The organism is Sulfuracidifex metallicus DSM 6482 = JCM 9184 (genome assembly GCA_032834875.1).
GTDB lineage: Archaea > Thermoproteota > Thermoprotei_A > Sulfolobales > Sulfolobaceae > Sulfuracidifex > Sulfuracidifex metallicus.
Genome location: CP135238.1, coordinates 1,938,012 through 2,053,354, shown reverse-complemented (window position 1 = coordinate 2,053,354; position 115,343 = coordinate 1,938,012). Strand labels below are relative to the sequence as shown.

General features: G+C 38.2%; 112 protein-coding genes and 4 pseudogenes (1 of these 116 only partly in view). 45 read left to right on the top strand and 71 right to left on the bottom strand.

Features of this window, described 5'->3' with window-relative positions; translation table 11 throughout:
• The 3 genes in view from sdx to RQ359_RS11065 are tightly spaced (at most 34 nt apart) and all read right to left on the bottom strand, a layout consistent with a single transcriptional unit that may run on beyond the window.
• On the bottom strand, nt 1-25 hold the beginning of the coding sequence (sdx, locus tag RQ359_RS11075; protein WP_054837639.1) for a sulredoxin. Its footprint begins 308 nt before the window's first position; only the first 25 of its 333 coding nucleotides appear in the window; the start codon lies at nt 23-25; its stop codon lies beyond the left edge, outside the window.
• Nucleotides 26-59: 34 nt separating this feature from the next.
• On the bottom strand, nt 60-776 hold the full coding sequence (locus RQ359_RS11070; RefSeq protein ID WP_054837638.1) for a carbon-nitrogen hydrolase family protein: 717 nt from the start codon (nt 774-776) through the stop codon (nt 60-62).
• Complete coding sequence (locus tag RQ359_RS11065) at nt 773-1,915, bottom strand: CBS domain-containing protein (RefSeq protein ID WP_156016456.1); 1,143 nt, start codon at nt 1,913-1,915, stop codon at nt 773-775. Before RQ359_RS11065 ends, RQ359_RS11070 begins: the two co-directional genes overlap by 4 nt.
• A 43-nt stretch (nt 1,916-1,958) precedes the next feature.
• On the opposite strand from RQ359_RS11065, the gene RQ359_RS11060 reads away from it, so the two are divergent.
• Nucleotides 1,959-3,029, top strand: coding sequence for an acetoin utilization protein AcuC (locus RQ359_RS11060; RefSeq protein WP_054837637.1), 1,071 nt, complete (start codon nt 1,959-1,961; stop codon nt 3,027-3,029).
• On the opposite strand, the pseudogene purT reads toward RQ359_RS11060, so the two are convergent.
• Together purT and RQ359_RS11050 are read right to left on the bottom strand one after the other, a co-directional pair.
• A pseudogene (gene purT, locus RQ359_RS11055) lies at nt 3,022-4,214 on the bottom strand (formate-dependent phosphoribosylglycinamide formyltransferase). The gene RQ359_RS11060 and the pseudogene purT overlap by 8 nt on opposite strands.
• 13 nt (nt 4,215-4,227) lie before the next feature.
• On the bottom strand, nt 4,228-4,824 hold the full coding sequence (locus tag RQ359_RS11050) for a hypothetical protein (protein WP_156016457.1): 597 nt from the start codon (nt 4,822-4,824) through the stop codon (nt 4,228-4,230).
• A gap of 55 nt (nt 4,825-4,879) precedes the next feature.
• On the opposite strand from RQ359_RS11050, the gene RQ359_RS11045 reads away from it, so the two are divergent.
• Complete coding sequence (locus RQ359_RS11045; RefSeq protein ID WP_156016458.1) at nt 4,880-5,533, top strand: phosphatidate cytidylyltransferase; 654 nt, start codon at nt 4,880-4,882, stop codon at nt 5,531-5,533.
• An 88-nt stretch (nt 5,534-5,621) separates the two neighbouring features.
• Nucleotides 5,622-6,053 carry a hypothetical protein gene (locus RQ359_RS11040; protein ID WP_054837635.1) on the top strand — a complete coding sequence of 144 codons (432 nt, stop codon included), beginning with the start codon at nt 5,622-5,624 and terminating at the stop codon, nt 6,051-6,053.
• Here the strand turns inward: RQ359_RS11040 and RQ359_RS11035 are convergent, their stop codons facing one another.
• Nucleotides 6,054-7,061 (bottom strand): FAD-dependent oxidoreductase, encoded by a 1,008-nt coding sequence (locus RQ359_RS11035; RefSeq protein WP_457921214.1) that lies wholly within the window; start codon nt 7,059-7,061, stop codon nt 6,054-6,056. It lies immediately after the preceding gene.
• A gap of 47 nt (nt 7,062-7,108) precedes the next feature.
• On the opposite strand from RQ359_RS11035, the gene RQ359_RS11030 reads away from it, so the two are divergent.
• Nucleotides 7,109-7,927 (top strand): hypothetical protein, encoded by an 819-nt coding sequence (locus RQ359_RS11030; RefSeq protein ID WP_054837633.1) that lies wholly within the window; start codon nt 7,109-7,111, stop codon nt 7,925-7,927.
• Here RQ359_RS11030 and RQ359_RS11025 read toward each other — a convergent pair.
• A complete protein-coding gene (locus RQ359_RS11025) occupies nt 7,863-8,384 on the bottom strand; it encodes a hypothetical protein (protein WP_054837632.1) in 522 nt (173 codons plus the stop codon). The genes RQ359_RS11030 and RQ359_RS11025 overlap by 65 nt on opposite strands.
• 17 nt (nt 8,385-8,401) lie before the next feature.
• Here RQ359_RS11025 and RQ359_RS11020 point away from each other — a divergent pair, with 17 nt between their 5' ends.
• Nucleotides 8,402-8,968, top strand: coding sequence for a MogA/MoaB family molybdenum cofactor biosynthesis protein (locus RQ359_RS11020; protein WP_156016459.1), 567 nt, complete (start codon nt 8,402-8,404; stop codon nt 8,966-8,968).
• Here RQ359_RS11020 and RQ359_RS11015 read toward each other — a convergent pair.
• Both RQ359_RS11015 and RQ359_RS11010 read right to left on the bottom strand, forming a co-directional pair.
• Complete coding sequence (locus RQ359_RS11015; RefSeq protein ID WP_457921213.1) at nt 8,961-10,829, bottom strand: 4Fe-4S dicluster domain-containing protein; 1,869 nt, start codon at nt 10,827-10,829, stop codon at nt 8,961-8,963. The genes RQ359_RS11020 and RQ359_RS11015 overlap by 8 nt on opposite strands.
• A gap of 1 nt (nt 10,830) precedes the next feature.
• Nucleotides 10,831-13,068 carry a DEAD/DEAH box helicase gene (locus RQ359_RS11010; protein WP_054837629.1) on the bottom strand — a complete coding sequence of 746 codons (2,238 nt, stop codon included), beginning with the start codon at nt 13,066-13,068 and terminating at the stop codon, nt 10,831-10,833.
• 33 nt (nt 13,069-13,101) lie between these two features.
• Between RQ359_RS11010 and RQ359_RS11005 the strand changes: the two genes are divergently transcribed.
• The 4 genes from RQ359_RS11005 to RQ359_RS10990 are packed head-to-tail and all read left to right on the top strand — an operon-like array spanning nt 13,102 to nt 16,021.
• Nucleotides 13,102-13,320 carry a hypothetical protein gene (locus tag RQ359_RS11005; RefSeq protein WP_054837628.1) on the top strand — a complete coding sequence of 73 codons (219 nt, stop codon included), beginning with the start codon at nt 13,102-13,104 and terminating at the stop codon, nt 13,318-13,320.
• A gap of 8 nt (nt 13,321-13,328) precedes the next feature.
• Entirely contained in the window at nt 13,329-14,720 is a 1,392-nt protein-coding gene (locus tag RQ359_RS11000) for a 7-cyano-7-deazaguanine synthase (protein ID WP_054837739.1), read from the top strand.
• Between the two features lie 55 nt (nt 14,721-14,775).
• Nucleotides 14,776-15,630, top strand: a complete 855-nt coding sequence (locus RQ359_RS10995; RefSeq protein WP_054837627.1) for a sulfite exporter TauE/SafE family protein — start codon at nt 14,776-14,778, stop codon at nt 15,628-15,630.
• A 10-nt stretch (nt 15,631-15,640) separates the two neighbouring features.
• Nucleotides 15,641-16,021: a DUF1634 domain-containing protein gene (locus tag RQ359_RS10990; RefSeq protein WP_054837626.1), complete on the top strand. Its 381-nt coding sequence runs from the start codon at nt 15,641-15,643 to the stop codon at nt 16,019-16,021.
• Between the two features lie 187 nt (nt 16,022-16,208).
• Here the strand turns inward: RQ359_RS10990 and acs are convergent, their stop codons facing one another.
• The gene (gene acs, locus RQ359_RS10985; RefSeq protein ID WP_156016462.1) at nt 16,209-18,152 is read right to left on the bottom strand and encodes an acetate--CoA ligase; all 1,944 of its coding nucleotides are present in this window, start codon (nt 18,150-18,152) and stop codon (nt 16,209-16,211) included.
• Nucleotides 18,153-18,295: 143 nt separating this feature from the next.
• A complete protein-coding gene (locus RQ359_RS10980) occupies nt 18,296-18,904 on the bottom strand; it encodes a hypothetical protein (RefSeq protein WP_157042892.1) in 609 nt (202 codons plus the stop codon).
• 252 nt (nt 18,905-19,156) lie between these two features.
• Between RQ359_RS10980 and sul7s the strand changes: the two genes are divergently transcribed.
• The 4 genes from sul7s to RQ359_RS10960 all read left to right on the top strand — a co-directional run bounded on the left by sul7s (nt 19,157) and on the right by RQ359_RS10960 (nt 21,859).
• Complete coding sequence (gene sul7s, locus RQ359_RS10975) at nt 19,157-19,330, top strand: winged-helix single-stranded DNA-binding protein Sul7s (protein ID WP_170267524.1); 174 nt, start codon at nt 19,157-19,159, stop codon at nt 19,328-19,330.
• A gap of 30 nt (nt 19,331-19,360) precedes the next feature.
• A complete protein-coding gene (locus RQ359_RS10970) occupies nt 19,361-20,236 on the top strand; it encodes a mechanosensitive ion channel family protein (protein WP_173571494.1) in 876 nt (291 codons plus the stop codon).
• A 260-nt stretch (nt 20,237-20,496) separates the two neighbouring features.
• Nucleotides 20,497-21,120 carry a hypothetical protein gene (locus tag RQ359_RS10965; RefSeq protein WP_156016465.1) on the top strand — a complete coding sequence of 208 codons (624 nt, stop codon included), beginning with the start codon at nt 20,497-20,499 and terminating at the stop codon, nt 21,118-21,120.
• A 124-nt stretch (nt 21,121-21,244) separates the two neighbouring features.
• Nucleotides 21,245-21,859, top strand: coding sequence for a trimeric intracellular cation channel family protein (locus RQ359_RS10960; RefSeq protein WP_457921212.1), 615 nt, complete (start codon nt 21,245-21,247; stop codon nt 21,857-21,859).
• A 62-nt stretch (nt 21,860-21,921) separates the two neighbouring features.
• Here RQ359_RS10960 and RQ359_RS10955 read toward each other — a convergent pair whose 3' ends face one another.
• The 7 genes from RQ359_RS10955 to thiD all read right to left on the bottom strand — a co-directional run bounded on the left by RQ359_RS10955 (nt 21,922) and on the right by thiD (nt 28,311).
• Complete coding sequence (locus RQ359_RS10955; protein WP_156016467.1) at nt 21,922-22,089, bottom strand: hypothetical protein; 168 nt, start codon at nt 22,087-22,089, stop codon at nt 21,922-21,924.
• A gap of 38 nt (nt 22,090-22,127) precedes the next feature.
• Nucleotides 22,128-24,038, bottom strand: coding sequence for a hypothetical protein (locus tag RQ359_RS10950; RefSeq protein ID WP_457921211.1), 1,911 nt, complete (start codon nt 24,036-24,038; stop codon nt 22,128-22,130).
• 191 nt (nt 24,039-24,229) lie between these two features.
• Entirely contained in the window at nt 24,230-25,072 is an 843-nt protein-coding gene (locus RQ359_RS10945) for a zinc ribbon domain-containing protein (RefSeq protein ID WP_156016469.1), read from the bottom strand.
• A gap of 19 nt (nt 25,073-25,091) precedes the next feature.
• Nucleotides 25,092-25,355, bottom strand: coding sequence for a hypothetical protein (locus RQ359_RS10940; protein ID WP_054837621.1), 264 nt, complete (start codon nt 25,353-25,355; stop codon nt 25,092-25,094).
• A gap of 56 nt (nt 25,356-25,411) precedes the next feature.
• Entirely contained in the window at nt 25,412-26,122 is a 711-nt protein-coding gene (locus tag RQ359_RS10935) for a class II glutamine amidotransferase (RefSeq protein ID WP_457921210.1), read from the bottom strand.
• 102 nt (nt 26,123-26,224) lie between these two features.
• Nucleotides 26,225-27,112: a ribokinase gene (locus tag RQ359_RS10930; protein ID WP_156017909.1), complete on the bottom strand. Its 888-nt coding sequence runs from the start codon at nt 27,110-27,112 to the stop codon at nt 26,225-26,227.
• Entirely contained in the window at nt 27,109-28,311 is a 1,203-nt protein-coding gene (thiD, locus tag RQ359_RS10925; protein WP_457921209.1) for a bifunctional hydroxymethylpyrimidine kinase/phosphomethylpyrimidine kinase, read from the bottom strand. The genes RQ359_RS10930 and thiD overlap by 4 nt, the downstream gene beginning before the upstream one ends.
• Nucleotides 28,312-28,541: 230 nt before the next feature.
• Here thiD and sepP point away from each other — a divergent pair, with 230 nt between their 5' ends.
• The gene (gene sepP / locus RQ359_RS10920) at nt 28,542-29,204 is read left to right on the top strand and encodes an undecaprenyl-diphosphatase SepP (protein WP_338116970.1); all 663 of its coding nucleotides are present in this window, start codon (nt 28,542-28,544) and stop codon (nt 29,202-29,204) included.
• A gap of 58 nt (nt 29,205-29,262) precedes the next feature.
• Here sepP and RQ359_RS10915 read toward each other — a convergent pair whose 3' ends face one another.
• Entirely contained in the window at nt 29,263-30,435 is a 1,173-nt protein-coding gene (locus RQ359_RS10915) for a glycosyltransferase family 2 protein (protein WP_054837618.1), read from the bottom strand.
• A gap of 297 nt (nt 30,436-30,732) precedes the next feature.
• Here RQ359_RS10915 and RQ359_RS10910 point away from each other — a divergent pair, with 297 nt between their 5' ends.
• Together RQ359_RS10910 and RQ359_RS10905 are read left to right on the top strand one after the other, a co-directional pair.
• Entirely contained in the window at nt 30,733-30,987 is a 255-nt protein-coding gene (locus RQ359_RS10910) for a hypothetical protein (protein ID WP_054837617.1), read from the top strand.
• A gap of 28 nt (nt 30,988-31,015) precedes the next feature.
• Nucleotides 31,016-31,939, top strand: coding sequence for an MBL fold metallo-hydrolase (locus RQ359_RS10905; RefSeq protein WP_338117028.1), 924 nt, complete (start codon nt 31,016-31,018; stop codon nt 31,937-31,939).
• Here the strand turns inward: RQ359_RS10905 and RQ359_RS10900 are convergent.
• The 4 genes from RQ359_RS10900 to RQ359_RS10885 form a co-directional block, all read right to left on the bottom strand.
• On the bottom strand, nt 31,923-32,669 hold the full coding sequence (locus RQ359_RS10900; RefSeq protein ID WP_156016473.1) for a VIT1/CCC1 transporter family protein: 747 nt from the start codon (nt 32,667-32,669) through the stop codon (nt 31,923-31,925). The two genes, RQ359_RS10905 and RQ359_RS10900, sit on opposite strands and share 17 nt — an antisense overlap.
• A 112-nt stretch (nt 32,670-32,781) precedes the next feature.
• Complete coding sequence (locus RQ359_RS10895) at nt 32,782-33,450, bottom strand: CRISPR-associated protein Cas4 (protein WP_156016474.1); 669 nt, start codon at nt 33,448-33,450, stop codon at nt 32,782-32,784.
• 264 nt (nt 33,451-33,714) lie between these two features.
• Nucleotides 33,715-34,185: an AAA-associated domain-containing protein gene (locus RQ359_RS10890; RefSeq protein ID WP_054837615.1), complete on the bottom strand. Its 471-nt coding sequence runs from the start codon at nt 34,183-34,185 to the stop codon at nt 33,715-33,717.
• A gap of 44 nt (nt 34,186-34,229) precedes the next feature.
• Nucleotides 34,230-34,586: a hypothetical protein gene (locus RQ359_RS10885; protein WP_054837614.1), complete on the bottom strand. Its 357-nt coding sequence runs from the start codon at nt 34,584-34,586 to the stop codon at nt 34,230-34,232.
• A 54-nt stretch (nt 34,587-34,640) separates the two neighbouring features.
• On the opposite strand from RQ359_RS10885, the gene RQ359_RS10880 reads away from it, so the two are divergent.
• Complete coding sequence (locus RQ359_RS10880) at nt 34,641-35,003, top strand: hypothetical protein (protein ID WP_054837613.1); 363 nt, start codon at nt 34,641-34,643, stop codon at nt 35,001-35,003.
• Here RQ359_RS10880 and RQ359_RS10875 read toward each other — a convergent pair.
• Both RQ359_RS10875 and RQ359_RS10870 read right to left on the bottom strand, forming a co-directional pair.
• Nucleotides 34,996-36,147, bottom strand: coding sequence for an aminotransferase-like domain-containing protein (locus tag RQ359_RS10875; protein ID WP_156016476.1), 1,152 nt, complete (start codon nt 36,145-36,147; stop codon nt 34,996-34,998). The genes RQ359_RS10880 and RQ359_RS10875 overlap by 8 nt on opposite strands.
• Nucleotides 36,132-37,076, bottom strand: coding sequence for an ornithine cyclodeaminase family protein (locus tag RQ359_RS10870; protein ID WP_156016477.1), 945 nt, complete (start codon nt 37,074-37,076; stop codon nt 36,132-36,134). The genes RQ359_RS10875 and RQ359_RS10870 overlap by 16 nt, the downstream gene beginning before the upstream one ends.
• A 61-nt stretch (nt 37,077-37,137) precedes the next feature.
• Here RQ359_RS10870 and RQ359_RS10865 point away from each other — a divergent pair, with 61 nt between their 5' ends.
• Nucleotides 37,138-37,467 (top strand): winged helix-turn-helix transcriptional regulator, encoded by a 330-nt coding sequence (locus tag RQ359_RS10865; RefSeq protein WP_156016478.1) that lies wholly within the window; start codon nt 37,138-37,140, stop codon nt 37,465-37,467.
• Here the strand turns inward: RQ359_RS10865 and RQ359_RS10860 are convergent.
• From RQ359_RS10860 to RQ359_RS10850, 3 genes are read right to left on the bottom strand one after another with little or no spacing between them, the layout of a single operon-like run.
• The gene (locus RQ359_RS10860) at nt 37,433-38,128 is read right to left on the bottom strand and encodes a polyprenol monophosphomannose synthase (protein WP_054837612.1); all 696 of its coding nucleotides are present in this window, start codon (nt 38,126-38,128) and stop codon (nt 37,433-37,435) included. The genes RQ359_RS10865 and RQ359_RS10860 overlap by 35 nt on opposite strands.
• Nucleotides 38,115-38,585 (bottom strand): DUF1947 domain-containing protein, encoded by a 471-nt coding sequence (locus tag RQ359_RS10855; RefSeq protein WP_054837611.1) that lies wholly within the window; start codon nt 38,583-38,585, stop codon nt 38,115-38,117. The genes RQ359_RS10860 and RQ359_RS10855 overlap by 14 nt, the downstream gene beginning before the upstream one ends.
• A 10-nt stretch (nt 38,586-38,595) precedes the next feature.
• Nucleotides 38,596-39,150, bottom strand: a complete 555-nt coding sequence (locus tag RQ359_RS10850) for a M48 family metalloprotease (RefSeq protein ID WP_156016479.1) — start codon at nt 39,148-39,150, stop codon at nt 38,596-38,598.
• 656 nt (nt 39,151-39,806) lie between these two features.
• On the opposite strand from RQ359_RS10850, the gene RQ359_RS10845 reads away from it, so the two are divergent.
• On the top strand, nt 39,807-40,547 hold the full coding sequence (locus RQ359_RS10845; RefSeq protein ID WP_457921208.1) for a hypothetical protein: 741 nt from the start codon (nt 39,807-39,809) through the stop codon (nt 40,545-40,547).
• Nucleotides 40,548-40,716: 169 nt separating this feature from the next.
• Entirely contained in the window at nt 40,717-41,685 is a 969-nt protein-coding gene (locus RQ359_RS10840) for a zinc-dependent dehydrogenase (RefSeq protein WP_156017911.1), read from the top strand.
• On the opposite strand, the gene RQ359_RS10835 is transcribed toward RQ359_RS10840, so the two are convergent.
• Together RQ359_RS10835 and cobS are read right to left on the bottom strand one after the other, a co-directional pair.
• The gene (locus tag RQ359_RS10835; RefSeq protein ID WP_054837608.1) at nt 41,614-42,522 is read right to left on the bottom strand and encodes a cobalamin biosynthesis protein; all 909 of its coding nucleotides are present in this window, start codon (nt 42,520-42,522) and stop codon (nt 41,614-41,616) included. The genes RQ359_RS10840 and RQ359_RS10835 overlap by 72 nt on opposite strands.
• Nucleotides 42,480-43,223, bottom strand: coding sequence for an adenosylcobinamide-GDP ribazoletransferase (gene cobS / locus RQ359_RS10830; protein WP_054837607.1), 744 nt, complete (start codon nt 43,221-43,223; stop codon nt 42,480-42,482). Before cobS ends, RQ359_RS10835 begins: the two co-directional genes overlap by 43 nt.
• 14 nt (nt 43,224-43,237) lie before the next feature.
• On the opposite strand from cobS, the gene RQ359_RS10825 reads away from it, so the two are divergent.
• The gene (locus tag RQ359_RS10825; protein WP_457921207.1) at nt 43,238-44,620 is read left to right on the top strand and encodes a cobyric acid synthase; all 1,383 of its coding nucleotides are present in this window, start codon (nt 43,238-43,240) and stop codon (nt 44,618-44,620) included.
• Nucleotides 44,621-44,636: 16 nt separating this feature from the next.
• Nucleotides 44,637-45,746: a GMP synthase (glutamine-hydrolyzing) gene (locus tag RQ359_RS10820; RefSeq protein ID WP_054837606.1), complete on the top strand. Its 1,110-nt coding sequence runs from the start codon at nt 44,637-44,639 to the stop codon at nt 45,744-45,746.
• A gap of 99 nt (nt 45,747-45,845) precedes the next feature.
• Here RQ359_RS10820 and RQ359_RS10815 read toward each other — a convergent pair whose 3' ends face one another.
• A complete protein-coding gene (locus tag RQ359_RS10815; protein WP_054837605.1) occupies nt 45,846-46,238 on the bottom strand; it encodes a CBS domain-containing protein in 393 nt (130 codons plus the stop codon).
• A gap of 102 nt (nt 46,239-46,340) precedes the next feature.
• Here RQ359_RS10815 and htpX point away from each other — a divergent pair, with 102 nt between their 5' ends.
• From htpX to RQ359_RS10765, 10 genes are all read left to right on the top strand, one after another.
• Complete coding sequence (gene htpX, locus RQ359_RS10810; protein ID WP_156016482.1) at nt 46,341-47,324, top strand: zinc metalloprotease HtpX; 984 nt, start codon at nt 46,341-46,343, stop codon at nt 47,322-47,324.
• Between the two features lie 247 nt (nt 47,325-47,571).
• Nucleotides 47,572-48,612, top strand: a complete 1,041-nt coding sequence (locus RQ359_RS10805; RefSeq protein WP_457921206.1) for a phospholipase D-like domain-containing protein — start codon at nt 47,572-47,574, stop codon at nt 48,610-48,612.
• A 129-nt stretch (nt 48,613-48,741) separates the two neighbouring features.
• The gene (locus RQ359_RS10800; protein WP_156016484.1) at nt 48,742-48,966 is read left to right on the top strand and encodes a hypothetical protein; all 225 of its coding nucleotides are present in this window, start codon (nt 48,742-48,744) and stop codon (nt 48,964-48,966) included.
• Between the two features lie 5 nt (nt 48,967-48,971).
• The gene (locus RQ359_RS10795) at nt 48,972-49,604 is read left to right on the top strand and encodes a hypothetical protein (protein WP_457921205.1); all 633 of its coding nucleotides are present in this window, start codon (nt 48,972-48,974) and stop codon (nt 49,602-49,604) included.
• A 20-nt stretch (nt 49,605-49,624) separates the two neighbouring features.
• A complete protein-coding gene (locus RQ359_RS10790; RefSeq protein WP_457921204.1) occupies nt 49,625-50,437 on the top strand; it encodes a hypothetical protein in 813 nt (270 codons plus the stop codon).
• Nucleotides 50,438-50,446: 9 nt separating this feature from the next.
• Nucleotides 50,447-51,262: a class I fructose-bisphosphate aldolase gene (locus RQ359_RS10785; RefSeq protein WP_054837602.1), complete on the top strand. Its 816-nt coding sequence runs from the start codon at nt 50,447-50,449 to the stop codon at nt 51,260-51,262.
• 4 nt (nt 51,263-51,266) lie between these two features.
• A complete protein-coding gene (locus tag RQ359_RS10780) occupies nt 51,267-52,463 on the top strand; it encodes a glycosyltransferase family 39 protein (protein ID WP_156016486.1) in 1,197 nt (398 codons plus the stop codon).
• 62 nt (nt 52,464-52,525) lie between these two features.
• On the top strand, nt 52,526-53,896 hold the full coding sequence (locus tag RQ359_RS10775; protein WP_054837601.1) for an APC family permease: 1,371 nt from the start codon (nt 52,526-52,528) through the stop codon (nt 53,894-53,896).
• A gap of 170 nt (nt 53,897-54,066) precedes the next feature.
• Complete coding sequence (locus RQ359_RS10770) at nt 54,067-54,834, top strand: nucleotidyltransferase family protein (RefSeq protein WP_156016487.1); 768 nt, start codon at nt 54,067-54,069, stop codon at nt 54,832-54,834.
• A gap of 27 nt (nt 54,835-54,861) precedes the next feature.
• On the top strand, nt 54,862-55,764 hold the full coding sequence (locus RQ359_RS10765) for a BadF/BadG/BcrA/BcrD ATPase family protein (protein ID WP_156016488.1): 903 nt from the start codon (nt 54,862-54,864) through the stop codon (nt 55,762-55,764).
• A 505-nt stretch (nt 55,765-56,269) separates the two neighbouring features.
• Here RQ359_RS10765 and RQ359_RS10760 read toward each other — a convergent pair.
• A complete protein-coding gene (locus tag RQ359_RS10760; protein ID WP_156016489.1) occupies nt 56,270-57,709 on the bottom strand; it encodes a gamma-glutamyltransferase family protein in 1,440 nt (479 codons plus the stop codon).
• A 63-nt stretch (nt 57,710-57,772) separates the two neighbouring features.
• Here RQ359_RS10760 and RQ359_RS10755 point away from each other — a divergent pair, with 63 nt between their 5' ends.
• Together RQ359_RS10755 and RQ359_RS10750 are read left to right on the top strand one after the other, a co-directional pair.
• Nucleotides 57,773-58,135: a hypothetical protein gene (locus RQ359_RS10755; RefSeq protein WP_054838556.1), complete on the top strand. Its 363-nt coding sequence runs from the start codon at nt 57,773-57,775 to the stop codon at nt 58,133-58,135.
• 115 nt (nt 58,136-58,250) lie between these two features.
• Nucleotides 58,251-60,554 carry a tRNA(Met) cytidine acetyltransferase TmcA gene (locus tag RQ359_RS10750; RefSeq protein ID WP_054838555.1) on the top strand — a complete coding sequence of 768 codons (2,304 nt, stop codon included), beginning with the start codon at nt 58,251-58,253 and terminating at the stop codon, nt 60,552-60,554.
• Between the two features lie 99 nt (nt 60,555-60,653).
• Here RQ359_RS10750 and RQ359_RS10745 read toward each other — a convergent pair whose 3' ends face one another.
• The gene (locus tag RQ359_RS10745; protein ID WP_173571501.1) at nt 60,654-61,505 is read right to left on the bottom strand and encodes a cytochrome C oxidase assembly protein; all 852 of its coding nucleotides are present in this window, start codon (nt 61,503-61,505) and stop codon (nt 60,654-60,656) included.
• A 410-nt stretch (nt 61,506-61,915) separates the two neighbouring features.
• Between RQ359_RS10745 and RQ359_RS10740 the strand changes: the two genes are divergently transcribed.
• The 3 genes from RQ359_RS10740 to RQ359_RS10730 all read left to right on the top strand — a co-directional run bounded on the left by RQ359_RS10740 (nt 61,916) and on the right by RQ359_RS10730 (nt 63,961).
• The gene (locus RQ359_RS10740; protein ID WP_276608303.1) at nt 61,916-62,038 is read left to right on the top strand and encodes a hypothetical protein; all 123 of its coding nucleotides are present in this window, start codon (nt 61,916-61,918) and stop codon (nt 62,036-62,038) included.
• A 73-nt stretch (nt 62,039-62,111) separates the two neighbouring features.
• On the top strand, nt 62,112-62,507 hold the full coding sequence (locus RQ359_RS10735) for a hypothetical protein (protein WP_156016490.1): 396 nt from the start codon (nt 62,112-62,114) through the stop codon (nt 62,505-62,507).
• 185 nt (nt 62,508-62,692) lie between these two features.
• A complete protein-coding gene (locus RQ359_RS10730) occupies nt 62,693-63,961 on the top strand; it encodes a cryptochrome/photolyase family protein (protein ID WP_083476963.1) in 1,269 nt (422 codons plus the stop codon).
• A 163-nt stretch (nt 63,962-64,124) separates the two neighbouring features.
• On the opposite strand, the gene RQ359_RS10725 is transcribed toward RQ359_RS10730, so the two are convergent.
• From RQ359_RS10725 to RQ359_RS10680, 10 genes are all read right to left on the bottom strand, one after another.
• A complete protein-coding gene (locus RQ359_RS10725) occupies nt 64,125-65,285 on the bottom strand; it encodes an MFS transporter (RefSeq protein ID WP_054838551.1) in 1,161 nt (386 codons plus the stop codon).
• Nucleotides 65,286-65,328: 43 nt separating this feature from the next.
• Nucleotides 65,329-65,598, bottom strand: a complete 270-nt coding sequence (locus tag RQ359_RS10720; RefSeq protein ID WP_054838550.1) for a hypothetical protein — start codon at nt 65,596-65,598, stop codon at nt 65,329-65,331.
• Between the two features lie 215 nt (nt 65,599-65,813).
• Entirely contained in the window at nt 65,814-66,230 is a 417-nt protein-coding gene (locus tag RQ359_RS10715; protein WP_156016491.1) for a MarR family transcriptional regulator, read from the bottom strand.
• Entirely contained in the window at nt 66,163-67,812 is a 1,650-nt protein-coding gene (locus RQ359_RS10710; RefSeq protein ID WP_156016492.1) for an MFS transporter, read from the bottom strand. The genes RQ359_RS10715 and RQ359_RS10710 overlap by 68 nt, the downstream gene beginning before the upstream one ends.
• A gap of 276 nt (nt 67,813-68,088) precedes the next feature.
• The gene (locus RQ359_RS10705; RefSeq protein WP_156016493.1) at nt 68,089-70,095 is read right to left on the bottom strand and encodes a DEAD/DEAH box helicase; all 2,007 of its coding nucleotides are present in this window, start codon (nt 70,093-70,095) and stop codon (nt 68,089-68,091) included.
• Nucleotides 70,096-70,207: 112 nt separating this feature from the next.
• Entirely contained in the window at nt 70,208-71,290 is a 1,083-nt protein-coding gene (locus RQ359_RS10700; RefSeq protein ID WP_156016494.1) for a tetratricopeptide repeat protein, read from the bottom strand.
• Between the two features lie 72 nt (nt 71,291-71,362).
• Nucleotides 71,363-71,650: a hypothetical protein gene (locus RQ359_RS10695; protein WP_156016495.1), complete on the bottom strand. Its 288-nt coding sequence runs from the start codon at nt 71,648-71,650 to the stop codon at nt 71,363-71,365.
• Nucleotides 71,651-71,760: 110 nt separating this feature from the next.
• Complete coding sequence (locus RQ359_RS10690; protein ID WP_054838544.1) at nt 71,761-72,090, bottom strand: DsrE family protein; 330 nt, start codon at nt 72,088-72,090, stop codon at nt 71,761-71,763.
• Nucleotides 72,091-72,131: 41 nt separating this feature from the next.
• Nucleotides 72,132-72,536, bottom strand: coding sequence for a hypothetical protein (locus tag RQ359_RS10685; RefSeq protein WP_457921203.1), 405 nt, complete (start codon nt 72,534-72,536; stop codon nt 72,132-72,134).
• Between the two features lie 29 nt (nt 72,537-72,565).
• The gene (locus tag RQ359_RS10680) at nt 72,566-72,949 is read right to left on the bottom strand and encodes a hypothetical protein (RefSeq protein WP_457921202.1); all 384 of its coding nucleotides are present in this window, start codon (nt 72,947-72,949) and stop codon (nt 72,566-72,568) included.
• A gap of 121 nt (nt 72,950-73,070) precedes the next feature.
• Between RQ359_RS10680 and RQ359_RS10675 the strand changes: the two genes are divergently transcribed.
• Entirely contained in the window at nt 73,071-73,700 is a 630-nt protein-coding gene (locus RQ359_RS10675; RefSeq protein WP_054838541.1) for a hypothetical protein, read from the top strand.
• Here RQ359_RS10675 and RQ359_RS10670 read toward each other — a convergent pair.
• The 14 genes and pseudogenes from RQ359_RS10670 to RQ359_RS10605 form a co-directional block, all read right to left on the bottom strand.
• Nucleotides 73,697-75,313, bottom strand: coding sequence for an ABC transporter permease subunit (locus RQ359_RS10670; RefSeq protein ID WP_338117029.1), 1,617 nt, complete (start codon nt 75,311-75,313; stop codon nt 73,697-73,699). The two genes, RQ359_RS10675 and RQ359_RS10670, sit on opposite strands and share 4 nt — an antisense overlap.
• The gene (locus RQ359_RS10665) at nt 75,313-76,011 is read right to left on the bottom strand and encodes an ABC transporter ATP-binding protein (protein ID WP_157042994.1); all 699 of its coding nucleotides are present in this window, start codon (nt 76,009-76,011) and stop codon (nt 75,313-75,315) included. The genes RQ359_RS10670 and RQ359_RS10665 overlap by 1 nt, the downstream gene beginning before the upstream one ends.
• Before the next feature lie 205 nt (nt 76,012-76,216).
• Nucleotides 76,217-77,518, bottom strand: coding sequence for an APC family permease (locus RQ359_RS10660; protein ID WP_156016497.1), 1,302 nt, complete (start codon nt 77,516-77,518; stop codon nt 76,217-76,219).
• 117 nt (nt 77,519-77,635) lie between these two features.
• Nucleotides 77,636-78,979: a dihydrolipoyl dehydrogenase gene (locus RQ359_RS10655; RefSeq protein ID WP_156016498.1), complete on the bottom strand. Its 1,344-nt coding sequence runs from the start codon at nt 78,977-78,979 to the stop codon at nt 77,636-77,638.
• A gap of 164 nt (nt 78,980-79,143) precedes the next feature.
• Nucleotides 79,144-82,572 carry an MMPL family transporter gene (locus RQ359_RS10650; RefSeq protein WP_156016499.1) on the bottom strand — a complete coding sequence of 1,143 codons (3,429 nt, stop codon included), beginning with the start codon at nt 82,570-82,572 and terminating at the stop codon, nt 79,144-79,146.
• A 165-nt stretch (nt 82,573-82,737) separates the two neighbouring features.
• Nucleotides 82,738-83,162: pseudogene (locus RQ359_RS10645) on the bottom strand (hypothetical protein).
• A gap of 131 nt (nt 83,163-83,293) precedes the next feature.
• Entirely contained in the window at nt 83,294-83,860 is a 567-nt protein-coding gene (locus RQ359_RS10640) for a DUF1404 domain-containing protein (protein ID WP_083476965.1), read from the bottom strand.
• Between the two features lie 400 nt (nt 83,861-84,260).
• Nucleotides 84,261-87,647, bottom strand: a complete 3,387-nt coding sequence (locus tag RQ359_RS10635; protein ID WP_256202001.1) for a molybdopterin dinucleotide binding domain-containing protein — start codon at nt 87,645-87,647, stop codon at nt 84,261-84,263.
• 91 nt (nt 87,648-87,738) lie between these two features.
• Complete coding sequence (locus RQ359_RS10630) at nt 87,739-88,302, bottom strand: DUF1404 domain-containing protein (RefSeq protein ID WP_206338977.1); 564 nt, start codon at nt 88,300-88,302, stop codon at nt 87,739-87,741.
• Nucleotides 88,303-88,491: 189 nt separating this feature from the next.
• Nucleotides 88,492-90,002 (bottom strand): annotated as a pseudogene (gene soxB / locus RQ359_RS10625) (proton pump complex quinol oxidase subunit SoxB).
• A gap of 94 nt (nt 90,003-90,096) precedes the next feature.
• A complete protein-coding gene (gene soxA, locus RQ359_RS10620) occupies nt 90,097-90,630 on the bottom strand; it encodes a proton pump complex quinol oxidase subunit SoxA (RefSeq protein WP_338116972.1) in 534 nt (177 codons plus the stop codon).
• Nucleotides 90,631-90,730: 100 nt separating this feature from the next.
• The gene (locus RQ359_RS10615) at nt 90,731-90,871 is read right to left on the bottom strand and encodes an LPXTG cell wall anchor domain-containing protein (protein WP_156016502.1); all 141 of its coding nucleotides are present in this window, start codon (nt 90,869-90,871) and stop codon (nt 90,731-90,733) included.
• Nucleotides 90,872-91,145: 274 nt separating this feature from the next.
• A complete protein-coding gene (locus RQ359_RS10610; protein ID WP_054838534.1) occupies nt 91,146-91,763 on the bottom strand; it encodes a sulfocyanin in 618 nt (205 codons plus the stop codon).
• Nucleotides 91,764-91,896: 133 nt separating this feature from the next.
• Nucleotides 91,897-92,571 carry a sulfocyanin gene (locus RQ359_RS10605; protein WP_156016503.1) on the bottom strand — a complete coding sequence of 225 codons (675 nt, stop codon included), beginning with the start codon at nt 92,569-92,571 and terminating at the stop codon, nt 91,897-91,899.
• A 260-nt stretch (nt 92,572-92,831) separates the two neighbouring features.
• Here RQ359_RS10605 and RQ359_RS10600 point away from each other — a divergent pair, with 260 nt between their 5' ends.
• The 4 genes from RQ359_RS10600 to RQ359_RS10585 all read left to right on the top strand — a co-directional run bounded on the left by RQ359_RS10600 (nt 92,832) and on the right by RQ359_RS10585 (nt 96,329).
• Nucleotides 92,832-93,629, top strand: a complete 798-nt coding sequence (locus tag RQ359_RS10600; RefSeq protein ID WP_457921201.1) for a hypothetical protein — start codon at nt 92,832-92,834, stop codon at nt 93,627-93,629.
• Between the two features lie 109 nt (nt 93,630-93,738).
• Nucleotides 93,739-94,353, top strand: a complete 615-nt coding sequence (locus RQ359_RS10595) for an arsenate reductase (azurin) small subunit (protein ID WP_054838531.1) — start codon at nt 93,739-93,741, stop codon at nt 94,351-94,353.
• 159 nt (nt 94,354-94,512) lie between these two features.
• The gene (locus RQ359_RS10590) at nt 94,513-95,328 is read left to right on the top strand and encodes a hypothetical protein (RefSeq protein ID WP_206338978.1); all 816 of its coding nucleotides are present in this window, start codon (nt 94,513-94,515) and stop codon (nt 95,326-95,328) included.
• Between the two features lie 56 nt (nt 95,329-95,384).
• Entirely contained in the window at nt 95,385-96,329 is a 945-nt protein-coding gene (locus RQ359_RS10585; RefSeq protein ID WP_054838530.1) for a sodium:calcium antiporter, read from the top strand.
• 286 nt (nt 96,330-96,615) lie between these two features.
• Here RQ359_RS10585 and RQ359_RS10580 read toward each other — a convergent pair whose 3' ends face one another.
• The 8 genes from RQ359_RS10580 to RQ359_RS10545 form a co-directional block, all read right to left on the bottom strand.
• A complete protein-coding gene (locus tag RQ359_RS10580; protein WP_054838529.1) occupies nt 96,616-97,080 on the bottom strand; it encodes a hypothetical protein in 465 nt (154 codons plus the stop codon).
• Nucleotides 97,077-97,379: a hypothetical protein gene (locus RQ359_RS10575; protein WP_054838528.1), complete on the bottom strand. Its 303-nt coding sequence runs from the start codon at nt 97,377-97,379 to the stop codon at nt 97,077-97,079. The genes RQ359_RS10580 and RQ359_RS10575 overlap by 4 nt, the downstream gene beginning before the upstream one ends.
• A 336-nt stretch (nt 97,380-97,715) precedes the next feature.
• Nucleotides 97,716-97,952 carry a sulfurtransferase TusA family protein gene (locus RQ359_RS10570; RefSeq protein WP_156016505.1) on the bottom strand — a complete coding sequence of 79 codons (237 nt, stop codon included), beginning with the start codon at nt 97,950-97,952 and terminating at the stop codon, nt 97,716-97,718.
• Nucleotides 97,953-98,032: 80 nt separating this feature from the next.
• Nucleotides 98,033-99,562 carry an NADP-dependent glyceraldehyde-3-phosphate dehydrogenase gene (gene gapN, locus RQ359_RS10565; RefSeq protein WP_054838526.1) on the bottom strand — a complete coding sequence of 510 codons (1,530 nt, stop codon included), beginning with the start codon at nt 99,560-99,562 and terminating at the stop codon, nt 98,033-98,035.
• 40 nt (nt 99,563-99,602) lie between these two features.
• Complete coding sequence (kdgK, locus tag RQ359_RS10560; protein ID WP_054838525.1) at nt 99,603-100,532, bottom strand: bifunctional 2-dehydro-3-deoxygluconokinase/2-dehydro-3-deoxygalactonokinase; 930 nt, start codon at nt 100,530-100,532, stop codon at nt 99,603-99,605.
• Between the two features lie 75 nt (nt 100,533-100,607).
• On the bottom strand, nt 100,608-101,519 hold the full coding sequence (locus RQ359_RS10555; RefSeq protein WP_240900041.1) for a dihydrodipicolinate synthase family protein: 912 nt from the start codon (nt 101,517-101,519) through the stop codon (nt 100,608-100,610).
• On the bottom strand, nt 101,480-102,667 hold the full coding sequence (locus RQ359_RS10550) for a mandelate racemase/muconate lactonizing enzyme family protein (protein ID WP_156016507.1): 1,188 nt from the start codon (nt 102,665-102,667) through the stop codon (nt 101,480-101,482). The genes RQ359_RS10555 and RQ359_RS10550 overlap by 40 nt, the downstream gene beginning before the upstream one ends.
• Nucleotides 102,668-102,972: 305 nt before the next feature.
• Nucleotides 102,973-105,705: a thermopsin family protease gene (locus RQ359_RS10545; RefSeq protein WP_156016508.1), complete on the bottom strand. Its 2,733-nt coding sequence runs from the start codon at nt 105,703-105,705 to the stop codon at nt 102,973-102,975.
• Nucleotides 105,706-105,839: 134 nt separating this feature from the next.
• On the opposite strand from RQ359_RS10545, the gene RQ359_RS10540 reads away from it, so the two are divergent.
• Nucleotides 105,840-106,145 carry a hypothetical protein gene (locus RQ359_RS10540; RefSeq protein WP_156016509.1) on the top strand — a complete coding sequence of 102 codons (306 nt, stop codon included), beginning with the start codon at nt 105,840-105,842 and terminating at the stop codon, nt 106,143-106,145.
• A gap of 47 nt (nt 106,146-106,192) precedes the next feature.
• Entirely contained in the window at nt 106,193-107,296 is a 1,104-nt protein-coding gene (locus RQ359_RS10535; protein WP_054838522.1) for an AAA family ATPase, read from the top strand.
• Between the two features lie 594 nt (nt 107,297-107,890).
• Here the strand turns inward: RQ359_RS10535 and RQ359_RS10530 are convergent.
• The 3 genes from RQ359_RS10530 to RQ359_RS10520 are packed head-to-tail and all read right to left on the bottom strand — an operon-like array spanning nt 107,891 to nt 110,179.
• Nucleotides 107,891-109,054 carry an MFS transporter gene (locus RQ359_RS10530; RefSeq protein WP_156016510.1) on the bottom strand — a complete coding sequence of 388 codons (1,164 nt, stop codon included), beginning with the start codon at nt 109,052-109,054 and terminating at the stop codon, nt 107,891-107,893.
• Nucleotides 109,051-110,043: a radical SAM protein gene (locus RQ359_RS10525; protein ID WP_156016511.1), complete on the bottom strand. Its 993-nt coding sequence runs from the start codon at nt 110,041-110,043 to the stop codon at nt 109,051-109,053. The genes RQ359_RS10530 and RQ359_RS10525 overlap by 4 nt, the downstream gene beginning before the upstream one ends.
• Before the next feature lie 10 nt (nt 110,044-110,053).
• Nucleotides 110,054-110,179 (bottom strand): hypothetical protein, encoded by a 126-nt coding sequence (locus RQ359_RS10520; RefSeq protein ID WP_256202162.1) that lies wholly within the window; start codon nt 110,177-110,179, stop codon nt 110,054-110,056.
• A 1,228-nt stretch (nt 110,180-111,407) separates the two neighbouring features.
• Between RQ359_RS10520 and RQ359_RS10515 the strand changes: the two genes are divergently transcribed.
• Nucleotides 111,408-112,031, top strand: a complete 624-nt coding sequence (locus RQ359_RS10515; protein WP_457921200.1) for a class I SAM-dependent methyltransferase — start codon at nt 111,408-111,410, stop codon at nt 112,029-112,031.
• Between the two features lie 1,098 nt (nt 112,032-113,129).
• Here the strand turns inward: RQ359_RS10515 and RQ359_RS10510 are convergent.
• The 3 genes and pseudogenes from RQ359_RS10510 to RQ359_RS10500 form a co-directional block, all read right to left on the bottom strand.
• On the bottom strand, nt 113,130-114,179 hold the full coding sequence (locus RQ359_RS10510) for a glycosyltransferase family 4 protein (protein WP_173571512.1): 1,050 nt from the start codon (nt 114,177-114,179) through the stop codon (nt 113,130-113,132).
• A gap of 229 nt (nt 114,180-114,408) precedes the next feature.
• Nucleotides 114,409-114,765: a hypothetical protein gene (locus tag RQ359_RS10505; RefSeq protein WP_156016513.1), complete on the bottom strand. Its 357-nt coding sequence runs from the start codon at nt 114,763-114,765 to the stop codon at nt 114,409-114,411.
• A gap of 73 nt (nt 114,766-114,838) precedes the next feature.
• Nucleotides 114,839-115,201 (bottom strand): annotated as a pseudogene (locus RQ359_RS10500) (glycosyltransferase); the annotation flags it as partial.
• Between the last annotated feature and the right edge of the window lie 142 nt (nt 115,202-115,343).

Here is a 115,343-nt window from a genome sequence, read left to right as displayed (position 1 = left end):
CCATTATGGTTCTTTTCCATACCATGATATGAAATAGATAGTTCGGTATAAAAGTGTTTTTATCTTAATTCTTTTACCTTAGGATCTATGTATTCTTCAAGTCTCTGTGATCTAATTTGCATATATCTAAGTGTATCTACTTCTATTACCTTCCATTCCTCATTCTCCTTCATATCCGCCAATATCATTGGTCTTACAATTCCATTATCGTTCTCGGGTGCTATAGCTATGCTCATTCCTGGGTAATTAGGTGGATTGAATGCATTGGCATTGATTACGGCAACTCTGTTCTCTAAAGCTCTAATCATGAGATAAGCTCTCCAGATGTCGATTCCCTCTTTCCTAATTTTAGAAGGTACTAAGAGCATTTCCATGCCCCTTCGGAAAAGCTCCCTAATTGACTCTGGAAAATCTACGTCGTAACATATGGCTATTCCTATTTTTACGCCATTATAGTTTGTTATCACTAACTCCTCTCCAGGGAAAAGCCTCCCTTTTTCATCTCCGAATAGATGTACCTTCTTTGCTATACCCTTGACGTTGCCGTTTCTGTCAACTATGGGAGAGATTACTGAGACGCCATCCTCGAATGCCCCTGGAATTATCATTGCGGTGTACTTCATTGCTAACTTCTGAAATTCTGGGAGAGGTACGTCATCGAAAGAGGGAACCCACTTTTCAGGCAATAACACGACTTCAGCTCCTTCCTTCAGAGTTTCCTCTGTCATTTTAATGGCATTTTCCTTTGAACGTGGTTGAACTATTCCAACCTTCAAGCCTTTTCTGCCTTGTCTTTCTTATTATTTTTGTCCTCTAATTTCTTTAAGTTCCTTATAATTCTAGACTCGATTTTCTCTACTGCTCTCTTTGCAGCAACTACTGGATCTCTATCTGAATCCTTAGCAATGAACTCTCCTTCTTTGGTTACAGCCCTAACTGTAGCCATGTATACAGAACTCTCCCCTTTCTTAGCTCCCTTCTCTTCTTTGAACGAGATTCTGAAAGTTATAATGTCAGAGATCTTCTCCAGCTTAGCCAAGTATCTTTCAACTATAGAATCTATCTCACTTTTCAGCTCTGAGTTCTTCCTTATTACCATAGGGATTTTTGCATCTATTGGGATGCTAAGTTGCATTGACTCAGCAACGGAATTTATTACATCAATTCCGCTCATTACCCCTACTACTTCTTCTCCTTCTATCAGAGGCAATCCAGAAACATTATGTTTGAGCATTTTCTCTAAAGCGTTCTTAAGAGATTCGTTAGCCTTAGCGGTTACTACGGGATATCTCATTATTTCTTTTATACACATAGCCATTATCCTTTCCTCCTCGGTCATGATACTTGATTTCTTTTTATCTACTACTGAATAAAGAGAATTGACCACATCTCTGACAGTGACTATACCTACAAGTTTGCTTCCATCTAAAACTGGTAATCTAGAAATTTTATCTCTTAGCATTATCCATCTAACCTTAGCTATGCTTTCGTTAGGTGAAACTACCTTGGGCGGAGACGACATGTACTTTCTGGTCTTCTCATTTTCAGGAATCTTCTTTTGATCTAGTAAGTACTTCAATATTGATTCTCTAGTTATCATTCCTTTCAAACTTCCTCGATTATCTATTACTGGGATTACCCTTGCTTTGGTGGTATAGAATCTTCCTATTATTTTAGTAAAATCACTATTCTCATCTAAAGAAATAGTAGGTGACATCACGGATGAAACCTTAGAGTCTAGACTTACTCGTCTAGACAATAAATCCTTATAGGAAAGTAGACCAACTAAGACTTTCCCCTTTAATACGGGGACGGTCCACACGTTATTTTCTTTCATTTTTGGAATAACTTCAGAGAGACGGTCATTAGGTGAGACAATTAATTTCACTTCCGAGATTAGCTCTTTTGCAGACATTTGAAACACGATAAAGTATTTTTAAACCACAATTAAAAGACTAATGAGACCTTCGTTGTTACACAAAACTGTTTTTGTATGGAGTGACCTTTATTACAATTATTCTTTTCCAGATGATCACCCGTTTAAGTCAATAAGGGAAAGTTTAACCAAGAAATTTCTCGACCAGTTAGGTCTGTTTCATGAGATAAAACAAGTGGAACCTGACCCTATAGATGAGGAAGTGCTTTTACAAGTTCACAGTAAGGATTACATTAACGTGGTAAAGAGAATGAGCGAGAGAGGACACGGTATGTTAGACGATGGAGATACACCTGCATTTAGAGGAATATATGAGGCTTCTCTAGCTAGAGTAGCGGGAAACCTAAAGGCTTTAAAGGAAATTGAGTCAGGCAACTTTGTTCATGCTATTAACATAGGAGGAGGACTTCATCACGCCAAGAGAAGCTCTGCTGGAGGTTTCTGCGTTTTTAATGACATTGCAATAGTGGCGAAAGAAGCCGAAAAGAAATACAATAGAATAGTTATACTTGACATAGATGGGCATCATTTCGATGGGACGCAGTCTCTTCTTTACGACGATGATAAATCGCTTAAGATCTCCATGCATATGTATCATGCTAATTTCTTCCCAGGGTCTGGAAGTGTCAATGAAGTGGGAGAGGGTAAGGGCAAAGGATTTACAATCAATGTTCCTCTTCCGCCTGGCACTGGTGATGACGCCTATATTATGGCATTCGACGAGATAGTTTACCCTGCTATCCTCAGATATAAACCAGATCTAATCGTTTTAGAGGTAGGTGGGGACTCGCATTTTGGAGATCCGTTAGTAGAGTTGAAGTTAAGTACAAACGGCTATCTGCATGTGGTGAGAAAAGTTCACGAGTTAGCTCATCAATTATCTGATGGAAGGTTAATAATGACAGGGGGAGGAGGATATAATTATGATGCTACAGCTAGAGTTTGGACGCTGTCAATAGCTGAAATAGCTGGAATAAAGGAGATGGAGCTTGAAACATTACATGATTGTTGTGGTACAGCATCAACTCCCTTTGTAATGGAAAAGGTGAAGAAGGTTATAGAACAATTAAAAGAAATTCACAACATTAGTTAACAACGATCAGAGCCGACGCCTTTCTTACCTTTTCTAGAGCTTCCCCTACAGTTTCCGCAGTGCTTATGATGACGCCCATTCTTCTCTTAGGATACGTTGAAGGCTTTCCGAATAACCTTACTTGAACATTAGGAATTTCGAGGGGCCTTATCTACGTTTTGGAATCTAGGAGCCCACTTTGAGTTTTCAGCCAAGATAACGTGGGACGCCGCCGGGGAAACTAACTTGATGTTTGGAGTGTGAAGTCCTAGGGCGCTCCTAACGTGAGTCTGAAATTCACTGATGTCAGAGCTAGCCAACGTTACAAGTCCAGTATCATGAGGTCTAGGTGATACCTCGCTGAAGAGTACTCTGTCCCCACTAATTATTATTTCAACTCCGTATATTCCTAGACCACCAAATCCCTCTACTACCTTTTTTCCTATCTCCTTGGCTCTCTCTAGTACCTCCTGTTTTACAGTTGAAGGTTGCCATGACTCGACGTAATAATACGAGGGGCCTTCTATGTTCTATTGGCTCATATTGACCTATGAATGCCTTGCCTTCACTTGTTAATGATCTATAAGTTAGGACTGTCAGCTCTGTGTCAATTTTTACGTATTCTTCTACAATTACTTTCTTACTCTTTCCCCTGGCATGTGATATTGATTCTAAGTAACCTTTCTTTACGTCTTCTAGGCTCTTTATTAAGACATGGCCATGACCGCTGGAACTCATTTCAGGTTTTATAAGGCATGGAAATCCTACGTCTTTGCAGGCTGAGAGGACCTCGTTTTCGTCCTCAGCGAAATGAAACCTAGTAGTTGGAAGACCTAGCTTGTTTGCAGCGAAATCTCTCAATCCAAGTCTATTCATGCAAGTCTTCACAGCGTTAGCGTTAGGTGCCACTCTAAAGCCATCGTCTTCAAGTTCCACTAATGAGTCTGTATTTATAGCCTCTATTTCGGCAATGATTGCATCGGGGTTTTCCCTTCTTACGATAGCTTTTATAGCATTACCATCTAACATGTCAACTACGTATTTTCTATGGGCTACATGCATAGCTGGAGCTAGATCATATCTATCTACCACTACTGTTTCAACTCCCAATCTCTGTGCCTCAATTACCATTTCCTTTCCTAATTCTCCTCCTCCTAACCAGAGAAGCTTCTTGGATCCTTCTAACAAGGGTGAACCTATATTCACTTGTGCTCATTATTCATCTAGATAATAAGCTTTCTATATATGAAAGGAGTCTTTTCCCATCACTTACTATCCATTGTAGGCAAATCCATCCAGCTGGAGGAGAACATTGTGCGTAGAAAGCTATCGCAACTATGCCTTTTTTTAAAAATCTAGAGTATTCCCTTATTTGCTCTATGTTTACTTCTCCTACCTTAGCCTCTACAGCAATCTTGCCCTCAACTATGAAGTCTGGTCTGTTATGAGATGTCCTTCCTATGAATTTCGCCAAAGAAGGAAAAACTTCTCTTTGTCTAATTACACTAAATTTTGAAGAAATCAACTTGAAAACGTATTCCTCGTATAGCATTCCTTCAAGCCTATTTATCTCAAACTCCCTTTCTTTCTTGTTTGGTAAACAGAGCAAGGAGTTGAGGTCAATTTCTATTCCGGCTTTCTTTGACATTAACTCTACCCTATTAGTTCTAGAGTCTTCCTTAAACTTGAAATCCCTAACGTCGTCTCCGTTTTCGTCTATCACTTTCACTATCCCTCTCCCACATAGTACGGTGAATCTTCCCCCTTCACTAGGTTTTACAAATCCGTCTACGATTTCAGCCTTGTATGTTATCAACGTTATACATGAAAAATCAGAGACTTTAAAGGTTAGATAGGAAATGGTCGGTTTAATGTTAGGAAACTTACTGACATTCGCCGATATTGGATGGGGAGTTAGTCTTGCTCTATGGGTTGTATTTGTGACCATTGTTATTTCAAAATATGTCGCAAAGAGGACCACAATTTACGTGGCTAGGAAAGCTATACATATGCTGGGAGGCGGATTTGTAGCTATTATATCCCCTTTTGTATTCTCTTCTCCTCTTATGCCTATAATAGATTCGTATTTGTTAATGGGAGTGCTACTTTACGTGAAGTTAAGGAAAAAGGAATTTAACTGGTTTCAAGAGCATGGAAATTACGGTGAAGTTTTCTTCACATTCTCCTTCGGAACCTTGCTTCTTATAATGTGGGTTATTGAACCAATGTATTGGTTCTCTAAGGATGTATTCATAGCAATCTTGCCCTTGATTTTCATGTCTTTCGGGGATGGAATAACTGGGATAATAAGGAATTACATTTACAAGAGGAGAGTCAAAGGATTCTGGGGTTCTATAGGGATGTTGATATTTTGTACCATTGCCGGTTATCTTGTATTCTCCATCCCTGGGCTAATAGCAGGAATAGTTGCAACTGCAGTTGAAGTCTTTCCTTTGATAGACGATAATCTAACTATTCCTTTCTCCTCCTTCTTAGTACTTTACCTTCTGATAAAGGTAGTCTGATCAGACAGGGAAACGATCCTCACCAGTCGGTAAACCATCACGTCATCACGTCATAACTGTTTTAACTGTATTACATTATTCTAGGTCAATGCAGTGGTTAATAGATTCTCTTGAAATGAGCTGGGATGATTATTCTTCGATTTTTGAAGATTACAGGAATGCGGCAGTTTACGTAGATCGGATAACAAGAAGAGTCCAAGTGGTTAAAGTAAGTGATATAGACGATTTCTATTCAAACTTCTCCGTTTTGCTTCAGGGAGGCTACTTAAACAAATATGAGCCAGTTTACATCAAGATGGCAAAATATGTGGTTTTTCCCACAAGGAGGGAAAAGATTGCGCTGATGATGGTTCAAAAACATAACTGGAGAAGAGTTAGTTACTATATTGAATGGAAACACGTTGCGTCATGGGTGGTGAAGATCTGCGAGTCATGCGAAAAGGAACAAAAAGCCCATATGCAAGTTCTGGAATCAGGACTTTCTGATGAAGAGACGGTAAGGATACACATCTCGCTGTAATTAAAGTTCATGTGGTTCCTTGCCTAAAGAGAAGTCCCTTATCCCTCTAAATCTATCAATTAAGTATTCTTTTACTTCCTCTCCTTTTTCTATGAATTGGGCGGTAAGTAGCGCTAGACCAGGTCCTACTTCCGCTCCATATCCGTTGAGTCCTGCCACTATGTACAAGTTATCCTTTATCCTTCCGTATACAGGTTTCATGTCAGGAGTTCCCTCGCACATGTTTCCGGAAATGTATATCATTCTAGCCGTAAATCTGGTCCTTATTCTAGAGATGACAAGCTCCATGTCCTTGATTTCTGGTCGCCTCAAAATCCCGTCTTCAGGAGGCTCCATCTCTATTATGTCTCCGTCTCCCGCTATGAATAATGGAGACCCTATTCCTAACAAGGGCCTAGAATAGAATCCCAATATATAATCATACACTATGAATTTATCCAACTGCCTAGGTCCTTTCATGACTGTGGCCCAGCAATAATAAGGTTTCAGAGGAATCTTCTCTCCTATTACGATATTTGAGTTCCAGCTTCCCGCTGAAAGTATGAATGTGTCAAACTCTCTAGTTAATTCTCTTCCATTTGCAAAAACCCTAGCTATATTCTCTTTGAGTTCAATTTTTACTTTATTCTGTTCTTTTGGTATATCAGTAAGTTGCTTAATGTTAACTAAAGAATCTCCTCCTTGAGCTTCTATCGCCTTTTCTCCTATCCAATTTACTTCAGTTTCCTTTATTGAAACACCGTAGTTTTCCCACAGGGAGAGAATTGAGCTATCAACTTTACCTAAAGTGTAAGACTTGAAAGGATACCTCTCAATTTTGTATTTATCATATATTTCTCTTGACTTGAAAGCTAACTGTACATCCATTCCTTTCAATAACATAGAGTGAATTAATGTGGGAAACTGTGTTTTCACTTTAGGGTCTAAGACCTTCACTTGGTGCTTCTCTGAGAGTATTCTAAACAAGGAGCTACCTACTATTCCTCCTCCTACTATACCTATCTTCAACTTGATGACGTTATGCTTTTAATAATCTTAACATAAAAGTGCTTTCCGTGGTTAAGCAAAGAGTTTTCGAAGGGTTTTTATTAAAATTCGGAGGGGGAATATGGGTTGTAAAGGGGTGCGACCATCCAGAAGGGTATGCCGTTGCAATACCTAGGCTTATTGGCGGTGTCAAGTTAAAACGAGTTAAGGAAGCTATTGAAGTCGTAAGGAAGAGATTCCCTAATGTGTTGAAATATTATGATAAAGTAGGCTTTCAAGTCCCTTTAGTTCCCTTAGACGAAAGTGAGATTATAAATCCGTTTAAGATTGAACCTAGGGATAACGTTTCTGCTAAATTTTCTTCCTTTTTCCAAAACAACGTGGGAATAACGGGTAGCATGGCATATTCTAACTCTTGGAGGGATATGGACTTTCTTTCTACAGATCTAAAGCATTTGCAAACATTAAGACGATTACGGGAGGAGGGAATAACTAAGCCACTCTCATCATATTATCAAGAGGAAGTGGAGACTCTCGATAGTAAATCCTTCTTTACGCTAAAGAGGAGGAGGGTCTCCGAGGGCACCTTCATGAACGTTGATTATACCTTTAAGATAGTCGAATGCATTAACTTCAGTCCAGTAATAGGGAGCTCCAAATTCGAGGGGAAAGTGAATATAATTGAATCAATAAAATCGGTCTCTCTTCCAGTTATCTATAAAGGAATCGACGAACATGGGATCGAAATTTTCCTTACGTCATTTAGAACTAGATTCACTGAGATGGATTCCCGTACATCCCTTTACGTTAACGGTTACCTATTTAGAAGGGAGGGAAACTTCCTTGACTTGGATCTTGATGTTGCTGAAACTGTAACTCTTCTATGAAACTGTAAACCTTTCTGGCCATGAATCCAGAGGTTAGTCCGTTAAGGACTATGTTAGCTATTCCTAGCCCTACTAGGCTGTCTATAGGGTTTCTCTTTACTTTGTTGAAAGCCCTATTTAAATAGTAAGAAATTATTATTTGATTAATGAAAGGAATTTGTATAACCATTCCGAAGAAGAGTAATGAAATTACTGTCACGATACTAGTGTTTTTCTCTTGAACTAGATCAATTTTATTTATTATATCATAAGTAAAGTATAAAATTCCTACCTGAGTGATGAAGTATATCATTAGTGTAATTGAAGCCAAATCTATCAATAGGTAATTTGTAATCATTATTCTTGCTCCTCCATTTAGATATATTCTAATTGATTCAGCATAAAGCATGATTGAAACCGGCAGTGAAACAGCATGAATTATGCCTAACAATGGGGAAAAAGTCTTTAAGTTAACCATAGCATCAATATTAAAACTTGGCGGAAATATCTTTATCCGTGATATCGCATTCTCATAAGGAACACCGGGAGCATGCACCGAAGGAGGTCAGTTTCTTTGTAATCACCGTTAGCTCGTCAAGGTATTCTAAAATGCAGAGGAAGGAGCCAGTTATAGACGAGTCAGGAGACGTAGCTAAGGACTTGATTATAAAGTCAGGCAATAAGATAATTGGGTATTCATTAGTTCCTGATAATAAATTACTGATTCTAAAGGCTGTAGTGGATGCTATTTTAAATGATAAAGTAGATGTTGTGGTAACAAGCGGAGGCACGGGTTTCACTCCATCAGATATAACTGTTGAGACATTAAGGGGAATTTTCGATAGGGAAGTGGAAGGTTTCGGGCAAGTATTCCGTAATTTAAGTTTGGAGCAGCCTGAGGTAAAGAGTGCATCTTACTTGTCTAAAGCAACTGCAGGTATTATCAATGGTAAGGTAATATACGTTTTGCCTGGCTCTCCTGACGCTGTTAAGTTAGCTATGGAGCAATTAATAATACCTGAAGTAGGTCATTTACTATATTTAATAAGGTCTACTACTTAACAATTGCATTTTTTATTTCTTCTATAACTTTGTAATTTTCTGGGTTGCGTTGCAATATAGGGGAATATATATATATTAACTTCAATAAACTCTGCGGAACATTCTTGAAACTTGATTTTATGATCTTTTCCTTAAAGTCTTTCACTAACCCTTCATCTAGACCATCAAACCAAGTTAAGTCGTCAAGTATTTCTCTAGTGTTTTCACTAGATTTTGTTATATTTTCTTGTATTTGCTTAATAATGCTGTTAAGATCAGGTAACTGAGGCAATGCTAGATCTAAAATTGAGGGAATTCCAAGGGAAATTGAAGTTAAAGGGCATAACGTTAGATCGGCTTTCAGCTTATCGGTTGTTCCTTCTCCGTTAACCTTGTCGAGAAAAACTTTACTACATTTTCCGATTTCATGCTCCATGGAAGGATGATTCTTTAATAAACAAGGTATATGGACAGATTTCCCCTTGGTTAACTCTGGGAATTCCTTGAGAAGCATATTTCCTAGAAATTCTATTTGTATGACTCTTCTCGCTTTCAGTATATGTAGATAATAATGGTCTTCAGGGGTCAATGTAATCAGGTCGGTCACTCCGGCTAATTCATTGTTAAGAAAATCCAGATCTGGATCTCCCTTGATTAGAGAGTTGACATTGACGTTAAGATACATCAGCCCTACGTCGAGTCCTTTATCTGATAAAAAAGATAATGCACGTAATGCATACTGATATAAATCTATAGAAATTGGAGTAATTACAATATTAATGTTCTTTCTTAGTTCATTTATCTCAAGTTTAGTGTTTGTCTGTTTATACATTGGAACTATGAACTTTCTTAAGTCGTCTACTATGTCCAACTTTACTGGGCACTGACTCATACAGTTGCCGCATAAATGGCAATTTGCTACCTTACTTCCCATGCCTTCACTCTGCATTACGTAAAAACCTAAGGGCGTAAAAGCTATGTTATTTCCTCTCTGTTCTCCGTGCGGGCATACGCTTACACATGCACCACATAGTACGCAACCGTTGAACAAGGAATCCTCTATTGAATACTTGACGCCGGGTAAGCCTACTATCTTGTTCATACTAGATATAGAGAATGCTACCTTATCCCTTCTGACTCTCACTACTGCAAATTCAGCTACTTCTAATGCAGACTCAAGTAACGAAATACTCTCAAAAGGAAGTTCTCCTTCATAATATAGCCTAGAGTAAATCTTGTCATAGAACGGAACTGACGTTTCACTTCCCTCCATGAAAGGTTTAACTAAAATTTCTCTAGCCTCAGGATATGAAGCAAGAATTCTAACACCTTCCTTGTCTTTTACTAGAGACACATCCCTAAACACAGGGAGTCTGTTACTGTACCAACTCTTGATCCTTGAAATTAGAGACGAAATGTTACCTTTCCATTCTTTCCAGATTAAATTCTTGTTTTCCTTTTTAATTATCACTTTTACAGGAATACCGCCTGTATACTTTCCATGATAGACGGATCCATTAATGGCTTCCACTTCTACCTTATTGGAAAAGCTAGAGAACTCGTTCATTCCAAATATAGGATCGTCAAAGAAAAGTGTACCACCTACGGTGAAGTCTAAGTTACCGTAGACCTCAACATTGTAATCTTTTAATACTTCCTTCCATGTAGTTCCAGCCTTCACCTCGATCTTATCTCCTAAATCTCTAATACCAGAATAACCGTTCATGTTTATTACTATATCACCTTCTGTTCCTCTAAACATTTCAAATCTGGGAACCGAATTAACAGGTATTTGCAAGTCTTCGCTGAAGTTTATAACGCTTGATGGAGGTCTACCCTTTTTAGACGGAGAAATCGTGGAAAACACGAACTCTTCGTACACATTATACCACCGGGGACCCCCATTTGTCTGAAGGCTTAACTTCGTTCTCCTTATAGAGTAGCTCGCTTATTAATCTATAGGACAGTTTCCTTGAAAGCATTCTGTTGTTATTTCCGCAATAAGGGCTATACACACATTTCGGACATCCATCTTCACAAGTACAATTTCCCGTTATATCCTTGGCTATTTCGTAGGCGGATTCAAGTCTATCATATAGGAGCATAGATACTCCGTTTCCTCCAATTGACGAATCATATATTGCAACATGACCGCTCGGATAAGAAACACCAGACAGATCAGTCTGTGAAGATCCAGCTACTAACCTGGCAGCTGAAATGAGAACGTGTTCGGTTGCATGGAACGCCTTTATTCCGTCCTCTATGCTGTTCATCCATTCTGTAATAGGATGCGTAATATAAAGGCCTTTAGTTCTATAAGAAAACATGATAGGCTCATCATAAAATACCTCTTTTCTGGGCTTATCCTTTCCTGACATCGAGTAAACTGCATAGCCGGTTACAATTTCGTTTACCTCTATCTCACCATATATTACGCTCATGTTTAGCACCTTTTTGTCTTTTATTTTCTTAAAATCCTTGATATCTACTGTATAAATAGGTTTAGTATAAGAATCTGTTATTTTCGATTCTTCAAGCTGGGCGTTCATTTTACCTAGATCTAACGACTTAACTAAGTAAGCTCTCTTAGATGATAGATATATTCCCCCTGGGTAGAACTCATACAAAGCTACAGGTAGTTCCCTTTCCCCCACTTTTCTTTTACCTGCAAAGGCAGATACTATCTTCCCAGAACTTCTCAGAGAGCTCTCCAAGAATTTTGATCTGGTTAGAGTAGTAGAAAACACGAACCCATTTTTACGTTTTAAGTATCCGTCCTTCTCTAACTCTGGTAAAACTTTCTTCCATACGTCAGATAGGTCTTCCTCCCTGAGTACCCTCTTTTCTAGTAATAAGCCAAGTAAGTGAGCTTTAGCCACCTCTGTATTTGAAGGATCAAAAGGAATGGGCAATAGCTCTCGCTTAAAGAACTCTGGCCCATTTCTAAGGTAATACGAGTCCATCGGGCTATCTCCCAGTATGGTGAAAATGTAAGCAGTTCTATTCCTTCTACCTGCCCTACCAGCTCTTTGTATATACTTGGTAAATGAGGGAGGATCCGCAGCCATAATTACGCAGTCTATCGACCCTATGTCAATTCCTAGTTCCAATGTGGGCGTGGCCACGACACCATCTATTTTTCCTTCTCTCAGCTTTTCCTCTACGGAGAGTCTATACTCCTTTTCTGTTCCAGCTCTGTGCACCTCGAAGTTGGCGTGAAATCTTTCAGTTATCTTTGCAGTAACCTCTGCCATTTGTTGAGAGTCCACAAAGATTATGGTTCTCATTCCTTTCCTTGCTAGGTAGGCACCTAGAAATGCAGCTAGAGTCCACCTGCTTGCCCCATTGCTGTCTATCAAGGCGTGAAAGGCTATCCCTTTTCTCCTTTTAGTCCCAACTATGAGGTCTCCATTTTCCAAGCCGAATAACTCCTTAAATAGATAAACGGAACCTCCAACCGTAGCACTGGAAGCTATTATCTGGAGTTCACGGTCAAACCTTATCCTCTCAGATATCCACCTTAAATGGGAGCCCATCACTCCTTCATAGACGTGAATTTCATCAAACACGAAATGAGAAGCTTCTCTCAGAAGGTAAGAGTAGCGATCGCTTAGTGCGAGCCCAACGTGAATCATATCTGGATTTGTTACCAAGATTTCCGGAGGATCTTCAACTATTTCCTTCCTTTCCTTTGGCGCAGTGTCGCCATCGAAAACTCTAGCCCTAACGTTAACTTTATCGGCTAGCCTGGATATTCTCTTAAGTTGATCTCTTGATAATGCCTTAGAAGGATAGACCAAAGTAGATCTTTCTCCCTTAATTGCCATCTCCAAAATAGGTATAAGGAAAGCCTCAGTTTTTCCTGTCCCAGTCCCAGAAATTACCATTATATTGTCTCCTTTAAGTATGCGTTCTATTGTTTCGCCTTGGTACTTGTAAAGTCTGTAAATTCCTTCCTGCTTTAAAGCGTTCTTTAACGTCTGTGAAATTTTTAACGAATCAATGCCCTGACCAAAGTCCGGATCTAAAGCGGTCTCAGTGTAGATGTGAATTATCTTAGCATTGAAAGAGGAAAGTGCCTTGCTTACATCTGTTAGTACGTCATTTTCGTGACCCTCCACAGTTTTTTAAATTTGGTACTATCCCATAAAAGCATGTCATCGAAAGACGTTTTAGATTCTAGATCTTTAGCGGCCTTTCTTTCCTCAATGGCCGGGATAATGAATAAGGGAGACAAAATAGAGGTCATAGTTTATTCAAAGGACATAGAATCATGTCCCGAGATTACAATGAGTCACGACTTCGCAATAATTGATGGAGATGAAATAGGTGAGAATAAGGTGAAATTAGTACTTGAGTTTAAGGGAAGGTGATGATATATATGTGTAGTGTAACTGGAGTCATACTGCTAAATTCTCTTAAGTATAAAGAAGTAGAAAGGAAACTAGTTCAAGTATTAAAGAAAGCCGAAGATAGAGGTAGAGATAGTTTTGGAGTAATTTCAGTGCGGAAAGATGGATCGACAATTCATTCAAAGTCACTGGGAAAGCCCTCCGATAATGAGGAAAAATTACGCGATGTAATTGACATTGAAACCTCTCTTGTAGTGGCTAACAATAGAGCGGAGCCAACTACCGAGTACGTGAAATTAAAAGGCGAAAATGACGTTCAGCCTTTCGAAGGTGAAAGGTACATAGTATCCCATAACGGAGTGATAGCTAATGACAAGGAGCTTGAGGTTAAATATTCCCTTGAAAGGAAGTCCAGCATTGATACTTCTGTAATTCCGCCTTTATTGGACAAACTTTGGGACGGTAAGCTAGAGACCTTGCCCGACATAATTAACCAGATAAAGGGAAGTTTTGCGTTCATTATTGCTGACAAGAAACAACCAGATAAGCTGTTCATAGTACAGAACTTTAAGCCAGTTTATATGGCTTACGACTACGCCTTAGAGGCAGTTTTCTTTTCTTCTCTTGACGATTTCCTAGATGAGGATCCTTTTTACCCAATGAATATGAGAAAACTGGATCCTTATTCCATAATTGAGGTAACTAATAAGAAACAATTAAGGAAGGTAGACTTGCAATCTACTAAAAATCAAAGAAGAGTGTTAGTTATAGCTAGTGGAGGACTTGATTCCACCGTGGCCGCAACCAAATTGCTTAAGGAAGGATACGATGTAACCTTACTTCACTTTAATTATCATCATAAAGCTGAGGAAAAGGAGAGGGAATCTGTTCGTGAGATCTCTCGGTTTCTTAACGTCGAATTGATAGAAGTAGATACTGACCTTTTCAAGTTAGTTGGTAATACCACTCTACTTAAGGAAGGAGGTGAGATAGTGAAGGATAGAGGTGGCATTTCTGGAGCCGAGTTCGCCCATGAGTGGGTTCCCGCTAGAAATCTAATTTTCCTCTCTGTAGCACTGGCTATAGCTGAAAGTAAGGGTTTCTCTTACGTTGCAACTGGGATAAACTTAGAGGAATCGGGTGCTTATCCAGATAACGAAATGGAGTTCAATAGGCTGTTTGATCGCATGTCTCCTTACGCTACTGGTCCGAACAGAAAGGTAAGAGTTCTAATGCCGGTAGGAAATCTAATGAAGAGAGAAATAGTCAGGTTAGGAGTTGAGATAGGAGCTCCTTTACACTTAACATGGAGTTGCTATGAAGGAGGAAATAAACATTGCGGAAAATGCGGACCGTGCTTTATGAGGAAGGAAGCATTTAGGATAAACGGTTTAGTCGATCCTATAGAATACGATGCATAAACTTAAACGTTAAAAAGATGGTAATTTTAAAGCCTACAAAAATAACTTCTCTCTTATGACACCGCTAGAGCTGTTTATTGTGTTCGTTGTTGCAAGTGCAATGTCAGGAATTCTTGGTTCGCTTACGGGTCTTGGAGGGGCTACGTTCTTAGTGCCGATATATTCCCTTTTTCTAGGGATTCCAATAGAGTATGCCTCAGGAGCTTCGCTCATTTCAACTATTGCCACTTCAGCTGGTGCTACAAGTGCTAACGTGAAGAACAAAATAGTAAATATAAGAATCGGAATGTCCTTAGAAATAGCCACAACTCTAGGATCAATTGTAGGTAGTCTTACTGTAGCTTTTATCTATTCTCATCATCTTGAAAATATCATTTACATAGTCTTTGGAATAGTATTACTTTCACAAGTCTATGTTCAACTTCAAAGAAGTAAGTTTGAGTTACCTAAACCAATGAAGCCAGATTGGTCAACTAAAATCTTTTCATTACACGGTAGTTATTACGATATGGCGCTGGACAAACAAGTTGACTATTACGGTGTTAGATGGTGGTTAGGAGAAATAATAATGTTTATGGCAGGCTACATCTCGGGGCTTCTTGGAATCGGATCCGGTGCATTGAAGGTTCTAGGAATGGATTGGGCTATGAATCTTCCAATGAAGGTTAGTACTACGACAAGCAACTTCATGATAGGTGTTACTGCGGCTACTGGTAGCTCCATTTACTGGGTTTTCGGATACATACAGCCTTTTATAGCTGCGGCTACCGCAATAGGTGTGCTTATAGGTGCAATTTTAGGTGCAAGGCTGATACCTAAAGTTAGGAACTCTAGGATAAGGCTAATATTCACTGCAATACTTGTCATTCTAGGCATTCAGATGTTATTAAGGGGTTTAGGTTTATTCTGAGGTGAATTGAATGGGTGAGTTAGAGGAAATAGTAGGATATATAGCAAAGGCTGGGGTTTATTTGATATTTGTATTTCTGATAATAGGTTCAGTTCTTCTATTTATAGAAGGTAAGGGAGATGGAAGATCTCTACAGGAAATTTCTTCTCCCCATTCTGCCTTTAACACGTCTGAAATTTCTGCATCAATAATAAGTGGGATAAGCAAAGGTGATCCTATATCTTTCATTTCATTAGGACTTATGATACTAATCGCTATACCCGTAATATGGATAGTCACTGGAATTATAAAATACGCCCTTGAGAGGAACAAGGTTTATACAATAGTTTCATTTATAGTCCTCTTCGATTTACTCTTCGCAATATTCGTTATACCCTACTTAGTAAAGTGATTTTGATTAAATTTTTATTATAAAAATTATTTTTAGTGAATACGAAGATCATTGAGATTCGAGTAATATGAAAGGATTTAACGCAAACTAGAAGGAGTTAGTAGAGAACTTATGAAGATAAAAAAGAAAAATGAATATGTACACGTCTTTTTCTTCTATTTAAATTATTTAATCATTTATATTTTAGCTATTTTTGTCTCTTTACTTCGTTTTCGAACTCGTTTATTATCTTTTTCAATTCATCTAATGAAGTTTCATCTTCCAGAGTTGAAGTGTCGCCAGTTTGTTGTCCAGATAATACAGACTTAATTAATCTCCTCATTATTTTTCCGCTTCTGGTCTTAGGAAGCTTAGTAACGAAGTAGATATCCTTCATTATCACTAATGATCCTAAGTTATCTTTAATGTGGGATAGTATCTGTTTCTTTAAGTTCTCGCTCGGTTCATATCCTTGCTTCAATACTACAGCTGCAACTGCTACCTCTCCTCTCACTGGATCTGGAACTCCTATAACTGCACTTTCAGCAACTCCAGGGAATGAGATTAGTACGTCCTCTATTTCCCTAGTTCCTATCCTGTGCCCAGCTATTTTCAATACCTCGTCGGCTCTGCCCAATATGAAGAAGAAACCGTCCTCATCCTTTACAGCATAATCTCCGGGATAGTAAACTCCCTTGAATTTAGACCAATATGTTGAAATATATCTGTCTGGATCTCCCCATACTCCAGCGAGCATCCCCGGCCAAGGTCTTCTTATTACGATGTAACCTTTCTCTCTATCCTTAGCTCTAGTGCCTTCTTCATTTATAACGTCCGCTTCTACTCCAGGTAGAGGAAGCCCGTTTGCGCTGGGTTTAAGCATATAATTGCCAAGTCCAGGGGTAGCTGATATCATTATACCCCCAGTCTCGGTCTGCCACCAAGTATCTACTATAGGTAGTTCGTTATGGCCGATGTTTTTACTGTACCATCTCCATGCCTCTGGGTTTATTGGTTCTCCTACACTTCCCAATATTCTGAGCCCATTTAAGTCGTGAGATTTAGGCCACTCTTCTCCGTATTTCATTAGCGATCTTATTGCTGTAGGTGATGTATAAAACACGGTTACGTTATATTTCTCTATTAGTTCCCACCACTTATCAGGGTTTGGATAATCTGGGACTCCTTCATACATTAGGGTAGTAGCTCCGACTTGTAGGGGTCCGTATACTATATACGAATGTCCAGTAATCCAACCTATGTCGGCGGTGTTAAAGAACACATCGTTATCGTGAAGATCAAATACCCATTTAGTAGTTAAGTAAGTCCAAAGACCATATCCTCCATGCAGGTGGAAAATACCCTTTGGTTTACCTGTAGTGCCTGACGTGTAGAGTATGAACAAAGGATCCGTAGACGAAGTTTCCTCAGCTTCAACCTTCTTATAGCCAGTTCTGGAAACTAGTTCGTGATAATATACATCCCTTCCTTCGGTCATCTTAGTGTCTTCAAAGTGAGGTCTTTTAACAACTATAACCTTCTCTACAGAGGGAGCTTGTTTTAAAGCTTCGTCTACGACTTGCTTAAGGGGGATTTTCTTGCCTCTTCTCACGGTATAATCCGTGGTAATTACCACTTTAGCCTTGGCGTCGTTTATTCTGTCTGCTATAGCCTGATGAGAGAACCCTGAAAAAACTACGCTATGGACAGCTCCTATTCTTGCCGACGCTAATAACGATATAGGTAGCTCTGGCATGAGCGGCAAATAAGTTAGTATCCTGTCTCCTTTTTTGATTCCTAGATCTTTTAGAGCTCTTGCTAACCTATTTACTTCATTGAAAAGCTGACCATAAGTTAATGTTCTTGACTCCCCAGACTCGCTTTCCCATATGAGTGCTGCCTTATTCGTTTTCCATGTTTTTACATGCCTATCCAAAGCGTTTTGAGTAATGTTGATTAATCCATCAGGGAACCATCTATAGAAAGGAGCGTTGGACTCGTCCAGCACTTTTGAGAAAGGCTTCGTCCACTCAAGTTCAAGAGCTTGCTCCTTCCAAAACCTTTCAGAATCCTCCAGTGATCTTCTATATGTTTCTTTATATGGAGGTAGCGTGTATTTCTCGTTAAAGGGAAGGTTCTCTTCTTGTGACATGATAAAATATAGGTCTACTAAATTAATAAAGTAACACTCTGGGTTTTACCTTGATTAAATTAGCTAAAATATTAAAAATAGTGCACGCTGAGACACTATCATTTTTTGTAATTGTCTTTATACATATAGATTTATAGGAACCTTTATGAAGGTAATGAAGTGGTTGCTTTATTCAGAGCTCCTATATCCCTTTTTAGGAAATCCTTCCTCAGCTTTAGTAACTTTAAGTTGGTCTCTACAACCTCCTTAGCATAAGTTGGGGTAAAAAGTGAGCACGCCTTAGATTGCAGAATCTCATCAAAAGCACCCTCCATTTCGTCTTTTATCTCGGACTCCTTTATTCCATCAATTATTTCAAGACCCTCCTTTAGGTGTTCGTAAGTGCTCCACATGTCGAACCTTGAAACCCTCTTATACAAAAGCTCCTGAAGGAGATACGTCGGTTTCCATGTTGAGAGCGAATGTCCGTGATCTATTATGTACCCAATCTCGTCTTTAGCTAAAACGTGGTCCTCCTTCATGTCTACGTTTAATATCCACTCTTCGAAAGCCAAGGCCATTCTCAGCAAGTTTATGTTCTTAAGGTTTGGATGTGCTTTTTCGGGCAAATATTCCATCAATATTCCAAATTTACCTTGGAATTCTATTACCTTCACTTCAAGTAGAGGAAATCCCATCTTTCTTCCTATTCTACTGGAAAATATCTCAGTTGCTAGTTCAGTAGATACGTTGGGGTCCTTGTATCCTCTCATTGGTTTGAAATATAATAACAATATTAAAGCCTCGCCGTGATAGATGTGCTATGGGTTATAAAAGTAAGCTATATCATGTAATGCCTTATTCGAGATCTTCTAGGAAATATTATATGAGAGGTACGAGGCTTACACTAAAATGGGCAAAACTTAGAATTAAATGCTACTTAAGGAACAAACAAAAGAAAAACTCATAAAGAACAAAAATACAAAAGGAAAAAATTTAATTACCATATCTTATACAATGAATTAATGGATGTTAAATCTGAAGTTGAGAAAGTAGTAAAAGAGAGTGGATGGATAACTGCTAGTCAACTATTCAAGGTTCTTCCTTATCCTGCACCTGAAGTGAATAACGCAATTATACAGTTGATTAAAGAGAATAAGATAGAAAGAAGAGGGAGATATTTCCATTATTTGTCTTAATTTTAAATATCTTGATTCCCAACTAAACTCATGGGTTTCAGGGTCAGAACTATAGATATTGTAAAAATTTTGATTGTTGTAATAATCCTAGCTGTCCTTACGTACTTGGTAGCGTTTCTCAGCGACCTCTTTTTACCTAAATATAAGGTCTACATATCCGATGCAAGTGCTGCTGTAATCGTAGGTCTTGGAGGATACGTGATAGTTAAAATATTACTTGATGTCATATCTCCCTACCTTTTCTCTAGGATGGATAAAGGCGTAGCCCACACTGCAAGGCTCGTCATAAGCGTAGCTTTGTATACTATTGTTGTTTTAGCAGTTTTGTCAGCACTAGGCATTAATTTGACTGGCGTAGCACTTGGAGGTACGGTAGCAGGTATAGCAATAGGTCTCGCAGCCCAGACGGTGTTCTCTAACGTGCTAGCTGGCTTCATGGTTTCTTCTAGTAAAACCCTTAAGCCAGGGGATCCAGTCATCCTTTCTTCATGGATATGGGGAAACCCAATTGTGGGAGAAGTAACTAACGTTTCTCTTTTATTTACAGAAGTAAGGACGCTTAATGGTAATCTTATTAAAGTACCTAATTCCGCCTTTCTTGGGAATACTACATTCACGAAGTTAAGTGATGGTAATCAGCTTTTAGAATATCCACTTCAAGTCATAATTAACGCTGACGTGAAGGCAGAACAAGTTTTATCTTTAGCTCAATCTTACATAAAGGACTCATTTGATAAAGAGAAGGTCCAAGTCCCAGAAATGTACTTCACCGCCAAGAACGGCTCTACTAATACCTTCATGGTTATCCTTAAGTTTAGCAATATCGATGACTTAAACACGATGCTTACGTCTGTTAATACTGCATTTGAAAAAGCGTACTGGGATGCTAAAACTGCTAAAACTTAAGATAATATTTATCTCTCCTTTCAGTTTTAAAAAACATTTTAATTATGAAAAGTTTCTTTATCTACGTAAGTTGATATTCTATATATATTGTCACGGCCTCTTTAAGGCTGGTACCAATTTCAAAATTCTTTCGGATTTTAATCATATATAAAAACAAGTAGTCATATCTTGATTTTAATTAAAAAATTTATGTGTTTTAACAACTCCGTTACTGAGGAGTAAAAATAAGAGTAAGGTATGTAATTTACCTTAGAATAAGCATGGACATAGTTATACTTCTTGCTGCAATGGGTATATCTTTATTGGAAATGACCGAAGCTTCTGCAATAGCCGTGATATTTTATGGAATATACCACACCTCAAAGTCCTATCTTTATGCCATAGCTGGAGTAGCAACTTCTTTGATACCAGCTCTGATAGCAGGGAAATTTTTGTCCACTTTACCTATAGATTACATTGCTTTAGGCGCTTCAGTGATTCTATTCTATTTCTCCCAGAAGCTATTTAGAAGCGCGCGTAGGTCCATTAAAGGCATAAAAAGGAAAAAAGAGGAAAAAGAAGAAGGTTTAGTAACAGTCTATGCGGTAAGTGCAATTGAGGGTCTAGAAGCATCTTTAGTTGTGGTAGGTTTGATGGCATTTGGTTATTTCTCAGCATTGATTGGTGTTGGGGTTGCGGTAATTCTGGTTATAGTTCTTACTTATATAATGAAGGATCAAGTGATGAAAATACGAGTTCCTCAACTTAAGTTAGGTATGTCTGCGTTGTTAGCTACCATAGCAACCATTTGGATTTTAGAGGTTTTCTTGAATTTAAATGAAATTATAGCTGTACCCCTGTTTGTAGTATATTTCTTAGCAGTTCAAGCATTGGTAAAAATATAAGAAAAAACCCAGTTTTATGTACTATTCCGTATACGATAGCAACACAATAAGTACTATTTTAGTTTTACCCAGTTAAACTTAGCTATTTAATTTTAAAATCCAGACGTTCTTTTCAACTAATTTGATGACACCTAGCATCTTAGAGATCATGAACTTTATAGGAATTATTTCCTTCACCATCTCAGGAACTAGCAAAGGTGTGAGCAAAGGATTAGATTTATTCGGTACCATAGTTTTAGGCATTGTTACAAGCTATGCTGGAGGAGTAACCGCAGACATATTACTAGGGATTCTTCCTCCAACTATACTCAGACAGTGGCAATTCTTACTGCTTTCAATATCTGTTTCATCTCTAACTTTCTTTTATTATAGGTACTTGGATAGGCGTTTCCTAAGGGAGGTGTTAAAAGTTTCCGACGCAATAGGTTTGTCTGCGTTCGCAGTTTATGGCGCATCTTTAGCCTATTCTTACGATCTTAATATCATAGCAGTTGCTTTGATCTCTAGCATTGTGGCCTCTGGAGGAGGAGCGCTTAGGGACGTGTTAGTAAACGATGTTCCACTGATTTTAACCAAGGAGATTTACGCTACTGCTGCCATGACAGGTGGCATTGTATACTATATAGTAGCTTTCTTCACTAACGTTGATTTAGCTACCTTGACTTCTATTATAACTGTAATGACAATCAGAGGAATTGCAATTAAGTATAACCTGAGTTTACCTTCAATAAAGGTATAATAACTCTAAGAAAATATTGGTTCTATAATTTAAATCAAAAACAATGTTAAGAATTTTCAATTCTATCTCTTGCTAAAACAGGAGGTAATGATGTTTAATATTCCCATTAGTATTCTTGTACCAACCAGAAGAAACGTTGTTAGTAATCCTACTAGAAATCCTAGAGAAGAATATGCTGGTCTCAAATACAGAGAAAGAATGCCTAGCTGATAAAATGGGAAGACCGACATAAAAACAATAAATAAAAACTAAGAAAAAAACTTTTTTCTTATTGACGGGTACCTCTCTTTCTCGCCACCACTATAAGCACTATGATAAGGATTATCACGATAATTACTAGGACTAATATTAACAGCGATTCACCGGTCGTTAGCTTAGATAATAGAGGTAGCGATACAGTAACGTTGAATGTATCAGATTGTACAAAGGGATAAATCGATCCAGTCTGGTTCCACTCTAACGATGTAGCAAGCTGGTAACTCCCTGGAGAAGCACCGCTACTTACGTCTACTATATAAGTTACGTTTACCTTCTGACCAGGCTTAAGGTCTCCTATGAAGTACTCTGATGCTGTTAGAGCTTGTAGTGGATTCGATGAGCTGACATGAGGATATATGACGTCTGACTGTCCTAGTCTAAGTATAACGTTCTTAGCTGTGATGTTTCCAATGTTCTCTAAGGTCAAAGTTAAGGGTATCTTAGATGCTCCTGCCGTGGCTCCGCTAAAATATACATTTGAAATAATAATATTAGCTTTTGGATATATCGTTAATTTATAAATTTTAGTAAAGTATCCTCCGTCATACTTTAACGTTATATTTATATTGTAATTTCCTACAGGTGTATTATTAGGTACGTTAAATAAGAAGGTTGAGTTTATTGGTACACCTGAAGGCATAGCACCTATCTTTTCGATACTTTGAGATATTAACTGTATTTGACTAGGTACCTTAATATAAATTGTTGCATTCTGAGCTATTCCTGAACCGTAATTAAGCGATATTATGTGTAACTCTACGTCAGAGTAACCAGGGAATACCTGAGGTGGAAAAGTATAGGCTGTTATTGATGCGTTGATTGTCCCAGCTATCGTAACAGGCATTTCCATAGTTAACGTTTCTCCTTGATAAATTGTCACATTAACAGGTAAATAATATACTCCAGGAGTTGCGTTGCTATAAACGTCTGCAGTCACAATAGCCTCGTTAATCTGACCTGCAGGGATGAATCCAATTGACACGTTATCCTGTAGGAACTTCACAGGATATTGAGAGTGCAAGTGCAACGTTACGTTGGACAACAAGTTGGTTCCCAAGTTTTTAACAATTAAGGTAATAGGAAGGTTGACCTCGCCTGAGGACGCAATTATGGGAGAAGATGCTGAACCCCACACAGTTTGAACCATTACTTGATCTGTGCTTATTATATCTACAGGGATCATGACCTTAATTGACGAGTTTCTAAAGAAGGTAACATTAGCAGTTATGTAGTGAACACCCTGCGTTGCATTTGTGTAAACATCAGCTAGAACTGTGGCGAAAATTGGTTGTCCCACCGGTAGATATCCAATTGACACGTTATCCTGTAGGAACTTCACAGGATATTGAGAGTGCAAGTGCAACGTTACGTTGGACAACATAACGTTACCTTGGTTTTGCAATATTATTGTGAAAGGTACGTTATACTCTCCAGGTCCTACTACTATGGAGGAATTTGCAGTACCCCAAGTAGACTCAGCGTAAATCTTCTCCTGTCCTAAAACTGGTATCGAAACTTCAATCTTTTTCTGAACTTGATCTCCGTTCTCTTCGTATCCGCATAAGTCTATGTAATACTTATAAACTCCGTCCTTAGAAGCGCTATTTACATTAAGTAAAACGGTTATATTATCTGAGCTTCCAGAACCTAAGTAGGGAATTGTGATATTGTTAGTGTCGTTAAAATAACTATAAGGTGTGAAAGGATACACGCTCAAGGGTATTACGCTTACGTTGAACAGGCTAGGTCCTAGATTAGTTATGGATATTGTAATGGGCTGTCCGATTTCTCCAGGTGCTAATATTTCGTCAGGTTTAGCGAAGCCGAAGACGTCAGCAGTTGACGTGCTCATTGCAACTGTTAGAGTTTCAATCATAAACATTAATGCTAAAACAACTATTAACGCGAGTTTACCTTTCATAGACAAAAAGATATATCTAAAATATTTAAGTTCTTTCTACCTTCATAATATCTATATTCTTAGATTTAATAATATATCAAATAAAATACTTAAATATAAAATTTTATATCTATTTTACTTAATTATTTAAGAATAATTCTTAAGATAAAAATAGTGAAACTAAAAAGGAAAAGAGATAAAAGAACTGAAAACTAACACGTGTAGAAGCATCTTAAAGCTATGTTGAAAGCCGCGTTGAAGTCCCTGTCTGCCTTGTAACCGCAAGCAGGACAGACGAATATAGAGCCTAGTATTTCTCCTTTTTTATAGCCACAGTTAGAACATATCTTTGAAGTGTTATATGGTTCTAATCTTCTATACCTTATTCCCCTCTTGTATAATTCTAGCTCAAGAGCGTTTTGAATAGTCTTAAGTCCCCTTCCTATTTTGTTGTCGTAAAGCCTAAGGTCCTCCATCGCAACTACCTTAGGGTTCATTTCTTCGATGAAGTTTACTGCTTCTATGGTTTGTCTCCGCACCTTGTCCCTTATAGTCTGTAGGTGAGAATAACCCTGATTATCTCCTAGATATCTCGCGAAGTCATCCTTCATTAAATCAGTACCGAAGTATCGTACTTTCCATAACTTTCCGTCCAAGAGGGAGGCGACAGTTATTAGATGTCTAATGCCAACGTCTATTCCTACCACTACCTTTCTTCCCTCATAAGCTAGCATTACCTTTATTCCATCTGTCATGTCAACTATTGCATATAATGGTTCTCCAAGTTCAGGCACTCCTTCAACTAATGTGTTGTATCCCTTTAGCCTTATTTTAGTCTCATTTATAAATTGTATTTCAATCGGTCCAAGTCTAATTGGACCTTTTCCTTGTATTGAGGAAAGGATTTCTCTAGGTATAGAAGGTGGAGGGGAGAGCCTACTCCCCTCTACCTTTCTTATGGCGTTATTATAAGCCCTAAAGAAGCATATATCGTCATAAATAGTTTTTAACTTACCAAAATCTATTACTTTTACGGAAACGAGTTGTTCCTTCATAAAAAATAATATGATTTTCTTACTTAAGTGTTTGAAGTACTACGTTAACTAGACCCTGAGGAAGGTTTTCCATATCAGTTACTATACTCATTTTGTCATCAGTATTATCAAAAGACTTTAAATATTGTTCTTTGCAGCCATCTATTTTAAATATAGATACCTCTTTAATTGAATTTGTTGGTATTATTGTAGTATATATTGCAAAACCTTTGCAAGGCTTTTCCTTAGTTTCGAAGCCATTTTCGTCTGTGTATTTTACATTTCTTGCTAATATGCTTTCCATAGTCTTTAACCTAGAGCCGACTTATTTAAACTTAACTTCAATTTACTTTAATATAGTTACAATTGTTTAAACCCAATGGGAATTCGCTCCATAGAATAATTCTTAGGTAAGTATTTCAACAAGGAAGACGAAACGCAGTAATTAGAGTCGCAGTATATCTTGTAATATTCCTCGTTTTTTTCATGCATGAGTTCATTATTAAAGTAATGTAAGATAATTAGCCCTACTTCCTTTCCTCTCATGTAAAGCAAGGCAGAATTCAAACTGGATGAGACGCTCATAATTCTTTCAAATTCCTTTCGGTACGCTTTAGAGGGAGAGTATCCTTCATCTATTAGCGAAGATATATCATGAAGAATTAAATAACTATCAGTGTATGGCATTTGAGGAGAACTGAATGCCGTTCTGTTCACTGACCCGTTATGTGCAAAGAACAAATCATAGCCTGAAGATCTTAAATGATATGGATGTGAATGGTTAACGCCTAATAAGAACATCTTACCAGCCTTCCTTACGTGTGCGATCCCTATGATTTCATCTCCACTAATTTCAATTTCGTCAAAACGGGAATCCTGATACGCCGGTTTGCTGCTTCTGTGATATATCATGTTCCAATCTTTACCTTCTCTCACTAGTGCAACTATTCCCCATCCATCTGGATGGCCTTTGTACATCGAAAGCTCGTCGTACTCTGAGACCTTCTTTAAAGCTTGTATTAAGTTGTTGTCTAACTTGCCTTTAACGTGAAAAGCCAGCAATCTGCACATACTAATCCTTCTCAGATTCCCTTTCTAGATCACATAGACCTATACATTCATATTCCTTTTTGCTTTCTTTCTTAGCTTTTCCCTTTTTTCTCGCAGACATAGTCAAGGTATTTTCATATTAATCTTTTCAAAAAATAACTTTACCTCATCCATTTTAGGTCCTAAGGCTCCCTCCTTAGTAACAGATAAGCCGGCGACAGCATTAGCGAATCCTACTGCTTCATCCAGATCCATACCCTTTTCTAAAGCGTAAGCTAGCGAGGCGTTGAATACGTCTCCTGCTCCTGTAGTGTCCAATGCCTTAACTCTCACCGCCTTAATTTCAACTTTTTTATGCTTAGTTGCTAGGATTACGCCTCTATCTCCCATGGTTAAAACCACGGCTTTCCTCACTTTCTTAAGCATGAGCTCCAATCCACTTCGTATGTCGTCCGCAGGGGCTAATTCCTTAAATTCCACCTCGTTAGGTGTCAATATATCTACGTAGTTGAAGATTTCCTTGTTGCTTATTATTGAAGGTGCAGGATTCAAAATTCTAATCCCATTAAATTCCTTTAATGCCTTGAAGACCACGTTTTCCTTTATCTCCATTTGTGTCAAAAGTATGTCTTCCTCCTTAGATCTAGATACGTCTACGTCTTCAGGAGAAAGCAGAAAGTTTGCTCCTCTGTTTACGATAATTCTATTCCTACCCTCCTTATCTATTATGATAAGGGCATTGCCTGTCTTTGTGTTTTTTACCTTTACGTTGCTTCTGTCTACCTTTTCGTTATCCCAGAAAAGTAACGCGTTTTTCCCAATATCATCATTTCCTACAGCGGCAGTTAATTTTACCTTTCCGCCAAGTCTAGAAGCGGAAACAGCTTGATTCGAGCCCTTACCTCCGTGCCCGCTAAATATCTCCTTCGAGAATACCGTCTCTCCATCCTCTGGAAATCTTTCTACCCTTACTAATAGATCAAGATTATAACTTCCTACTACGTATATCAACTCCATAGAACCTCTATTTTATTCTTCATTTGGTTCAATGTAGACGCTGTAAGAAATATATTTCCGTTGAAGACTACAGCATCTCCTTCTACTCCACTGTCGGTTATTTTTATTATTCCCATTTCTGCTTTTTTTAGTATTAAGGGAGAGAAAGGTAAAAGAATTCCTATACGTCCACCAACCTTCTTGGCAATCCTAGTCACGTCATTGTCTAGATTTACTAGAAGAGGTCCGTCAAGCTTTATTTTATCTATATATTTTATTATTCCTCCAGCTAGACTGATTACGTCCCCATAGTTAGTAAGGTAACTTACATTAGCTTTGAAGTCGTCCCTCATAAGGGAAACAAATTTCTTGTTTCCCTCAATAAAATGGAGAAGTTCCTCTAAGGTCTTTCTTCCATTTTCTCGTTCCATAACAGATTCCGCGCTTGCGAAAGGATCCACAGGTCCCTTGCCTTTACCTATTGAAAGGGAATTTAATATAGAAAAGTATACAAATTTCTTTGACTCCTCAATAGCTTCAATTAATGAAGCACCCTTTGATAGAAAGCCTACAATGGACGCTGAAAATACGTCTCCGCTACCGTGAAGGTTAGATGTATTAACCTTCGGAGACTTTATCTCCATTTCCTGGCCGTCTAACATAGCTACATCTGTTCCATTGAACATATTTCCTCCTTTAACTACCACATTTCCTATATCGTTGTAGAGCTTCCTAGCTACTCTTTTCAAGTCATCTAAGCTAGTTATTTTCTCTCCAGCCAATTTCTCCGCCTCATACTTATTTGGTGTTGAGAGTAACGCGTCCTTCATCAAAGATTTTAAGGCGTCAACAGATGACTCATCAAGTAAGGGAGATCCAGTCTTAGAAACCATTACTGGATCCACCACAAGTTTCAAGTTATATTCCTTAACTTTCTCCTGAACTGCCTTTATTATGCTCTCGTTAGATAGCATTCCCGTCTTTCCGAACTTCACTGAGAAATCCTCCATGACAGCGTCGAACTGCGAGGAAATGAACGATGGATCAACGTTATAGATTGATTTTACTCCAATCGTATTCTGGGCAGTTAATCCAGTTATTACTGTAACTCCAAAGACCCCCATTGAAGTTAGAGTCTTCAGGTCCGCTTGGAGTCCAGCTCCTCCTCCAGAGTCGCTGCCTGCTATGATCAATGCTATAGGTCTATTCTTCATAAGAAAAGGATTTCTACCCTAAATTTAAACTTTGGAACTAGTTACATCTTCTGCTTAGTTTTGGCTTAAATAATTAAGAAATAATAGATTTATTTAAAATGCAATAAAACTTATAGAATGTTATGAGTGCAACTCCTGAAAGTAGTTAAGCCTAGCATTCATTTCAACAATCGATAGAATACCTTTCTTCTCCTGAGAAGATTTATTATATATCTAAGTAGTTCTATGGTGTGAACTGGAGATATATTTTTGCTATTTACGCTATATATATAGCTATTTCGATTATAGTAAAAATACTAGGCGAGGCAGGAGTTCCAGGGAACATCTTCTTTTATCATCTGATTAACTCTTCTCAAGTAAGTTACCTTAATCCAGTGATGGTCTTTCTATCGAAATACGGCAGGGAATACGTATGGATACCAGTAACTGCTGCCCTTTTCATAGCAGGAGGAAAATATAGAAGGGCATCCATCATACTTGCATCAGCTTTTATTTTGGCTATCATATTAGGTGAGCTTTCGAAGTACTCTGTAGCAGAGCCCAGACCATTCTTGGTTCTAAGCAACTATCATCTTCTAGTTCCTAAGCCTCACGATTACTCTTACCCTTCCGGTCACGCGCTCATAGTTGGAGTTGGTGCAATAACGCTTCTTTTAACTTTACCTTATTACATTTCAGTTCCTTTAACAATTGAGGCTCTATTGGTGAGCTATTCTAGAGTTTACGTTGGTGTGCATTGGCCTTTAGACGTTTTAGCAGGTTGGATCTTAGCTGCAGCCATATCATTTACCGCGTTGAAACTAGAAAACTTCGAAATGAACGTTTACAACAAGCTAAAGGACTTTTTAATGGGTATATCTAACAGCAAAGCTGCAGAAAAAAAGAGAATATAATGAATTGTTATACATAAAGAGACATTTTTAATAAAAATTTATTCATTTAATTATTATATTATATACCTAAATTTGTTGAAGGTGATCTCTCTGTCTTTACCCATTCCTTCTTGATTCTAAGCAACTCTAATAGGACTGCGTAGAAATTCATCAGTATAATTAGATTGATATAAACGAGGGAGAGAAATGGCAGAAATGATCCTATCATATGTCTTCTAGAGATTGACATTGATATTAGAAAGGACATGAGTGTAGCTATTGATACTAAAGCAGTAGCCAAGAAATACCATAAGCTAAATGGGTAAAGTAAAAACAAGCCGTAGTTGACTACGGATATTATCATAAAGAATGGGCTCAGGGTTATTATGAATCCGTCTAACAGCTTACCGTTTATTCTGCTGATCTTCCAAGACACTTCAAAGTGTCCTCTGTACCATCTTATTCTCTGTTTCCATAATACCCTGAATCTAACAGGAACTTCCCTCCATGTCAAAGCAGAAGGGGAATATAATACCTTGTAACCAAGTGAATGTAACTTAAGGCTAAGGTCTAAATCTTCAGTTAAAGTTTCCTCGTTCCATCCGCCAACCACGGAGAGTACATCCTTTCTTATGAACGAGCATGTTCCTTCCAAAGGTACGAAGAGCCCCATTCTAGCCCTTCCTGCTATGGAATACTCATAAAGTAATTCTTCTAGAGAAGCAAAACGGGCAGTTAAAGACTCCCTTACGTTTATAGGGACTAGCTTTCCCTGAACTGCACCGACCTTTGGATCGTAAAACTTTGGTGCAACTATAGATAATACATCCAACTTTGGTACACTATCGGCATCGAAAATGCCCACGATATCTCCTTTCGTTGTCATCAGAGCGTAATTTAACGCCCTACTTTTTCCGTTAACCTTATTTGAAGGAGGTAGTGTGACACATTTAACATTATCATACTTGAGCTCATATCTCCTACATTGTTCTTCTGTATCATCGGTCGAAGAGTCTTGTATTACTGTTATGTCATACTTAGATCTGTCATATTCCATGTTTACAAGGCGATCTAGCAAACGTGGTAATACCTTACCTTCATTCTTAGCTGGTACTATAATTGAGAAACGTACTCCGCTAAAGTCACGCGTCTCTACGGGTTTCCAAGTTACTCCCCTTATAGCAAGAAATGAATTATAAGAACTCCAGGATGACATTGCGAGACTAAGCAATAGCAATAATACTTGAAACATTGATGCATATTTATGTTTCAACTTACATTAAATGTTTCGCTTATTCTAATGCACTTAAGCTCTCTAGTTCAGAACGTGGTTTAAACGCTTAAGGAGGAAGTATTATCTAAATTCATAAGCTTTCTTTTGTATGACTATAAGGGTATGAACGTTTGAAAATAAATTCTCTCTCTTCTATTATGATAGACTCTCAGCTGTTATAAGTCCATAATCTATTACGGAAGGGTTGTTTTAGTCGTGATATTACCTAAATTCCTAAGTTTTTCCTTAAAGTATTAACCTGATAACATAATAAACATGAGCTATGTTAGGTCCTTGCTAGGTGATTATGAGCCACGAGGCAAATTGGTTCAAGGCGTAGGAAAATTTATAGCCTTTGGTCTGGATGACCCTTTTCACGTTACTACGGTCACTGGGCTGGCAGTTTATGGTGTAGGAAAAATGATGGAGAGGAGAACCAACTACGGTTTAAGGATGGCTAAGATGGATGTCCATGCCACCGTTCATGAGCTTAACAAGCTGGTAAATGATATTAGAAGTCTCAGGCTTTAAATCTTAAAAATCATTTTTTATCATTATGATTAAGGTTCTTCCTCTAGCCTTCGAGAGCTTAGGGGTGAGATCCCAAGCAACATTGATAGAAACCTCAGATACAAGAATTTTAGTTGATCCCGCGGTCTCTTTGGCACCTAGACGATATGGCCTTCCTCCTCATAAGTTAGAAGTAGAAAAGTTAATGGAGCTAAGTAAGGTAATTTACAACGCAGCCAAAGACGCTGATGTAATTGTTGTCACCCATTATCATTACGATCATCATGACCCAGGCTTTGTAATACCAAAAGAGATCTACAAAAACAAGCAAGTTTTCGTGAAGGATCCCAATTCCTTCATAAACGTGAGTCAAAGCAAAGTTAGAGCTCCCAAGTTCATGAGGGCTATAAATGGTCTTCCTTCGTCCTTGCAACCTGCGGATGGTAAGGAGTTCAAGCTAGGTAATACTAAATTAAAGTTCTCCAAACCTGTCCTACATGGCGCAGATGAGAAGATGGGATATGTGATCCAAGTCTCCATTTCCGATGGAGGCGAAACTGTAATGATTACCTCTGACATAGAAGGAGGACCCAGAGATATGCACATTAAGTTTACGCAAGAGGTTAAACCAAATACACTCATAATTGACGGGCCATTAACGTATATGCTAGGTTACGCTTTAACTGAAGAGACACTCAACTCTGCATTAGATAACATGGAAAAGATGATGAAGGAAGGATTAGATACCATGATAGTAGATCATCATTTGGTTAGGGACCAAAATTATCGTCAAGTAATTGACAAGTTAAAACGTCAAGTAGGTGAGATAGGAGGAAGAATAATGACGGCTGCTGAGTTTCTTCAAGTGGAAGAGAATCCTCTGGAGGCAAGGAGAAGGGAGTTGTTCAAAGAAAGTAATGAACCAGCAAAGCTACCTAGAGGTGTGGCAGAGCTCCTTAAGGGAGGAGGGTAGCTGGGAAGAAGTGAGCCAATACCATTCCTCCAGCGTAGCTTCCAATTAAAGCTAAAGATCCAGTAACTATTTGTTCCACTGCACCTCTCCATTTACTTAAACCTGTGAACTTGGAACCCATAGCTCCAAAGATACCAAGGGAGGTCAAGGCAATAACTATAGACGACGCCAAGAAAACGTAGAAGTTTATGTGTAAGAACTCTCCAACTATGAATGGTAAAAGCGGTAGCAGGCCTCCTATTACTAAGTACATTGACATTATTAACCCAAGTCTAACTGGACTTTCAAAATCCTCTGGAAATATCTTTAATTCATTTGCCATCATTTCATGTAAGACCTTTTCTTTGTCCTGCCATATTTTTTCTGCTATTTTCTTTGCATCGTCCTCGTTCAGACCCTTATCTAGATAGAACTGGACAAGTTCCTCCTTCTCCATGTCTGGGTATTTTTCGATTTCAGTTCTTTCCTTCTTCATCTCGTTATTTATTACTTGCATCCTCACCCTAGTCGAAATGTATTCTCCAATTCCCATGGAGAACCCCTGACCTATGGTAGCTATCAAACCTGCAACCAGAACTGCGATTACGTTATGTTCAAAGCCCGCAGCTCCTATAGCTATTGAACCAACTCCGATCAGTCCATCTTGAATGCCGAAAACTTTAGTTCTAAACTTGTCAGCCTCATCAGTATAATGCCTTACCGGCTCAAAGTTTCCAGAGTTTTTTTCCATATACTAACATCAATAATAATAATCTTATAAATTACTCGTGTATTACGACAAATGAAATCAAATGTAAAAACTATTACGCCTAATCGCAAAAAGAAAAAATATGCATGAAAACTTACTGTTCTCTATCGCATCTGGCTTTATGAATACAATAGTTGCATTGCCAATTAAAGTCTGGAGCACTCTTACCTTCAGGCGGAGGAGTTTTTCTCTGAGTCAAGTATTTGTGCAGATCCTCGGCTCTTTGCAGTGTACTTTCATAGAGTTCTGCGTCAAATTCGATAGGTATTTCTTCCATGTCGAAGTTTCCTCTATCAACGTAAAGCAATATGCCATGCGATTTCGGATATGCTCTCAAGTATAGGTTCAATTGGGCCTTATGTTCTTTCTTGGGTAAAAAGCCCTTCTTCACTTTGCTTTGAAGATCTTCAGTGCTCTTAACTTCTATTACGTATCTTTCCTTCGTGAACTGAACTATGATAATGTCATCTGCTCTCCCTGAGAAAACGATTTCAGGGTTTTTTGGATGTGGTATTCTTATGGGAACCTCGCTGATAACAGAGATGCCTTCTTCGTTCTTTAACATGTCCGCAATAAGGTTGTGAAGAGCTTCCCCCAGAACGGTGAATCTTGTCATATCGTACGTTGTAGCTGATGGAAAGATTCTATCGTAATATTGTCTCCTTAAACAATACCACATTTGAGACGGCCAGTATTCTCCGTCGAATGAACTCTTTATCTCATTTTCATTCAGGCGCTTATAAATAATTTCTTTAACTACCATAAGTCTATCTTGGTGTTATAGTTTACTTACATAAATATTAAGGTTAATAAAATGGGATATTAAGGGTATTTACATCTTATATCACGTGAAAATTCGTTTTATGTTATTCTCTAATTTATGTAGCCAATGAAGGAGTCTAAATCTCAAGGCAAAATTATGTTACAGATAAAAAATCATTTTAACTTTATAAATGAAAATCCATACTGTTATTACAATTTTAAAGACAATTCAATCTATTAACTATATCATACGGTTCCTTTATTTTTATTCGTTTACCCTAAACTCTTCCTCTCCAATTAAGGAGATTAAGCCAGAGTAAACTCCCCACTCGGCTAGAGTAATTCTTAGATCATATTTTCCTTGAGGGGAATTATAGTTCTGTACTCCCCTTCTTTCAAGCTCTGATAGCAAATCATCTAACGTGAACTCCTTTAAATCTATTGCGGTTTTAAAAGGTTCAACGTCTTTTATGGAATCTGATATTAGCCTTTTTCTTTCTTTTATATTAGAGTTAATAAATTGGATACCCTTGTCACTTATAATTATGTCTCCTCCTCCTATAGTGACGAATCCTAAATAGCTAGCAGTGTAAACTATTGGCATCATATCGTCAATGTCTATACCTAGGTCCATAGCCAGCTCATATAAATCAGCTTTTCCTTCATAGTTATTATTTAAGACAGTTAACAAACCTACAAGGTCAACTACTCTAGCATTAGGGTCGATTACATCCATATAATGATTCGACCAATCTAAATTTTTAAATGTGATTCTTATCTTTATCCTTTAATGAAGTAAAGTACACCGCCTATAATTATAATTAAAGGAAATAAATAAAATCCTAAAATCATTAATATATCTAAAGTTGAAATAAACGCTGAAGATCCAAACTCTGAGAGGGCATCGGCATGGGCTGATGAAGTAGCAGAAGCAAACATTTCCAGTCCCGCAATCATTGCAGAAATTAGAGCCACGTATCTATTGGACGACAATAAGAGAAGTGAGAGTAAAACGAAGATTGCTATCATAGTCCCCAAGGAAATCAAGAAAGGTACCTTGTTCCACAATAGTGCTCCACCTATTGTTAAACTGAAGGCAGATCCTAACAGACCTGTTCTAAGTATACCTAACCACATACCGTAATATCACAAAGTAGGCATTTAAAGAGAAACTAAACAAATGTATTTATCGTGGAGTCAAAACCCGTAACTCAAAATCAGTTCTTCTCCTATTTTATGTCAACTTCTGACATGTATTTAAATCTTTCCAAGAGTATCGATACGATCCCAACCAGGTGCGAGTTGCTCTACGAGTCCATAAGCAGTTCCATAAAGATGCTACAGTATTATTTTCATATAGATAAGCCTAGAGAGGAGTCAGTTAGGCTACTATCGGACATACTAGGAGATTGGGTGCAGGAGGCTTATGATATAGCATTGAAGCTTCATTATGACGGATACATTTCCGAGACCCTTACCGAGGAGGACTTAAACGTCTATGAAGAGAAAGTGAAGAACTTTGTAAGGGATGCAGAAGAAGTTATAACTAGTTAACGCTTTCCTTGAGTATGCTTATTCCTTCCCTTATTTTATCTTCTTCTACATTTGTAACACTCAATCTAGCCATATTTTCGCCTCCTTTTAGGAAGAATGGTTTGGCTGGTACGAAGCTTAACCCTCTCTCTATAGCTTTCTTGAAGACGCTCCAGCTGTCCTTGTGAAGGTCAAGAAGAAGGAAGAACCCACAAGACGGTCTATTAAATGAGGTCAGTCCCTCTTCATTTAACGCATCAATCATTACGTTCATTTTTTTACGGTAATGTGAACTCATTTTTTCCGATAAGGACTTTACCACGCCCGTTTTCAACAACCTTGATACAACATATTGGTTAATAGTAGAAGTAGAGAAATCTAGCTGCTCTAACAATGACACTTTCTCCATTGTCTTTTTCTCGCCTAAAGCGAAACCTACCCTCAAGCCGGGAGCAAGAATTTTACTAAAACTACCTAAATAAATTACGTTGCCATAACTATCAAAACTCTTTATCGGTGGAGGAACTTCTCCCGCTATCGGTCTATAAGGGTCGTCCTCTATGATCACGAAATCGTACTCGTGAGCGAGTTCCGCTATTTCCTTTCTTTTCTCCAATGACATGTTAACTCCAGCTGGGTTATGACAGTTCGGAATCACGTAAAGGAGCTTTATCCTTGTTATTTCCAGAACTGTTCTTAAAGAAGCAGTATCTATTCCATCGTTCATTACGTCAAAGGGAAAATTTATCGAAGATCTTAACTTCAATGCATTGAACGTCTCAACGAAGGTAGGATTCTCAACTCCTATTGGATCGTATTCAAGGAAATACTTTGAAACTAATTCCATTGCGTGCTGTGCACCGCTAGTTATAACAGTCATATCATCGTCCTTTTTGTTCAAGCCGAGCATGGGAAGGAAAAACTTGTTTACGTTGTATATCAAGTCCTCCTGTCCTCCTGCTCCAGGGTATATGAGCGATTTAAAGCCGTATTCCTGTATAACTTGGTTGTAAGCATCTTTTATCTCATTTATCGGCATAACTTTAGGATCAGGATTTCCGCTTGCTAAGTTAATCTTAACTTTCTTAGCCATCTGGGATCCTAACTCCACCGGAGATAAGGTAATTTCTTTTCCCATTCTTGAAGGTTCTATTCTCGATGCCATTTTCCAGTTACCTCTAGTTCAAGGCAGTTTCCTCTCCTCTTAGCTTCTTCATACAAAGCCGACATAACCGCCACGTCTTCTAGTCCTATTCCAACCGACTTAAATAACGTGACGTTACCTTCTTCTCTTCTTATCCTAATCTTTCCCGTTATTAAAGAAGATAATGCCATGAGTTTGCTTTCGTCAAGCATCCCCATCTTTTTAGCCAGAACTAGATCTCCCGCCTCCTCTAATGCCATTTCAAAGTCCTCCACAACTATTGCAGCGGAATTCTTTACAACCTCAGGATATAGTTCTGACTTCTCAGGTATGTTAGATCCCATGGCATTTACGTGAGATCCCTTATTGAGATAGTCCAGCTTTAGGAACGGGTCCTTAGCTCTCGTAATAGTAACTATCGTTTCACTCTCCTTGCATAAAGTTTTCATATCTACGGGTCTAACCTTTATCCCTCTTCTTTGAAAGAAATTCATAGCAGAGTTTAATCTATCCTGACTCCTAGTGAACACGTTTATTGTAATTCCAGGTCTCAATTCGTGGAATGCCTCAACTTGTGCTAGGCCTTGTTTTCCAAGTCCGATTATGCCTACAGTTCCATATGATCCCATAGCATAATCTGAAGCTAAGACTGAGAGAGACCCAGTTCTGATCTGTGTTAACCTATCAGATTCGATAATAGAAAGAATATCTCCCCCTTTAGAGAAGAGAACGGACATGAATGAGCCGTTAACAAACGTTTTATAGCCTAAAAAGTCCTTGAAACCTCCCGATTGATAAGTGAGAGTTGATCCTGAGACGGAGGTCCTTATCCTTTTAGAGTTAACCGCTATCTTTTTATCAAGGAGTTCGAAAGCCTCTCTCATAGAAGAATAAGCCATAGAGAAGGTCAATATGGAATTGACCTCCGCTTCTCTTATCAGGAGGGTCAATGTAACCAATAGAACTACGTGCCTCCATGTTTAAAAGATATTCTACTGTAAAAGGTCATATATGGAACTTCCCCCTAGACTGCAGGATATAGTGGCAATTATTAGAGAAAGAGGCATCATTAACATGACGGATCTGGCACTTCAATTAAAGGTATCACCTAAGACCATGAAGGGTTACGTTAGAGAATTAATTAGAACAGGCATAGTTGAAGTTGACGACGAGGGGAACGTCAAAATAAGCCAAAAAAGTAACGAAAGTTTTGAAGAGAAGGTAATGAAAATGTTAGAGATTCATGAAAGCCAGATATCCATGCTTACCAAAGAGATCCTCGAGCTTAAGGAGCAAGTTAACAAACTTAAGAAGAGGCGAGGAGAGAAAGTAGAAACTTGAACCACCTGAATATCTCAACATTACTTAACTTGCTCTTTCCTATTTCTCTATCCCTAAATATAATAGGATATTCGCCTATCTTTATTCCAGCCTTGAGAATCCTGAAAACCGCACATATTTGAAATTCGTAGCCATCCGCTGAGTTGCAATTTAGGGCTTCCTTTGCAGCGTTCGTCGAGTATACTCTATAATTTGACGTGTTATCATGAATGTATGACCTCATCGCTGTTCTAAATAGGAAGTTAGCTCCCTTGCTTACGATTCTCCTCTTTAGAGGCCAATTTTCTATTCCTCCTCCCTTTACATATCTAGACCCTATAACCAATCCGTAACCAGTTTTTGCCATTTCCAGCATACCAGGCAAGTAAGACGGATCGTGACTGAAGTCTGCGTCCATAGTTACTATGTATTCGCTTTCCAACTCCAACGCTCTACTCAATCCAGTTTTTATAGCTGAACCCAATCCTTTCTCGTTCTTTCTTATAATTAACTCTAAGTTCTTTAAGTTCAGTTTCTTTAGGCTTTCCTCTGTTCCATCTGGACTATTATCATCGACCACAATAAATGAAAGGGAAGGAAGAATTTCATTGAGTCTAATGAGGAGTTTAGTTATATTCTCCTTTTCATTAAAAGTGGGTATAACTACACTAATTCTCGCCATTACAAAGACCCCACAACTCGTCATTTAGGTGATGAACGTTCACCCCGAACTTACCCTTTCCAGCCTTAACTGCTTCCTCTGCCACTTCAGATATTCTCATAAGAGCAACTGGAAGCCCTTGAAGAGTTCTAACTAATACTATGGAATTTGGTTTAACTTCACAATGGTATTCCTTTATTCCAGGGGTGAATAAGTCTGCCCCTTTGATCAAAGCCTTTACTGCACCTTCATCCACTGCAACGTATGGCATATTTATTTTCAGTTTTATTACACCGCACAAGGTAGGAACTATCTCGTCATTCATTACGAAGAAAGCTAAGATGTGATTCACTAAATAATATTTAGCCTTCTTTTCCTTACCTATTTCTAACTGACCGTCTAGATCTATATTATATTTCTCTTTGACTTTTTCCTTTATTTCAACAGATTCCTTCTCAGATAAAACATGTCTTTGCATTTCTTAGGATTTAGCTGTATCCTATGTTCTTAAGTCTTGTCGAAACATCAGGATGAGTAGAAATAAGCGAACTGCGTCTCTCACCGTATCTAGAAATTACACTTGCCAGTTCGTCCCTTGATGTGGTCTTCAGAGCGTACCTATCAGCTTCTAGTTCAAATCTTCTTGAAATTACCTTTTGAGCCAACAATGTTATGAGCAAAATAGGTATTGCGAAAAAAACCTCTCCTTTTATAATGAGTAACAAAGATGTATAAATTGGTATTCCCATTACTAATGTCATTTTAACATGATGATTCAATTTAATATGGCCTTCTTCATGTGCTATTATTGCTTGTAGCTCATTGTAATCTAAATTCAGTGTACTTTCGCTTATTAGAATTAAGTGAGATCTGATCCCTCTCACGGAGAATGCATTAATCTGCGAATATCCTTTCAGCACTCTTATCTGATCGTGATAATAATCAATAGGATAGCTCTTTTTCTTTAACATCCATGGAACTAAAGTAAAGGGTAATAACAGAATGAAAGCTAAAGCAATGGAGATCAATTCGAAATAGTTCATAAAATAAATTGCATGGTATTACTATATTAAATATAATAGTTTCGGATAACCCCGGGTGCAATAAAAATTTCAGGGCTCGTGTTCAAGCACCCGTTTTACTTGATTTTTGATCAAAGATGAAAATTCTTTACCTTTAGGGGAAGGCTTTTTTATTTTTTCCACCTTAGTAGGCTTTCTTTTTAAATAAATTATCCTTTTCTGTTCTTCTTTTTGCAAAGTTTTTACTTACGTCACCATATATCTGAACATAATGAAAAGCATACGAATTAACTTTGCAGCTAAACTAAATATTATTTAGGGAAAATAACAAATATAAGGGGTTAGTATTATCAAAGTTTATTTTCAAGTTTTTGTGTTATTCTAATCTTTATTAATTTTTAGCTGATATAAAAAAGTATATTACTCTAAGTATAAAGAATGGGTAAGTTAATCATATATTCTTATGTAAAATATTTACTAAAACTATTGAAATTCTTTAAAAAACTTTTATAAGAATTACTGTTAAGTCTGATGAAAGTAGATAACTTTAAATAGATTAAAAGGAATTGATTTCTTTGTTAATTAAAGGTAATTCATTTCTTTCGAAAATATCTATAGTTTCAATTAAAAAATAAACAATATGTTTAAAATATTCTAATTCCATAATTCAGTTAGGTATGGAAAGCAAGTATTCCGAAGTGATAAAAGTTGATGTGCCTAGAGGAGTTTTAGTGAAGATGCTAAGCGATCCAATGATGTTTTTATTAGCCACTGGTCATTTCGTCGTAATCAGAAAGTTGGATAACGGAAACTACTTGGCAGCGTTAATTAATGATGTAGAAGAAGGTAGGACTAAACAGGAATCCTATTATGGTCAAGTGTATCCAGTAACTATGGCTGGTTCTTCTTTTGTTTATAGAGGGGAGTCTTTCGATAAGAAAATGAGGTTTAATGCGTCTGTAGATCTTTCGTTCATGGCTAAGGATAACTCAATAAATATTACAATAGATTTAGTTGCAGATGATAAATCCTTTCTTGGAATTGGTAAGGTTAAGTTTCCAATAACTGCTGAACATATAGTAAAAAATCACGTAATTCCTTTCATGAAACGTTTCTCATGTTTAATAAGGGAAGCAGATGAGTCTTGGCTCGTAGATCCTATGGACGTTGCTAAATACGTAAGGATGAAGGCCAAACAATTAAAAGAGGGAATTATCACTGTTCATAACTGCAACGTTTATGCCGCCTTTAAGATAGAGGGAGGTGAAATAAAGGCTTCATCAGGTAAGTTCAGAAATCTACTAATAACGGGGAACGATGTTTTAATTAGACTTATGCAAGAGAAGGAGAAGTTGGTTCTAGAAATAGCTGATACTACGACAATGAACATCATGGAGGTATTGAAAGAAATTCTTTAAGATAGATATCTTAGCTGTTTATGTTAGAGCTGATTCTCTCAACGGAATTTTATTCCAACGTGAATTAAAAAATGGCTTGTTAGCTACGTTTAAAAATTCCAGTTCTTTGTAATCTTTGATCAATTTGAAGTCCGTGATTATAGAAAATGGGAAGGTTATTCTTAGAGAAATGGAAATACCAAAGCTGAGTGAAGGTGATATTCTAGTTAAGATGAAAGCATGTGGGCTTTGTGGTACGGATGTAGAGAAGATATGCGGTCAATACACTGCGTCACAACCAATTATAGGACATGAACCGACAGGAATTATAGAGGAAAGTAGAGCTGAAGGCTATAAGAAAGGAGAAAGGGTATTTGCCCACCATCACGTTCCGTGCTATGAGTGTTACTATTGTAAAAAGGGTAGCCCAACCATGTGTCCTTACTATAGAAAAACTAATATAGAGCCAGGAGGTTTTTCGGAATATTTCAGAGTACCAGCGTGGAACGTGGAAAGAGGAGGAGTCCTGAAATTACCCGATAACGTTAGTTTCGACGAAGGCTCCTTCATAGAGCCTCTAGCTACGGTAGTAAGAGGGCAGAGGAGAGTAAAGATTGATGAAGGAGATACGGTTTTGGTTGTCGGTGCAGGTCCTATGGGTTTGCTTCACGTTATGACCGCAAAGAGAAACAAGGCTAAACAAGTCGTAATAAGTGACGTATCAGATTTCAGAGTCGAGTTCGCATCTACCATTGCAGACTATTCTTTAAACTCTACCAAGGTAAAGGTGCAAGAAGAAGTGAGAAAGCTGACCGACGGAAGAGGCGCAGACGTCGCAATTATAGCTTCTGGTGCACCGCGCGCAATACTAGACGGGCTTAGGTCAGTGAGAAAAGGAGGTAGAGTACTTCTCTTCGGCGTACCGTTTAAGGGTACAGTGTTAGATTATGATGTAAGTGATTTACTTAATAACGAGATATCTGTCATTTCCTCCAACGCTGCAGTAGAAGAAGACACGAGAGAGGCGTTGAAAATGCTGGAGAATAGGGAGGTAAACGTAGAAAAATTGGTGACCCATCACTTCCCTCTAGATCAATTCGAGGATGCCGTAAGGATATCCAAGGAGGGAAAGACCATAAAGGCAGTAATCTACAGCTAATGCGAAAGTCATGAAAATAAACAAAGTAACTCGGAATAGCATCAACGCGTCTTTCAGCTTCCCCTCATCTGGGAGATTAGCGTCATCATTCTCGGAATAAAAACCTCTTTTCTCCAGTTTAACGTCGAGTAACCCTGCACTACAAGAAATGGGGTATCTAGCGTTAATGCTCTCAATGGTAGTTTTCCTCACATTTTTGACGCATTTTCTCACGTTCATATTAAGAAGATAGCCAGCTAAGATCATGAAGAGAAAGGTCAGCCTTGCTGGGACGTAATTTATCACTGTATCTACCTTTGCTGAAAACCAGCCCTCCTTTTCAAGTTCAGGTGTTTTATATCCAACCATACTATCCATAGTGTTGGCTAGCCTTTGCAGAAGTGCTCCTGGAATTCCCAGTAGAATGAACCAGAAAATGGGAGAAGTTATGCCATCAACTGTGCTCTCAAAAAGAGACTCTATTGCGGCAGATATTACATGTCCTTGATCCTCCTTTTTTAAGTCCCTTCTTACTAGCTGCTGTGCGTTTTCCTTTCCATTTTCTCCGACGCTATTTTTTACCAATCGGTAAAGCATAGAAATTGAAAATGATATCTTAAGGGAATAAACCGCTATGATAATCTTGACCAAGTAGGGAACATTAAGCGATAAAAGTACAGTGAAAAGAAGAAGAACTGGCAAAACTGAAGCAGTCCATATGAAAACTCCATAAGCTCTTCCCTTAAATGGCTTTATGAGTCTTTCAGATATCTTTCCAGTCCAAACAACTGGGTGAATAAAGATAGGAGGTTCACCTAAAAGATCGATAAGAAGAGCCAGAATAAGGACTCCAAGCATTTTAATTCACCTATGATGAAAATAGGGAAGGAAAGCGTGATCACTGCTCCTACTAGATCTCCTGACGACCCTCCTAAGTTTCTTTCGAAGATCAGGATTAAAACAACTGAAAATAGGAGCGCAATTGCTCCCCCTATAGAGATGAAAGGTATTATCGTGATTAATATTACGTAAAAGTACCTCTTAATGTATTTTGAGAACGTAGAACCAAGGAAGCTTCCCTCCAAAGGTTTTCCTAATAATGACAGCATTCCTGTGCCTCTGGCTAGTACCTCAGCAGAGACTAGAGTTGCAAACACAGCCAACGACGGGGAAGAAAATAGAGACAATGAGACTAACATTAGAGACAAGTAAACCAATGTCATTCCTATTCCTCCAGCTCCAACTTGGACATCCTTCAGAGCTCTCATTTTCTTTTCCTTGTCTGCAATCATTAGGGCATCTCCAGTGTCAAGTAATCCATCTAAATGGTGAAAACCCCTGAAAAGTTCTACCTCTGCTATAAGAATGTATTTGGCTACATTTCCAACTATCATCCAACCTAAGTAATACGTTGCGAAGTCTATGAGCCCAGCTATCATTCCAACAAACAAGGGAGCAACGATGCTAGCCGAAGCTATTTCCTCTAGAGTCAAATCAATTTTTACTGGAATTGTTGAAAAGAATGCTAGTTGAGCTATCACCGCTTTTAACTTCCGCATTGCTTTTGTTATTTGTGGCTCTTCTAATAGCTTCTACTATGAGCGACTCTGGTAAGTCCCTCGTCACAGCTGGCTTGTCAAGAATTATGACAGCTAAACCAATGAAAGTTCAAAATATGTCTCTAAACAGTTACTCTACTTCAGATGGAGGTGAGATCTCCTTCATTCAGGCATATCAGGCAATAGGTGCCGGTTTAAATCCATCAAGGGAGAATAATCCCATTCTACTTAAACCAACGGGTAAAGGAATAGAGGTTGTATTTATGGGAGATCCGTTGGGGATCTTCAACGCAGATATCTATTACTCCATGATAGGCTCGCTGTGGGATAAGATCAAAGGGATAGTATCTAGGGACCATGTTATTGAGGGAGCAGGAGGAATGGGTGAGCCAAATTTTTTAGATAAAGATATCACAGTACATAAAGTAGCCTCCGAGTTAAAGGTAAATATTATTCTAGTTCTTGACATTGATAGAGGAGGAGCCTTTGCCTCAGCATATGGTACATATATGATGTCTCCACCTTCTGTTAGGGAAAGAATGGTTGGTTTCATAATAAATAAGTTCAGGGGAGATCCTAAGTACCTTGACCCAGCCATTTCTTGGCTCAAAGGAAGGACAGGGATGGTTCACTTAGGTACTATACCTTACGAGGAAGGGCTTAACATGATGCCAGAGGACTCAATGAACGTGTTCCCTTTCGGAGAGGGTGACCTAGAGGTTGGAGTAATAGCTTATCCTTATATGAGCAACTTCAACGAGCTTTTTGCTCTTGTTAAATCTAATTCTTCAGTCAAGTTTGTAAGGGATTTAGGGAGTTTGAAGAGAAGCGATGTGGTAATACTTCCAGGCAGTAGGAACACAATCGAATCACTTTCGTGGCTAAGGTCTAAAGGATTTGAGGATGTTATTAAAAGAAAATCCGTCATTGGGATATGCGGAGGATTTCAAATGATGGGTTCTACATTAATTGATAAGATAGGCATTGAGAGTGGAACCCCTGGGACTTACAACGGCATGGGTATCTTCGACTTTGACGTCATATACGGAGAAAGAAAGGTGATTTCACAGTCTTTCTCTTCTTTTAAAGGCGGTTTGAGAGGCTATGAAATTAGAAGAGGAGAAATATCATATCGCCAAGATCCTCTATATGTCATAGAGCGGAGAAACGGAAAGGATGTGGAAGTATATGACGGAGCCATGAACGGAGATAAAATTGGTACAAGCGTGCATGGATTCATGTTCTCTCCTGGCGGGAAATCTCTGCTTAAAGAGGTGGGAATTAAGATAAACTCATCTTCTCTAGAGGAGGAAATATCAAGTCAAGTCTCGTTGATAGAAAAGATGCTTAGGTCTTCAGTTGATCTTGACAAAATAGAAGAAATTTATAAGTCGTAGTACACAATCAGACTCGATGAGTTTTAACCCTTCATCTTTCATAAATGAAATTTCTCCTCAACTCATAGAGAAAGTAGGTAACTCAAAGGTTCTCATTGCTGTAAGTGGTGGCGTAGACAGCACCACCGCAGCGGCGTTGGCCTATAGGGTTCTAGGTGAACGTGTAATCCCAGTAATGATAGATACAGGATTTCTCAGGGAAAATGAGGCCAATTCTGTGAGGGAAATGACGAGGAAGGTAATCCCAAATCTAGTTGTGGAGGATAAGTCTGAGGAATTTCTATCCGCATTAGAGGGCGTTGAGGACGCAGAAGAGAAAAGAAAGAAGTTCAGGGATATATTCTATAATACTATTTCTTCTCTAGCTAGAAAATATGGAACTACAATGATGATGCAAGGTACTATAGCTGCTGATTGGGTTGAGACACAAGGAGGAATAAAGACTCAGCATAACGTACTGGTTCAGCTTGGGATTAATACTGAATCCCAATGGGGATTTACAGTAATAGAGCCTTTAGCAGATCTTTATAAGAATGAAGTGAGGGAGTTAGCAAGGTTTCTTGGTCTTCCCCCAGCAATTTCTGAGAGGCAGCCATTCCCTGGACCAGGCTTACTGATACGTACAGTCGGGAAAGTGACCAGGGAGAAGCTTTTGGTGGAAAGGCAAGCTAATTCGATAGTTGAAAGAAGGTTAGAAGGCAAGGGGTTCTCTCAATATTTTGCAGTTACATTTGATTCTGATTGTGAAGAAGATTTAGAAAAATCGAAGGAGGTAGGATCTAAGGTTAAGATCTACAAGTCAAGGGCTACTGGAGTTAAAGGAGACGTGAGATCTTATGGACATATAGCCTCAGTAGAATCTCCTATTTCAGTCAGAGAAACAGTAATGAAGTTATCTAGATATGATATAACCCATGTTATGTCTATAGTATCAAACAAAGATAAGGGTAAGTATGCAGTGGCAATCAGGGCAGTTCTTACGGAGGACTTCATGACAGCTGACGTACCCTCTATTTCAGCTGAGGAATTGAAAACTATTGCAAACGAGATAATGGAGAACCCTCTAGTGAAGGAGGTTCTATTTGATATTACGTCTAAGCCACCAGCTACTATAGAACTGGAGTAAAAAATACATACACTTAATATTAATAATTTTATTTTCCATTAATATTAAAAAGAAAATATAAAAGCAGAAAGATGTATCCTATATATTTGTCTTTTGAAATTATTGCTCAAACATATTGTCCAGGGCCTTAGCTATGTCTCTTATGGAAATTATACCCTTAAGTGTGCCATTCTGATCCACTACTGGTAAGTGCCTTATATTGTATGACCTCATGAGGCTTAATGCTCCAGTTATAGGAGCGTCTTCCCTTACAGTTATTAACGATGAGGTCATAGCGTTCTCGATGGGTTCGTCCAGAGATTTCCCTTTTCCTATTGACCTTACTACGTCCCTTTCAGTTGCTATTCCTATTGGTTTACCGTTTCCATCTACGACTATTACTGAACCTACATTTTTATCTGTCATTATTTTAGCCACTTCCTTAATGGTAGTTTTCTTTTCAGCGGAAACTACACCTTCCTTCATATATTCCTTTACTAATTCTTCTTCCATGTTAGTAAATTTGTCAGAAAAATCTTTAAACTCTCCTATCGATTTCTTGTCGTTAGTAAATTTGTCAGAAAAATCTTTAAACCCTAGTAGAGAGTTTCACATATGAATCTGACGGTCTTAAGACTTAAGTTAAGCATGTTGATGGCTAGCATAGGGATAATTCTTCTAGGACTGGCTATAGGACTTATTGTGGCTAAGTTAGCTTTCGGAGCTACTATAGGGATTTCGTTAATAATGGGGCTTCTTACGTTTATCATTATACTAAATGTGATTCAGTGGCTATTTGGTCCTTATCTTATACAAGCCATTTATCATACTGTGGAAGTAACTCCAACTGATCCGCAGTATAGTTGGTTGTATAGTTTGGTTTCTGAGGCAGCATATTACAATAAAATTCAAATGCCAAAGGTATTTATAGCAAACGTTCCATTTCCTAATGCCTTCGCATACGGAAGCCCAATTGCGGGGAAGAGAATAGCGTTCACCATGCCAATCCTTAAGTTATTAAATAGGGAAGAATTGCTTGCAGTTGCAGGCCACGAATTAGGTCACTTAAAGCATCGTGATGTTGAAGTAATGCTTGCTGTAGGTCTAATTCCAGCTCTAATATTCTATTTAGGCTATTGGATCTTTTGGGGAGGCTTATTTGGAGAGGGAGGAAATAGAAATAACAACGGTGGTTTGATATTACTTGTAGGCTTAGCAATGGTAGCAGTAAGTTATCTATTCCAGTTTCTAGTATTATTTATAAACAGAATGCGCGAAGCTTATGCCGACGTAAACTCTGCTACCACAGTGCCCGGAGGAGCGGAAAATCTACAAATGGCTTTAGCTAAGCTTACCTTAGCTACAGATCCTAATGCGTTAGAGAAGTATAAGAAAAAGCAAGGTGCTACTGGTCAATTGGGAAGTATGTTGTTCTTCAATTCTCCAAGTCCAGACGAGGAAATTCCAGCTTATAATGCACAACAACTAGTGGAAGTGTGGAAACATACCAAAGTTTCTGCACTCTCAGACTTCTTCATGGACCATCCACATCCAGCCAAGAGAATTCAGTTACTAGAGAAAATTAAAAGAAATATGTAAAATCACGGACTTGAATTAATGTATTATTAAATACTTAAAACTAAAATAATTTTTATTATTGGTTCTCTTGATCTGATATTAGCTTTATATTGTTATAGACGGAATATATCTATTTTTTTAAAAAAGTTATTAATTAAGAATATTTGTAATATCTTTCTTTTTTAATATCAAGGAAACCTCATAATCTATTTAGATCTATGTTTTCTATAAACTTCATTTTTATTAGAAAATTTTTTCCATTATAGTCATGCATAACATAACATTAGTTTTTCTCTCCTTGGTACTCGTTTCGTTTGCAGTTACAGTAGTTGGTTCTACATCAAGCAACTGGTACGTTTCAATAAACCCCTCTCAAGTAACTCTTATAGTTGGACCCACAAATTCGTCTTATATTATACATGAATTGAAACAAGCTAAAACTTCAGTCTACTCGGAGATTTATGAGCTAACTTGTACAGAGATTGTAGAGAATTTGGCTGAATTGGCCAGGCAAGGTGTTAACGTATATGTCGTGCTTTCAGGTAGCGTTTATGGTGGAATACCATCAGATGAAAAACAGTATATAAATCTCTTGAACTCTTCCGGAGTCCATGTGAAATTTCAATACGATTTCACCTTCGTCCATTCTAAAGTTTACGTAATAGATAACAAGACTGTAATATTAGGTTCCATGAATCCTACGTATTACGGTATGTACATTGATAAAAGCATTGATATAGCTATTCATAATTCCTCTATAGCTAAAGTATACGCAGGAATCATATTACGTGATTTTGAGAACGAGCCCTTAAATTCAATTAATTACCCTGGCGTTGTGGTATCTCCTATAAACAGTTATAATCGTATTTCGTATCTATTATCTCAGCAAGGTACTTTATACATCGCAATGGAAGAACTCTATCCAAGCTCTGGCCTATTCAATGAGATAGCTTCTCATAAAACAGTTATAGGTGTAGTCTCAGATTACTCTGAGGATAGCGAGGCATCATCACAGTTTGGTCTAAAGCAGTTGCATGATATGGTGGCTAAAGTGATTGTAGTAGGGAATTACGTATATATAGGATCTATTAATCTAGATTCAACCTCGCTCACGAAAAACAGGGAACTTGGCATAATAATTAAGGATCCTCTTTTAGCCTCAGAGCTGAAATATCTCATAGTAGAATGGGGAGGAAAGCCATATCATGTTTCTTTTTTCGATAAATATAAAGTCTATATAATTATTGCAATAGTAATTATTTTGATTTTATTGACAATTATGCTCAAACGTTATAGGAATATTAAATAATATAATAATTATTAATTCTTTTAAATTAAAAGAAATAATACATTATTCTAGGTTATATTTAAATATATTTTTAAGTGATAACCAAATTTTTGACAGCACTTTTTAACTTCATTTTAGAGTTAACTTCGAATGCCACAGATTAGGATACCCATAGAATGGTACGACTTGATATCTTATATGGCGTCTACAAGAAGAAAGAAATTCTCCGATTTCCTGGATTATATTTTACACACAGACGAATGTATAGGCTTAAACGAAGTGAGCCCTACTGCCTTCAGGAAAATATCCTTGAGTTCTGACGTTAGTGAAAATGAGATTTCAAGGAAGATAAAGTACTTCCTTTTCTGTAGGTGAGATTCATGGAAAAACCCGAATCTACGGGTCTAGTAAGGGTAGGCTTCTATAATTTAGCATTGAAGTTGGCAATAGCACCGCTGTCATTTGCGTTTTCCCTTTTAGTTGTCAAGTATTTATCAAACCCTCCATATGGTCTGGAGGTCTTCGGAACTTGGCAATATATCTTCACATTAGTAATAGGTTACTTTACCATACCTGCAGACATGTTCTATTTTATAACCTCTAGATACTCATCGGAGGGTAGACCTGTAGGCGGACTTTTGGTTATTAACGGGATATCAGGACTATTTTCCTCACTTATATTCCTAATTCTAATTCCTTACTTCGTATATGCTTCCCATTTTGACTATCCCTTTTACTTTTACTTGTCTATTTCTCTTATATTAATTTATTATTTGTATAGAATATCCAACGCGATGGTAATAGGAAGAACTCCAAAGAAAGTAGGAGAAATAGCAGCAGTTTTCCAAGTGGTAAGATTATCTTCAGCCATAATCATGATGTTCATATTCAACTTGTCCATAGCAGCAGTAATTCTAGCATATGATTTTGGTTATTTAGTTCAAATTTTATTAAATTTATTATATATAAAATCAAATTTAAAATTGGATTTCCATTTGGCTCAGTTGCTATAAGGAAGTCCCTTCCAGTCACAGTGTACTATCTTCAGAACGTAATTGAGGCTAGCTTAGTTTGGGTAGTGGTCTCAATTAGTGGAAATACGATCACGGTATCATATTTCGAATCAGCCTTCGTTCTAGCTAACGTGATAACTTGGTCCCAGGCCACTCAGACTGGTTTAATAAAGAAATTGTCAGAGACAAAGGACCCATCAGTTATAGAAACGTCACTGAAGCTTTTCTCTCTAACATCGGGTCTCTTCATGTTCATCATATTTGCGGAGGGGAAGGACATTTTATTTAAATTGAGACCTGACTATGTAAACTCAATCTTTGCCTTGTACGTAATATCGTTCTCTAACCTGATAAGAGGAATTTACTCAATATTTTATCAAAGTATATTGATGAAGGATGAAACCTTGTCTATAGAAGGACAAGGAGAGTTGAAAGGAGAGCTAGCCAAACTCACGAGGATTAACTTACTTCTTTCAATAATTGGAGTAATAATTTCAATATTGCTTATAGAGTTTCTAAAAAGCTATCCTTATTTCATTATTGCTGTTTTCATGTCGATGGGTCTTCTGATTAATTCGTTTTCTATGCTCTTTACCTCTTATAGGTCATCAAGAAGACTCTACAACTTTAAGGTTCCACGAGAGTTCTTCATACCGGTTTTACTTTCCTTCTTGGGAATTCCTTTCAGCTTCTTAATGGAAGGCAAGTCCTATCTTGACATTTTAGTTTATGGTGTTATCTCAATTGGCATTTTCTCTGCTCTAAATTTGATTAACCCTTACTTTAGGCAATTGGGGCGTAATGTAATAGGATTTATTAAGTCAATGAAATAATCGAAACTAATGTCAGGTCTTGAAATAAGAATGAGGAGACTTTTCTGTCACGGTAAAGCCTTCGTTGTAGCCTTGGATCACGGGCTAGTTATGGGACCAATGAAAGGGCTGGAATCGCCTGAAGATGTTATTCCGAAGTTAAGAAACGGACCAGATGCACTTCAAATGAGCCCTCCAATGGTAAAGCTAGTAAAGGAGAACTTTTTTACAAAGTCATCTCCGATGTTGATAGCTAGACTGGATACGGCTAACGTATGGAGGGATAAGTACTTTGAGCACAAGGAAGGATATTATTCACAGCTATTTTCAGTAAAAGACGCAATAAAGGCAGGAGCTGACGCTGTTGTCACTTACTTGGTGGTAGGTTATGACTCGGATCAGGTAGAGGGATATAATGTAGAAACTTTAGCTTCAATAAGAGCGGAGGCAGAGGATTACGGTATTCCATTTATTATCGAACCCTTACAAGTAGTGAGGGGAAATCCTGACTCTGTAAAGGAAACCGAGATAGTAAAATATGTAACAAGGCTAGCTTCGGAGATTGGCGCAGACATATTAAAAGTAGATTACACTGGTCAGGGATTTCAGGACGTTGTAAAGGTGGGGTTTTCCCCGATTCTTATAAGGGGAGGTCCTAAGACCTCAAACGACACCGAGTTCCTTAATATGCTTAAGGACGCATTGGACGCTGGGGCTAGCGGTATTACCGTAGGGAGGAACTTGTGGCAGTCTAAGAACATAGAGGTAATGACCAGAGCCATAGCTAAACTGGTTCACGAAAATGTAGATGTTGGACAAATTTTAAAAGAATTAGGTCAATCATAATCTAATGGGTTTTAGGAAGATATGTCCCCTAAAATTGTTTTCTTATAGCGCACTTGCAATTATAGTTGCAGTTTACACTTACTTCACCGTAACGACCTACGCGTTCGTTAATGCGTATATAGGGGACGAAGTTTGGTACCCTACGGCAGCATATAACATACTTAAGATCATATTTCATATCACTCCACCAATGTATTTTCCTTATTCTAATGAGGCTGGAATACAGACCTATGTGAATACGTGCCATCCTCCTCTGGCCAAATATTTCATGGCATCTACAATATTAATCCTAGGATATCAGCCAGCTGCATGGAGAATCTGGAGTTGGGTCTTAGGAGACTTGATGCTTATAGTGGCCTTCTTCCTTGGCAAATATCTGCTCGGAGATCATGGATATAGAGCGTATTTGGGAGGAATTGTGTCGACCCTCTTGGTTGCTTTAGATCCCAATATATGGTTGCTACATGGCGTTGCTATGTTGGAAATATATGTCTCATTCTTCGGAATTTTATCTCTATATTTCTTGCTAAAGAAGAAATTACTATGGGGAGCTATAGCTCTAGGCCTAGCAATGGCGTCCAAGGAGCCTGCGTATCTTTTGATCTTGCCTTTCCTTTACTATTTAGGGGATTTGAAGAAGAGTCCCATAGATAGGACAATTTACGGGCTTGGAATACCTATAGTAACATTCGGAGCATTATCTCTACCTATAATTGACTATTATGGTGGCTTCTTAAGCTGGTTAAAGGGTACATTTTTAGATAGGGCATCATGGGATATAACTAACGGTCATATAAGCTTGGCTGACGTCAGTCAAATATCCACACCTTGGGGCTGGTTCATGAACATCCATCCATTCTGGATGGGCTTTCATTTTTACGCTACTACTAATCCTTTCATAATGCTTTTATGGCCCATACTTACAATTATAGTCATTTTAATGAAGGAGAAGAACCTCATATTCACTAGTATGTGGGCATGGACAGAGTGGTTGGGTTTCCTGATGGTATACTTCTTAGGTAACCATACATTATTCAGCTTCTACGTTACAGATTTCTCCCCGGTTGTAGACGTTTTCGTAGCAGTTTCAATGATTTACTTAGTTGATAAGCTAGTTCTTCGTCAGGAAAGAAAATCCAGCCTTCAAGGGAGTTCTAATATAGAAAATGGAGATAATGATGGTAACAATAAATCTTTCTGAATTAATTCTACATTTCTTGGTTGGGGAAACTTTAATACGCAAACGAATCTAACATAGACTATATGTCAAATAAGGAGAGCAGACAAGGTCAACAACCACCTCCAAAGGAACTAAAGAGGGATATAGGATTTCTAGATCTCACTTTTTTATCTTTAGGCGGTCAATCTCCGTTTCTAAGTATACTTCTTTACGGTACAGTGACTATCATCGAAGCTGGCCTTTTCGGTCCTATAGTTATACTCTTGGGTACTTTATTAGTTCTACTTAATGGTTTGGCAGTTTATGAATTATCCAAGAGGTTTACTAAAGCAGGAGGTTATTACACTTATGCCTTTTACTCTTTAACAAGGAGATTAGGCTTTGAAACTGGATGGGTTTACTTGCTTTACTCAGTAGCTTATGGTTCAGCTTACATACTTGGAGCTGGATATGTAATGTCTAGCGTTTTGGGCATATCTCCTTGGATCACTGTATCGGTAGTATTAGGTTTAGGATCTGCTCTTGTATTAAGTGGAATTAAACCTTCTTCAAAATATGCCATGTTCGCAAGCATATTGGAAATAGTCCTAATGACCACCTTAGCTATACTTTTCCTTCACTCAACGGGTTTTAGATTTTATAACCCGTTCTCTAAAATTCCGTCATTTGGAGACATAGCATTAGGAATTCTATTCGGTTCCTCAATACCTACAGGATACGGTTCAATAACTCCTAACGCAGGAGAAGTTAAGGACCCAAAGAGAACAGTAAGCAGGGCTATAGTTACAGTAATACTTATCGGGGGATTACTTGCAGCATTCGATGTCTATGCTATTACAGATCATTTATCCTTTTATGGATTAAACCCAGCTAACGTTAATATAGTATCTTTAATAGAGAGTAGGTTCGGCGTTGTTACTTTTGCATTAGTTATATTCGGTGCCATGAATGATTCTATTCTAGCAACCCTTGCCTATATGACTGCTACTTCAAGGACAATATTTGCAATGGCATCAAACGGTCTATTTCCAGAGAAATTATCTCAGTTAAAAAATTACAAACCTACAAATGCAATCTTAATTACAATTGCTCTCTTCTTTGGTATAACGGTGCTTTCTTTATTCTCACTCATGCAAGCATTTGAGGCATTCGTGGTAGTAAGCTCAATATCTCTATTCGCCAATTTGTTCATACATCTTGCAGCAGATTCATCACTTTTTAAGATCTCTCTAAAGAGGGCTAGCAGAAGGAGAACTGAGATAGCATTAGCTATAGGCGGCGCAGTATTCACTATAATTGATTTGGTAGCTTCAATAGGAAATACATCGTATACGATGGTTTACGTCTTTTTTGCCTGGATAATCATAGGTTTTCTCATAGCGGAAGTAGAAGATATGGCAAAGCAAGAACAGAATGAGGCTGAAGCTGAAGAAAAACATCGTTCCAGATCTTAAAAATTAAAAAGAGGTATATAACCGAATTTGTTATCAAAGATTTCCCTCTCCTTTTCATCAAGAGATTATTCTTAGGCTTTTTATTTTGTTAATTTTAAACAATTTTAAGTCTAAAATATATAAAATAATTCTACCGTTACGTTTTTTATTCATTTACATGATTTCATCATATGAACCAAATAGAAAAAATGGTGATAACTTCGGCTGGTAAAGGTACTAGAATGAAGTATATTACCTCTGTACTTCCTAAATGCCTATTGCCTCTACTAGTTAAGGAGGAGGGAAAGAAGGTAGCTAAGCCAGTTATTGATTTGATAATGAACAATGCAGAAAAAATACGTGTAAACAAGTTCTGCATCGTAGTAGGGAAAATGCAAGGCAGAATTCTAATGGAGTATCTTTTCGATAGAGGACCAACTTTCGTCTTTCAGAATGAGCCTAGAGGTTTTGGAGATGCAGTGTTGAAGGCCGAAGACTTTGCAGACGGTTCACCTTTTTTTGTCCATGCTGACGATGGAGTTCTTACCTCTGGTTACGACGTTCTAGCTAAAGCTTTCTTGGAAAATGATGCTGATGCGGCATTATTCGTAAGGCGAGTAAAAAATCCAAGGAGATATGGTATTATAAACTTTGAAAAGGAAGAGCAGTTTATGGATCATAGTTTATATTATGTGAAGAACGTTGAAGAGAAGCCAGAATCCCCTAAGTCTGACTTAGCTATAGCAGCAGTGTATATTTTCAAGCCTGATCTATTCTCAGCACTTAAGGAAGTTAAGGTAGATCCGGCATCAGAAGTAGAGCTAACATATGGGATAAAGAAGATGTTAGAAAAGGGGAAAAAAGTGATAGCCCTTTCATTAGACGGATATAAATGGCTTAACGTAGGTGACCCTGACAGTTACTTTGAATCGTTTACATATGCATATAAGGAACTTTAAAATATCACGTTTGTATAAATAAATCATATGATCCTGGTTGGTGTAGACGGAGGAGGTACTACGACCGAGGCTATAGCATATGACACTGAAACCAAAAAAATGACATCTGCTGAAAGTGGACCAGGGAATTTTCATAACGTAGGCGTAGCGGAGGCAGTTACAAATGTAATGACGGCAATTAGGCGTGCAACTGGAGGCAAAATTCCAGATTTAGTTTACGTTGGGCTTGCTGGAATGGATTCACGTTATGATTATGAAGTCATGAAGGTAGAATTAAAAGATGCAGGTAAGAAGACGGTGATTGATCATGATGGCTTCGTAGCTTTATACGGCGAAACTAAAGGTAAGCCTGGGATTATAGTAATATCTGGAACTGGAAGCGTAATAGTTGGTTATGATGGTAAGTCTAAATTAAGATACGGTGGTTTAGGTTGGCTACTATCTGATGAAGGTTCAGCCTATCAAATAGGGAGGGACTTACTTAGAACTATAGTTAAAATGATGGACGGTAGATTACCTAAAACGTCAATATTAGAAAAAGCGTTGCAGTTTATGGGAGCTAAAGATGTAGACGATCTAGTTAAATGGAGCTATCATGAAGGTCATAGAGTCAAAGAAATAGCGTCCTTAGCAAGAGTTGTACATGAATCTGCTAAGGAAGGAGATGAGACTGCTAACGCAATATTAAAGAGAAATGCTGAAGAGTTAGCTATGAGCTCATCGCAAATGAGCAAGAGATTAGGCGTAAGTACAGTTTATCTGAAAGGAGGAATGTTTGACTCGTGTATATATTTTAACTTCTTCAGGAGTTACTTGGAGAATTGCAACGTAAGGACTGTCAAGTCAAGAGTTAATGCAGCGTTTGGTGCACTTTTACTTGCTGCACGCGAAGCTTCCATGACTCTAGATATAGAAGAGGTAAATGATTGATTATTTTTACAAGTGAAAAATGAGTTAAATATTGCAGCGCGAGAGTTCTTTTAGGTTTTTGGCTTCATTTAATCAATTCCAATTTTCAAAGTGTTTATGAAACGAAAGAAGTATAATTCTTACGCTACGAAGTCTTCTTACAGAGAAGGGGGTTAAGGGGGCGGAAAGTCTCGCCTTTTAAGGCGGGGATGGATAGCCCCCCTTATAAAAGGTTTAAATATTTCTTTTTTCAAAAATCTTTTAGTGACGCTAACGATGCTCCTCCCCAGCTCGATTGTGGGCTTAATGGGACTGTGAGAGGAGCAACCATCATCTTCCTTTTCCTTCAAGGGACTAGAGCTCAGCAATGAAAGTCCCCTACCCACTCTGTCCAAATGGGAGTGGTTCTCTGAGCCACTCGACTGCCCACCAAATGAGAGATGTAATCCCGAATCGATGGTGGGAACTATGAACCCTCTGGAGGGGAACCCTCGCCCTTCCAGGGCGGGGAGGAAGTCAGAATAAATTATACTGGTAAAGCTATTCCTTCACCTCTTGGATCTGCTACTCCTATCCTCTTTTGATTCTTGACCACCTTCAGAGCTTGAACTATTCCAACTTCAGGCGACATGTAGTCGGTTGGAGTTGCTGGTATCCCTAACCTTTTCTCAGCTATCACCTTACTGCCTAAGTACATAAACCTAGGTGCAGATACCGCTTCATCTATTTCCATGTTATAATCTGCATAGTATTCGAAGACTTGTGAGTGTATTTGAGGTCTCAAATCTCCTCCAGCACATCCTATGATCAGTCTCTCTTCTCCTTCTCCTCTCTCAGCTATTAATATGGATAAAGTATGGAGAGGCCTCTTCTTGGGTTTCGGAGCGTTAACTCCATCTGTAAATCCTGCTCCGCGATTATTGAAGGTTATATCATTTACCACTATTCCAGATCCAAAGGGATAAAATAAGCTCTGAATCATTCCTACATCATTTTCTCCATCTGATACCACCAGGAAAGTAGTGTCGCCGTCTCTTACCTTCACGTCTATTCCGTTCTCTATTAGTTTTCTACTCAAGTAACTCTTGTCTAGTATACCATCAGGAACCTTGTAGAAGTTAGGGTCGGTGACAAACTTATTTCTATCTTCATAGGCCAAAGCACTTAGTCTTAGATGTTCGTTTACTCTAGATACATCATTAAAAGGCATTCTATTTATGTCAGCTAGCTCTATCATTTTAAGAAGTTCAAGAGTTGTAATTCCCTGTGAATTAGGAGGTATTTCGTAAAGCTGAAAATCCTTGTAATTTGTCTTTATAGGTCTAGCAACTTCGCCATGGAACTCAGAAAAGTCGGTGAAGTCAATTGGGACGCCCTTTCTCTTAAGCCCCTCAACTAGTTCTTCAGCAATCTTTCCTTCATAGAAAAGGCGGGGATCTTTTGAAATTTCCCTCATTATTCTTGCCATACCTCTTAACTTTATAGAATCTCCAAATCTTCTTCCTGCATATACGGAATCCCACTCTTGGGACATTTTGCTTGATGAAACTATAGCATGATGTAAGCTTCTGTTTACGAAAAACCCATTTTCAGCTAGCTTTATTGCTGGATTCAGTAAATTATCTAAAGGTTCTGTAGAGAAGTTATTGTACATGAAATCCCAAAGATCTGCTAAACCGGGAACTAAGACCGTGAGAGGCGATCTCTCGCTAGGGATAGCTTCAACGGTAAGACCCTTTGGTGAGATGCTAGACGCGTTATAAACTATTATACCCTCTGGAGTCCTAGCCATAAGGAAGCCATCTCCACCCAAACCACTAGTGAATGGCATAACCACTGATAGCACTGCGCTAGCAGCTATTGCAGCGTCGAACGCGTTGCCACCGTTCTCTAATACCTTAGCTCCTACGTGAGACGCAATATTGCTCTGCGTTGCTATTACCTTTTTTCCTATAGCTGAAGGCATATCAATGTTTTTATTCCTTCAATATAAAAAAGGATATGTGTAGTCAAGGTCTGATGAAAGCAAGTGGTAATCTTGGATATTCCAGATAATGTGAAGAATAATTTAGAGGAAGGTGTTTGTATAACTTGTTGTGATAGCGTAGTTCTTTGCATGTCAGAAGATTATCCCATGACTAATGATGCCTACGCTGCAACGGAGGTAGATAGATCAGATCAGAATTTATTAATAAGGCATATTATATATGACGATCCAAGCAATCCTCTTACCGTTGAATATATAGCGGACAGGAAATTCATTTCTAGAGTAATAAATCAAGGTTACGTAAAGGTAATATTTCTTGACAAGTTACTTAATGAAGAAGTTTCGACTAAAGTCAAGCTAGGAAAGGAGGAGATAGCCATCATAAAAAAGGAAGCTTCAGTCTAAAGTGGAGACAAATAAATGCTATCATTCGTATTTCTCACGTATTTCTCATAGTCTCTCTTCAACCATGTCATAACGATACAAGATAAGTTTTAAGCCATCTTGAATATAGAAGCCTATGGGTAAGGATGAGTTCTTCAATGACCTTGCAGAGTCAATAAAGGACGGAATTCAAAGGAATTATAGAAACCTAGTCTTCATCCAGAGCAAGGACTCTTATTTAAAAATGAAGAGTGTATTAAAGCTTTATCTGAGCATCAAAGACAATGTCTCCATAGTCTACGGATTTCATCCTTGGATAAAGGAAGCAAAAGACAGAATGAGAGAATTAAGAGAGGAATTGGAGGATTATCGATTCGAGGACGTGGACTATTCAAACGCCGAGTGGTACATGGGTAACACATACGACGTTGTCATAATGGACATGACGGATAACTTTCAACCTAATAACGTAGGAAGAATGGTTGAGCTATGTCGTGGAGGTGGTCTTATTATCATTTATACCGACAACCTGAAGGAAAATAAGTTATTTAAGAATTCCATAATGAGGGACGGAAAAGTTCTCTCATTTTATGAGGATAGGTTTCTAAGAAAACTCTCAGAGCATGAGGGAATATTCATAATAAACGGAGACGTCTTTCAGTCTAGGACTTTCACTGGCCAAGTCGAGTCCCCTCCTGAGAGAAAAGTTGAGAGCAAAAATGCACCATCAGAGATACACGAACTCTGTAAGACTGTGGACCAAGATAAGGCATTAGAGGGTTTATATTTCATCATGAGCTCTGGAAAAAGGTCGATTTCAATTACCGCTCCAAGAGGAAGGGGAAAGAGCGCAGTAGTAGGGCTCTTTTTAGCTTCTCTATCTTCAGAAGACAGGAAGAAACCTTTAAAGGTTTACGTGACCTCACCTTCTATAGCAGGCGCCTCTCAAATATTCGAGTTCATGGTAAAGGGTTTAGAGAACTTGGGCGTAGAATATTCGGTTAAGAAGAACTCTAACGTTATTTCGTCAGTAAACACTGAAAGCATGAAGGTCTCTTATATTCCACCCGATGCAGCATACTCCGAGGAAGGCGATATTCTAGTCGTGGATGAGGCTGCAGCTCTAGGTATAGCCTACATAGATATGATATCTAGAACGTGGACAAAGACAATTATGGTAACCACTGTCCACGGCTACGAAGGTTCGAGCAAGGCGTTCTCCAAATATTTGAGAAAACTTGCCGACAATAGGAAGATCAAGCTAAAAAATATATCCATGGATTATCCTTTGAGGTACGCTAAAGGAGATCCGGTGGAGAAATGGTTATATGACGCCCTCCTTTTAGACGCAGAACCAGAACTTCCAGAGGGAGACCTTTCAATTCTTTCTTATGAGGAGATACCTAAAGAGGAACTTTTCACGGACGACTCAAAGTTAAGGCAGGCCTATGGAATCATGGTTACCGCTCATTACAGAAATAATCCAGACGACTTAATGATTATGGCAGACGGCGTTCATCATATCATTAGGGTGTTGTCATCTTCCTCCTATTATGTATCCGTAGCTCAGCTTTCAGAGGAGGGAGGGATGGACGACGACAAGGTAGAACTTGCCATAAATGGCGGTATCTTCGACGGAGATCTAATACCTGATAGAGTAATAAAACACGTTAGAATTAAGGAGTTCGGTAAACTGCATGGCTGGAGGGTAGTTAGAATAGCTACAGCACAAGAAATTCAGGACAAGGGCTTGGGCAGTGAAATGTTACGTATGATTATTGAGGAAGCCGAGGATAATGGTTTGGATTGGGTAGGTTCATCTTTCATGGGAGATCCTAAGGTTCTTAGGTTCTGGATAAAGAACGGCTTCATTCCAGTTCACGTTTCACCCAAGAGAAACGAGAAACTGGGTGACTTTCCGGTAGTAGTAGTGAAACCTATATCGGAAAAGGCTAAGAAAATAGTCTCCATAGCTGCAACAGTACTTAAGGAGAAGCTTCTCAATACGCTTCACGATGTCTACTTTAACATGAATCCTGAGATAGCTAGACTTCTCATAAACGGAACTGGAGCACATAAAGAAATAGATATAAATCCAATTTATCTAGATAAAGTCTTAGCTTTTGTGAAAGGAACAAGTCCTTATGAGTCCTCTGCAGACGGAATACATATGTTAGTTCTGAAGTATTTCTGGGACTCAAAGAGGAAGTGGTCTATAATGCCAGACGAGGAAGAGTTTCTGATTGCTAAGGTGATACAAGGTAAGCCATGGGGTAACGTATCAGCAGTCCTTTCCTCTAGCAGATCTCAAGTGACAGAGGGAATATATACCTCAGTAGCTGAGATGCTCAATAGGTACTATGGTTTAACCATAGATTCACCTTTAGGTGTGATGATTTCACAACACGGCGATTTAAATGAGCGGATGCACCTCGACTGATTGGTTTTTTAATTATTTTTATTTACATTGAATTTAATGACCAATCTCTATAGAAGAATAAGTGATAAGATAGAGAAAATTATATTACTTTCTAAAAAATTAAAGTAGAAGTAAGCCCAAGCTATTCAGTATTATTGCAACTACAGTAAGCAGAGAGAAGAATTGATGCGTAGCTATAGACGCTCCTGGCTTAAGTGGATCTCTATTTATAGATTTGTATACCCATAGACCGACTCCAATCACTCCTAAAGTGAAGATAAATGTAAGCCAATAATGTAGGATGATTACTGCAATTACGAATACTACTGCTAGAATTCCATGTATGCCCCATGCAATCTGTAACTTTCTCTGTGCGTTAGGGTCGTCAGGCCTTTTGGATGGACTGAACTCAGCTTTAGGTGCCAACTTTTTAGCATGGTTAAGAACGTCTCCTATTTTAGCTCTCATCCTTCTAGTTCCAGTTACAACGCCGCCCATGAAAATGACGAAATATAGAAAATGAGGAGGCTCTATAGCTTGAATCAGGAAGCTTACTACATTTACGGAGAAGTAACCTTCACCATGAAGGAACAGTAGAAAATATGAGACGAATGTAGTGTATGCAGCTATATCATGTATACCTTGGAAAGGCGAAGGCAACTTACCCGCTAATACGTAAAGTGTTGCCATACCTAAAAGAGCAGTGGCAACTATTGAAAGGAATCCTATTTCTGTGAAAGGAGATGGGTAAAATATTAATAAACCTAAGGAGAGTAATCCAACAAGGGTAGCCATTATCCTATGTAGGGCCTCTGGGTCCTTCTTTGCTGCTATTTGCATCATGTCCTTAGTGTATGGCCATTTAGTTCCTAGAGAAAGACCATAACCATATCCTTCAACTATACCGCCAAGGACTATGTTAGTCCCTGCTAATGCGGTCTCTAACAAAGCTAGGTAAGGCAGTATCATAATGATAATGTTTTTCCTAAATCTAAAAAGCTTTGTTTATCTGTTTGTAAAAGAAAGGAATTATCTATCGATATATTGGTTAGAACTTATTTTATTTGTAGATTACTATAAATAGTCTATATATTTATATCTGTATTCTTGAACATCTTATTAATTTTTAATTCTTGTATAGTTAATATAGATATAAATGGATATAAATAATGATATATCAATCATCTTCATGTTAATCATTTGTTGAATTTTATAAAGCTTTAGTTTAATGTTTAGTCTCATTAATTTTGTTAAATAAATATTTATCATTAATAGTGAATATAAAACATAGTTTCACTTCTTATTTCGAATTTCTCTATATATACTATATAGATAAAGGTTTTAAGTTAAAGATTCTACATGATAATATAGAAGTGAGTAAAGTGGAGTACAAAGAACAAACAGACACCGAGAAGTTCTTAGTGAACTTCTTAAGGGAAAAAAGGGAGGAGTGCTACAAGTTTTACAGCAAGGATATATGTTATGCACTCTATCCCGATATATAAAGAGATCAAAGCCTTTTTGTTGGCTTTTCAATAGCCTCAAAACAAATTTAAGAGAGTTCTCCAAATCTTTCTTATGTCATTATCTTCGATGCTAAATGCGGATCAGGAAACATTAGGGAAGGCTGTACTTGACGTTTTAAGAAGTCAAGATCCAGCTAGGGACATATATTCCTTTGTGGATTCTTTATTAGCCACAAAAAAAGAACAAGCGGTCTCTGCATTAGTCAAGGTCTTAAAGTACCTAGCTCAGAACTCAACTGACGAGGAATTCAGGAACTTTTACGGATACGTTCTCACCTCAATTTCTGATGCCAACGAAAATGTGGTTTCTAACTTCATGGAGATTTTAATGGATGCGCAGTCCTACTTAGATCCTAACGCCCAAATTAAGGAAAGTAATGCACTTAATAACGCCCTTGCAATCTTACCTAAGGATACCTCAAAGAGGATAATATCAAAGTTACAATGATTGATATAAAATATAATATTTTATTAGAGCTTTAATTTCTAGTTGGTCGAATATTATATTGTCTATTCCTGCTGTAGTTTTCTCTTTAGATCTAAATAAAGCTTTATTCTCTTTCGTATATAATTTCCCAGAATTTAACTGTAATTTTACTTTTAGATTTAATCTACCATGCTATTCGTGTTAATGTGAAGTGCGTATACTGGTTTCGCCGAGACCTAAGGACATACGACAATAAAGGTTTGTATGAAGCCTCACAAGAATGTGATGTAATATATCCTCTAGTAGTCATAGACAAGAATATAATGGAAAGGGAGGATACCTCACCTCGTAGAGCGTTCTTCTTCCTTCAAGCTGTAAATTCCTTGAGGGAAAAGATACCTATAACAGTTAAGGGAGGAGATCCTATAGATGAGGTACCTAGATTTGTAAACAACTTAGGAGCAGAGGCCGTTTACTTTAACAGGGACTATGGATATTATGCATCCAAGAGAGACGCTGAGGTATGTAAGCGTGTAAACTGCGTTTCATTTAAAGATCATGTGTTGGTTGAAAAAGGGGAACTCCCCTTGTATAAAGTTTTTACCCCGTACTATAAGAAATGGCTCGAAATACCAAAGGAAAAGCCATACCCAGAGCCAGATGGAAAGTTTGAAGGAAGGGGGAATCCAGTACCAGAAAAGGAGGATTATACGGTTCCATGTGCAACTGAAGAGTGTGCAAGGGAAAGAGTAATGATGGAGGATAAAGGAAGTACTATGTTGTCACCCTTTCTAAAGGTTGGTCTAATATCTGAGAGGTATGTTTATTGGAATACCAAGAGTGATAGAGTGAAAAGACAGCTATGCTGGAGAGATTTCTATATCCAGCTTTATACATCAAACTATGACTATCTGAGTAAGGGTATGAGGAAGGAAATAAAATACGATAATGATCCAAGACTAATTGAGGCATGGAAGAACGGAGAGACTGGATTTCCAATCATTGATGCTGCAATGAGAGAATTGAATGATACAGGATGGATGGACAATAGACTTAGGCTGTTGGTGAGCTTTATTCTCACTAAGGTTATGCTTGTAGATTGGAGAGTGGGAGCCCTTCACTTTATGAAAAATCTACTTGATGGGGAATTTGTGATAAATACTGCAAATTGGCAGTGGAGTGCAGGAGTTGGAGTTGACACTAAACCGCTTAGGCGATATAATTTGGTAAAGCAGTCCAAAATATATGACCCGCAGGGAATATATATAAAGAAGTGGGTAGACGAACTTGAAGGTGTACCTCCAGAGTACATACACGAGCCCCAAAAAATGCCCATGGCAGTACAGGAAAAGATAGGAGTTAGAATAGGCGAGGACTATCCATATCCAGTTATTGATTTAAATAAAGGTTATGAGGAGTTTGTTAGAAGGTACAAGTCTTTAAGGGAGAAGGACAGTTATGATTTGATAATTTAGATAAGAAATTATATTTTATTAATTTTTCTCCTTTGATGTTTAATAAATAATGATTTAGTAGAAAATAGAACGATCTTTACATTATAGTGAAGAGAGCTATATTTTTATTATCGTCGTCACACGTATGTCTGCTATCAGGTTAGGTATTCTTTAATTTCTCTTATTATCGACCTTGGTATATCTCATCTCCAAGGTTAGACCTTTTACTGAGTATAGCGATCGCTGCTAGCGAAAATACGACTAGAGGCTCTAACGATAGAAATGATTTAGAAATTCCTACTAAACTTGCAACATAACCTACTAATAACGGAGTAATTACTGCAACTATTGACATAAGGCTAAAGAATAAGCTATTTGCGGCCGATATTCTTTGATCTGGGAAGCCCCTACTCAATATAGTTAGAGAAACTGGATATGTGAATCCATGTGGGATCCCAAGTATAGCCATCCAAAGGAGAAATTGAAATAGAGAACTGGAAAACGAAATCCCAAGTAGTCCTATAAACGCAATTATCAGAGATATAGATATGGGAATTAACACTCTATTTACAGGTCGTACTACCATTAACATCCTAGAAAAGAAGGAAGTGAGGAAGTAAAGCGAAAACGAAAGTGCTACCATTTCTGTTGATATTCCCTTTGATATTTCTAAAACCCCTGCGAAGGTAGTTATGGCAGCAAAGGGCACATCGTAGGAAGTATTATTTATTATGGCTAAAATGAAGGGTAAACTCTTAACTACGCTAAGGGAGACTGTACCTCTAGAAGAGTGAGGAAACTTCAAGAAGAAAGATAGAACCGCAACGGCTATTCCGAAAGGAGAAAAGAAGAGGAATACCTCCTTAATTGGGTAATATCTCAGAATTACTGACTCTATATAAGGTCCGACTATTAGGCTCAATGAAAGCGCGACCGTGTACAAGGAGATTGCTCTTTCCTTTGTCTTTCTGTCGTTGATCTCAGACGACATTGTAATTACGTTAGGGAATATCATTCCTGCTGCCAATCCAACTATGGCTGAGTACAACCAAACTGAGATAGATGTAGAGAAGGAAATCAATGGAAGGATTATTCCGTATGCTATTGATGATATTCTAACTATCCACTTTCTGCACTTTGGGAAGTAAGGGTTTATTATTCCACTTGATATGAACATCGACGTTGATATAGTAGCAGCTAATATTCCTATTTCGGACGGATTAAACGAGAAATAATCCTTAACATATAGTGGTAATGATGTTATTACTATATTATTTGAGCCCCTAAGGAAGAATGCCAAAGAGAACATTAGGGATACGATATATATCTCCTTAGCGAACTTCACGACATAAAGACGTTAATTTGGCTCAAAAAGTCTTTCTAAGAGCTTAATTTACCCTAATTGCACCCTTTCTCGACGTTTCCTCAACTATGAAACTAACTTTATTTTTTTTCATTATCACGGTTATTGTAACCCCTCCCATTATTTCAATTTCAACTTTCTTTGGTGTCACTATTGTTGATCTTGCACGAAACTGAAGTGGCAAGCTTTTAATATCAAAGCCTGTACTTATCATGTATTCAATGAGCCTATCTGCAACTTCGGAAGAAGTACCATAGAAGATCTCAACAGATTTTTCGCTGTTATTCTTTCTCATACAATATAGTTTGAGAGGCAACTTTAATAAAAGTTGTTAAGCCGTAGTAGGTAGTATGGACATTATAGGAGAATCAGTATTATTCACATGTATGGAGATATATTTCTTTCTGTAAGTATTTTAGTTTTAGCTAAAATAAAAAGGAATTTTATTTTTAAATATGATGGTCGCAATTTATATACATCCACTGTAATGTAATATTTATAAATATTATGCTAACTTGAAGTTTCATGTGAGGTGGAGTTAAGAATTTCCTCCACTGTCTGGAAGAACTTTATCACTTCATCTTCATTAACTTCTTTTAAAACTCGTTCAATAAGGTATTTATACCTTATTCTAGTCTGATTCAATGTATTTGATCCCTTCTCCGTTATTTTCACGTATACGATTCTTTTGTCCTCTCCTCTGCTTCTCTCCAACAAACCTTTAGCTTCCATTTTATCTATGAGCTCAGTTGTAGAGGATTTACTTATCCCTACCATGTCTGCGATTTCTCCCATCTTTTTTGGCCCATCAGCGACTTGATAGAGTATCTGTACCTCAGTTACGCTCACGCCAAGCTGCTCAGCTTCTCTTTGCAACAGTCTCCTTAGATCCTTGAACCCTTTTAGAACCAATTCCCAATTTTCCACTCCTACCACCGATTACTGATATTAAACCTGCTATTATCGTAGCAATGAGAGATATTAATATTACTTCATCAAATCCTTGTATAAACGCAGGGGCTATAGCGTTAGCAAAGAAGCTTGGCTGTATTACTTTCGAAGCTAGCGTAGGAGACAATTGTGTTGCAAATGGAGATAATGGATCATATCCTAGTAGAGCAGAGAACAAAGCTACAGCTGCAGGCAAGTTAAATGTTATTCCTACTCTAGCTAAGGAAGATGGTAACGCGACAGCCATTCCGCTTATTATTATAATGAAATACACGCTTACACTAAGAGTAGATGCTGTATTACCAAGAGCTGCTCTCATTCCAGAGGCAACTCCTCTCTCTTGAGGGCTAACCGCTCTCATTATGTCTGCTGTATTAGGCGATGTGAATATTCCCATTCCAGCTCCGATTATGAATATAGCCGAGGCGAAGTACAAGTAATTAAAATCGTAGGGCATAACGTAAAGCATGAATAGACCTATTGCAGTGACTAACATTCCTATTCCTTCAAACTTAGTGGTACCAAACTTGTCTGATAGATACCCACTTAAAGGTCCAAATACTGCGTAGCCCAATAAGTTAGGTATCAGATAAATTCCAGCCCAGAAAGGTACGGAGGAGAATGAATAACCATGAAGGGGAAGCCATATACCTTCCAACAGAAGAATGAGCATTATAGTTATTCCTTGTCTAACCAGAGACGCTATCATGTTTGCACTAATGGAAGTTGAAAATAGCCTAGATCTAAACAGCTTCAAGTTGAACATTGGGTTAGGTATTTTTCTTTCTTCATAAAGGAATAATCCTAATAATACCAAAGAGACTGGCAGACCAATTATCACTATAGGATTTGTGAAGCCAAACTGAGACCCGTCATATGGAACTAGCATATAAGTAGCTGAGATAAGTAGCAATGTGAGAAATCCTCCGAACAACGCGTTATCGAGTACATGTATCTTCTGTGTGTTCTTAGTTCCTACGTCTTTCAACGTTAGGTAAGACCATATGGATCCAACTATACCTACTGGTACATTAACAAGGAATATAAACCTCCAGTCTATTGCAGATAAGACTCCACCCAGTATGAGCCCAACGATTCCTCCTATCAGCCCCGCAATTTGATTTAATCCCAATGCTTTTCCTAGTTCATTTCTTGGGAAGTAATCAGTTAGAACTGCAGAGCTATTTACCATAAGAAAGCCTCCTCCTACACCTTGTAAAAGTCTAAAGACTATAAGTTCTAGTATGCCTTGGTTTCCCGTTGCAGTTACAGAAGCTAATAGAGCTGAAGCTACTGTGAATATGACGAAACCCAAAGTGTAAAGTTTTGCCCTACCAAATGTGTCAGATATTCTACCGAAGGTTACCACTAAAGTTGAAGTGATGACCATATAACCGAGGATTAGCCATATCAAATACGCCAACGCAGACGGGTTTTCAGGATTGAAATTAAGGCCAGAAAAAATCGCCGGTAACGCTATTATTATCATGTTATAATTAGCGAAGGCCATGAATATTGCTATTGACGTATTAGTTAACGCTAGCCACTTGGACTGCATAGATAGTTCTATACCGAACTAGTTAATAAGCTTTTTAATAGTCAGGTGTCTAACTAATTAATTTTATGGTTAATCATTTTAATATATTTTTTATATTATTAAAATAAAGAATATATGTGAACACAGCGTATGGATACTTTCTAGCCAGCGAAGTCTATTCTTACAATTTTCTTACAATTACTAAACAAATTATATTTCTAATTAAAAGAAGTCGTATCATTTTTGATACAGAATAAACCTACCTAATTACCATATTTAATAATATGCCAAGGTCTTTTACCCTTCTTTCCCTTCACGCTGTTCGTCTTTCTTGTCATTTCTTCTGATTTCATGAATCTCACTCATTTCCTTTCCCAATTCAGTGATATATCCTCTTCTTAGCAATTCCTCGTAAGTGTCTGATCCGAACTTTCTCAATATTTCTGATTTCTTCACAACTTTTCCTCTGTACAGTTCAATACATCTCATCATATCGAAAACTACAGGATCGTTACTGTAGAGTTTCTTGCATAAATCAGTGTAACCTTTGTTTATCATCATGCCTTTAAAAGAAGGTGAACCCATCATAATGCATACATCAACATCATCTACGCAGTTAGACTTTGTTACCATTTCCATCGCAGTCCCCCTATCTATACCTAGTTCAACTATTTTCCTGTATTGATAAGGAACTCCGTTCTTTACTGAGACGTAAAACCTCAACACGTCAACGTAACGGGGATTATTGAGAGCCTTAAGCACCCTAAAATAAGCAAAAGAGATCCATCTAGCGTTCGAAATGACCTCTTCGACGTCCTTAGCGCTAAGTTTAGCGCAGATGTTGTCTATGGAATTACCTGAGGTCCATTCTCTAAGCAGCTTCTCCCCCTCTTTGCAACCTCTCAGGGAGGATAACACGTCAGGTGAGTTCGCAATAGTTACTGCTATGTCTTCCTTACCTTCTAAGTCTAGTCCTCTTATGGAATCAACGTCTATGTAACTTAAAGATACGGCAACTCCAAGCTGACTCAACTCGAATTTATCGTTCTCCTTGACTATCAAATTCATTGTGAGTAACTTTTCTATATATTCATGGACCTTCCTTGATTCTTCTCTAAATTTTAGGCTTTCATTAAGGATCTGAGAGATCTCCTCCTCAATGGCTTGCTTTTTCCATGATATTATTCCTAAGATGAGATTTTCTGTTTTTCCTTTCTTTGAGCTGTCTTTTACCTTAGAGAGGAAAAACTTTTCCCAGAACTTTTCAGCTTTCGTTAGCGTATCAGTAACGATAACAGCCATTCCTTCCTTGTCGAAGGAAGGCCTTCCAGCTCTTCCTGCTATTTGTCTGAACTCCATAGGGTCAAGATCCCGCCACCCAGTAAAGTTCCCTTTATCATCCACGACTGGGAGTACAGTGTCGTAAAAGATCGTAGAATAAACTGGGAGGTTTACTCCTTGACCTAGGGCTGTGGTAGAGATTAAAACGTTTACCTTTCCCTCCTTGAAGTCATCCATAACTTTCTTTTTCACGTCGAATTTCAACCCGCTGTGATATGCCTCTGCCTTTATTCCGAACTTTAATAGGGTCGACTTCAACTGTTCTGTAGATGCTCTACTTTTAACGAAGACTAGACAGTTCTTGTTCAGTACTCCAGTAACATACGAGAGAACTCCAATGAGGACACCCAACTTGGAGTTATTGAGATTAGGCACATCGAGTTCAGCGTCAAATCCATTGTCGAAACAACGTAAAACATAAGGATAAGCAACGCATTCATGTAAGGGCACAGCTCTCTTCTTAACCTCTATAACCTTAGCCTTTAACCAAGAGGAGTATTCCTTAAGGTTAGGTAATGTAGCACTAAGAGATACTGTAGAAACACTGTTGGATTTAGCCCAAGCAACTATGCTCTCTATTGGGATACCCCTGTCTCCTTCCACGTTATGTATCTCATCTATAATTACCATATTAACTTCGCTTAGCCACTTGTATCTGTGCCTGATTGCACTGTCAAACTTCTCATACGTTGCTAGTAATACTTCTCCTGAAAAGTTTCTCAGATCATTCTCATAAGCTTCAGAATCAGCGTAAAATACTCCCTTCCTTTTGTCCTTAATATCAAAATAGACCTCTCTAGACAATGCCTTTAACGGTGAAACGTAAACCACGATCTTATCCCTTGAGAGAAGAAGACTTTTGGCCAAGTGAGTCTTACCGGAACCGGTTGGTGCTACAATTAGATAATTCTCACTGGAAGAAGGAGAATATTCTTCATAAAACAGTGAAAGTAAATCTTTCACTTAACTGCTTACGTTATACCTATTTAAAAGGCTTCCGCGTTCCTTGTAAAGGATATAATTTAGTCTTATGCGATTTTTTCCTTTGATTTGAAAACAGGACATTCTAATAAATTTAACATTTTAAGTTGTTTAATTCTCCTATTTTCTCTTTTATTAGGTTAAAATTGGAACATATGATTCCCTTTCCGCATTCCATTTTACCTGTGATTTTGTATATTAGAGCACAAGACAAAGCCTGAATTAAGCCGTTCTTAGAATTCTTAGCCTTTATCATTGCTTCCCTAGCCTTATCCAACGCATCTTTATCTTTTTTCATTTTTTGTAAAACTAAAGCTATCTCGAAAGTGACTTCAGATTGGCTATGTCTACATAACATTTCTGATTTAGAGAGATCTTGAAAAGCTCCTTCCAAATCTCCCTTTTTTTCCTTTATTACTCCACTGAAGAGGTAAGTTCTCCAATCTTCAATTCCTTTCAATAAATCTAAAGCTTTGCCGTAATCTTCCTGCAAGTCGTAGGCTTTGCTTAAACAGAGGCTAGCTTCAACTCTTTCAGGTTCAATTTTTTTCCATTTTTCACCTATTTTTTGTAAGGAAATGCCATCATTTAATTTGTCACAAAGTTCCAGAGCAATCTCGTCGGGAATAACCTCAACATCATTCAATAAATTCAGACTTTCTTTATAATTGCCCCTTTCTATTTCCATCACAGCCAAGTTGATTAAAGCCTCTTGATTCTTTGGGTTGAGTTCCATAGCTTCACGAAAAAGTTTTTCAGCCTCATCCTTCTTTCCCAACCAAGAATAAATTATGCCTTCGCCAACCTTTCTAGTTGAAGGATCATTTAATTTCTGAGCCTCAGCCCATGCTAGGTTGATTTCGTTAGCCTTCAGGAAGCAGTTAATTCTGGCTTCGGTAGCTAAATCATCCTGTAAATCTTCTAATATTTTCATACAAAGATTGTATCTTTTATTATCTGCAAAATACATCGCAGACGTTATGGCGTACTCTTCTCCTGTAGCTTCATGCAACCTTTCAGGGGCATACTGCATTATAAAACTCAGTACATCTTCTCTGTTAGTTTCCTTGTATACTTCGATCAACATATCAATTCCTTCCTTGATTTTTCCGCTGTGAATTAGATCCAGGGCGCCCTGGATCTTCAGCTCAGTGTGGTTGTAAAGTTTCTTTTCCATAGAAGAAAAGCTTCTTAGCTATATTTATTTTGAGCTAAAGAAGGGCATATTTTTCTTCTCTATTTCCTAAACTCAGTAGAAAATTATTATTTTTTCTGGCTTTATTTTAAATGAAAAAAACTCATACACTGTAGTTGAAGGATACATTCTCTCTAAAACTTGCCTTGCGTTATCAACGAGATCCTTTCTAGACATATTTCCAACAATGGCGAAAACCTTTGACTCATCATGGAACATCCTAGAGATGTATCTGCTTATATCTTGAACTATTTGCATGTTAATTTCGTGTTTTCTCTCTACGCCGAGTGTGTTCAAAAGATCCTGAACGCAATCTTCAATGTCGTTAACATACTCTAACATAAATAAAAGTCTCATTTTACTCTAAAAAGATTTTCGCTATTTCTCATGTATCTAGTTCATTACCTAAATAGATTAATCTAGTAGTTTAATTTATTATAAGAAAGGATTATCTAGAAAGTTAATACGGTATAACCAGAATTGATATACTTAGCCATTCTTTCTCCTATAGGAGCTAAGGTTATTCCCTTGTCAACAATATCGTCCTTTATTCCTGCCTTATCTGCGGAGTAAAAACATACTGAGTCAATAACGCCTGCCATAGACAATTCCTCCAAGTTTGTGGAAGCCTCTTGACTTAATGTTATAAGATTCTTGACCGCTTCTCCCAGGAAAATTACTTTGACGTCTTCATATCTCTTGTTCTTGTATGAGTTAAGGGCTATGGTTATTGCACTTTCCAGCATTTCCTTTGAATATATTAAGAACAGAACTTTAACCATGGACAACACTCCATATCTTATTCATATAATATTTATTTAAATTAATTTTCCTGTTTTTTCCTCGAACTAAGATATCTTTCGAACTCTTCCCTTGTTGGTATTCTCCATGCTACAGCGTAAGTGGCTGGAAATACAGGTTTCCTTAATTCAGAGGTAAGGATTAGCTTATCGCCTTCGCAAGTTTTCTCAACTGGGACGTTCATAACTACGTAATTGTTCCAAGCGTTCATTGTTGGTGAGGTAGAAAAAACCCCTAGTACGTATTTTTCTTCCTTCAGAGGATAATTTAAAGGAAATCTAACAGTTATTCTAGCAAACAGCGTCGGTTCTATTATTTTGAAGCCCTCTAATTCAACAGTTTCTTCCTCGTCGTTTTCTCTGAACATTCTATGTAGATTTAGATCCATTTTTGTAAAGGAATATTCCTCAACATCTCCGGCCTCCAACGGAGGCTCGTAGTTGAACCTCAGCCTTACTATAATATTTCCGCTTTCACTGATCTTTTTTTACTGTCTATTTTACATTTCTTTCTATAATAGGATTTAATCTTAATTTTTGGGTCTATTGATATGTTCAAAACGGCATCATTTTTAAGCTTAACATATTCTATTATTCTTTCCCTAGTCTTTATTTCCCTTAAAGCGATAGCCGTGGACTTTACCGTTCTTGTGACATTACCTTGAATGTCAACATCAATCAATAGCTCACTTTCGCACATTAGGAAATTTGAGAAGGGTGTTAATTTATCGAAATCTAGAACTCTTAAATCAGTTAAAAGCTTGAGTGTATTGCTATTACATTCATTTCCACTGCTGATTTTCTTTATACATTGTCTAAGTTCTCTACATTGATTGCCCATTCAGGTTAAAAAGTAATTCTCAATATAAAAAACTAATTCTGTAATTACATAGTCTTTAACGTTTAAGTATTAAAAACTTTTAATAATAATATATAAAAATAAGTGTTTAATTATTTTAAATATGGAAGATCAGTGTGAGGAGCTAAGCCAAGCCTTAAATTCATTTAGCGTAAATCCAAGGAGGTTTAATAGTGCCTACATAAACTTTTTGCTTAAAAACAGAGTTTTGAAGAAGCATGGAAATATCTATATTGTTATAGATAATAAGGTATCATTATATAATTTTTTCACTAAAATATCCCTTAACTATGAAAAGGGAACATTATTTTATAAGTCAAGAAAATGTGTTATCAGGGATACTGATCTTATTTTAATACCTTTATGCAACGAGGAAGTTCAGTTCGATCATGTGAAAGTTAAGGTCAATGGGTTAAAACTTGCCATAGACACTGTTGAAAAGAAGGTGGGGGAAATAGTTATCAAGACATCTAGAGCCATAAATGCTGGAACTGTTATTGAAGTAGAAATGAAAATTAAATCAAATTGTAGGAATCTATGTGTATACTGTGAGCTTGATAAGATAATCGATGTTATCTTTAAGGGCAAGGACAGCATAAAGATGTTTGTAACTCAGAACGTTATGATGGAAGATAACAAAAGCCTGGTTGAGGAGAAACAAGGGGAGAATGGGAAAGTTGAATTCAAAATTAGGAAATGTCCTAGAGGCTTCACGTACATATTTGAACCTTAGGCAGCGTAAATCCCTTCCTCTGCTACGTATTTCTTCCTTGCTATCTCCATTAGATTTCTGGTAAATAGAAGGGCATATATCACTACGATAATTGCAAATAAGAAAGAAGCCCATGATCCTAGTGCTATATTTCCGCTTGCCGTAGCTTTGTCTATTATTGACATTATACCGTGAGTTGCCACAAGGCTATAATTGTTGTAAATATCAGGCCAATACTCACCTATTGCAAGTCCTCCCCATGCACTGTTTACTGTTGAAGATATCCCTGCTACCAAGTATGGCATCGTGCCTGGCAGTATAATCTTCCTCATCTTAGTCCAGTAACTCATGTTATAGTTCTGCATTACTTCCCAGTATTCTGCAGGCAATGCCTTAACTCCCATCCAGAAGCTGAAGAATACATAATAGAAAGTGCTAATGAATCCCAGGAGTATTATGAAGAACTCGTTCCTGAAGGGACCTAGGAAATTTACGTAGCCATAAAGGAAGCCGAAGAGAAATGGGAAATACGCTGGGGCTGGGAAAGCACTGAAAGCTTGTATTATCGGTATAAATATTCTATCTGCCAAGTTGTGTATTGCTAAATAATATCCCAAGGTTATTGATAAAAGGAAAGCTAACCCCGTTATCAAGCCAACTCTAACGTAATCATAACCTAGACCTATCAATATAGAAGGCGTTTGTGAGAACAGTGAAGACCAAGTGGATCCGCTTACAGAATTTATAATGCCATATGCACCATAAATTATGAATCCAAGTAAGAATATTCCTATTATCGCACCTACGTATTTTATCCATGACTTACCCTTTTCCTCCTTGTCGTATTCATCGTCGTCTGGTTTTGTGTATTGTAACCTGTTAACGTACATGGACAGCCTCTTCGCTGGAGAGAGTGTATTTATTATTCTAGCAGATCCGCCAAAGTGTATTCTACCTTTTCTAGATATCGGTATGTTGTTGTCAAGCCCATACTTCGCTACGGCGTAGTTTGAGAACTCCCTAAGTAGAAATACTATAATTGTAGTGGTAATACCTAGGATTAAGAGGGAAATTCCAACCAAGTAAAGGTCGTTCTCATTCATGAACTGAGTTATCACAGCGCCTATACCAAAGGTTTGATATGTGTGAACTCCAACCGAGAATACCTCGCTGACCGTTATGTAAAACATCCCATCGGAAAAGCTTGGTAACAAGTTCGCGGCTATTCTGGGCATTGAGAAAGGTATATAAACGTTCTTTAACTTAGCAAATAAGCCCATTCTATAATTTTCGACTACTTCCAGCATCTCGCTAGGAACAGTCTTAAAGGCTTGATACTCTCCCATCCAAATGTTCCATACTACTGCAGTAAACACCAGGAAATCAGCTGCTAATTCCACCCCCAGAGGTCCTCCTATATCCAACACGAAGAAGAGTAATACTATCGGAAAGAAGGAGAAAACTGGGACAGATTCTAGTACCTCAATTAGGGGTATATATATGTTCTCAAACGTTTTGCTCTTCACAGTAGCATAAGCCAGAAACCATCCGGAGATTATGGAGAAGAGAATCAAGCCAAGGACTCTACCAGTAGTTGCAAGAGTCCCTAATGTAGCTAGAAGGTAGGGATTTATCACTTCTTTTCACCTTTCACAGGGATTGGAGTTAACAAAGAGAACAGCTTGTCCATGTATTCTGAGAATCTATGATCATCCTGTTTTCTAGGTCTGGGTAAATCAATGTATATTTCACCTACTATCTCTGCAGGCCTACCGTTCATAACATATACTATGTCTGATAACTCTACGATTTCCTTCAAGTTATGTGAAACCATTACGACACTGTTGAGGCTACTTTCCTCATTAAATAATATATTGTATACTTCATTTCTCAATCCCTCTGCGGTTAGCTCATCTAGATGACTGAAAGGCTCGTCCATAAGTAGAACAACGGGATCTACAGCCAGGGCTCTAGCTATGGCTATTCTCTGTCTCATACCTCCGCTCATCTCCTTTGGGTAGAAGTCCTCGAATCCTCTAAGTCCTACTAATTCAAGCATCCTCCTAGCTATTTTCTCAGCTTCCTCTTGACTTACCTTCTTCACGCTCTTTACTGAAAGGGCCACGTTCTCAAGTGCAGTCATCCAAGGGAAAGTCACTATGGATTGATGTATTAGCGATATCTTTGGAGTAGGTCTTACCACCTTCTTACCCAGGAGTAGAACCTCCCCTTCAGAAGGGGCAACGAATCCTCCTAAATTTCTTAATAGGGTAGACTTTCCAACTCCAGATGGTCCTGTTATGGAAACGAACCTTCTCTCTGGAACGTCAATATTTATGTGGTGAAATACCTTGTACTGGTTCTCGTAAAGGAAGCCTAAGTTCACTGCTTTCAGTATCGTTCTTCCATCTGATGCACCCGAGCTTTTCTCTTTGACCAATACCTTTAAATCTTTCTATACAGTTGGCTATATTATTTCCCTTTATATAAAAAGTACATAATATGCTAACTAGCCATCATGTAATTCCACCTCATGTCTACGGTTTTATCTGACGTACAATTTCCTTTTCTCTCATATCCTTCAGAATATAAGAAACTAATAGGACTAAAATAATAATTATAATGTTTATAGTTAAAGCCTCCCTAGGAAAGCCAAGGATCAACGAGATCAACATGAGCGTAGATGCTGCGATCGTAAAAGGAAACATTGGCATTCTATAACTTCCACTCATCCCTTTTCTTCTGAAGTGCAGTAAGGCTAGGTTACTCATTATAAAAGAGAACATAAGCCCAAAGTTACTTATTGAAGCTATTACGTAAACGTTGCCCGCAAAAAAGGTAATGAAGGCTATCGTAGATGAGATTAAGGTAGCAACAGGAGCTACGTCCTTTTTCTCGTTATATTTAGATAAGAACTTGGGTAGTTTCATATCAACGGATATCTGATACAGAGTCCTTCCAGAAGCTAGAATCATAGCTAGAGTAGCAGACGTGGTTGCTATCATACCTCCTACGTCTACTGCTATGTGTATCCAGGCTGGTGCATGGGAATAAGCTAGGGCGAAAGAAAGCGGATCAGCGTTTACATTGAATTCCTTAACTGGGACTAGGAATATCATGGATAAGGCTACCATAACGTAAAAGATCATACTGATAAGAACAGAAAGTACCACTGCTTTAGCTGCATTTTTAGGTCCTCCTTTTACATCATCAGCGAATGAAGTTATTACCTGAAAGCCTGTATATGCGAAGAAAATTGCTATGCTAGACGAAAAAAATGGAAGAATAGAACTTTGAGATTGGGTGGACTGAAAGTGTGAAAGCGAGAAATGAGAAGAGGCATAAACAATTGCGAAAGCTATGAAGAGGGAGAGTATCGATAATTTTATCATTACTAATACTAGATCAGCCTGGGCTGCCTTCTGGATGCCGATCAAATTAACTCCAGTTAACACGGCAATCAACATTGATGCAAAGATTAAAGTAAGTGCGGGATCCCCTAAGGTCGATGAAAGGTAAGACCCGAACCCCTCAGCTATGGCCGCTATAGAGGTTGAGAAGCTAAAGTAAACCATAATGCCAGTTAGGAGTCCTAACTCATGGCCGAAAGCCTTGAAAACGTAGGAATAAGTTGATCCTTTCTCATGTGGAAACATTGTAGTCAATTCTCCCAAGGACATAGCTATTAGAACGCTGAGAAAGCCAATGAAAAGAAAAGCTATTATGGAATATGACCCTGCAAGGGATATTGCTGCCCCTGAGAGTACGAATATCCCAGCTCCAATTATAGCACCAAGGCCTACTGCTGTGGCTTCAATCATGCTAATGCTATTGGACATAGAACCTTCACAAGCTTTAATGAGATTTTTTACATAAGTTGTTATTTCTCTCTTTTTTTCCTACTTCTCTTCTTTCCTTACTTTTTCTTCCCTAAATTCAATCTCTTTAGTATAGTATTATCCTCTCTTTACAATCATAGCTTTTCTCATTAACGAAGTTATGTCTTCTAGCTGTGTTGGATGAGGTTGACTTAACCTTGCCATCTCGTATGTAGTCATTCTTTGCCCCACTGCCAAGGATAGCTCTCCAATTAGCATGTCAGCGTCTTGTCCAACTATTTGTGCCCCAAGTATTCTTTGACTTCCCTTTTCTATTATCACGTCGATCCATCCCTCGGCTTCTCCCTCTATTTGAGCCCTAGAGTCTTTGCTTAGATCGAACCTTCTAACCTCAACTTCAAATCCTGCTTTTATGGCATCCTCTCTCCACATTCCAGTCCATGCTACTTGAGGATCACTATACACTGCAAAAGGAACAGCATGATAGTCCATCTCTACCACCTCCCTTCCTCCTTCTAAGATATTTTGTGCAGTTACCCATCCCTCTAAAACCGCAACATGAAACAGCATGAATCTGCCGTTAATATCTCCTGGAGCGAAGATGTTTTCAGTAGTAGTAGCCATTCCATGAGTTACTTCTACCTCTCCCTTTTTTCCTAATGGAACTACGCCGTTAACTCCTTTGACGTTAGGTCTTCTTCCAGTCGCCACTAATACTTCATCGAAAGTCCTCTCTCCTTTCTCAGTGATAACCTTCTTCCTTCCGTCCTCGGTTTTCTTAACTCCTATAGCTCTTTCCTTCACTATTTCTACTCCGTTTTCTTTGAGTCTCCTTTCTAGCAAGTCTTGAATCTCTTGAGATACGTTAAGCAGGTGAGATGCAAATAGTGTGACTTTCGACCCAAACTTAGCAAACATTGAGGAGATCTCTACTCCTATGTAACCTCCTCCTACTATTCCGAACTTCTCGGGAACATTCCTTATTTTCGTCTTAGGCATAAGGAGTTCATGTGTAGTTATTCCATCCTCAAATCCCTTTGGAACGAAAGGATCTGCTCCGGTTGCTATTACAACGTACTTAGTGCTGTATGTTCTGTCTTCAACTTTTACATGGTTAGCGTCTAGCATGACTCCCTCCTTTCCGAGGAAAGTTACGTTTTCATGCTCTTTCACCTCTTGATTGTGTTGAATGAAGCGGTTTTCCTGAACTAAATCTTTCCATTCGACTAATTTCTCAAAGGAAACTTTTGCGTTCAAGAAAGGTAACTTTTTGCTCTTTTCTATAAAGGATGCACCTAACCAGTAGGTCTTAGAAGGTATGCATCCCTCATAGAGGCAGTTCCCTCCTAAGACGAATTTTGGATCCAACATTAGAACCTTCATACCTCCTCTAGAGGTTTCAAAGGCTGCTGTATAACCAGCTCCTCCAGCACCTAGAACTATTACATCATAGTCGGTCATAGAGTTATATAATAGACGACAACTAAAAAATCATTCTTATCTGTAATTCACACTTTTTAAGGAAAAATGTATAGTGCATACATTAATGTTGTTAATGTAAAGAAAAGCTAGATGTAAATCTAATTATCCTGGGGGAAAGCCGCTGTTCTTAAGGTCAGAGTGTTTCACACTATCATTTTAGGTCTGCTTTTCAGTTTCCTGTAAACTAAGACTATGAGAGAGGGAGCCAAATACCTCCAAAGTAGGGTAGTCTCTAAAACTGCCGCCACAGCTAGCGCAAAGCCAATTTCCTGGAGTATTGCCGCACGAACTAGCATTAAAGAACCTAAAGTTCCTGCAAATATTAGTCCTAGAAATGCAATCGTAGTTCCTATTCTTTTTACAGTAGTATGGACAGCCTCTTCCATTGTGAGACCCTTTTCAAGCTCCTCATGTATTCTCGCAACTAGGAATATGTTGTAGTCCATTCCTATTCCTATTATTATGGCTACAAGTATAAGCGGTATCACGGCAAATATCCCAACACTTTCAAATATTACCCGTTCCACAGCCAATGTTATTGCAACAGCTGAAAGTATTGTAAATAATATTATTCCAGCAATTGGGAAAGATCTAGTTATTATCACAAGTATTATATACATTGTGATGGAAATTAATGCTACAATAGTAAAGAAATCTGTGTTAACGAAATTGAGAATATTATAAGAATCAACCGGCCCACCTCCAACGTAACCACTCTTTCCAACCTTCTGAATTACGTCGTGGACTACTTGGAACGCATTGTTGGAGAACGGAGGATATTTTTGGTTTACTACGAAAAGCATGTATCCATGAGATATATATTCAGTATAATTGTAATTCTTCAAGGAACTCTGGTTAACCAGGAAACCATCAGGAGACACCGGGCTCTGTACCGCAGTAACCCCTGGTATGTTAGACAAGTTCTCGTATATCGCATATGCAGTTGAATAACTGAAGTTTCCCGGTATAACGACGCATATTGGGAACACGTTAGACGTAGTTAAGGTTTGACTTAGAACGTTTATTCCTTCAGTAGCGGGTGAGGAAGGCAAGAGACCAAGTATGTTAAACGTTAGAGGAGTTCCCATTGCTGCTATCACTGAAATAACAACTATTGCTACTACTATCCCTGCCTTAACTCCGGCATTGCTGTACTTGCCCTTGACTTCCTTTTCCTTCTTTTCCCTTATTTTTCTAGGGAAGAAAAGCTTGTCTCCTACAGCTGCAAGGAGGGATGGGAATAGCGTGATAGAAGTTAACCAAATCACTATAACAGCTAACATTTCAGCTATTGCAGTGTCTGAGAAGAACGGAACGTTGTAGATGTAGATGAACAGGAAAGATAGTGCTACTACGAAAGCAGTGATTGTGACTGCCTTTCCTCCCCATTTAACGGTCTCTATTACGGCGTCATTCTTTTCTAGTCCTTTCTCCCTTTCCTCTATATAGCGGCTCGCCATGAATACAACGTAATCTGTACCAAGTCCTAAGGCTAAAAGCAGAACTTGGCTTGGAGTTAAGAAGTCAACAGTTATGCCCAAGGTCTTTATTACAATTAAATAAATTACATCTGAGGCAACAACATAAGCAGCTAAATATATAGTGAGTGGTACTAAAGCAGCAATTATGCTTCTAAAGTAAATTCCAGTGAGTATAATAGCTAACGCAATCCCAACTGGTATAGCTATTGCAAAGGCTGAAGCTCCAATATTTCCTATTACGTGAGACACCGGCTTACTTCCAGTAAGGTATATCTTACCTGTGAAAGAAGGCATATGAGACTGAACGTACTGTTGTATTTCCTGTGTTTCCTTATATGTAACGTTCCCAGAAATTGCAACTAGTAAGTAAGATCCATTGTAGAGTTGGTCCTTAACTCTCTCTACGGGCTCTACTGGGAATTTGTTTGAAACTATTGCTGAATAAACTATTGATGCAGGCGTAGCGTTTTCCTTAACTCCTTTCAATAGATACTTGTAAAGCAAAGTAACGTTTACTGATAGCTCAGGGGATGCGTTACTGAACGAACGTGATATTAGGCTTGCGGCTAATGGATAATCTTGGGAAGAATTCAACAATTCTTCAGCTAACTGCTTCGTTGTCATGTTGAATTTAGAAAGCAAGGAATCTAACTTATTGAGGTGGCTAGAGAATAGGTATGCGGTGAGGTTATTTAAATCCTTGTACCTCAGTAATGAAACGTAGAACCATGAAGGAATTCCGGTCTTGTTTGACGCCTCATTAGATATCAGAAAAATTAGACCCGTGGAGTTAGAAGTTAATACTTCTTTAACTATAGTTGGAGAGACGTTAGAAACTGAGGATAGATATGAAATTGCAAATTGTAAAGGCGTGTAATTCAAATGAAGGTAAACTTGTTCTATGAACCGCGATCCAGAGGCGTTAACTTTGCTTTCCAGTATTTGTGCCGCTATTCCAGTGAAATTCTCTGAACTTAACGTTTGCATTAGTATGGGATAGCTTATGTTCGTCTTCTGATGAAGTATTTTCAAGGTAACGTTTTCTGGCGATTCAATTAAAAGTGATTTCGCAATATAGATAGGTACGTGATAGGTTTGATTGAATAGATTTGCTACGAAGTCCTGAATGGTGGTTACGTTCTGGAAATCGGAGAAGTTAAAGGACTTCGATATACTTATGGCCAGGTTGTACTCTTTAGTGTTGGAGAACGTTTGATTAACTGCTTCAGGTATCAAATTCAACGCAACAAGGTAAGGATTATCTCCAACTCTGAAGGAGGAGTTCCAGTCACTATCGAAGTTAACAAAGTATTGTCTTGCAGTTCCGTTGACTCCTTGATATGTCTTCATGAAAGCTATGCCGTCAGCTAAGTTTACGCTTTTAGTCTCGTTGTAAGCATTCTCCCAAACTTTGAGGAAAGTTAGAGGTACTCCGTATTCAAGTTTACTTAAAGTCTCAATCGTAGAGTTTAACTCAGTCTCGTTTCCTTTCAGGTATGTGAAGTTCCTTTCTAAACCTAGTCCTTCTTGGTGAAGTGCTTCCAGCTTCTTTGAAGTGGAGTTAAGAGCTGAGGATACGTTGACGAATTTGGACTCAACTTCAGATGCCGAACTATTAAGTTTCTCTAATCCATTAATCTTAGCAGTCAGGTTTGTATAAGTATAGTTTAGCTTTCCTTCAGTTTGAATTTCTTGGGAGGAAATATTTTTGAAAGTCTTAGCTAGGCTTTCTGTAGCGTTCAACCCTTTAGTTATTGACGAATTTAAAATTCCTTTCTCTATAGTAAAGAAATCTGAGATTGATGCATTTCCATATTTAGTGAAGTTTGCAAAGAAACCAGAGTATTGACTTATGTTACCTTGTATAAAAAGAAGAGCAGATGCTGAAGATGCTCCTCCTATATGAAAGTCCTTTGAGACTATTTGTTGGGCTTGTTGTGCGGTGCTTCCAGGAATAGATATTGTAATTTGATTTGAAACAGAGTGAAAGAAAAGGGACGTAAATGGAGCTGCTATTATAACTATCAAAATCCAGATCGCCACCACGACATACCATTTAGATGCCTCGAACGTTCCCAGTTTGTCAAACATATGAGGGTATGATATACTTGTCAATAAAAGCCTTGCGTTAAGATATATCTTTACTTTTAAGTGACCAAATAAACATTGGTAGGAATTAGAGACAAAAAACTAAAATAATTTCCTTTTCATTTAAAGAAAAAGGTCTTTTTTACAACCTAATAAAAAAGTTCCTCTTTATTTATGGCTTGGCTGATTTTGCTCTACAGTCTCCTTCGATATGGTTTTTGTGTTTCTTCTCTCTATAAACCATAATCCAATGGTACCTAAAGCTAGAATCACGTCTAGAATAAGGGAAATCTCTACATAAGAGTTGAAGGGTAATTTCTTTCCTATGAATAGAGCTGGTCCAAATCTAGTTTCTGCCAAAAGGACGAAGTCTATAACGTAAAATATAGTAATCAGTGGGTAGGAATACCTAGTACCTTGTATGAGTAGTACTGATGCAACAATCGCTAGGGCTGCAGTGAAACCGAAGAATGTCTCATACACCATTGTAGCTGTAGGGTTTTTGGTAATACGGCGTGTGTTAAGACTAAATGGACTCCAGCCCATAATGATGATAAGATTGCTAAGATCCATCTAAACCAAAGCGTATTCATTTCATATCACCTAAACACTCTTAAAGTGACAGATTTAAACTGTTTTTCCCAAATTGCAAGTTCAATGAAAAGGATTCTTTTTTATGGCATAAATAATAATTAATTTTTAATAAGTAGTAGTTTTTTAACTTTCACATTAGCTTGAACGTTGTCCTCAAGAAGTTAGCTATAGCTATCAGGAATATTACGAACATTACGAAGAACATGGAAAGCCCCGTTAAGAACTCCTGTGATTCAGGGAAGGGAGAGAAAGGATAAATTATGTTAGAATAAGGAGGCCATCCTGCTAGAAGTAGAATTGCTAGTACTGTGTCTGCCCCCATCCATGCAACCAAAAGGGAAAGCTTAAATCCATTATTTAGCGAACTGAGGGATCCTCCAGCCATTATGCCTCCAATAATTAAAGTGGTGTCGTTTAAAGCCCTAAACACGGGAAATGCAGCTGCAAGGGCGAAGAAGTAAGGAATGTGCCAGAGAACAGCTAGGAATATGCCGCCAAGCACTGAGATGGAGGGTAGCTTTAGCAGTTTGTACGCAAGGAGGAACCCACCTATGAAGAGGGCGTAATGGCTTAACATGAAGAGGAACTCTAGATGGCTTTCCTGAATCTCAGTGTATGGGTTCACAGCAAGTGCTATCAAGACTATGGGAGCTATGAGATTGCTTAATTTGACTTGATCTTTGTTCAATGCTTTCATAAGTAACATAGAGGACGAGGAAATTATAACATTTTGCTAATTATTACAACCAGAAAAGTCCATTTATTTTTCTTGTATAAATTAGTTTAATATTAGTCTAAATCTTTAAAAAGCAGGAAAATGAAAGAGGTGTGATATTTAAAAGGAAAAAGAGAAGTTTTTTGTGAAAAATGCAATTGAGTTAACCTCAATTTATTATTTTAAGGTTATATTTAAGGGAATTTATATTATGATAAATGGTATTGAATCAGCGATGAAGGTAAGAGATTAGAATACTAGATAACGAAAATAAAGGTTCATTATTAAAACTTAACGCAGAGAGTAAACGTCATATTCATACGCTTCAATTACTAAAAATAGATAGAAAGAATGATATAGAAGAAGACAAGATAAAAAATCTTTAGCTTGATCCTGATGATGGAATCTGGAATTGCACGGGTGCAAAAGTTATAGTCTGTTTCTGTTCAGGTGGTAAGGTCCCTATCTTCTGTATGTTTACCCATGACCATTTTACCATTTGATTAGCTGTAACTGGATCCACTGTTACTGTTGTAGTTTGATTTGCGCCTGGTTTCACTTCATATGCCATTGCAATGAATAATTGTCCTGGAGGAACAGTGTTTGAGATCCAAACTATTCCGTCTAAAGAACCATAATCATTGTAAGCTTGAATTATATCTCCATTTTGCAAACCTTCATTAGATGCGTCCTGGGCGTTCATCATGATAATGGGCTGAGGAACTCTCCTTAATATATCTGGAATCTGGTAGTCAACCCATCCTGACTGGAATATTATGTTCCATCTTCCGTTGTTAGCCCAATACTTATACTTGCCCTGAAGCGATGCAGCATAGCCGAATATGCCTACATATGGAGTGGGGAAGGGATTGAATCCGTTTATCACGTAATTCGCTAAGTCGCTAAGAGTAATTCCAAGGGTAGACTGTAACTGACTGTTATCCATGTATTGTACTTGCCTAGTTATAAGCGGTAGGCTAGTGTTACCCACCGTGATGCTTTTGTTAGGATCAACCGTTACCATTTCTACTCTAGCTTTTCCTGCAATCAGAGGCTCTGCATAGTTCACCAGACCATACATAGTAAAACTGCCGTCCGAGTTGGTTGTCTTGCCAAGAATGGGAAGTTGAACTCCCACAGTTCTAGCCATCTTTAAGTCATTTAGGTCAATTGATCCCCACCATGGAGTCCAGTGTGGCACTACATATCCGTATGGCCATTTCGAGAAGTTTGAAGGTCCATTAGCTACATAGTAGTTCCAGAGACTATTGTAAATATTAAACCAGTTATAGTCGTAATAGTTCTCTGAATAGCTGGAGAGGGCAGATAGAGATAGAGGTGCGGAATTGGTAGACATGTTGCTACTGAGATAGCTCCATATCTGATTAAATGCTGTATATAGCCTTTGAGCTTGAGGTGAGTTCTGATTCCCTTCCGCTACATACATCTGATAGATATCATACGCAATCATTGCGTAGATCCATACGTCAGGCATTGACATACCTAAGGGAGAGTGATAGACATCGTCTAGTCTAAGCCTTCTGTCATGTCCGTCCCATCTTATCTCGTAAGTCTCTCCATGGTTAGAGGCTGAAGGTAGTATCAAATGAGCAGCATGCTTTAAGAGGTCATTCTGTTCTAGGAAGATATCGTTGCCAACTACGAATAGCGCTCCAGATACGCTATTAGTTCCGCTTAAGCAGGATATAACAGCATTAGCGTATTGTTCAGAGGTAGGGAAGTTAGGTAATGTAGCACCTACTGCGGAAGTATCATAGTTGGGAGAAGTTCCAGCACCTGACGACGAGGATGGAATGCCTAGTCCTGCAGTTTGCTCTACGCATTGTTGTAATAAGTGTGATCTGTTGTCTATGACTTGGCTAAGCTTCTCTCCGCTCATGGTCTGTTTATATGGATTCGCAGTAAACATCCAAAGCATCTTTCCGTATCCACTGTAGATCAGGTAATCTATGATTGGGTTGTACTGATATATCTGTGGAATTCCACTTGAAGTGTATTGGCTATAGAAGTTCTTTATGAATTCAACGATGGCAGTCCCGGTTACTGTCTGTCCATTTGACTGTATCTGAGCTGGCACGTATGTGTGCATCGAGATGAAGAATTGCCTCCCTTGGCTTAAGTTGCTCTGCCATGGAGGTGGTGGAGGTATGGGGAAAGCTGCACCTCTCTGGTGGCCAAATCCCGTAGAAACTCCACAGCCTGGCCTTCCAGATAGGGCTCCGGTAATGATTCCAAGGTTGGCTACAGCATAAATAGGTGTGTAATTACCAGACCATATTATTCCCTTTTCAAACTCTACAAGTACTCTATTGTAGTAAGTATTGCCGTTGCTTCCCATCTTTGGTTTAGCCAACATATCGCCCATCTTCTGTATAATATTCTGAGGTACTCCAGTTATTGAAGATGCTTCTGATAGCCATTCGCTTAGTGTCTTTGACTGCAGGTATTCAGTGTAATATTTATAAGTTGTTTGATTGAAATTAAAGCCGTTAGAGCTAGCAGATTGATACATGTTGATGAAGTGACTTATTACATCTGGGTAGGTGTAATATATGTATGCTGCTACAGCATTTGCCAGTTCAGAATCAGTACCTGGGTTAACTTGGACGTAAAGGAACTGATCGCTGTTTCCATTCATTGCATCTTGTATACTCACGTTCAATTTAGCTGCCACGGCATGAACTGTTTCAGAAGGTCTTGCTTCAACTATTATTATGTTACCTGGAGCAACAGGCTCTCCTGGATCGAACCATTGTTTCTTCCTGTCCAAGGTTGCCCCTCCGATGTTGTCGAATATGTGCTGTATTAGGTTAACGGTAGACGTAGCATATTCGTTTATTCCCCATAGAACAAGAACATCGGATATGCTTATATCAAGCATACTTGCAGTATCAGTTCCATTTCCATTCGTAGCCTCCTCTAATGCATCTTGAGTAAAGGAGAATGCAACCTGATAGTGGAATCTCACGAATGGTGTAGCTAATCCCATATGAATGAACAAGCCTGGCATTAAGTTACTGAATACTCCTCCTCCTTGCCCTCCTCCGTGATCTGCTCTAATTGCTAATATCTGTGTGGCTGCTGGCCCCACTGGACTAGGATAGTTGACTGTCTCATTATCCATGTAATATTTTGCGATCCTAGCTGCTACATCAATAGCATAACTCCATCCAACTGGTTGAAGACTCCCGTTCCATCTTATTAGGGGAGTCTGTATCCTTGTTGAGAAAACCTTGAAACCAGCAGCATTATCGTTGAAAGGGCTCCAGTTCCTCAATGCATTCTTTCCACCTCTAGTAGAGTAGTTTCCCTCATTTACTGGGCACTCAGAACTCGGCACTTCAAGAATATATACGGGTTCCCAGTTATTGGTCTTAGGGTTGAACTTAATCGTTTTAGAGACCATGGACTCCCCTATCCACGGCGTACCGTAATTCGCACCCAAAGGAATTACGGGGCTAGTATAGTCAGCTTGATAATTTACAAGGTTTCTGTTAAATACTTCGTCATTCATATTGTATACGACTGCGTTCTGCCCTTTGGCTGGACCTCCTTCCTTATACGTTGGGAATACGAATATATCATAGCCACACCCGACGTTACAGAACCTACAAGTAGCATGATATATTTCAGCGTCTGGTGGCGGAAGTGGAATTCTAGAATTCTGAACCGGTGAAGTTGTAGAGCTGTTTGATGAACTATTTGAGGATGACATAGCTTTCTCAAGTATTAAACGAGGTTTAGTCATTTAAAAAGCTTAATATATATGTTTTAATAAAAATGTATAGTTTGTTTAATATAAATAATTTAATTGATTTTATTTAATAAAGTATAGAAAATTAAAAAATCATAGCATTCTGCATTATCTTGACGATGGAGTAAATGAGCACAATATTCATTACTATGAACATTGTTATCCCTACCATAGGTAAAGCTGAAGGAGTCCAAGATAGAAATGGATAGTCAACGTTTGAATATTGGGGATACTCTAGAATAAAAAAAATACTGAGAAAGGAATCCGCTAGCATATAGAGACCTAGGAATGTAACTTTCAGGCCTAATGACATTGACTTAATGAATGAGCCTGCTAGTACTCCTCCTAGGAAGAGGGTCGCTTCACACAGAATTCTAAAAGTGATGAACGATGCACCTAGTGCAAACAAGTAAGGTATGTGCCAAGCTATTGCAGGAATTAAACCAATCAGGAACGTCAATAGCGTCCCCTTAAAGAACTTATATCCCAAGATAGCTCCAGCCGTGTATAGTGCATAATGATCTAACATGTAAACAATAGGGTTCACGAACTGAAGAGCCTCAGTGAAAGGATTTACGAATGCTATAATTAGCGTTGCTGGCAGTATAAGGTTCTTAGCTGTGGTTCTTTCCCCACTGTAATGTAACATAATCATTTTAAGTTAAAAAATGTTTAAAAAGTTTTCTTAAAAGTAACATTATCTTAGTTATCTCATGGGATCATCAAATTGACTTATAAAATTTATCATTATACTAATCTAAAAGAAGTTAAATATCTATATCAATACTTAATAAAAAATTCAAAAAACTACTTTAAGACTAATTTAGTCTTTATAGCATCAAGTTTTGACGTCTTTATCTAATTGGCTTTTACTTGATTTATCTACTTTAGTGACAGTAGCGTCAATTTCTTTGGTCGACATTGTAGGCGATGTACCTGAACCACCTGATATGGTCATATTGGAGACTCCGGACAGACCTGAAGTCTCCCAGAACAGCGATGTCTTTACACCTAATAATGTAAATAGAACTGGTAATCCATACATCACGAAGCTTGCACCCATGATTATCGCAAAGAACGTCATAGCATCCATGTATGGAAGGAACCTAACTGGGTATGCAACCCACCTTCTTATCAATCCCTCATAACCAGCATAACTCATAGTATATCCCAGCAAGAACGCACCTATAGTCCACATTATTATGCCCCCACTTATCATACCAGAGCTAAGGTTTGTTAAGGTAGCTCCGTTCATCTTAGTTGTCAACATATCAAGTAATATAGAAACGTAGCCGACCACAATTATTGTCCATATCATCAGGTGGAAATGACCTACTACGTAGTAAGTGTTATGTACTATTACGTTAAGTGGGTTCAGCGGTAATATTAAAGCTTGTAAACCTGCTAGTATGAAGCCTATTAAAGCAACTAACGCTGATAGACCTACAGGATTCTTCCACTGGTATCCCTTCCCCGTAGCTATGGTTAATCCTAAGTTCAAAACCGTTAGTCCAGATCCTGCTGCTAGTATTAGAGTTGTAGGCGTTATGAATGCCCTTAAAACTACTGGGAGAGCCATGTTTGCAGATGGTGTACCCAAGTCAACATGCTAAAGGTAAAGAGTAGGATGATGTTGTAACGTGCCCATTTTTCGCTAAATAGAGGTCTTCCTGAGAATTTTGGAATGAGATAATATAGTCCTCCGAATACAGTAAATGGAGCGTAGTAAACTACTGGATGTCCCCAGAACCAGAACAAAACCACCCAAGTTAATGGATTCACCGGCACCGAAGCCCAGAAGTAAAGGACATACCATAGCTCTGCAGCTGCAAGGGCGAACTCTGTCACGAAAATTAGTGCACCGCCAAATGCCATTCCATAAGCTGCGAATACTGGTATTTTCCCCTCACGTGGTCTAGTCTTATATGCATCTAAGAAAATCGTTAAAGATGCTATTATGGCACCCATAGCATTTAAGAACATCATGAAGTATGCAAGCCCAATCAGCTTACCTGCTAAAGCGGGAGCGAAAGAGCCATAGAAGATCCAAGAACCTAGCTGCAGGGCAAGCGGCGGATACATGTACCAGCCTTGCAAAGGACCTCCTATGAACGTGATAATCATTGGCAAGTTAATTAGCCAGAAAGCAGCCGTGAGTACCTTATTGTGAACCGTCGACATCCCGCTTTTGTAGAGGGAATAGGCGAAGACTGATAACGCTATATCCTCCACGATCATCATCATTGCTGCCTGTCCGTGTAAGGTAACTAGAAAGTAGTAGAGAGGAGCTATTGCGTATCCGGCTTTAGTATTCACATGTGGGTTGAGTAAAATAGTTCTGAACCACATTGCCGCTAATCCCATAGCTGCTAACCAAGCCAGACCCCCTGCAGTGTAAAGTAAGGCTATTCCTACCGTAGATCTAGGATATAACTTGACCATTTTACATCACCTCTAAATAACCGTACATGTATGAATGTCCTACTCCACAGTATTCAGCGCAATGGAAGGTATAGTTCCCTGGAGTTGAAGGTGCAAAGAAGAATGAGTAGCTGTTAATTCCAGGTACAACGTTTACGTTTTGAGGTCCGTGAGGTAATCTGAGGTAAAATGCGTGAACTACGTTATTGCTGTACAAGATAAACTCTACGGGTTGGTGTGGATCTACCTTAATCAAAGGATATCCGTTTACGTATGTTATAATGCTATTCACGCTGATATTTTCCTCCGTTCCGTTTGGCATATATACAATTTCAGTGGCGTTCTGTGGTAACCAAGCCCATTGAATTCCTTCCATGTAGATCACAACTGTACCATTAGGAAGTGGTTTTGGAACTCCGCTAGCTAGAGGAAGTCCATCTCTATATGTGGCTGTATCTCCGGTCATAACTGATGTATAAGACCAGCCCACGAAAAACACCACTATGACCAACATCACTACGAACCAGATCTTTTCCCAATCACGATGAGACTCCACTTTAGGTCAAAAGAATTAATACATAATAAAGTTTAAAAGCTTTTCTAAGTAAAACATAATAAAATATAAAGAAATAAAAATCAAAAAAACTTTTGAATGATTAAACTGCATTCTTTCGTGTTAAGAAGAAAAACGCTACTCCAGCCACTATCGCTATCCCAGCAAGTAAGAAGCCGAATCCCTCTTCGAAACTAATGCTACCTGCGGACGCACATGTTGAAGCCGAGGCTAAAGCTATCATCTTGTGTCAATATTAATCACATTACTCGCCATTTAAAAATCTTTTTATATTTTTAACTATTAATCTAAAGTTTACGATGCATCCAAAAGGATCATAGGTTTAAAATTGACGAGCTAATTATTATCCAATAGAACATGATATTTATTTAAACTTAAATGTAATATAAAGAGTTATTTAAATAACATAGACATCTAGATGGCATGTAAGAATCATCAAGAATATCATTAGATGAATAAAATAATATACAATTTTTTAACTTAAAAAATAAAAAAGATTATGATATAGTATAATATGGAGTAGTTACTGAGGAAGATACTACTATAACCCCCCACATTCCAGCGGCAGCGTGACCTTCAAATCCGCAGCAGAACCAATAGATCCCTGGAGATAGCGCTACTGAACCGCTTGCACTAGCCCCTCCGCTTATTCCGTCATACAAATACGTCGAAGATGTAGCACCCACGTATAGCTTTATTGTTCCATCCTGTCCTACATCGTCTCCTGGTATAGCAGTAGTGTTCTGGACTATCAACAAGTTATGTATTTGCCCTTCTTGATTAGTGAACGTAGCTATTACGGTCCATCCTGCAGGTATGTATATGTGAAGTTGTCCATTGCTAGTCCCATTAAAGTTGTATGGATTCCCTGTACTTAATGCTACCAAATTCAGGAATACTGTCTTATTTGAAGAGTCGAAAGGCAACATATCTTTTGCAGATACTTTGGTAGGCGAGACGTTGCTTGTAGCAATGCTGGTAGTAGTTAGTATTTCAGCTTTGTTATGAGTTGGTATTGGGTATGTAACCATTTGAAAGTTATATGCTAGAAATCCTATCATAAATGCCGTACCTGCAAATATAAGCACCAAAACTGCAATGCCTATCCTACTCATTTTACTTCAATAAAAATTAAAAAAATCTAGTATATATATTTAACTTAGATTTTCAAGAAGATATTTAGAAATGGATTAAGTTTAAACAAAATCTTACCGAAAGAAAGTTTTTTAACTTAAAAAATAAAAAAGATTATGATATAGTATAATATGGAGTAGTTACTGAGGAAGATACTACTATAACCCCCCACATTCCAGCGGCAGCGTGACCTTCAAATCCGCAGCAGAACCAATAGATCCCTGGAGATAGCGCTACTGAACCGCTTGCACTAGCCCCTCCGCTTATTCCGTCATACAAATACGTCGAAGATGTAGCACCCACGTATAGCTTTATTGTTCCATCCTGTCCTACATCGTCTCCTGGTATAGCAGTAGTGTTCTGGACTATCAACAAGTTATGTATTTGCCCTTCTTGATTAGTGAACGTAGCTATTACGGTCCATCCTGCAGGTATGTATATGTGAAGTTGTCCATTGCTAGTCCCATTAAAGTTGTATGGATTCCCTGTACTTAATGCTACCAAATTCAGGAATACTGTCTTATTTGAAGAGTCGAAAGGCAACATTACAGCTCCTGAAGGTATTGAAGTAGACGTTGTTGTAGACGTTGTTGTCGTGCTTGTAGATGTCGTACTTGAGCTTGTACTTGTAGACGTTTCACTTACTGTTATGGGTATTCCTGTTACTGTGGTACTATGTGATCCTATGTCTATAGGTGAGCTTCTTACTGCTATGTAATATCCTGCTACTGCTACTAAAATTATTGCTATTACAACTACAGTTACTTCCAGAGTACTAAACTTTGCCATCAAAGAAAACTTTTATTAATGCTTAATAAGCTTTTCATAACAGCCTTTTTAAAGAAAAAAATTTTTTATTTATAATTTAATTAAAGAGATAGTGTAACTAGTCTAAAACCATCAGGTATCTATATTAATTCAAACTAGAGTGGATTTATTCCTCACTTTAATTTTTAGCATTTTTAATATGAGTTTTAAGCTGATTACTAGTTCTAGCTAATTAATTAAGGAATAAAAACTAAAATAGCCTTATGTAATGGTTATTTGTAATGAAGCTTGATCTGCGAAAGAAGGTTTACTTACCGATTTCATTTATTATCTTGTCCTTAGTCTTCTATGCAATTTCTAATAGATCAGATTTGTTGCCAGCTTCTTTCGCTTCATCTCTGTTCTTTTGGTCTGCGATTGCATTATTGATACCCAATAAATTCTTAAACATGGTATGGAATGACGTTAAGAAGACCAAAGCGTATTGGGTACCTTTCTCAATTTATCTATTTTTCCACGTGACATTATATGGAATTTTTTATAACTTAATTCTAGGTGGATTCAACTTCTTTCCCTACTTCGGTTACGGAGTAGGAGCTTCCATCCCTACGCCTCCATATTTATTCGTTTACTGGGTAAGTCTTAGTCCCGCGTTCTTTTCCTTCATAGGTCCTTACGAAAGTGATGTTACGCCATATTCACTCTTTTTAGGTTTGCTTCTATCAACTCTAATAGGTGCAAACGTACAGCGAATAATCGAACTGAGAAAATTAATAAAGGAGAGAAAGAGATCCCTAATTACCATTACTGCAGTTCCTTCTTTAGGGGTGATATCTGGAACCTCGTGCTGCCTCTCATTACCTTCTATTATAATTTACGTTGCAGCAGTTTCAACTGGTACTTTCTCAAGTGTTGTCCCAATTTTAGCCTCGCCAATATTTTTCACCTTCAGTTATTTTGGTTTACCTATAGCTTCCCTAGCTCTTCTTCTCTTTAACTTAAGAGATATAAACAAGGTCATTCGTAGACTTACGATGACTACCTTGAACGGAAGAATGGCAAATCCAAAGGGGAAATGAAACACAGTTTTTCACGATTATATTGTTTAAACAAGAAAAATAAATATGAATAGGCTAACATATATATTAACACTTTTTTAAGAAAGATAACTAATTTTAATCGATAAATATGTCAAAGGGCAATGACAAAGACAAGGTAGATCCGAATAGAAGAGCTGTTGTAGTGGGTGGTGCTGCTGCAGTAGCAGGAATAGCAGCGGGAATTCTTATAGGTGGAAATGCGTTTCCGAAGCTGGAGACTCAGTCGATAACTAAGACTGTAGTGAAGCCAGAGGTTCAGAAGGTAACTGTAACTCAACCAGTTACATCAGTTCAGGCTTATCAAAAACAGAAAGTCGCAAATTATAGCCAACTACAAGTTGGCAATCCAATGCCAGTTACGTACATGGGATATTCAGCATATATCGTCCGAACTGGAACTCCTTCAATAGGAGGAGTAGGCCCCAATGGAGATGTAGTAGGATATAGTGCGGTATGCGTTCACATGGGCGGACCAGTACAATATGATCCAAATACCCATTGTGGGGTCTGTCCGTATCATTACTCTCAATACGACGTAACTAGAGACGGCATGCCAGTAATAGGGCATCCGAATCAGTATCTTCCTATGTTAGTGCTAGAATACGACAGTTCCACTGGAGATATCTATGCTCTAGGCTTTAATAGATTATTTTATGGAGTATATAATAATATAGCTCAAGCTTCAACTTCTTCCTCTTCATAGTGATGGTTGAGGCAGTAACAACAGTTTAATAGAAATATTCTTCTATATTTTTCTTATCTTGTTTTATTTTGGTTATACGTTTTTAATTTCCAAGGTTATTATCTAAAGATAACCTAAATAGAAAAGAAATTTTAAAAAGCATTAAGTACAATTAGCCATGTGGAAAAGAGTATTCTTTATCAAGTAATGGGCATAGTTTTAGGGATGTTAATCCTCTGGATAACACCAGACTCTCCAAGCTATTTCGCTTATGTTATCGTTGGAAACTTGATATTCTGGTCATCATTACTGGTATTAACCTTTAAGTTTCTGAAACCTGAGGTCTCCTTGATAAGGTCCAAGATATCAACACTAACTTTGTCTATCTTCACAGGATACTTAGCCTTGCATTACTTCGTTTATAGTATAGCGCTTGAGAAACTTCTCACAGGTATTTATGGTGTATTGTTTCATGTTTCTTCTCCATTCATTGCAATGACATACTCTCCGTTCTATCCTTCCTCTCCTCTCACGCTATTTTACAATATAATACTCAATCCCGCAATTGTGGGAGGATTTCCACCTAACTATTACTTTGAATTATCATTTTATGCATTATCCATGGGTCTAGTTATAGCTACCTTAGTTACAGCTAACATCTTAAAGGTATTACAATACTCCAGCATGCTTAAAAGGACCAAGGTTATAATACTCGCTCCACTTTTCGGCGTTATAGGTGGAGGAAGTTGTTGTATATCAATACCAATTCTTTTAGCTGAAGCGATACCTGCTGCAAATATCGTATTCTTCAGTCCGATAGGTGATACCGCACTTTTCCTCGCATATGTATTATTGCCTCCGTTAACTGCTATAGCACTTAAGTTAAATTTTGATTCGATGAAGCCAAAGATTCCCAAGAATTTTAGAATAAGTTACGGAAGTCTAGAACAGAGAGAAAAAACCAGTAAAGAAGGTAAGCCTAAAAGAAGCACATAGAACGGGAAATGCCTTCAGATTAAAGCTTAAAGGGATCGCGAACTTAAGAGGAATTAGTGAACGTTTATTCGTTAGTCCTTGAAACCGCAGTTCTAATGATTTTGACTGGCCTTTGTTCCGAACTTCTGGCTTTAGGAACTGAAGAACTAGAGAGGAGGTTAGATAAGGGAATGGCGGGAGGAGTAATCTTGGGCCTGATGACAGCGTTTCCTGAAACCGTTTTCGTAATTGTAGCAATACTAGACGGATTTTATCAAGTTGCTCTTGGATCTGCAATTGGCGGAAACATGATCCTCTTTACGGTGGGGATGGGAATTGTCTCTCTTTCTTATTCTCTAAAGTATAAAACTAGCACGGTAAAACTCGATAGGGATTTCACCTTAGAACTTAAGGCCTTAATAATATCGTTAATAGTTCTTTCAATTATTACTATTATAGGGGAACTTAATTTGGTAACTGGTGTAATATCATTAATGCCTTACATTTATTATGTGACATCTAGGTATAGGCACTTTTCATCACTGGAACAACATGAAAAGGAAGGCAATATGAAAAAGGGTATAGCCTATCTCTTAGCTGGAGGAATACCGTTGGTATTTATTTCGGATTATTTCGTTTCAGCCATTCAGAACCTTTCGCTTTACGTTGGTTTTCCTCCTATTTTAGTTTCCCTTATACTTATGCCTATAGCTGGAGAATTAGAAGAAAAGGTTTCAGCTATAAGGCTTATCATGAAATCGCCAGAAAATGTGACTACTGCAGTAATGAGCTTTGTAGGGAGTAAAATAGAAAACATGTCCGTGTTGATAGGAATCATAGGGATTTTTTCATACGGTGGAGTTGCACTTGCAAGCGACAGAACAGAGTTCGCAGCCGTGATATTAGTAACCATAATCACTACATGGCTCATTAAGGATAGAAAGCTAGGTAGAATAGAGGGATTGATGTTGTTATCTCTATATTTTATTTTAGTTTCGATTTTAGCTTTCACGTCAGCTTAAAGGAATAATCTCATCCTTCATTTACGGTCGCTCTCATCATTCTGATGGAAATCTTCTTAATCAAATTAAAGCTTTATCCATTGTTTCTCTCATAGTTGTTTTCCACCTTTTCATCAAGATTTTTAAATGCGTGAGAGTACAGTAAAAAATAACTCACTAAACTTAGAAATTAAAATAGATCATAAAATTACGTAAGGAGTAAATTAATAGATTAAAAGGTTATATTTTATTATTTATGCAAAACTAAGCAACCAAAGAAAAATTACTTTCTTTTTTTAAAAAAAGTTTATAACCTATAGCTTAGCTCACTTTTAGACATGAAGATCAAACTGATGCCTACTATCAGAGCAGCAATTGAAAAGTATAGTCTGGAATTTAAAGAGAACCATGTGAAAATGTTAGTGAAGACTCCCGTTGCCATAATTCCCAACGCTAGTATAGTAACCACTATTCCTAGAATAAGGATCCACTTAGAGAATACATATCCAAGGAATATGTCCTGCCAACTGGTTTGTTTTGTGTCCAATATTAAGGCCTTTCCTTTCATGAAGGCTAGGCTTCTCTCGCTTCCTATCATTGCAAATCCATGAATTGAAGAGAAACCAAGGTCTTTAGCCTCCTCCATTCCTTTCTTTAAGTTATATGATATTATTTCGCCTATCTCCTCCGGGTTTTCGATGTCTCCAGCATGTCCTATTACTTTTCCACTTTGGTTTATGTTCAATTCTCCTAATATTTCCTTTCCTTTCATGCTCTTGTCACCTCCTTCATCATATAAGGAATAACGTGATCCCAATTTACCTTTTTGGGATCAGTTATAATTAAATAATTATTAAGGAATACAATCCCAGTATCATCGACTATCATGGCGTAACCAAGGAAAGATCCCATTTTGAGCTTTGGAGCTTGAGAATAACCTATCTCCATATTTTCAAGGAGATAGGAAACTAACTTTTCCTTGTCTATTCTCAAGTCGTCTCCCCACAACTTTACAAGGGATTTACCCTTCACTTGGTAGACGCCCAAGACTCCTTTCACGTTCTCTAGCATTTCTCCTCTAAGTTAATTAACGTACATAAGTTAAAAAACTTATCTTTATTTCGAGTATTAGTTTATCAAATACATTACTAGAGCACGTCTTAAGCGTTTATGTTCATTTCATAGGATAAGACCCAGTGAAAGTTTCAACTTAATTAAAATAAAAGATGTAGATGAGATATGAATCACATGAAACCGAATCTTGGCACAGTAACTGTATTTAATTTAATATAATTAATTTTATTATAGATAATTCCATATTTATGTATATAATTTTATACCTATTTATAAAAGGTATACGTTTTTAGTTTTACTTCTTCAATTTTTTTTAAAAAAAAGTCTTAATTATCATTTTGATTTTGTTATCATTATTCTATAAGAGTTACCATTTTTCTCTATTTTACACGGATAACCTCTAGACTCGCAAATTGAGGGAATTCCGAAATCGGTTGGTTCAGAATCACTAACTATTTCAAGGGTCTCTCCAACTCTCATTGAATTTAGCCTCTTTATTACCTCTATTTGTGGTTCTGGACACGGTTCGCCTCTCAGATCTATTATCTTATTTTTTTCACTTTGATTCATAATCTAACTATATTAGTATAGTTAATAAATTATACCTATTTATAAAAGGTTTAAATATTTTAGAGGAGAAAAACCTTGTTTTACATGTATTTCCACACGTTTCTTCCCTTGTAGTTGTAGACAATTGTCTTCATAGCTGTTACATATTCTATTGTATAGCCTATTCCTTCCCTTCCAACTCCAGAGTCCTTCCTTCCTCCGAAGGGGAAATATCCAATTCCATGTTTCGGTGCATCGTTGACGTAAACCGCGCCTACCTCAAGCTTTCTTATTAATTCTCTAATTCTATTTATATCATTTCCAAATATCGACGCATCTAATCCATATCTCCTGGAGTTAGCCAATTGGATAGCCTCGTTTGCATCCTTTACCTTTACTAGGAGAGCTACAGACGCAAATACCTCCTTGTTGAAAAGGTATAGGTCCTTTAATTTTTCCTTATCCACTTCTATCAGTGCTGGCTCTATATATGTAGCACCAACTCTCTTTCCGCCCACTAGTTGCTTGCCTCCTTTCTTGATTGCATCCTGTATTGCGTTCTCCCACTCTTCAGCAGTTTTCTTGTCTATGATGGGACCTGCATTTATTCCTTCCTCCCTTGGATCTCCAACCTTTACCTTCTTCATTTCCTCGATTATGTCATGTTTTAGCTTATCATAAATCTCTTCCTCTGCGAAGATTAATTTCACAGAATCGCATCTTTGTCCAGTATAACTTGTTATTCCCGTCACGATCCTCTGCGGCGTAAGAGGAAATGTAGCATCCTTCAGCACTATTACGGGGTCTCCTCCACCAAGTTCCATGAGATATTGTCTAATACCCCCTACCTTTATCACGTGTTCTCCTGTCTCAGTGCTTCCAGTCAAAGAGATTACCTGAAATCTCTTGTCCTTGACTATCTCGTCCATCTCCGATCCTGGAAGGGTTATTATCGATAGCGAAGTTGGAGGTAAACCTGCAATTTCAAATAGTCTAGCTAACATGATTAGAGGCAAAGGTGTAGAAGACGGCGGTTTCACCATAACTGCATTTCCTATCACGGTAGAGTACACTATTTTATTAACTGTGTCAAATAATGGGTAATTAAAAGGAACTATGGCTAGGACTAAACCAAGGGGTTCACGGGTAACTATTGCCTCAGTTTCTAGACTTTCACTGCTCCAATCCCCTGGAACGAAGTCTCCATATATTTTCTTGGCGTCTAAGTCTGCCCTGATTAGCCTCTCTATTGCGGCATCTACCTCACCATTAGCTGCAGCCCTAATTTTGCCATTATTTAACATGAGAACTTCCACGAAATCCTCCCTGGTCTTTTCTATTAGATCAGCAACCCTATGGTATACCTTAAGTCTCTTCTCGCCCGGCATGTTCCTTATGTCCCATCTTCCCTTTTCGAAGTTCACTTCTATTGCATCCTTTACTTCCTGAAGGGAAAGCTTAGGCGCTTTTGCAATTACAGACAAATCTATCGGGGAGACTACCTTTAATCCTTCCGGATCTGAACCCGAAACCCATTTTCCAGCCAAATACGTTTTAAATGTCGGTACTTCCCTTTTCTCAAATATAGATTGGAACTCGGCAGAAGTGAGATTTAGCTCTGTCTTCTTAATTGGCTCTTTCGTTTTTTCCATACTATTAATATCTTTTCTTTCACTTAAATTCCTTGAGGAATTTTTCAGCTGATTCCTCATCGGGGATTATTTCGTTGTCTCCTCTTACGGTAACTACCAAGGTAGCTGATGCTACAGCGTGGGAAATCGCGTATTCCACTGGTTTTCCCTTCAATAGGAGGGAAACGAAGGTGCCGGAAAGTGAATCACCCGCACCGGTTGGGTCCTCTACTTGAACATGAAATCCTCTTTGTAACATCTTTCTTCCTTCGTGGAATACGAAGGTTCCCTCTATCCCTGTCTTGTAAACTAAGGTTTTGACACCGAGTGATGAGAAGAAGGAAAACGCTTCGTCCGGATCCTTTATCCCTCCTATTATTTGGGCGTCGTCCGGATCAGTTACAAGTATATCTACGTTCTTTATTGCTTCCCTTAACGTATACCTTGCTTTTTCTGGAGACCATAAGTTCAACCTTATATTGGTGTCGAAACTCGTCATTTTGGCTTCCTTCATTGCAGTTAAGGCGGCTTCCCTCGCGGAGTCGCTAATTGCCATGGTAATTCCTGTGGTATGAACTATGTCAGCTTCCCTTATCTTTTCTAGGTCTAGGTCATTGATAGAAATTGTACTCCCTGCGCTTCCCTTTCTGTAATATACCGAGGAACTTCTCATTGGAATTGGAAACCCCCTCTGGATGAAGAATATAGCAGTAGGATGTTCTGTGTCAACTTTTATCATGGAAACGTCTATTCCTTTTCCTCTAGCATATTCAATGATATTATAACCGAATTCGTCGTTTCCTACTTTAGCTATAAGGGAACACGGGACTCCGTTCCTCACCGAGGCCATGCAAAAGTTAAGCTCAGCTCCGGCTACGTGTTTCTCGAAGTAGCTTACGTCCCTGAGTCTACCTTGTGTAAAGGCGTTAAGTTCTACCATCGGTTCTCCTATCGCTATTATCTTTACCATATCTTTCAATTAGTTCCATTAAGATATAAGCTCACCGTGCTGTAATATGTTGAAACTTGAAGTGCTAAGTATATATCACTTCTTACTCCATGAATACTTTTCGAATATTTCTCTAGTTTTGTTTAATAATTCCATACTCTGCGATTCGTTGAGCGGGAACAGTACAGGCCTAGGTTCTCCAACGTCATACCCCATTAACTCCTTGGTCAGTACGTAGATAGAAGGAATATAACCAAAGCCCTTAGCTGTTGATACAAGTTCATCTACCATGAACTGCAACCTCATTGCACTTCCTATATCTGCTTTTAACACCCTCTCCCTTATGTTTACAAGGACGTCCGGAACGAAGTTGGCAGCAGCAGAAACCGTGCCGTCTAAACCAGTTGAGATAGCCGTCATTACTAATGTATCGGCTCCGTTGAATACCTTCATGTTGGGAATTTTCTTATATTGCAGGCTATGGTTTATAGAATCATTTGTATCCTTTACCCCTTTAATGCATCCTATCTCGCTTACGGTTTCCGCATCTACGTCTTTCCCTACAGCTGACGGATAGTTATACAAGTACACTTCATCGTGAATTTCGCATATCTCTTTGAAGTACTTGATTATTAACCATCTGGGCAATCCAGTGAAGTAATAAGGCGCATAAGACGCTACTGTCTTTACAGATAAATCCTTTGCCAACTTGGCAAGGTATTTAACGTCATCCATGTTAAGCCCGCCTATCTGGAATATCACCTTTTCTGTTACCTCCATTACTGCCCTTAGCGTAGTCTCCTTTTCTTCCCTTGAAAGCGCAGGTCCCATCCCTGTAGTCCCGTTCACGAAAATTCTGTCCACTCCAGCCTTCAGCAGTGATGATGCGTGCTCTTTTAGAATTTCTTTGTCTATTTTATTTCCCTTAAAGGGGGTAAGTATAGGAACAATAATCTCAGCCATTTTTATCACTTCAGGTATCGTTTCCACGTTCCTCCTACTACCCATACTGGTTCTTCCTTAACATCCAGTGCCTCAGGCTCAGCCTTTAGTTCGTCAACCAGTTTTTCGTTAACCTCAACTCCTATCCCTGGTTTTTCCAGTACCCTTACATGGCCTTCCTCTACCGGTGTTACGTTACCTATTAGATCCCTCTTCCATTGTGGAAACCAGTCGTAAAAGTTCTCCAACATAAGCAAGTTATTTACTGTAGCTGAAACTTGTATGGATACTGCGTTCTGTATTGGTCCGAAGGCGTTATGAAAGGCAATTTCCAGGTCTCTAGCTTCAGCTATGTCTACTACTTTTTTCGCGATTGTAACTCCTCCTATATTTGTTATATCAGGCTGAAGAACGTCAACTAAACCCTGAGAAATGTAGAAATAAGCCTCCTTTAAACTTACTAACCTTTCCCCCAGAGCTACCCTGACGTTTGTCCTTTCTCTGTATTCCTTCAGACCTTCAACGTCTTCATGGTGGACAGGCTCCTCCATGAACAACGGATTATACTTTTCTAATCTTTTCGCAACCAACTGAGACGACTTGGAGTTAAATCTGCCGTGGTGCTCTATAAGGATTCCCGCGTCTTCTCCTAAAGCCTCCCTTACGGCCTTAACGCGTTCCTCGCTCTCCCTGAGACCCATTTCGTCTATCCAATTGAAGTATTCCCCAAATGGGTCGAATTTCACGGCTTTGTAACCTCTCCCCATTACTTCCTTAGCTCTTTCAGCAAAGTCCAGAGGGGTGACACAGTCCTTATACCACCCGTTGGCGTAAACGGGAACCTTGTCCCTTACCTTTCCTCCAAGTAGCTTGTAAATTGGAGCTCCCAATTCCTTGCCTAAAATATCCCAAGAGGCTATGTCTATTGCACTGACAGAGGTCGCAGATTCGAATGATCTACCTAGATAAAAGTCTTGTTTGTACCATTCATGATAGTTCTTTTCCACGTCTTCAACTTCCTTTCCTACATACGACTTCGAGACTTGCTTAATTGCGTTGTAAACAGAGATTATTCTCAGCGTTGGAACGGCTTCCCCATATCCTATCTCCCCGTTTGAGGTAACTAACTTTACTAAGATCATAGACGATGCCCAAGTGGCCGCTCCTTTCTCTTTAGAGGTAAGGACTATAGGTTGAATTTCTGAGATCTTCATATGTTAATTTGACATGCATAGTTATTAAACGCTCTACTAACTAACGTTTTCTTTCATTGGTTATATATTTTTATCTTTATTTTCTTATGAACAATCTAATATATAGTACTAACTTTTAAATTATAAATATTTTAACTTAACGAGGGGGTTAAGGGGGGGAGAAAACCCCTTCCGTAGGGGCTGGGTAGTTCACACGAAAAAAGAGAATAACCCTTAAGGAATTAATAGACAAAGTTTTATTTAATCTTCCTGTATACATAAAAAATTATTAAATTAATAATTTATATTTAGCATGCCTTTTTCTATCATTTTTGAGTATTTCCGCTGCCTCCTTTGCTCCTCTTTAAGAGAATAGCGACAGTGAGCGCAATTATCAGGATAATTATCGTTGTCACTATTCCAACGTTGACGTAGTTGGTTGAAGTTATTGATGTTTCGGTGATTGGTCCATTTACCTTAATTGTGGCTCCGTTAGGTTCCTGGTAAGTTCCCTGCCAAGTTACCACTTGGAAGAACCCTTGAGGCGCTTGCAATTTAATTACACTTCCTATAGGGTACCAAGTCCTATTGCCGTTTATATTCGCTAGGTATTCCACGGTATAAGGTAGGTTGACAGATCTCGGGGCAGTTACAGTAAAGTTTTCTCCGTTGACTGAATACCTCTCCGTGGAATTCACGTAAATGAATTGAGGCTTTACGACAACGTTAGATCCTGAATTTACCCATGAACTCTGCCCAGTTTCTTGTTTTCCGTTGACCGAGAAGGTCATGTTAAATGGTAGATGTATAAGGTATTGTACAATGTAACTGTCACTAATTGAGGAAGGTTCTGTTAAGTTCAGCTGTGATACATTACTTCTAACTAGCAACCTCTCCGTAGAGTTCACGTAGAATACGCTATAGAAAGTAATATGAGTCCCCTTAAGATAATATCCGGAATTAATTGTGTAGTTTTCTCCGTTTATGTTGACAGGAATTGGGGTTGTCAAGCTGACATAATAGTAAACCCCGTATACTGGGGTATAGTTCATTGGCTTATTGACAACGAAAGAGAAGGAGCTTACGTTATACATCACTCCCTTAGCTATGTGAATCTGCTGTAGGCTTGCTACAACTATTGAGGAGGAGTTAATCCATGACTGAGCGAAGTTCATGACTGTTCCGTTAACTGATACCGTGATGTTGAAGGGGAACCTAACCAAGTATTGAACAACGTAAGCAACTGGGAAAGTAATCGGTTCGTTAACTTGGAACTCAGAAGGCTCTACGTAATACCTCACTCCATCTTTTACCGGTATTATCTGAGTTGGTAAATTCACGGTATATCCCTTCGTTATCCACGAAGAATTAACGAAGTAAGTTGACTTATCAACTATTATCGTTACGTTGAAGGGGAACTTAACTAAATATTGAATTATGTAGTGCCCTTGTAGCGTCACGTTAATTGGAGTCTCAACCTTGAAGCTAAGAGGTGAAGTAATTATAGCTCTTGTTCCGTTTGAAATATAGTCAGTCTGATTGGAAATGTTAAGCGTTGAATCAACGTTAATCCAACCTAGCTTGAAATTCTCAGTTACTCCGTTTACCGTAAGTGTCACGTTGAATGGGAACCCGACCTCATATTGTAGTACATATGTAGCATTTATGGTATAGGTTCCAGGCGATGTAATGTTAACTATGTTTCCTTCTTTCACTCCATCAACTAAGGAATATTTGAAGAAGAGCCTTTCGCCCAAACCTATTTGATATGTCTTAGGGAAGCAGATGGAGGAAGGAAGGTGGACTGGAACAGTGCTATTGGAAGGTTCTTCGATTCCGTTTACGTAATAATGGGGTACTACAGTCGAAACTGATACCAAGGCGTAGTCGTTTGTCGAGAAGTCTACTTGGGTAGTATAAATCAACGAAGGTCCAGCCATCATCTGAAAGTCTGCTATGTAGTAACCTTGATTTGCATTGAAGTTGAAGCTCTCTGAAGATCCGTTTATTTGACTGGAGAAAACCTCCAATCCAGTCTGAGCATTCTTAACCGTTAACTTCCACATAGAGTCACCTGGCGTTACGTAAACTGTGAGCTTTCCTTGAGAATAACTAGCACTGGTTGATATGTTCCAGAGGAACCCGTTTGTAGATTCTCCTGAGCTCTGAACCGCGTAGTCCATGGCATTATTCCACGTCTCAGATATACCATGCGACTGGCTGACTTTACCAGTAATCCCAAAAGACGTAGACATTGCTGAAGGCATTGTGTAGAATTCACCATTATAGGAATATCCAGACCACATTGTGGAGTTCCAGCTATTCACATATAACGTGGAAAAGTCGTTAGAAGCAGATATCACCATTTCAAATCCATTTGGACCTGAGGGATTTTCCCCTCCAATGACAAATAAGGGAGATTGAGGAATGCCCAAGACGAAATCGTCGAATTCGCCTATTCCAATTGTCGAAGAGTTGCTAAATGAATAGCTAAACTGTAAGTTCATGTAATTATTTGTCTCGTTTGCTGAGGTAATTAACTGTAATACGAAAGGTGTTTTAGTTATTATTGGTTTATTATCCTTATATTCATAGAAAGTAACTCCATTTTTAGTCGTCAAAGAGCCTTTTCCACCTATGGGAATCGAGGTAGATATGTTGGAGCCTGGCTGAGTTATATTCCATACTAAGTCAGAAAGGTAAATCTTGTATAGTCCTCCACCTTCACTCTGAATTATAGGCATATTTTGCACCCAGAAATATTGATTGCCAGCTTTCACTACTCCATCTAACTGTACTGAAGCTTGGTTCACGTAAGACGTCCCGTTATAAGAGAGGAAGTCTCCTCCGTTGAATTGTATTCTCCCTATTATTGCGTTGGTAAAGGTAGTATATGAGAGGTTCCCATTAGACGTTTGAAGGACGCCTATGTCTGCCATGCCTATTGCGTTTCCTGAGTCCTGTGATGTTACGCTAGACGCTGATGCGTGAACTGGAACACCTAGCGAAATCAACAAGAAAGCAAGGCTCAACAGGAGTACTGTTTGATGTGCCTTCATATATATAAGTTGTTCAAATCTTTATAAAAAGTCAAAGTATTACAAAGTGATGAACGTCTCTTAACATAGTAAATCTAAAGATTATCACTAATATAATAAATATAATAACTGAGTGAAATGTAAGATTAAGATCAGTGAGCAGCGTATTAACTGGTCGATTGATCTGGAGGTACTTCCTGTGGTGGTTGGCTATGGCTTCAGTCTTGGTTGGTCCTTCCCACATGTTCTTAGACATGTTCACTGAGGCAGGGGTATACGTGAAAAAAGGAGGGAAGTGGAGGAGATATGCATTAGCTCACTTCAGATATAATAACCCTCTAGTTAACGGACTAGCAGCGCTGGCTGGAGTATTTTTTATAGCTAGCTATATTTTTCTATTTATTCTAGATCTGTTATACAACTTAACAATAACAGTGGAACTCTTCTATGAGCTACTCTGAACTTATAACTTATGAGGGGGTAAGTAACTTATGAGGGGGTAAGTAAAATGTTGTTCGATCCTAGACCTAAGGAGAAATTGAAAGATATATTTGACAGGGAAAATGAGGTAGAGCTACTCAAGAGATCCCTGGACTCTCCACTTATAATAATATCGGGTTTGAGGAGGACTGGTAAGACATCTCTAGTTAAATCAGTCCTCAACGAAGTCAAGGCAATCCACATCTTCCTGGACATGAGAAGGTTTGAAAATAGGGAATACATAGTATACAAGGACTTTCTAGGCGTGTTGGAAAGGGAAGTAAACTCCATAACTAAAAAATGGAAAGGAGTTTTAGATCACTTCAAAGCTGTAAAGGGAGTGAGCGTAGCGGGAATGTCATTAAGCTTCAGCTGGGGAAAGGAAAGGACAGAGTTCTCAGACGTGCTTTCCTCGTTAAACGACTGGGCTAATGAAAAAGGTAGGAATGTGACTGTGGTCATAGACGAGGCGCAGGAGTTGATGAAACTAAAAGGGTACGACGTCCTCCCCTCCATAGCTTACGCTTTCGATAACCTAAGGAACGTGAACTTCATTATAACGGGATCCGAGGTGAGGGTGAAGACTAAATTCTTGAAGCTAGAAAAAGAGAATTCTCCTCTTTATGGTAGGGCACATGTAGAGGTCAACGTTAATACTTTCGATAAGGAAACGTCAATCAAGTTCCTTGAAAAGGGATTCGAGGAACAAGGAATCAATTTCAGGAAAGGGGAGGAGGTTTATGAGGGGTTGGGAGGTAACCCTGGCTGGCTAACTTACTATGGATACGTATACGTAAAGGAAGGGGACGGACAAGCTATGGAGTACACTAGGATGTATGCTAGGAAATTGTTATCTAAAGAGCTATGCGACTTTCTGGTTGAGGGAGGAAGGTTGGGATCCAAGGAAAGGTATCTCAGAGTATTGGAGACTTGTAAGTCAGGATGCTCATGGAAGGACATCAAGAACGCTCTTGAGGCACTTGAGGGCAGGGAAGTAAACGACGGTACAGTTCACACTATACTTCAGAATCTGCTGGATTACTCTTTCCTCGTTTTGGAGGGAAAAGGGAAGTACTTCCTTGCAGACCCCCTTATGAAGGAGTTGAATGATGTGAGGTGCTCGGGTCTATAACTATTCCTTAAGTAGCTTTTCGCACAGGGAAGAAATGCGAACATTTGCAATGATCTTACTTTAAGTACGCAGCAGGTTATGCACTCTAATTCATATTGGATGTACTAGCTGCAGTCAGAAAAGGTGGAGATATCACGCTGATGTTTTAGGTTTACTTGTAATTATGAGAACCACCGCTGGGTCGTCGCTTTAGGTGACCTTATCGTGAGGAGTTATCTAACCCTCTCAACTTAACCTTTAATGAGAGGCGTAACCGCGGATCGAAGAGGGAAACCATCGCTATGCAATGAGGGAGTTAGTTATCCACTTGAATTTTATTTTATATCGACTTAGTACGAGTTAATTTCAATTAGACTCATAATTATAGTTCATTTAATAAATATCTTCTCTAATATTATAGTTTATATTAATTAAATTTATTTTACTCTGTTAATATATAAATCAGCAATGACAATTTAACTTGGAATAGTAAAATGCATTCGTATTAATAAGTTCTGAAAGTTACGAGCATGAAATTGTAAGGAAAGACAAAAAATATTAATTCTTTATTTAAATCATAGTATAAAAGAAATAATAATTAGCTATAAAGTGGAGTTAAAGTTTACTAAATATTGCTAATGTTGCTAAACAAATTAATACAAAGAAGGCTACTATAATTATTATACCAGATAGAGAAAATAACTCTATTACGGAAGAGAATATTAATGGCGACACCAAACTCCCAATACTCTGCATGGCATTACTAAAGCCAGTCTGTATTCCATATTGTTCCTGGCTTACAATGATATTCAAAATAGAATAGTAATTTAAGGAAAATATTGCCATCGAAAGCGAGGAAACTAACGTAAAAATCCATATAGAGAGCGTCGAGGGGAAGTAAAGTAAGAGAAAGCTTATCCCTGAGTAGATCAAAGGAAAGAGAAAGAGATGCGAAATCTTTTTAGTGAAAGTCAAAGAAGCAAGGTACCCTCCGAAAGAGGCTATGAAATAAGATAAAGAGCTATAAATTCCATAGACTTCGAAGAAATTTCCTATTTTGTCTATAATGTTTACGATAACCACCGAGGTTCCTGAAGCGATGAAATAAAATATCACTGCGGAAAATGTCAGTAGGAGCAACCTAATGTCTTTTATTCCAGTCCTAAAGTATATCTTGCTGGTTCTAACCTTATTTCTGTTTATTTTTATACTTGATATAATTAGCAATCTAATATATTGTAAAATAACATAAATAGTAATATATATCTGAATTACTATCAACCCGTAGGTCTCAGCTAGAATTCCTACCAGTAACATAACTATTGCTCCTATTATCGTAGTTAATGTGAAGCTAAATGAGAATATAATATTAGTATCTTCTTCTTTTGCATTCTCCTTGATCCACTCTCCTAATATGAAACCTGCTAACGATTCTATGTTTAAGCCAATGAATAGAAATATTATGATAAAGTAAATGGAGTAGGGCAAAGTGTAAAGGAATGATAATATCGCTACAAGGAGATAGCATCCGTTTGCGAGCAACTTCGAGATCTTAGCTACGGAATTTGGGTTGTATTTATCGAATAAAATACCTTTAATAGGCATTGTTAATGTTATCGTGGACATCAAGGAGATTAACAGCCCTACAAATAGTATATTTTTAGATATATAATATATAAACATTAGTATCGCTTCAATAAGAGGACTCTCCTGATAGAGGACTTCTGATATAACAATCTTCCTGGTTCCATCGTTCCTAAGTGGATCAGTGAACTTCATTCTTTTAAGTCACCAAAAACTTTGAGATTATAAAAGAACTCTGAAGGTTGGGCTGGGCATATTAATTCATTAGAATTGCCACTAAAAAATCCTCTAGACCACCATCTTATTTTATCTTGATATAAATTTAAACTACCATCTTCTTTTAGTTCTCCTACCGTGTTAATTTCGTCTCTAAGCAGTAACGTGCATTTACTTAACTTCCCGTTAGATCTTATAACAAAGGACGTTGGTAAGGACGCATAACATAAAGAAGTTTTGAGATCTGGATATCCTATCTTTAAGCCAAGGCTATTGGCATAATTTACTAATTCTTTTAAGATAGAGTTATTATTCATTGTATTCAAATATTTATCGTAATCACTACCATATTTCCCTAATCTAGCGAAAGAGATTATTAGATTACTAGGTAATTCTATTTCTCTTTTTATTCTGTTTAATAGAGATTTTACAGATTCAATGTTGTCAGAGGATAGATGGATCCGTAGATATATCTTTAAAGGAATATTGGAGTTGAGAATAGATTTAATGTTGTTCCATATCACGTTGAATGTGCATCTTTTACCTATATTGATTCTTCTTCTATTATGAATGTCCTCATCGCCATCCAAGGTAATCTGAAATTCGTTTACATGAAGTTCTGTAAGCTTTTTGGCCTTATCTAGATTTAGTAGATATCCATTGGTTACCATAAATCCTTCTATTTTGGGAACTCCTTCTATAGTTTTTGAATTAATATATTCCATGATCTCAAGTACAGTATCGTAAGCCAATAGTGGCTCTCCTCCGAACCATATTACTCTTAAACTATCTAGATCTATCATTCTCTTCTCTAGAAAATTTTTAAGAGCATCAATTACTTTTCTATTCATTTTATTATTCTCAAATTTTTCATAACAATATATACATCTAAAGTTACATTGTTCTGTAGGTAGAATCACTATTGTAATTCTTTTATTAAAAAAATTTATAATATCTTCCTTATTCATTTTTATCCCACTAGCAAATGAAATTACCGCATTTCAATATCGGTCCAGTGAGCTGGTTAGCTAGAATTAGGTACTCTATTGTGTTTTCATTTATTCCTTTAGTTTCCTTTATTCTTCCGAACTGATCTAATATCATGTTTAGCTCATTTACACTTACTCTTAGCTCATTTTTATTTATTTTTTTAAAAAAAAACAGACTTTACGTTTAAATATTTTATACCATAAGTCCTTTATATAATATCATTTAAGTATGATGACATGTATACCTCATTCCCTTCTTCCTTGAATTTAAGTATCATATCATGCTCTAAGTGCGGTCAAAAGATGAGGGAAGCAGGGCATTGATATTTTTCGTATACTAGTGGTTATCAGAACGACCTTGATGCCGTTGCAACCTTGAGCCTTAATGGACTGTGTATATGAGTCTCTCCGCTGTCATCAGATGAGATGTATAAGACTGAATCGATGAGGAAAACCCTCGCCATCGAAGAGCGGAGGAAGTTAGTAAAAGTAAATTAATGGAGACTATAACTATTTTGTTGAACTACCACGCTCTTACGGACGGGGCACCACTACCTCGCGATGGAGATTTCCCGTTTCTGAGAGCAACCTAGATCCCTCTTCACTCACAGCGGAGGTTCCACCTAACGGAAACGATTTGTGATGTCCGTGTGGAAGAGAGGTACGGAGGGTTCCTCTCCACATACTTTAGTTCTCCAGTATCAACCGTAAGACCCAGCTCTTTCAACCGAGGTCTAAGAGATTATTGATTTTCATAATTATAGATAACGTTTCTATAAGGGGCTATTCATCTCTACCCTATGATGGAGATCTTCCGACCCCTTGACTCCCATCAAGTTAAAAAATAAATCACATAGTATACATGCAGCTAATTAATGTTTTATTTATATTTGTCTTTTAAGGCGCATACAAATTATTTTTTGCGTCATGTGTAGGTTGCGACAGTATATGATCTTCTCTTTGGGAGGAAAATGTAGAATTTTATACGGAATTTTATACTATCATGAGTTAAAAGTGTGGAAGAAATAATACCGCTGAGGGTTGTATACAATCCCTTATATTAGGATTCCCTTATATTAGGATTAGGGTTTAAATACAGTTTCAAGATCATAATGGTAATCATGACGTGATGAGCGTAGCCTATACGTCCTAGTTAAAATGATCGTTCATGAAGTACCCCTCTCTTCCTCATCTGGAGCTACGTTTATTCAACTAATGCAGGAAGTGCTCTGGTTTGGGACTAGCGTTGATCTCCGCCCTCTTTTGATAAGGTGAGGCTTCGAACTAAGAAGTTTGTCTAGGGCATGGCAGGTTCACAAAAATCATGGAATGGTTAAAAACTTTTGACCGCATACAGAAATATGAACTTGTTCGACGATCCAGATGGCTATCTTAACTGGTATAGAGTCCACAAGGTAACTTACGAGAACGAAAGGAAGGTAATTGAAATGCTGAAGTTGGAGAACTGTCTGGACGTTGGATCAGGTCCCTCAATATTCCACGAGAGCATTAATGGACGAGTAGTGTCCGTGGACATCTCGGAGCTTGTACTCCGTTCAATGAAAGGGGATAGGGTGCAAGCTGAAGCCCACTTTCTTCCCTTCAGAGAAGGGGCTTTCCCATGCGTGTTTACCTCAGTAACGTTGTGTTTCCTGGATAACTTGGAGGAATTCATGAGAGAGGTTGAAAGGGTTACAAGAGGTTACTTTGTAGGTTGTGTAGTGAAGGCTGACTCGCCTTGGGGAGAGTTCTATTCTCAGTTGGGAAGGAGAGGTCATAAGTATTATTCTCATGCCCATTTCATATCTGGGAAGGACTTCGTTACCTTGGTAAGTAAGTTCTTTAAAATCGAGAAGATCGTATCAGTCTTGCGTTATGGTCCAGCTGACCAGGAGACTCCTGAGTTTCCCAGGGAAGACGAGGAAGGAGCATATATGTGCGTCAAGGGAGTCAAAAGAGCTCAATAAACTAAGCTTTGCAGTCCTTTTCACTAAAGTGCAATAGAACGCAAGAGCCTGAACAAGTTCAAGTTTTTGTTAGAATATATCTGTAAAATAAGAGGAAAAAAGAAATTAATCCTAGAAAGAGAAATAAAGTAGGCCTTATAAACAAATGTATTGCCTCTGCCAAATCCCTCAAGATGTAAAGACTGAAGGATAGTGTGACTAAGAAATCCCAAGAGAAACTTAACAAAATACTACTAGGATATTTATAAATACAGTCCATCAATGACAGAGATTTTCTACCACACATAATTTTTGACTGATATCGAGTATAGTTCTATCTTATTGAGTATCTTCTTGCCTACTTCTAATTTAAATGAATTTCTTATTGATCTAAAGATACTAATTAAATATACAATTAACTGTTTAATTAAATATTTAATTGAAAATATTATTAATACTTTTTGATTATCTCTTTTGCTGTAGACATGATCTTTTCTTTGATTTGTTTTTATTTTTTAGATTACTTCTAAAATTATATATATGTTAGTTTAAAAAGTTTTTGAGACGATTCTTTTGAATTGAATGTAACTTACTTAGACTTAAGATTGGGAAATTTTACAGATGTATACCGTAGACTTAAACAATATAGCTAGAGAAACACATATTACGTGCTAACCTTGTCTTTTGAAATTCAAAGAAGTAAAGAATGACGGCAGGAAAAGGTATCTTTACGCCTAGACCTTTTCCTCGTAGTGAGGAACTTTAAGAAAGGGATAGAGGCTTGAGCGTGAAGATCTTAGAGGATAACTTATGGGCTCACGGCTGAACAGCTAACCATAAGATGCTTGAGTGCCACGTTCATGAAGGTGAAATGTCATGGTAACCTAGCCTCTGGTTATACCCTGTGAGATACTCTGTTTCTCTCATCTCAAGAGGGACATTAGCTTCTAATTTAGCATGAGATGTCTCCGCACGTTAAGAAGAAAGGAAACTGTCTCCATTCATTATTTTTTAAAAAAAGATAGAATATCTCTTTTTTCTCTCTCTATGTGTGATTATATGTATGTGTATATACGTTCCATATCTCTCTGTCACTTTTCATAATTTGTCATCCTCAGGTTAAGACAATATTTCCTTGAGGCGCTTGGCGTGGTTCTCCCAGGAGAGCGACTTCGCAGTCTCCCAAGCGTTCCTCCCCATGGGAAGAGGGTCCTCCAAGATCTCGTTTATCCTGGAAGAGGCTTCCTCCACGTCCTTCACCACGAAGCCGTTCTCTCCCTGTTTAACGAGTTCCTTGCTACCTAAACCTTCGTTCACTACGACAGGGACGCCGTAGCCCATTGCCTCTAGAACTCCCATCCCTGGACCGCGTTCGTTGAAGCCGAACCTAACCAGGACGGAAGCCCGGGAGTAGAGAGACATCAACTCCTGGTCGCTTACCTTCCCCGTGACTGTCACTGTGTCTCCGTACTCCCTCTCGAACTGTCTTCGAGTGTCTTCCCTAGCCCAGGAACCAGCCATGACGAACTTTGCCTTCACGCGTCGAGAAATCTCACCGTATAGGTGGGGTTTCCTCCCAGCGTCCCACATGGAGACGCTAAGCACTAACCTCTCGCGCGAGTCGCTTATCTTCTCTGCTGGGTAACACCCAGGGTAGACCACGTCAGCGTCGAAACCCTTCTCTCTCAGCACGTCCCTGTTCCACATGGAGTTAGTGACCACCTTCTTTGCCTCTCTGATGACTCTCCTCTCCATCTCCCGCGGGAGAAGGTACTTAACACCAGGCACAGTGAGGGTGGTCTCGTGGAGGTAAAGGGCGTATTCCTCCCCTGTCTTCCTCTTCCTCAAGTAGCCCGTGATCCCCGCGAACTGGTCGTGAAAAAGGGCGTACCCCCTCAAGGACCTAGCTTTCAGGATGAGGTCGAGGTCCACCGTCGCTTCCTTACCGCGGTGGCCAGCGTAAAGGGATGTGATGAAGGAGGAGATGTGAGAGAGTAGACCTCCTTTCTCACCTTTCCTCCTAAGGATCGTGTAGTCCACTCCACTCAAGTCGTAGTTTCCCCCTGCGTCCCTGTAGACCACGAGCTTCCACCCCGTGTGCCTTGCCTCCTCGACTGCCATCCTTGGGACTCCGCTGTTCCAAAGTAGCCTGACAGCTATGTTCATCATGTGTCTTTTTAAAAGGCCTGAATTTAAAAACACTGTCAGTCTACCTGATGGAGGATATGAGATGGTTTGGGTCAAGGAAAGCAGAAAGGAATTTCAAAGTGCTACATTAAGTAGATATGGTGAGCTACTCGGTAGTCTTGGTTTGTAGAGAAGTTGTAAAGGTAGTTCTGTCACGCTTAATGCATACGTTTTAATATAAATTATATACAAAAATATTAAATTCATCAAGCTACTCCCCTACAACAATTTCAACTAATGTATTTATTATATTGCAGCTCTCATCCTTATCAAGTTCCAAAATTGCCCTCTCCATTTCATCACGCTGAAGGTAATAATTTTCAATCTCATATAGATCCTCGAGCTTTACATTGATATCGGAAACGTTAACTAGATACCTATTCCTTATATTTATCCATTTGTAAGGCAAACGCCTAACACAGTCACGTATCCTCTCGACATCATACTTTTGCATTGTATAATAAATAGATAGAAAAAATTCATATTTAACTCCATGTTCATTATAAATTCTACTCCTAACGCTTCTCTTTAGTATAGGATTGCCACACTTGCTTAACAAGATCTCCATAAAATATTTACTTATCTCTTCGACAGCAGAGAGAATTAAGAAGGATAAAATATTATTACAAGCTTAAGTCTATTTCCTTATCTAACTGAGCAGCTTTAATCCAGAAAGATTCTCCAACTTCCTTCTCACCGATGATTACCATATCATGAAGGTTTTTAGAAATGAAACTTAAAGCATCCCTCCTCAAAGGCCTAGTTTCGTCCAAAAGAAAAGCGTAATCTCCTTTACTTACTTCATTTGCTAAGTAACGGGCTTCTAAAAGCTTAACGTTTTTCTTGACTTCTTTAAAACCGTATTCGCGGATGAGGTCAGTGATGCTATTCCCTCCTGAATTAACTATGACTACTTCATAATCTTGAAAAGTCTGCTCTCTTATAGATTCAAAGACATCTCTTAAGTACTTGCCGTGAAATGATGGAATCTGAACTGAAAACATTAATTACCAATTAAGTTGTCAGGTAAATATTTTCTTCAGTAGTGTCTATTTTAATATTCAATATTATGAAAGAGATACTAAAGTGCTTATTAACTACTTTCCTATCCTCCTATAATAAACTAATTTCTTTATTACAGAAAAA

Coding starts and splice junctions, on each gene's coding strand:
- RQ359_RS11065 (WP_156016456.1), bottom strand. CDS start 1,915: ATGTCTGCAAAAGAGCTAATCTCGGAAGTGAAATTAATTGTCTCACCT.
- RQ359_RS11060 (WP_054837637.1), top strand. CDS start 1,959: ATGAGACCTTCGTTGTTACACAAAACTGTTTTTGTATGGAGTGACCTT.
- RQ359_RS11045 (WP_156016458.1), top strand. CDS start 4,880: ATGTTAGGAAACTTACTGACATTCGCCGATATTGGATGGGGAGTTAGT.
- RQ359_RS11040 (WP_054837635.1), top strand. CDS start 5,622: ATGCAGTGGTTAATAGATTCTCTTGAAATGAGCTGGGATGATTATTCT.
- RQ359_RS11025 (WP_054837632.1), bottom strand. CDS start 8,384: ATGGTTAACTTAAAGACTTTTTCCCCATTGTTAGGCATAATTCATGCT.
- RQ359_RS11005 (WP_054837628.1), top strand. CDS start 13,102: ATGTCATCGAAAGACGTTTTAGATTCTAGATCTTTAGCGGCCTTTCTT.
- RQ359_RS11000 (WP_054837739.1), top strand. CDS start 13,329: ATGTGTAGTGTAACTGGAGTCATACTGCTAAATTCTCTTAAGTATAAA.
- RQ359_RS10995 (WP_054837627.1), top strand. CDS start 14,776: ATGACACCGCTAGAGCTGTTTATTGTGTTCGTTGTTGCAAGTGCAATG.
- RQ359_RS10990 (WP_054837626.1), top strand. CDS start 15,641: ATGGGTGAGTTAGAGGAAATAGTAGGATATATAGCAAAGGCTGGGGTT.
- acs (WP_156016462.1), bottom strand. CDS start 18,152: ATGTCACAAGAAGAGAACCTTCCCTTTAACGAGAAATACACGCTACCT.
- RQ359_RS10980 (WP_157042892.1), bottom strand. CDS start 18,904: ATGAGAGGATACAAGGACCCCAACGTATCTACTGAACTAGCAACTGAG.
- sul7s (WP_170267524.1), top strand. CDS start 19,157: ATGGATGTTAAATCTGAAGTTGAGAAAGTAGTAAAAGAGAGTGGATGG.
- RQ359_RS10970 (WP_173571494.1), top strand. CDS start 19,361: ATGGGTTTCAGGGTCAGAACTATAGATATTGTAAAAATTTTGATTGTT.
- RQ359_RS10965 (WP_156016465.1), top strand. CDS start 20,497: ATGGACATAGTTATACTTCTTGCTGCAATGGGTATATCTTTATTGGAA.
- RQ359_RS10960 (WP_457921212.1), top strand. CDS start 21,245: ATGACACCTAGCATCTTAGAGATCATGAACTTTATAGGAATTATTTCC.
- RQ359_RS10955 (WP_156016467.1), bottom strand. CDS start 22,089: ATGTCGGTCTTCCCATTTTATCAGCTAGGCATTCTTTCTCTGTATTTG.
- RQ359_RS10950 (WP_457921211.1), bottom strand. CDS start 24,038: ATGAAAGGTAAACTCGCGTTAATAGTTGTTTTAGCATTAATGTTTATG.
- RQ359_RS10945 (WP_156016469.1), bottom strand. CDS start 25,072: ATGAAGGAACAACTCGTTTCCGTAAAAGTAATAGATTTTGGTAAGTTA.
- RQ359_RS10940 (WP_054837621.1), bottom strand. CDS start 25,355: ATGGAAAGCATATTAGCAAGAAATGTAAAATACACAGACGAAAATGGC.
- RQ359_RS10935 (WP_457921210.1), bottom strand. CDS start 26,122: ATGTGCAGATTGCTGGCTTTTCACGTTAAAGGCAAGTTAGACAACAAC.
- thiD (WP_457921209.1), bottom strand. CDS start 28,311: ATGAAGAATAGACCTATAGCATTGATCATAGCAGGCAGCGACTCTGGA.
- RQ359_RS10915 (WP_054837618.1), bottom strand. CDS start 30,435: ATGTTTCAAGTATTATTGCTATTGCTTAGTCTCGCAATGTCATCCTGG.
- RQ359_RS10910 (WP_054837617.1), top strand. CDS start 30,733: ATGAGCTATGTTAGGTCCTTGCTAGGTGATTATGAGCCACGAGGCAAA.
- RQ359_RS10900 (WP_156016473.1), bottom strand. CDS start 32,669: ATGGAAAAAAACTCTGGAAACTTTGAGCCGGTAAGGCATTATACTGAT.
- RQ359_RS10895 (WP_156016474.1), bottom strand. CDS start 33,450: ATGGTAGTTAAAGAAATTATTTATAAGCGCCTGAATGAAAATGAGATA.
- RQ359_RS10890 (WP_054837615.1), bottom strand. CDS start 34,185: ATGGATGTAATCGACCCTAATGCTAGAGTAGTTGACCTTGTAGGTTTG.
- RQ359_RS10885 (WP_054837614.1), bottom strand. CDS start 34,586: ATGTGGTTAGGTATACTTAGAACAGGTCTGTTAGGATCTGCCTTCAGT.
- RQ359_RS10875 (WP_156016476.1), bottom strand. CDS start 36,147: ATGGCATCGAGAATAGAACCTTCAAGAATGGGAAAAGAAATTACCTTA.
- RQ359_RS10865 (WP_156016478.1), top strand. CDS start 37,138: ATGGAACTTCCCCCTAGACTGCAGGATATAGTGGCAATTATTAGAGAA.
- RQ359_RS10860 (WP_054837612.1), bottom strand. CDS start 38,128: ATGGCGAGAATTAGTGTAGTTATACCCACTTTTAATGAAAAGGAGAAT.
- RQ359_RS10855 (WP_054837611.1), bottom strand. CDS start 38,585: ATGCAAAGACATGTTTTATCTGAGAAGGAATCTGTTGAAATAAAGGAA.
- RQ359_RS10850 (WP_156016479.1), bottom strand. CDS start 39,150: ATGAACTATTTCGAATTGATCTCCATTGCTTTAGCTTTCATTCTGTTA.
- RQ359_RS10845 (WP_457921208.1), top strand. CDS start 39,807: ATGGAAAGCAAGTATTCCGAAGTGATAAAAGTTGATGTGCCTAGAGGA.
- RQ359_RS10840 (WP_156017911.1), top strand. CDS start 40,717: ATGGAAATACCAAAGCTGAGTGAAGGTGATATTCTAGTTAAGATGAAA.
- RQ359_RS10835 (WP_054837608.1), bottom strand. CDS start 42,522: ATGCTTGGAGTCCTTATTCTGGCTCTTCTTATCGATCTTTTAGGTGAA.
- cobS (WP_054837607.1), bottom strand. CDS start 43,223: ATGCGGAAGTTAAAAGCGGTGATAGCTCAACTAGCATTCTTTTCAACA.
- RQ359_RS10820 (WP_054837606.1), top strand. CDS start 44,637: ATGAGTTTTAACCCTTCATCTTTCATAAATGAAATTTCTCCTCAACTC.
- RQ359_RS10815 (WP_054837605.1), bottom strand. CDS start 46,238: ATGGAAGAAGAATTAGTAAAGGAATATATGAAGGAAGGTGTAGTTTCC.
- htpX (WP_156016482.1), top strand. CDS start 46,341: ATGAATCTGACGGTCTTAAGACTTAAGTTAAGCATGTTGATGGCTAGC.
- RQ359_RS10805 (WP_457921206.1), top strand. CDS start 47,572: ATGCATAACATAACATTAGTTTTTCTCTCCTTGGTACTCGTTTCGTTT.
- RQ359_RS10800 (WP_156016484.1), top strand. CDS start 48,742: ATGCCACAGATTAGGATACCCATAGAATGGTACGACTTGATATCTTAT.
- RQ359_RS10795 (WP_457921205.1), top strand. CDS start 48,972: ATGGAAAAACCCGAATCTACGGGTCTAGTAAGGGTAGGCTTCTATAAT.
- RQ359_RS10785 (WP_054837602.1), top strand. CDS start 50,447: ATGTCAGGTCTTGAAATAAGAATGAGGAGACTTTTCTGTCACGGTAAA.
- RQ359_RS10780 (WP_156016486.1), top strand. CDS start 51,267: ATGGGTTTTAGGAAGATATGTCCCCTAAAATTGTTTTCTTATAGCGCA.
- RQ359_RS10775 (WP_054837601.1), top strand. CDS start 52,526: ATGTCAAATAAGGAGAGCAGACAAGGTCAACAACCACCTCCAAAGGAA.
- RQ359_RS10770 (WP_156016487.1), top strand. CDS start 54,067: ATGAACCAAATAGAAAAAATGGTGATAACTTCGGCTGGTAAAGGTACT.
- RQ359_RS10765 (WP_156016488.1), top strand. CDS start 54,862: ATGATCCTGGTTGGTGTAGACGGAGGAGGTACTACGACCGAGGCTATA.
- RQ359_RS10760 (WP_156016489.1), bottom strand. CDS start 57,709: ATGCCTTCAGCTATAGGAAAAAAGGTAATAGCAACGCAGAGCAATATT.
- RQ359_RS10750 (WP_054838555.1), top strand. CDS start 58,251: ATGGGTAAGGATGAGTTCTTCAATGACCTTGCAGAGTCAATAAAGGAC.
- RQ359_RS10735 (WP_156016490.1), top strand. CDS start 62,112: ATGTCATTATCTTCGATGCTAAATGCGGATCAGGAAACATTAGGGAAG.
- RQ359_RS10720 (WP_054838550.1), bottom strand. CDS start 65,598: ATGAGAAAGAATAACAGCGAAAAATCTGTTGAGATCTTCTATGGTACT.
- RQ359_RS10710 (WP_156016492.1), bottom strand. CDS start 67,812: ATGCAGTCCAAGTGGCTAGCGTTAACTAATACGTCAATAGCAATATTC.
- RQ359_RS10700 (WP_156016494.1), bottom strand. CDS start 71,290: ATGGAAAAGAAACTTTACAACCACACTGAGCTGAAGATCCAGGGCGCC.
- RQ359_RS10695 (WP_156016495.1), bottom strand. CDS start 71,650: ATGTTAGAGTATGTTAACGACATTGAAGATTGCGTTCAGGATCTTTTG.
- RQ359_RS10690 (WP_054838544.1), bottom strand. CDS start 72,090: ATGGTTAAAGTTCTGTTCTTAATATATTCAAAGGAAATGCTGGAAAGT.
- RQ359_RS10680 (WP_457921202.1), bottom strand. CDS start 72,949: ATGGGCAATCAATGTAGAGAACTTAGACAATGTATAAAGAAAATCAGC.
- RQ359_RS10675 (WP_054838541.1), top strand. CDS start 73,071: ATGGAAGATCAGTGTGAGGAGCTAAGCCAAGCCTTAAATTCATTTAGC.
- RQ359_RS10660 (WP_156016497.1), bottom strand. CDS start 77,518: ATGTCCAATAGCATTAGCATGATTGAAGCCACAGCAGTAGGCCTTGGT.
- RQ359_RS10655 (WP_156016498.1), bottom strand. CDS start 78,979: ATGACCGACTATGATGTAATAGTTCTAGGTGCTGGAGGAGCTGGTTAT.
- RQ359_RS10650 (WP_156016499.1), bottom strand. CDS start 82,572: ATGTTTGACAAACTGGGAACGTTCGAGGCATCTAAATGGTATGTCGTG.
- RQ359_RS10640 (WP_083476965.1), bottom strand. CDS start 83,860: ATGAAAGCATTGAACAAAGATCAAGTCAAATTAAGCAATCTCATAGCT.
- RQ359_RS10635 (WP_256202001.1), bottom strand. CDS start 87,647: ATGACTAAACCTCGTTTAATACTTGAGAAAGCTATGTCATCCTCAAAT.
- RQ359_RS10630 (WP_206338977.1), bottom strand. CDS start 88,302: ATGTTACATTACAGTGGGGAAAGAACCACAGCTAAGAACCTTATACTG.
- RQ359_RS10615 (WP_156016502.1), bottom strand. CDS start 90,871: ATGATAGCTTTAGCCTCGGCTTCAACATGTGCGTCCGCAGGTAGCATT.
- RQ359_RS10610 (WP_054838534.1), bottom strand. CDS start 91,763: ATGAGTAGGATAGGCATTGCAGTTTTGGTGCTTATATTTGCAGGTACG.
- RQ359_RS10605 (WP_156016503.1), bottom strand. CDS start 92,571: ATGGCAAAGTTTAGTACTCTGGAAGTAACTGTAGTTGTAATAGCAATA.
- RQ359_RS10600 (WP_457921201.1), top strand. CDS start 92,832: ATGAAGCTTGATCTGCGAAAGAAGGTTTACTTACCGATTTCATTTATT.
- RQ359_RS10595 (WP_054838531.1), top strand. CDS start 93,739: ATGTCAAAGGGCAATGACAAAGACAAGGTAGATCCGAATAGAAGAGCT.
- RQ359_RS10580 (WP_054838529.1), bottom strand. CDS start 97,080: ATGAAAGGAAAGGAAATATTAGGAGAATTGAACATAAACCAAAGTGGA.
- RQ359_RS10575 (WP_054838528.1), bottom strand. CDS start 97,379: ATGCTAGAGAACGTGAAAGGAGTCTTGGGCGTCTACCAAGTGAAGGGT.
- RQ359_RS10570 (WP_156016505.1), bottom strand. CDS start 97,952: ATGAATCAAAGTGAAAAAAATAAGATAATAGATCTGAGAGGCGAACCG.
- kdgK (WP_054838525.1), bottom strand. CDS start 100,532: ATGGTAAAGATAATAGCGATAGGAGAACCGATGGTAGAACTTAACGCC.
- RQ359_RS10555 (WP_240900041.1), bottom strand. CDS start 101,519: ATGGGTAGTAGGAGGAACGTGGAAACGATACCTGAAGTGATAAAAATG.
- RQ359_RS10550 (WP_156016507.1), bottom strand. CDS start 102,667: ATGAAGATCTCAGAAATTCAACCTATAGTCCTTACCTCTAAAGAGAAA.
- RQ359_RS10545 (WP_156016508.1), bottom strand. CDS start 105,705: ATGAAGGCACATCAAACAGTACTCCTGTTGAGCCTTGCTTTCTTGTTG.
- RQ359_RS10535 (WP_054838522.1), top strand. CDS start 106,193: ATGTTGTTCGATCCTAGACCTAAGGAGAAATTGAAAGATATATTTGAC.
- RQ359_RS10530 (WP_156016510.1), bottom strand. CDS start 109,054: ATGAAGTTCACTGATCCACTTAGGAACGATGGAACCAGGAAGATTGTT.
- RQ359_RS10525 (WP_156016511.1), bottom strand. CDS start 110,043: ATGAATAAGGAAGATATTATAAATTTTTTTAATAAAAGAATTACAATA.
- RQ359_RS10520 (WP_256202162.1), bottom strand. CDS start 110,179: ATGATATTAGATCAGTTCGGAAGAATAAAGGAAACTAAAGGAATAAAT.
- RQ359_RS10510 (WP_173571512.1), bottom strand. CDS start 114,179: ATGATGAACATAGCTGTCAGGCTACTTTGGAACAGCGGAGTCCCAAGG.
- RQ359_RS10505 (WP_156016513.1), bottom strand. CDS start 114,765: ATGGAGATCTTGTTAAGCAAGTGTGGCAATCCTATACTAAAGAGAAGC.